102 protein-coding genes and 2 tRNA genes (1 of these 104 only partly in view) are annotated in these 113,401 nt (G+C 67.1%); 53 read left to right on the top strand and 51 right to left on the bottom strand.

The genetic code is table 11. The annotated features are described in order from the left end of the window. Positions 1–51 precede the first annotated feature (51 nt). From EJI01_RS02110 to EJI01_RS02075, 8 genes are all read right to left on the bottom strand, one after another. Positions 52–1,053, bottom strand: coding sequence for a BMP family protein (locus EJI01_RS02110; protein WP_126835451.1), 1,002 nt, complete (start codon positions 1,051–1,053; stop codon positions 52–54). A 153-nt stretch (positions 1,054–1,206) separates the two neighbouring features. Then, positions 1,207–1,836 carry a uracil phosphoribosyltransferase gene (gene upp, locus EJI01_RS02105; protein WP_126835450.1) on the bottom strand — a complete coding sequence of 210 codons (630 nt, stop codon included), beginning with the start codon at positions 1,834–1,836 and terminating at the stop codon, positions 1,207–1,209. 29 nt (positions 1,837–1,865) lie between these two features. Beyond that, positions 1,866–3,275, bottom strand: coding sequence for a URC4/urg3 family protein (locus EJI01_RS02100; protein ID WP_126835449.1), 1,410 nt, complete (start codon positions 3,273–3,275; stop codon positions 1,866–1,868). A gap of 82 nt (positions 3,276–3,357) precedes the next feature. Further along, positions 3,358–4,674 (bottom strand): GTP cyclohydrolase II, encoded by a 1,317-nt coding sequence (locus EJI01_RS02095; RefSeq protein WP_126835448.1) that lies wholly within the window; start codon positions 4,672–4,674, stop codon positions 3,358–3,360. 135 nt (positions 4,675–4,809) lie between these two features. After that, the gene (locus tag EJI01_RS02090) at positions 4,810–5,295 is read right to left on the bottom strand and encodes a DoxX family protein (protein WP_126835447.1); all 486 of its coding nucleotides are present in this window, start codon (positions 5,293–5,295) and stop codon (positions 4,810–4,812) included. Then, entirely contained in the window at positions 5,292–6,053 is a 762-nt protein-coding gene (locus EJI01_RS02085; protein WP_126835446.1) for a DNA-binding domain-containing protein, read from the bottom strand. Before EJI01_RS02085 ends, EJI01_RS02090 begins: the two co-directional genes overlap by 4 nt. Further along, positions 6,050–6,892 carry a DUF692 domain-containing protein gene (locus EJI01_RS02080; protein WP_126835445.1) on the bottom strand — a complete coding sequence of 281 codons (843 nt, stop codon included), beginning with the start codon at positions 6,890–6,892 and terminating at the stop codon, positions 6,050–6,052. The genes EJI01_RS02085 and EJI01_RS02080 overlap by 4 nt, the downstream gene beginning before the upstream one ends. Positions 6,893–6,996: 104 nt before the next feature. Then, positions 6,997–7,284: a DUF2282 domain-containing protein gene (locus tag EJI01_RS02075; protein ID WP_126835444.1), complete on the bottom strand. Its 288-nt coding sequence runs from the start codon at positions 7,282–7,284 to the stop codon at positions 6,997–6,999. Positions 7,285–7,462: 178 nt separating this feature from the next. Here EJI01_RS02075 and EJI01_RS02070 point away from each other — a divergent pair, with 178 nt between their 5' ends. Both EJI01_RS02070 and EJI01_RS02065 read left to right on the top strand, forming a co-directional pair. Further along, positions 7,463–8,017 (top strand): sigma-70 family RNA polymerase sigma factor, encoded by a 555-nt coding sequence (locus tag EJI01_RS02070; protein WP_126835443.1) that lies wholly within the window; start codon positions 7,463–7,465, stop codon positions 8,015–8,017. Continuing rightward, positions 8,014–8,655: a DUF1109 domain-containing protein gene (locus EJI01_RS02065; RefSeq protein ID WP_126835442.1), complete on the top strand. Its 642-nt coding sequence runs from the start codon at positions 8,014–8,016 to the stop codon at positions 8,653–8,655. Before EJI01_RS02070 ends, EJI01_RS02065 begins: the two co-directional genes overlap by 4 nt. Before the next feature lie 8 nt (positions 8,656–8,663). On the opposite strand, the gene EJI01_RS02060 is transcribed toward EJI01_RS02065, so the two are convergent. Continuing rightward, positions 8,664–10,184 carry a helicase HerA-like domain-containing protein gene (locus EJI01_RS02060; RefSeq protein WP_126835441.1) on the bottom strand — a complete coding sequence of 507 codons (1,521 nt, stop codon included), beginning with the start codon at positions 10,182–10,184 and terminating at the stop codon, positions 8,664–8,666. A gap of 109 nt (positions 10,185–10,293) precedes the next feature. Between EJI01_RS02060 and EJI01_RS02055 the strand changes: the two genes are divergently transcribed. Genes EJI01_RS02055 through fabG form a run of 10 tightly spaced genes read left to right on the top strand, consistent with a single transcriptional unit; the run spans position 10,294 to position 19,647 of the window. Further along, a complete protein-coding gene (locus EJI01_RS02055) occupies positions 10,294–10,602 on the top strand; it encodes a phosphopantetheine-binding protein (protein WP_126835440.1) in 309 nt (102 codons plus the stop codon). Between the two features lie 18 nt (positions 10,603–10,620). Further along, a complete protein-coding gene (locus EJI01_RS02050; protein ID WP_260602272.1) occupies positions 10,621–11,244 on the top strand; it encodes a hypothetical protein in 624 nt (207 codons plus the stop codon). Beyond that, on the top strand, positions 11,241–12,929 hold the full coding sequence (locus EJI01_RS02045) for an AMP-binding protein (protein ID WP_126835438.1): 1,689 nt from the start codon (positions 11,241–11,243) through the stop codon (positions 12,927–12,929). Before EJI01_RS02050 ends, EJI01_RS02045 begins: the two co-directional genes overlap by 4 nt. Further along, positions 12,926–13,900: an acyl-CoA synthetase gene (locus tag EJI01_RS02040; protein ID WP_126835437.1), complete on the top strand. Its 975-nt coding sequence runs from the start codon at positions 12,926–12,928 to the stop codon at positions 13,898–13,900. Before EJI01_RS02045 ends, EJI01_RS02040 begins: the two co-directional genes overlap by 4 nt. After that, positions 13,878–14,474: a LolA-related protein gene (locus tag EJI01_RS02035; protein WP_126835436.1), complete on the top strand. Its 597-nt coding sequence runs from the start codon at positions 13,878–13,880 to the stop codon at positions 14,472–14,474. Before EJI01_RS02040 ends, EJI01_RS02035 begins: the two co-directional genes overlap by 23 nt. Beyond that, on the top strand, positions 14,471–16,861 hold the full coding sequence (locus tag EJI01_RS02030; protein ID WP_126835435.1) for an MMPL family transporter: 2,391 nt from the start codon (positions 14,471–14,473) through the stop codon (positions 16,859–16,861). Before EJI01_RS02035 ends, EJI01_RS02030 begins: the two co-directional genes overlap by 4 nt. Further along, positions 16,861–17,700, top strand: a complete 840-nt coding sequence (locus tag EJI01_RS02025) for a polysaccharide deacetylase family protein (protein ID WP_126835434.1) — start codon at positions 16,861–16,863, stop codon at positions 17,698–17,700. The genes EJI01_RS02030 and EJI01_RS02025 overlap by 1 nt, the downstream gene beginning before the upstream one ends. After that, on the top strand, positions 17,697–18,452 hold the full coding sequence (locus EJI01_RS02020; protein ID WP_126835433.1) for a class I SAM-dependent methyltransferase: 756 nt from the start codon (positions 17,697–17,699) through the stop codon (positions 18,450–18,452). Before EJI01_RS02025 ends, EJI01_RS02020 begins: the two co-directional genes overlap by 4 nt. After that, complete coding sequence (locus EJI01_RS02015) at positions 18,449–18,919, top strand: hydroxymyristoyl-ACP dehydratase (protein WP_126835432.1); 471 nt, start codon at positions 18,449–18,451, stop codon at positions 18,917–18,919. Before EJI01_RS02020 ends, EJI01_RS02015 begins: the two co-directional genes overlap by 4 nt. Next, complete coding sequence (gene fabG, locus EJI01_RS02010; protein ID WP_126835431.1) at positions 18,916–19,647, top strand: 3-oxoacyl-ACP reductase FabG; 732 nt, start codon at positions 18,916–18,918, stop codon at positions 19,645–19,647. The genes EJI01_RS02015 and fabG overlap by 4 nt, the downstream gene beginning before the upstream one ends. A gap of 433 nt (positions 19,648–20,080) precedes the next feature. Here the strand turns inward: fabG and EJI01_RS02005 are convergent, their stop codons facing one another. The 8 genes from EJI01_RS02005 to EJI01_RS01960 form a co-directional block, all read right to left on the bottom strand. Beyond that, complete coding sequence (locus EJI01_RS02005) at positions 20,081–20,572, bottom strand: DUF637 domain-containing protein (protein WP_185878785.1); 492 nt, start codon at positions 20,570–20,572, stop codon at positions 20,081–20,083. A gap of 336 nt (positions 20,573–20,908) precedes the next feature. Continuing rightward, positions 20,909–21,157: a hypothetical protein gene (locus EJI01_RS02000; RefSeq protein WP_126835429.1), complete on the bottom strand. Its 249-nt coding sequence runs from the start codon at positions 21,155–21,157 to the stop codon at positions 20,909–20,911. Further along, positions 21,154–27,528: a DUF637 domain-containing protein gene (locus EJI01_RS29185; RefSeq protein WP_260602271.1), complete on the bottom strand. Its 6,375-nt coding sequence runs from the start codon at positions 27,526–27,528 to the stop codon at positions 21,154–21,156. The genes EJI01_RS02000 and EJI01_RS29185 overlap by 4 nt, the downstream gene beginning before the upstream one ends. A gap of 17 nt (positions 27,529–27,545) precedes the next feature. Then, the gene (locus EJI01_RS29180) at positions 27,546–28,733 is read right to left on the bottom strand and encodes a filamentous hemagglutinin N-terminal domain-containing protein (protein WP_260602270.1); all 1,188 of its coding nucleotides are present in this window, start codon (positions 28,731–28,733) and stop codon (positions 27,546–27,548) included. 141 nt (positions 28,734–28,874) lie between these two features. Continuing rightward, entirely contained in the window at positions 28,875–29,651 is a 777-nt protein-coding gene (locus EJI01_RS01975; RefSeq protein ID WP_126835428.1) for a glycosyltransferase family 2 protein, read from the bottom strand. After that, entirely contained in the window at positions 29,618–30,415 is a 798-nt protein-coding gene (locus tag EJI01_RS01970) for a lysophospholipid acyltransferase family protein (protein WP_126835679.1), read from the bottom strand. The genes EJI01_RS01975 and EJI01_RS01970 overlap by 34 nt, the downstream gene beginning before the upstream one ends. A 15-nt stretch (positions 30,416–30,430) precedes the next feature. Next, complete coding sequence (locus EJI01_RS01965; protein WP_185878784.1) at positions 30,431–31,462, bottom strand: hypothetical protein; 1,032 nt, start codon at positions 31,460–31,462, stop codon at positions 30,431–30,433. After that, on the bottom strand, positions 31,459–32,817 hold the full coding sequence (locus EJI01_RS01960) for an NAD(P)/FAD-dependent oxidoreductase (RefSeq protein ID WP_126835427.1): 1,359 nt from the start codon (positions 32,815–32,817) through the stop codon (positions 31,459–31,461). The genes EJI01_RS01965 and EJI01_RS01960 overlap by 4 nt, the downstream gene beginning before the upstream one ends. 172 nt (positions 32,818–32,989) lie before the next feature. On the opposite strand from EJI01_RS01960, the gene EJI01_RS01955 reads away from it, so the two are divergent. The 8 genes from EJI01_RS01955 to rng are packed head-to-tail and all read left to right on the top strand — an operon-like array spanning position 32,990 to position 39,826. Beyond that, complete coding sequence (locus EJI01_RS01955; protein WP_126835426.1) at positions 32,990–33,715, top strand: YebC/PmpR family DNA-binding transcriptional regulator; 726 nt, start codon at positions 32,990–32,992, stop codon at positions 33,713–33,715. Positions 33,716–33,740: 25 nt separating this feature from the next. Then, positions 33,741–35,051 (top strand): phosphoribosylamine--glycine ligase, encoded by a 1,311-nt coding sequence (gene purD, locus EJI01_RS01950; RefSeq protein ID WP_126835425.1) that lies wholly within the window; start codon positions 33,741–33,743, stop codon positions 35,049–35,051. Continuing rightward, complete coding sequence (hemF, locus tag EJI01_RS01945) at positions 35,051–35,965, top strand: oxygen-dependent coproporphyrinogen oxidase (RefSeq protein ID WP_409513922.1); 915 nt, start codon at positions 35,051–35,053, stop codon at positions 35,963–35,965. Before purD ends, hemF begins: the two co-directional genes overlap by 1 nt. After that, positions 35,956–36,576, top strand: a complete 621-nt coding sequence (nadD, locus tag EJI01_RS01940) for a nicotinate (nicotinamide) nucleotide adenylyltransferase (protein ID WP_126835424.1) — start codon at positions 35,956–35,958, stop codon at positions 36,574–36,576. Before hemF ends, nadD begins: the two co-directional genes overlap by 10 nt. Then, positions 36,576–37,229: a ribosome silencing factor gene (rsfS, locus tag EJI01_RS01935; RefSeq protein ID WP_126835423.1), complete on the top strand. Its 654-nt coding sequence runs from the start codon at positions 36,576–36,578 to the stop codon at positions 37,227–37,229. The genes nadD and rsfS overlap by 1 nt, the downstream gene beginning before the upstream one ends. Next, complete coding sequence (gene rlmH, locus EJI01_RS01930; protein WP_126835422.1) at positions 37,226–37,693, top strand: 23S rRNA (pseudouridine(1915)-N(3))-methyltransferase RlmH; 468 nt, start codon at positions 37,226–37,228, stop codon at positions 37,691–37,693. Before rsfS ends, rlmH begins: the two co-directional genes overlap by 4 nt. Further along, positions 37,690–38,295 (top strand): Maf family protein, encoded by a 606-nt coding sequence (locus tag EJI01_RS01925; RefSeq protein ID WP_126835421.1) that lies wholly within the window; start codon positions 37,690–37,692, stop codon positions 38,293–38,295. The genes rlmH and EJI01_RS01925 overlap by 4 nt, the downstream gene beginning before the upstream one ends. A 4-nt stretch (positions 38,296–38,299) precedes the next feature. Further along, complete coding sequence (gene rng / locus EJI01_RS01920; RefSeq protein WP_126835420.1) at positions 38,300–39,826, top strand: ribonuclease G; 1,527 nt, start codon at positions 38,300–38,302, stop codon at positions 39,824–39,826. Between the two features lie 9 nt (positions 39,827–39,835). Here rng and msbA read toward each other — a convergent pair whose 3' ends face one another. Continuing rightward, positions 39,836–41,620 (bottom strand): lipid A export permease/ATP-binding protein MsbA, encoded by a 1,785-nt coding sequence (gene msbA, locus EJI01_RS01915; RefSeq protein ID WP_126835419.1) that lies wholly within the window; start codon positions 41,618–41,620, stop codon positions 39,836–39,838. A 156-nt stretch (positions 41,621–41,776) separates the two neighbouring features. On the opposite strand from msbA, the gene tolB reads away from it, so the two are divergent. From tolB to EJI01_RS01890, 5 genes are all read left to right on the top strand, one after another. Continuing rightward, positions 41,777–43,093: a Tol-Pal system beta propeller repeat protein TolB gene (gene tolB, locus EJI01_RS01910; RefSeq protein WP_185878783.1), complete on the top strand. Its 1,317-nt coding sequence runs from the start codon at positions 41,777–41,779 to the stop codon at positions 43,091–43,093. Between the two features lie 19 nt (positions 43,094–43,112). Next, positions 43,113–43,628: a peptidoglycan-associated lipoprotein Pal gene (pal, locus tag EJI01_RS01905; RefSeq protein ID WP_126835418.1), complete on the top strand. Its 516-nt coding sequence runs from the start codon at positions 43,113–43,115 to the stop codon at positions 43,626–43,628. 6 nt (positions 43,629–43,634) lie between these two features. Further along, complete coding sequence (ybgF, locus tag EJI01_RS01900; protein ID WP_126835675.1) at positions 43,635–44,384, top strand: tol-pal system protein YbgF; 750 nt, start codon at positions 43,635–43,637, stop codon at positions 44,382–44,384. Between the two features lie 15 nt (positions 44,385–44,399). Continuing rightward, the gene (locus tag EJI01_RS01895; protein WP_126835417.1) at positions 44,400–45,212 is read left to right on the top strand and encodes a ThiF family adenylyltransferase; all 813 of its coding nucleotides are present in this window, start codon (positions 44,400–44,402) and stop codon (positions 45,210–45,212) included. Positions 45,213–45,258: 46 nt separating this feature from the next. After that, positions 45,259–45,334: transfer RNA gene (locus EJI01_RS01890), tRNA-Lys, on the top strand. An 828-nt stretch (positions 45,335–46,162) separates the two neighbouring features. On the opposite strand, the gene EJI01_RS01880 is transcribed toward EJI01_RS01890, so the two are convergent. From EJI01_RS01880 to dapC, 10 genes are all read right to left on the bottom strand, one after another. Further along, positions 46,163–46,504, bottom strand: a complete 342-nt coding sequence (locus tag EJI01_RS01880; protein WP_126835415.1) for a hypothetical protein — start codon at positions 46,502–46,504, stop codon at positions 46,163–46,165. A 53-nt stretch (positions 46,505–46,557) separates the two neighbouring features. Then, positions 46,558–47,091: a hypothetical protein gene (locus EJI01_RS01875; protein WP_126835414.1), complete on the bottom strand. Its 534-nt coding sequence runs from the start codon at positions 47,089–47,091 to the stop codon at positions 46,558–46,560. 369 nt (positions 47,092–47,460) lie between these two features. Beyond that, complete coding sequence (locus EJI01_RS01870) at positions 47,461–47,685, bottom strand: hypothetical protein (RefSeq protein ID WP_126835413.1); 225 nt, start codon at positions 47,683–47,685, stop codon at positions 47,461–47,463. A gap of 157 nt (positions 47,686–47,842) precedes the next feature. Continuing rightward, positions 47,843–48,409: a hypothetical protein gene (locus EJI01_RS01865; protein ID WP_126835412.1), complete on the bottom strand. Its 567-nt coding sequence runs from the start codon at positions 48,407–48,409 to the stop codon at positions 47,843–47,845. A 25-nt stretch (positions 48,410–48,434) separates the two neighbouring features. Further along, complete coding sequence (locus tag EJI01_RS01860; protein ID WP_126835411.1) at positions 48,435–50,396, bottom strand: ABC-F family ATP-binding cassette domain-containing protein; 1,962 nt, start codon at positions 50,394–50,396, stop codon at positions 48,435–48,437. Positions 50,397–50,481: 85 nt separating this feature from the next. After that, the gene (gene prmB, locus EJI01_RS01855; protein ID WP_126835410.1) at positions 50,482–51,345 is read right to left on the bottom strand and encodes a 50S ribosomal protein L3 N(5)-glutamine methyltransferase; all 864 of its coding nucleotides are present in this window, start codon (positions 51,343–51,345) and stop codon (positions 50,482–50,484) included. An 82-nt stretch (positions 51,346–51,427) separates the two neighbouring features. Then, a complete protein-coding gene (gene dapE / locus EJI01_RS01850; protein WP_126835409.1) occupies positions 51,428–52,609 on the bottom strand; it encodes a succinyl-diaminopimelate desuccinylase in 1,182 nt (393 codons plus the stop codon). A 16-nt stretch (positions 52,610–52,625) separates the two neighbouring features. Next, a complete protein-coding gene (locus tag EJI01_RS01845) occupies positions 52,626–53,774 on the bottom strand; it encodes a PilT/PilU family type 4a pilus ATPase (protein WP_126835408.1) in 1,149 nt (382 codons plus the stop codon). 125 nt (positions 53,775–53,899) lie between these two features. Further along, positions 53,900–54,724: a 2,3,4,5-tetrahydropyridine-2,6-dicarboxylate N-succinyltransferase gene (gene dapD / locus EJI01_RS01840; RefSeq protein WP_126835407.1), complete on the bottom strand. Its 825-nt coding sequence runs from the start codon at positions 54,722–54,724 to the stop codon at positions 53,900–53,902. 20 nt (positions 54,725–54,744) lie between these two features. Further along, positions 54,745–55,950 (bottom strand): succinyldiaminopimelate transaminase, encoded by a 1,206-nt coding sequence (gene dapC, locus EJI01_RS01835; RefSeq protein WP_126835406.1) that lies wholly within the window; start codon positions 55,948–55,950, stop codon positions 54,745–54,747. A gap of 90 nt (positions 55,951–56,040) precedes the next feature. Here dapC and EJI01_RS01830 point away from each other — a divergent pair, with 90 nt between their 5' ends. Together EJI01_RS01830 and EJI01_RS01825 are read left to right on the top strand one after the other, a co-directional pair. Continuing rightward, positions 56,041–57,549, top strand: a complete 1,509-nt coding sequence (locus tag EJI01_RS01830; protein ID WP_126835405.1) for a M81 family metallopeptidase — start codon at positions 56,041–56,043, stop codon at positions 57,547–57,549. Positions 57,550–57,559: 10 nt separating this feature from the next. Beyond that, the gene (locus EJI01_RS01825) at positions 57,560–59,053 is read left to right on the top strand and encodes a M81 family metallopeptidase (protein ID WP_126835404.1); all 1,494 of its coding nucleotides are present in this window, start codon (positions 57,560–57,562) and stop codon (positions 59,051–59,053) included. Here the strand turns inward: EJI01_RS01825 and argA are convergent. Beyond that, positions 59,040–60,386 carry an amino-acid N-acetyltransferase gene (gene argA, locus EJI01_RS01820; protein ID WP_126835403.1) on the bottom strand — a complete coding sequence of 449 codons (1,347 nt, stop codon included), beginning with the start codon at positions 60,384–60,386 and terminating at the stop codon, positions 59,040–59,042. The genes EJI01_RS01825 and argA overlap by 14 nt on opposite strands. Positions 60,387–60,429: 43 nt before the next feature. Between argA and hrpA the strand changes: the two genes are divergently transcribed. Then, on the top strand, positions 60,430–64,377 hold the full coding sequence (hrpA, locus tag EJI01_RS01815) for an ATP-dependent RNA helicase HrpA (protein ID WP_126835402.1): 3,948 nt from the start codon (positions 60,430–60,432) through the stop codon (positions 64,375–64,377). A gap of 74 nt (positions 64,378–64,451) precedes the next feature. Here hrpA and EJI01_RS01810 read toward each other — a convergent pair whose 3' ends face one another. The 6 genes from EJI01_RS01810 to lptF form a co-directional block, all read right to left on the bottom strand. Continuing rightward, entirely contained in the window at positions 64,452–64,610 is a 159-nt protein-coding gene (locus EJI01_RS01810) for a DUF3309 family protein (RefSeq protein WP_126835401.1), read from the bottom strand. Positions 64,611–64,717: 107 nt separating this feature from the next. Continuing rightward, the gene (locus EJI01_RS01805; RefSeq protein WP_126835400.1) at positions 64,718–65,884 is read right to left on the bottom strand and encodes a pyridoxal phosphate-dependent aminotransferase; all 1,167 of its coding nucleotides are present in this window, start codon (positions 65,882–65,884) and stop codon (positions 64,718–64,720) included. Positions 65,885–65,963: 79 nt separating this feature from the next. Beyond that, positions 65,964–66,905 carry a CysB family HTH-type transcriptional regulator gene (locus EJI01_RS01800; protein ID WP_126835399.1) on the bottom strand — a complete coding sequence of 314 codons (942 nt, stop codon included), beginning with the start codon at positions 66,903–66,905 and terminating at the stop codon, positions 65,964–65,966. 64 nt (positions 66,906–66,969) lie between these two features. Next, a complete protein-coding gene (locus tag EJI01_RS01795) occupies positions 66,970–67,338 on the bottom strand; it encodes a sirohydrochlorin chelatase (RefSeq protein WP_126835398.1) in 369 nt (122 codons plus the stop codon). Positions 67,339–67,343: 5 nt separating this feature from the next. Further along, positions 67,344–68,453: an LPS export ABC transporter permease LptG gene (gene lptG / locus EJI01_RS01790; RefSeq protein WP_126835397.1), complete on the bottom strand. Its 1,110-nt coding sequence runs from the start codon at positions 68,451–68,453 to the stop codon at positions 67,344–67,346. Further along, the gene (gene lptF / locus EJI01_RS01785; RefSeq protein WP_126835396.1) at positions 68,450–69,547 is read right to left on the bottom strand and encodes an LPS export ABC transporter permease LptF; all 1,098 of its coding nucleotides are present in this window, start codon (positions 69,545–69,547) and stop codon (positions 68,450–68,452) included. The genes lptG and lptF overlap by 4 nt, the downstream gene beginning before the upstream one ends. 21 nt (positions 69,548–69,568) lie before the next feature. Here lptF and EJI01_RS01780 point away from each other — a divergent pair, with 21 nt between their 5' ends. From EJI01_RS01780 to EJI01_RS01765, 4 genes are all read left to right on the top strand, one after another. Next, positions 69,569–71,074: a leucyl aminopeptidase gene (locus EJI01_RS01780; RefSeq protein WP_126835395.1), complete on the top strand. Its 1,506-nt coding sequence runs from the start codon at positions 69,569–69,571 to the stop codon at positions 71,072–71,074. Then, a complete protein-coding gene (locus EJI01_RS01775) occupies positions 71,071–71,508 on the top strand; it encodes a DNA polymerase III subunit chi (RefSeq protein WP_126835394.1) in 438 nt (145 codons plus the stop codon). Before EJI01_RS01780 ends, EJI01_RS01775 begins: the two co-directional genes overlap by 4 nt. Then, a complete protein-coding gene (locus tag EJI01_RS01770; RefSeq protein ID WP_126835393.1) occupies positions 71,508–71,921 on the top strand; it encodes a hypothetical protein in 414 nt (137 codons plus the stop codon). Before EJI01_RS01775 ends, EJI01_RS01770 begins: the two co-directional genes overlap by 1 nt. Before the next feature lie 123 nt (positions 71,922–72,044). After that, complete coding sequence (locus tag EJI01_RS01765; RefSeq protein WP_126835392.1) at positions 72,045–73,259, top strand: branched-chain amino acid ABC transporter substrate-binding protein; 1,215 nt, start codon at positions 72,045–72,047, stop codon at positions 73,257–73,259. A 44-nt stretch (positions 73,260–73,303) separates the two neighbouring features. Here EJI01_RS01765 and EJI01_RS01760 read toward each other — a convergent pair whose 3' ends face one another. The 5 genes from EJI01_RS01760 to EJI01_RS01740 form a co-directional block, all read right to left on the bottom strand. After that, on the bottom strand, positions 73,304–73,684 hold the full coding sequence (locus EJI01_RS01760; protein ID WP_126835391.1) for a response regulator: 381 nt from the start codon (positions 73,682–73,684) through the stop codon (positions 73,304–73,306). Positions 73,685–73,827: 143 nt separating this feature from the next. Beyond that, positions 73,828–74,124, bottom strand: coding sequence for a hypothetical protein (locus EJI01_RS01755; protein WP_126835390.1), 297 nt, complete (start codon positions 74,122–74,124; stop codon positions 73,828–73,830). Between the two features lie 140 nt (positions 74,125–74,264). Further along, a tRNA-Ser gene (locus tag EJI01_RS01750) sits at positions 74,265–74,355 on the bottom strand. 56 nt (positions 74,356–74,411) lie between these two features. Then, a complete protein-coding gene (locus EJI01_RS01745) occupies positions 74,412–75,341 on the bottom strand; it encodes an SPFH domain-containing protein (RefSeq protein WP_126835389.1) in 930 nt (309 codons plus the stop codon). A gap of 32 nt (positions 75,342–75,373) precedes the next feature. Beyond that, the gene (locus EJI01_RS01740) at positions 75,374–75,799 is read right to left on the bottom strand and encodes an NfeD family protein (protein ID WP_126835388.1); all 426 of its coding nucleotides are present in this window, start codon (positions 75,797–75,799) and stop codon (positions 75,374–75,376) included. 110 nt (positions 75,800–75,909) lie between these two features. Here EJI01_RS01740 and EJI01_RS01735 point away from each other — a divergent pair, with 110 nt between their 5' ends. Next, complete coding sequence (locus tag EJI01_RS01735; RefSeq protein ID WP_126835387.1) at positions 75,910–78,207, top strand: arginine/lysine/ornithine decarboxylase; 2,298 nt, start codon at positions 75,910–75,912, stop codon at positions 78,205–78,207. 7 nt (positions 78,208–78,214) lie between these two features. Here EJI01_RS01735 and EJI01_RS01730 read toward each other — a convergent pair whose 3' ends face one another. Continuing rightward, the gene (locus EJI01_RS01730) at positions 78,215–79,132 is read right to left on the bottom strand and encodes a DNA ligase (protein WP_126835386.1); all 918 of its coding nucleotides are present in this window, start codon (positions 79,130–79,132) and stop codon (positions 78,215–78,217) included. Positions 79,133–79,215: 83 nt separating this feature from the next. Next, positions 79,216–80,010, bottom strand: coding sequence for an enoyl-ACP reductase FabI (gene fabI, locus EJI01_RS01725; RefSeq protein ID WP_126835385.1), 795 nt, complete (start codon positions 80,008–80,010; stop codon positions 79,216–79,218). Between the two features lie 37 nt (positions 80,011–80,047). Between fabI and EJI01_RS01720 the strand changes: the two genes are divergently transcribed. The 13 genes from EJI01_RS01720 to EJI01_RS01660 all read left to right on the top strand — a co-directional run bounded on the left by EJI01_RS01720 (position 80,048) and on the right by EJI01_RS01660 (position 97,094). After that, positions 80,048–81,844: an extracellular solute-binding protein gene (locus tag EJI01_RS01720; protein WP_126835384.1), complete on the top strand. Its 1,797-nt coding sequence runs from the start codon at positions 80,048–80,050 to the stop codon at positions 81,842–81,844. Positions 81,845–81,852: 8 nt separating this feature from the next. Beyond that, on the top strand, positions 81,853–82,887 hold the full coding sequence (locus EJI01_RS01715) for a microcin C ABC transporter permease YejB (RefSeq protein WP_126835383.1): 1,035 nt from the start codon (positions 81,853–81,855) through the stop codon (positions 82,885–82,887). Positions 82,888–83,138: 251 nt separating this feature from the next. Then, positions 83,139–84,185: an ABC transporter permease gene (locus EJI01_RS01710; protein ID WP_126835382.1), complete on the top strand. Its 1,047-nt coding sequence runs from the start codon at positions 83,139–83,141 to the stop codon at positions 84,183–84,185. Next, complete coding sequence (locus tag EJI01_RS01705) at positions 84,182–85,885, top strand: ABC transporter ATP-binding protein (RefSeq protein ID WP_126835381.1); 1,704 nt, start codon at positions 84,182–84,184, stop codon at positions 85,883–85,885. The genes EJI01_RS01710 and EJI01_RS01705 overlap by 4 nt, the downstream gene beginning before the upstream one ends. 20 nt (positions 85,886–85,905) lie before the next feature. Then, complete coding sequence (locus EJI01_RS01700; RefSeq protein WP_126835380.1) at positions 85,906–87,111, top strand: YbfB/YjiJ family MFS transporter; 1,206 nt, start codon at positions 85,906–85,908, stop codon at positions 87,109–87,111. A gap of 160 nt (positions 87,112–87,271) precedes the next feature. Then, a complete protein-coding gene (gene rimP, locus EJI01_RS01695) occupies positions 87,272–87,898 on the top strand; it encodes a ribosome maturation factor RimP (RefSeq protein ID WP_126835379.1) in 627 nt (208 codons plus the stop codon). A 17-nt stretch (positions 87,899–87,915) separates the two neighbouring features. Continuing rightward, on the top strand, positions 87,916–89,400 hold the full coding sequence (gene nusA / locus EJI01_RS01690) for a transcription termination factor NusA (RefSeq protein ID WP_126835378.1): 1,485 nt from the start codon (positions 87,916–87,918) through the stop codon (positions 89,398–89,400). Between the two features lie 24 nt (positions 89,401–89,424). After that, positions 89,425–92,340 carry a translation initiation factor IF-2 gene (infB, locus tag EJI01_RS01685; RefSeq protein WP_126835377.1) on the top strand — a complete coding sequence of 972 codons (2,916 nt, stop codon included), beginning with the start codon at positions 89,425–89,427 and terminating at the stop codon, positions 92,338–92,340. 117 nt (positions 92,341–92,457) lie between these two features. Continuing rightward, positions 92,458–92,829 (top strand): 30S ribosome-binding factor RbfA, encoded by a 372-nt coding sequence (gene rbfA, locus EJI01_RS01680; RefSeq protein WP_126835376.1) that lies wholly within the window; start codon positions 92,458–92,460, stop codon positions 92,827–92,829. A gap of 87 nt (positions 92,830–92,916) precedes the next feature. Further along, complete coding sequence (truB, locus tag EJI01_RS01675) at positions 92,917–93,861, top strand: tRNA pseudouridine(55) synthase TruB (RefSeq protein ID WP_126835375.1); 945 nt, start codon at positions 92,917–92,919, stop codon at positions 93,859–93,861. Then, positions 93,858–95,690, top strand: a complete 1,833-nt coding sequence (typA, locus tag EJI01_RS01670) for a translational GTPase TypA (protein WP_126835374.1) — start codon at positions 93,858–93,860, stop codon at positions 95,688–95,690. Before truB ends, typA begins: the two co-directional genes overlap by 4 nt. A gap of 34 nt (positions 95,691–95,724) precedes the next feature. Then, positions 95,725–96,594, top strand: a complete 870-nt coding sequence (locus tag EJI01_RS01665; RefSeq protein WP_185878782.1) for a DMT family transporter — start codon at positions 95,725–95,727, stop codon at positions 96,592–96,594. A 71-nt stretch (positions 96,595–96,665) separates the two neighbouring features. Next, positions 96,666–97,094, top strand: coding sequence for a YXWGXW repeat-containing protein (locus EJI01_RS01660; protein WP_126835372.1), 429 nt, complete (start codon positions 96,666–96,668; stop codon positions 97,092–97,094). Positions 97,095–97,097: 3 nt separating this feature from the next. Here the strand turns inward: EJI01_RS01660 and EJI01_RS01655 are convergent, their stop codons facing one another. The 5 genes from EJI01_RS01655 to smpB all read right to left on the bottom strand — a co-directional run bounded on the left by EJI01_RS01655 (position 97,098) and on the right by smpB (position 99,922). Beyond that, complete coding sequence (locus EJI01_RS01655; RefSeq protein WP_126835371.1) at positions 97,098–97,487, bottom strand: ATP-binding protein; 390 nt, start codon at positions 97,485–97,487, stop codon at positions 97,098–97,100. A gap of 68 nt (positions 97,488–97,555) precedes the next feature. Beyond that, complete coding sequence (locus EJI01_RS01650) at positions 97,556–98,278, bottom strand: anti-sigma factor family protein (protein ID WP_126835370.1); 723 nt, start codon at positions 98,276–98,278, stop codon at positions 97,556–97,558. A gap of 17 nt (positions 98,279–98,295) precedes the next feature. Then, entirely contained in the window at positions 98,296–98,805 is a 510-nt protein-coding gene (locus tag EJI01_RS01645; RefSeq protein ID WP_126835369.1) for an RNA polymerase sigma factor, read from the bottom strand. Between the two features lie 51 nt (positions 98,806–98,856). After that, complete coding sequence (locus EJI01_RS01640) at positions 98,857–99,432, bottom strand: putative colanic acid biosynthesis acetyltransferase (RefSeq protein WP_126835368.1); 576 nt, start codon at positions 99,430–99,432, stop codon at positions 98,857–98,859. Positions 99,433–99,445: 13 nt separating this feature from the next. After that, on the bottom strand, positions 99,446–99,922 hold the full coding sequence (smpB, locus tag EJI01_RS01635) for an SsrA-binding protein SmpB (RefSeq protein WP_126835367.1): 477 nt from the start codon (positions 99,920–99,922) through the stop codon (positions 99,446–99,448). A gap of 62 nt (positions 99,923–99,984) precedes the next feature. On the opposite strand from smpB, the gene EJI01_RS01630 reads away from it, so the two are divergent. Continuing rightward, entirely contained in the window at positions 99,985–100,431 is a 447-nt protein-coding gene (locus EJI01_RS01630) for a type II toxin-antitoxin system RatA family toxin (RefSeq protein WP_126835366.1), read from the top strand. Continuing rightward, positions 100,431–100,763 (top strand): RnfH family protein, encoded by a 333-nt coding sequence (locus EJI01_RS01625; protein WP_126835365.1) that lies wholly within the window; start codon positions 100,431–100,433, stop codon positions 100,761–100,763. Before EJI01_RS01630 ends, EJI01_RS01625 begins: the two co-directional genes overlap by 1 nt. Positions 100,764–100,889: 126 nt before the next feature. On the opposite strand, the gene EJI01_RS01620 is transcribed toward EJI01_RS01625, so the two are convergent. Next, positions 100,890–101,414, bottom strand: coding sequence for a DUF4124 domain-containing protein (locus EJI01_RS01620; protein ID WP_126835364.1), 525 nt, complete (start codon positions 101,412–101,414; stop codon positions 100,890–100,892). 149 nt (positions 101,415–101,563) lie between these two features. Between EJI01_RS01620 and guaB the strand changes: the two genes are divergently transcribed. The 5 genes from guaB to EJI01_RS01595 all read left to right on the top strand — a co-directional run bounded on the left by guaB (position 101,564) and on the right by EJI01_RS01595 (position 111,483). Next, positions 101,564–103,033 (top strand): IMP dehydrogenase, encoded by a 1,470-nt coding sequence (gene guaB / locus EJI01_RS01615; protein WP_126835363.1) that lies wholly within the window; start codon positions 101,564–101,566, stop codon positions 103,031–103,033. A gap of 11 nt (positions 103,034–103,044) precedes the next feature. Beyond that, positions 103,045–104,658: a glutamine-hydrolyzing GMP synthase gene (guaA, locus tag EJI01_RS01610; RefSeq protein ID WP_126835362.1), complete on the top strand. Its 1,614-nt coding sequence runs from the start codon at positions 103,045–103,047 to the stop codon at positions 104,656–104,658. A 310-nt stretch (positions 104,659–104,968) separates the two neighbouring features. Further along, positions 104,969–106,231, top strand: a complete 1,263-nt coding sequence (locus tag EJI01_RS01605; RefSeq protein WP_260602267.1) for a hypothetical protein — start codon at positions 104,969–104,971, stop codon at positions 106,229–106,231. A 216-nt stretch (positions 106,232–106,447) separates the two neighbouring features. Further along, entirely contained in the window at positions 106,448–109,588 is a 3,141-nt protein-coding gene (locus EJI01_RS01600) for a PAS domain-containing protein (protein WP_126835361.1), read from the top strand. Positions 109,589–109,593: 5 nt separating this feature from the next. Further along, complete coding sequence (locus EJI01_RS01595) at positions 109,594–111,483, top strand: GspE/PulE family protein (RefSeq protein ID WP_126835360.1); 1,890 nt, start codon at positions 109,594–109,596, stop codon at positions 111,481–111,483. A 4-nt stretch (positions 111,484–111,487) separates the two neighbouring features. Here the strand turns inward: EJI01_RS01595 and EJI01_RS01590 are convergent, their stop codons facing one another. The 3 genes from EJI01_RS01590 to EJI01_RS01580 all read right to left on the bottom strand — a co-directional run. Further along, complete coding sequence (locus tag EJI01_RS01590) at positions 111,488–112,234, bottom strand: EAL domain-containing protein (protein ID WP_126835359.1); 747 nt, start codon at positions 112,232–112,234, stop codon at positions 111,488–111,490. 118 nt (positions 112,235–112,352) lie between these two features. After that, entirely contained in the window at positions 112,353–112,892 is a 540-nt protein-coding gene (locus EJI01_RS01585; protein ID WP_126835358.1) for a response regulator transcription factor, read from the bottom strand. Further along, positions 112,882–113,401: the 3' end of an ATP-binding protein gene (locus tag EJI01_RS01580; RefSeq protein ID WP_126835357.1), read on the bottom strand. It continues 779 nt past the right edge of the window; the window shows 520 of its 1,299 coding nt (coding positions 780–1,299); its start codon lies off the right edge, out of view; the stop codon is at positions 112,882–112,884. The genes EJI01_RS01585 and EJI01_RS01580 overlap by 11 nt, the downstream gene beginning before the upstream one ends.

The raw sequence follows: 113,401 nt of genomic DNA, 5'->3' as shown, positions 1-113,401 counted from the left end.
GTGAGGGGGTTGGCGCAGCGACACGCAGCGCGCGAAGCCTGGGGGAGAGCTTCACTTTGCCGTGGACTTCGGCTGGCCGTCGTCCACTTTTACCGTGAACTTGCCGGAAAGGATCTCGGCCTCCCTGGCCTTGACCTTGGCGACGATGTCGGCCGGCACCTTCTTTTCGAAGGTGCCCAGCGGCGCCAGCTCGGAGCCCTTGTGCTTCATCATCGAATACGGGCCGTAGTCCTCGGCCACGAACTTGCCTTCCTTCACCAGCTTGATCGCACGGTCCGCCGATGGCTCGAAATTCCAGAGCGCCGAGGCGACCACGGTGTCGGGGTATTTGTCCTGCGTATTGATCACGTTGCCGATCGCGAGCTTGCCCTTTTCCTTGGCCGCGTCGCTGACGCCGAAGCGCTCGGCGTACATGACGTCGGCGCCCTTGTCGATCATCGCGAAGGCGGCTTCCTTGGCCTTGGGCGGATCGAACCAGCTGTTGATGAAGCTCACGCTGAACTCCACCTTCGGATTGGTTTCCTTCGCGCCGGCCATGAAAGCGTTCATCAGCCGGTTGACCTCGGGAATCGGGAAGCCGCCGACCATGCCGATCTTGTTGGTCTTGGTCATGCCGCCGGCCACCATGCCGGAGAGGTAAGCCGGCTCCTGGATGTAGTTGTCGAAGACCGAGAAGTTGGGCGCCTGCGGTTTGAGCGAGGAGCCCATCAGGAAGGCCGTCTTCGTGAAGTCCTTCGCCACCTTGCGTGCGGCTGCCTCGACGCCGAAGACCTCGCCGAGGATCAGCTGGTTGCCGGCCTGCGCGTACTCGCGCATCACGCGCTCGTAGTCGGCGTTGGCGACGTTCTCGGTCGCCTTGTATTCGATCTCGCCGCGCGCCTCCGCAGCCTTCAGCGCCTTGTGGATGCGGCCCACCCATTGCTGCTCGAAGGGCACGGTGTAGACCGCCGCCACCTTGAGCTTGGCCTGCGCGAGCGCAACGCCGGGCGCACCGGCCGCGAGCGCGGCGGCGATGGCGACCGAACGGATGATCAGATGACGGCGTAGGAACACGGGCTTCTCCTCAGGTTGCAAAAAATCGCTGGTCCGAACGATCCTGGATCTCTTCGTGAAACACCGCGGAACCGGCTTTGCCGGGCCGCTGGTGTTGCCCCCGGTAGGGGGTTGGCAAAGCGACACGAAGTGCGCGTAGCCTGGGGGCGAGCATCATTTCGTGCCGAAGATGCGGTCGCCGGCATCGCCCAGGCCCGGCAGGATGTAGCCGTGGCTGTTGAGCTCGCGATCGATGGCGGCGGTGTAGATCGGCACGTCGGGGTGCGCGACCCGGAAGGTCTTGATGCCCTCGGGGCAGGTCAGCAGGCAGACGAACTTGATCGATTTCGGGTTCAGTTCCTTGAGCCGCTCCACCGCGGCGACCGCCGAATTGCCGGTGGCCAGCATCGGGTCGACCACGATGGCGTCGCGCTCTTCCATGCCGCCGGGCATCTTGAAGTAGTACTCGACCGCGGTCAGCGTCTTGGGGTCGCGGTACAGGCCGATGTGGCCCACGCGCGCACCCGGCACCACGCTCAGCATGCCGTCGAGAATGCCGGTGCCGGCGCGCAGGATGGAGACCAGCACCACCTTCTTGCCATCGATCACCTTGGCGTTCATCGTCTCGAGCGGGGTCTCGATCTCGATGTCCTGCATCGGCATGTCGCGCGTGACCTCGTAGGCCATCAGCATGCTGATCTCGTTGAGCAAGCGCCGGAAGCTGTTGGTGCTGGCTTCCTTGCGGCGCATCAGCGTGAGTTTGTGCTGGACGAGGGGATGGTCGACGAGGTGGACGTTGCTCATGAGAGAGTTGTTATGAAAAAAAGAGAAGTCTAGAAGACCGTGCCGTCGCTCTCGATGCGCAAGGGTGGCTCACCGCCACGCAAGCGTTGTGCCATCGCCCGGCCGGCAGCCCAGGTGCCGCCTTCCAGAATGCGGGCCAGCGGCAGCTCTTCTTCGCTGCGGTCGAGCACTTTGCGCACCCGGGGCGCGAGCTCGTCGAGCAGCGCGACGGTGAGCGCGCGCCATTCGACGATGAACTCGTCGCCCACCTTCCATGTGCGTTCGAGCAAGGCCGGGTCCCTGGGCACGATCACGCCGCTGTCGAGCAGGAGGCCGCCGTTGCGGTACTCGGGCAAGGCGGTCAGCGCCTCGAGATGGCGCACTTTGACGCCGGCCCACTCGAAAGGCTCGAGCAGCGAATAGGTCAGCCATTGCGAGAGCTTGTGGAAGGGCATCCAGCCGTTGGTGAGCCCCGGCCCGCGCACCGCGCTGTGGCGCCAGCAGTCGCCCAGCGCCAGTGCCGGGTCGCCTGAGCCGATGCCGCCGGCGGCATCGCTGCCATCGGCCGCGAGGCTGTCGATCGCATTGGCGGCAGGCCAGATGCGCGACAGCGATTCGAGCAGCAGCGAGAGGATCTCGTGCGCCGTGGTCTCGGCCGTCGGCGGCGCGGCCGGCCCCAGCGGGCTGACCAGCGCGTCGAAGATGCCGCCCGGCCGGCCGTCGTCGCCGAAGGTCTCAGGCTGTTCGCTCATGGCTTCGCCGAGCCGGCGCAGCAGCGTGGCGCGGCCCGCGAGGCCCACGATCGGATTGACTTCGCTGACCTGGAAGGCGTCGCCCAGGCGGTCGGTCACCAGGCCGCGCAGGCCGGCCGCGTCGGCTTGCAGCGGGCGGTCGGGGTTGGAGGAGAAAAGGCCGCTCGTGAAGGCGTGGAAGCTGGCGACGCCCAGGCCTTCGGAGCGCGTGAAGCGCTTGCCGGTGGACGGCTCGATGTAGTGCCATTCGGGTCCGGCGCCGGCATCGAGCAGCACGCTCACCAGCACCAGGTCGATGTGGGCGCGGGCGCGGTGGGGCCCGTCCACGGGGCCCAGCAGCCGATCGAGTTCCTTGAGGCGGTTCACGTTGCCGGCCTCGAAGTGGCGCCAGCGGCTGTGGTACGGGATGGTGTCCCAGGGGTAGCGTTCGCGCGTCACCTCGGCCACGGTGCGGGCGGTGTCTTCGAGCGCAGCCTCGTCGCCGATGGTGAACCATTCAGACTCGCCGCGGCGCGCCCGCCCCAGCAATTGGGCGGCGCGGATGCGTACCGCCCGGGTGGTGCGCAGGAAGGCCGCGGCACCCGCGGGCTGCGTGGTGTCGGCCACGAATTCGAGCGCCGGATCGACATGACCGTCGGCATCGGCATGGCGCACGGCCGCGTTCGAGGTGGGGCGATCGGGATCGAGCCCGTAGTTGTCCTTGCTCATTCGTACTCCCCCAGGCTTGTCACTTCGTGTACGGCGCCACCCCCCTCAAGGGGGCCCGCGCCTTCGGGCGGCCGGGCGGCGCTCATTGATCCAGCTTCCGGCCCTTGGCCTTCTTGAGTTCCTCGGCATCCGGCACCAGGCCGGGCGTAAAGTAGCCGGCCGCCATCTTGGCGTCCATCTCGACGCGGGCGTCGGCCGGGATCAGTTCGTCGGGGATGTTCACGCGCGTGCCGATCTCGATGCCGGAGCCGGTGATGGCGTCGAACTTCATGTTGCTCATCGAGACCAGGCGATGGATCTTGCGGATGCCGAGCCAATGGAAGACGTCGGGCATCAGCTCCTGGAAGCGCATGTCCTGCACGCCGGCCACGCACTCGGTGCGCGCGAAATACTGGTCGGCGGTGTCGCCGCCCAGCTGGCGCTTGCGTGCGTTGTAGACCAGGAACTTGGTCACTTCGCCCAGCGCCCTGCCTTCCTTGCGCGAGTAGGCGATCAACCCGACGCCGCCGCGCTGCGCGCCGCGGATGCACTCTTCGATCGCATGCGTGAGGTAGGGCCGGCAGGTGCAGATGTCGGAACCGAACACGTCGGAGCCGTTGCACTCGTCGTGGATGCGCGCGGTGAGCTCGACGTCCGGGTTGGCCAGGTCGCGCGCATTGCCGAAGATGTAGAGGGTCTGGCCGCCGATGGGGGGCAGGAACACCTCGAGGTCGGAGCGCGTCACGAGCTCGGGGTACATGCCGCCGGTCTCTTCGAAGAGCACGCGGCGCAGGTCGGTCTCGGAGCAGCCGAAGCGCTTGGCGACCTCGGGCAGGTACCAGACCGGCTCGATCGCCGCCTTGGTGACCATCGCCGCGCCGCCGGCCGTGAGGAACTTGCCGTCGGCCTTCAGGCGGCCGGTCTGCAGCGCCTCGATCACCTCGGGCAGGATCACGTGCGCCTTGGTGATGGCGATGGTGGGACGGATGTCGTAGCCTGCCGCCAATTCGGTGGAGAACACGTCGGCCACCAGCGCGCCCCAGGGATCGAGCGAGACGATGCGGCCGGGCTCGCTCCACTGCGGATAAGGGCCGATCACGTCGGTCGGCGCGGTGTTGGTGAGGTCGGCCTTGTGCTCGCGCTTGAGCGCACCGGCCGCGACGGCCAGCGCACGGTAGACGCTGTAGGAGCCGCTGTGCGTGCCGATCACGTTGCGATGCGCGCGCTTGGTCGTGGTGCCGACCACCGGGCCGCGTTCGGCGGCGGTAGCGGCGCCCCACTGGATGGGCAGGGCGCCGAAGCCGCCCGCGTGCGAGGTCAGGCGAATATGGGGCCGCTGGAAGGACGCGGACGGGGAAGAGGGCTCGAGGTTCGCGGAAAGAGGTGGCGTGGAAGGAGTCGGAACGGTGTCAACGGACATTGCAGGCCCTCAAAAAACACAATGTAGCGAGGGCTTCTGCGACTGGCAAGCGACGAGCCAGGCGCCGGGCTGGCCGAAGCCGGACTGCACCCCCTCGGGGGGCAGCGACCACACGAAGTGAGGGAGCGTGCGCGCCTAGTTGATTCGAAGCAGGCGATCGATGGAGAGCGCGCCGCCGCCTCGGCCGACCAGGTAAAGCAGCAGCGCGGCCCACGAGAGGTGCGTGGGCCATGCGTCCGGATAGACGAAGACCTGGATCACCAGCGTCATGCCCAAGAGCGCAAGCGCCGACAGCCGCGTGAACAACCCCAGCACCAGCAGCACCGGAAACAGGTGCTCCGCATAGGCCGCGAGGTGCGCCGCGATCTCGGGTGGCACGAGCGGCAGCTTGTACTCGGTGCGGAAGAGTTCGTAGGCGCTGTCGGTCAGCGTGAGGAAACCCTCGACCTTGGTGCGGCCCGAGAGAAAGAAGATCGCGGCGATGGCCACGCGCGTGGCCAGGGCCAGCACGTCGTGCGGCACGATGCGTGTGAGCCGTTCGGCCAGCAGGTTCCAGCGTGCGCGAAGGCCGTGCTCATCGATCGAGCTCGCGGCGTTGGAGGCGGTAGCGTTCGAGTTCATGGTGTTCTTTCGGTGAAGGCGCCCGCGCGCAGCAGGCTTTCGAGGAGGGCAGCGAGATCGGCATCGGCGTCGACGGCGAGCGCGCGTTCGGCCGCTTCGGCCAGCGGCAGACCGGCGGCGCAGGCATCGAGAAAGGCGCAGCCGGCCCTCGTGATCGCGCGCCAGACCACGGTGTCGGCGGGACGCGTGAGCAATGCGCCTTCGCCTTGCCAGACGAGCTCTTCTTCATCGTCGCCGGGGGCGCGGTTGCGCGCCCAGATGCTGTAGACCGGCTGCTGGTCGAACCAGGCCCAGCGCGCGGCCGGATGCAGTTCGAGCACCAGCGTCGCGAGCAACTCAGGCACGCAGCGGGCGAGCCATGCGGCATCGAGCACGGGCGCATCCTCCGCGGCATGGGCCTCGCACCACAACGCATCGAGGCGCGCCACGCCGGGCAGGTAGGGCAGTTCGGCAGCCGGCTCGAAGTTATGCAGGAACTCGGCGAAGCCGCTGCCGTAGTTCATCAGCCGGCCATCGTGCGGCGGCGCGGCCGCGACGTGCAGCGCGGCCGCGGCACGGAACCATTCGCTGCCCACCAGCCGCGCCACGACGGGAAAGTTGGCTTCGAGCGCATCGACGCAGCCTTTCATCACGGTGTTGCGATAGACCGCGAAGGCGGGCTGCGCCGCGAGCTGGCGCAAGACAGGATCCGCGATGTCCTGCGGTGCGAACAAGGCCTTGGCGAAGGCGTCCTGGAACTGCGCGAGCGGCGTGCTCATGCCACCACCTCCTGCGCGAGGCGGCGCAACTCGGCATCGGCTTGCGAGCGCTCGCCCATCAGTTCATCGAAGGCCGGCACATTGCCGTCGCGCTCGATCAGCGTGGGGCGGGGGCCGGCACGCTCGATGAAGCGGCGGTAGAGGCGCCAGACCTCCTGTGCGAGCGGTGCGTCGTGCGAGTCGATCAAGAGCGCCTCGCCCAGCGTCGGGTCGAGTGCATGGCCCGCGAGATGGATCTCGCTGACCAGTGCCGGCGGAAAGCGGTCGAGCCATTGCTCGGCCGAGTAGCCGAGATTGCGCGCCGACACATGGACGTTGTTGATGTCGAGCAGCAGCGTGCAGCCGGTGCGCCGCGCGAGCTCGGCGAGGAAGTCGATCTCGTCCCACTCGTGCCCGTCGAAGCGCAGATAGTGGGAGGGGTTCTCGATCGCGATCGACGTATTCAGCGCGTCCTGCGTGCGCGCGATGTTCGCCGCGATGCGATGCAGCGCCTCGGTGCTGCGCGGAAAAGGCAGCAGGTCGGGAAAGTGCTGGCCCTTCCAGGCCGACCATGCGAGATGTTCGGAAATCAATGCGGGCTGGATGCGCCGTGCGAGCGCCGCCAGCCGCTGGAGGTGCGCGGCATCCGGCTCGGCATCGCCCGCGAGCGAGAGCGAGACGCCGTGCAGCGACAGCGGATGGCGCGCGCGGATCGCTTCCAGCCACCCGAGCCGCGGCCCGCCCGCCACCATGTAGTTCTCGGGATGCACCTCGAACCACAAGCCCTCGACCTGCGCCGCGAGCGCGGCGTCGTAGTGTTCGGGCTTGAGGCCGAGGCCGGCCGTGAGGGCGGTGGACATGGCGGCGGGGCCTGCGGACGCCGCCGGGCCGCCCCAAGGCGGCCGCGCCTCCCCCTCGGGGGGTGGCGAAGCACACGAAGCGGCAAGCCGGGGGGCAGACATCTCTAGGACTTGATGGGCGTCAGCGAGCCCGTGCCCTTCGGCGTCTTGATCGTCGCGCAGGTGCCGGCCGGCACGTTCTTCCAGGCATTGCCTTGGTAGTCGACCTTGGAGGTGCCTGCACAGGTGGTGCCGGGGCCGGCAGCGCAGTCGTTCTTGCCGGCCATCGAGACGCCGTAGCACTTCTCCATCGCGACCTTCTTGTCGGCCATCGGTTTGTCTTGCGCCATGGCGGAGCCGGCGGCGAGGGCGCCCAGGGCGAGAGCGGTGATGGCGAGAGGACGAGTGATCATGGAATGAGCTCCAGTGGTTGAGTGAAGGTTTTTCAACCGCGCCGCTTCGGCGCAGTCGTTTCTACTTCGCAGTCTGCGCGAACAGGGTTACAGCGCACGGCACAATCCGCCGGATTTCTTTTTTTGGCCGTGCCTGTAACCGGCTTGAGCGAAAGCACGAATGACAAGTGGGAGCCCGATGGCAAAGAGCGAAGCGGAGACGGTGCTGCACGACCTGTTCGTGCGCGGCCTGGCCGGCGACGCCCAGGCGTATCACGCCTTCCTGCAGAAGCTCAGCGCACACCTGCGCGCGTTCCTGGGCCGGCGGCTGTTCGGCTGGCCCGACGAAGTGGAAGACCTTGTCCAGGAATGCCTGTTAGCCATGCACAACCAGCGCCACACCTACCAGAGCGACCAGCCCCTGACGGCCTGGGTGCATGCGATCGCGCGCTACAAGATGATCGACCTGCTGCGCAGCAAGGCCAGCCGCGAGGCGCTCAACGATCCGCTGGACGACGAACTGGCCGTCTTCGCCGAGTCGGCCACCGAAGCCAGCGACGCGCGCCGCGACCTGGCGGGCCTGCTCGATACGCTGCCCGACCGGCATCGCCTGCCGATCGTGCACGTCAAGCTCGAAGGCCTGTCGGTGGCCGAAGCGGCGCGCCTGACCGGCATGTCGGAGTCGGCCATCAAGGTCGGCATCCACCGCGGCCTCAAGGCGCTGGCGCTGAAGATCAAGGAGTCCTCTTCGTGAAAACAGACGAGCTCGTATCCCTGCTGGCGCGCGAGGCGCAACCGGTGCCACGGCACGCGGCGGCACGGCGCATCTCGATCGCGCTGCTGGCCGGCGTGCCGCTGTCGATCGCATGGATGGTCTTCGAATACGGCGTGCGGCGCGAGCTGGTGCAGACCATGTTCTGGCCGATGTTCTGGGTCAAGCTGGCCTTTCCGCTGTGCATCGCCATCGCGGGCTTCGTGGTCGTGCAGCGACTGGCGAGGCCCGGTGCGCGCGTTCGTGCTGCCTGGCTGGGCCTGGTGTTGCCGGTGCTGGCGCTGTGGGTGCTGGGCTTCGCGGTGTGGTTCTTCGCACCTGCGGACGAACGCGCGGCCCTGGTCTGGGGCCAGACCTGGCGCACCTGCGCCTTCAACATCGCCGCGATCTCGGCGCCCGTGTTCGTAGCTGCGCTGATCGCGTTGAAGAGCCTGGCGCCGACGCAGCCGGCGCTTGCCGGTGCGGCCGCGGGCGCGATGTCAGCGGGGGTAGGGGCGGCGGTCTATGCCCTGCATTGCCCGGAACTGGCGGCGCCGTTTCTGGCGATCTGGTATGTGGCGGGGATGGGGTTGCCGGTACTGGCAGGGGCGGCCATTGGGCATCGGTTGTTGCGCTGGTGAAGGGCCTGTTAGCGTCGACGGCTCTTTGCGCCGAAGATTCCGCCTAGCACGCCGCGCAGGATTTCCCTGCCCATGGTCGTCCCCATGGTCCGCACGGCCGACTTGGCCATCGTCTGAGCAAGCCCGTCGCGTTTGCCTCCGCGAGGCCCGGTAGAGCCGAACAGGATGTCGTTCAGTCCACCCATCAGTCCGCCCGATTCCTCGGCTGCCGCAGCACCGGCCTTGCCCTTTACGGACGCCGCATCAGGCGCCGTCTCGGCCCGCTCCTTCAGCTTCTCGTAAGCCGACTCGCGGTCGACGGTCTTCTCGTAGACCCCCGCCACCAGCGAATTCGCAATCAACGCCTGCCGCTGCGCCGCCGTGATCGGCCCGATCTGGCTCCCCGGCGGCAGCACGTAGACGCGCTCCGTGATGCTGGGCCGCCCCTTGGCGTCGAGGAAGCTCACCAGCGCCTCGCCCACTGCCAACTCGGTGATCGCGGTCTCGATGTCCAACCCCGGCTTCTGCCGCATCGTGGTCGCCGTCGCCTTCACTGCCTTCTGATCCCGCGGCGTAAAGGCACGCAGCGCGTGCTGCACGCGGTTGCCCAACTGCGCCAGCACGGTGTCCGGAATGTCCAGCGGGTTCTGCGTCACGAAGAACACGCCCACACCCTTGGAGCGCACCAGCCGCACCACGAGTTCGATGCGCTCGACCAGGGCCTTGGGCGCCTCGTTGAAGAGCAGGTGCGCCTCGTCGAAGAAGAAGACCAGCTTGGGCTGTTCGGGGTCGCCGATCTCGGGCAGTTGCTCGAACAGCTCCGACAGCAGCCACAGCAGGAAGGTCGCGTAGAGCCGCGGCGAGTTCATCAGCTTGTCGGCGGCGAGGATGTTGACCACGCCCTTGCCGCCCTCGGTCTGCATGAAGTCCGAGATGTTGAGCATCGGCTCGCCGAAAAACTGGTCGCCGCCTTGGCTCTCGATCGAAAGCAGGCCGCGCTGGATCGCGCCCACGCTGGCGGCGCTGATATTGCCGTACTCGGTCGTGAACTGGCTCGCGTTCTCGCCCACGTGCTGCAGCATCGCACGCAGGTCCCGGAGGTCGAGCAGCAAGAGGCCGTTGTCGTCCGCGATCTTGAACACCAGGTTCAGCACGCCGGCCTGGGTCTCGTTGAGATTGAGCATGCGGCCCAGCAGCAGCGGGCCCATGTCGGAAATGGTGGCGCGCACCGGGTGGCCCTGTTCGCCGAACACGTCCCACAGGGTGACGGGGCAGGCGAGGGGCGCAGGCAGCTCGATGCCGCGCTCCTTGAGCGTGGCGGCCATCTTCTCGCCGATGCTGCCTTTCTGGCTGGCGCCGGTCAGGTCGCCCTTGACGTCGGCCATGAAGACCGGCACGCCGATGTTCGAGAGCTGCTCGGCAATGGTCTGCAAGGTGACGGTCTTGCCGGTGCCGGTGGCCCCGGTGATCAGGCCGTGGCGGTTGGCCAGGCCCGGCAGCAGGGCGCATTCGATGGTGTCGTGGCGGGCAATCAGAAGGGGGTCGGCCATGGGGGCTCCGGTCAATGGGTACGGAACGCAGTCTATCGAAGCGGCTCGAAGCGGCCTCCTATAATTCGCACCCCGTGCGATAGTTCATCCAAAGTTCTCGGAGTTTGATTTGTCATCGACCCAGCCCCCCATTTCCGCCGTCGGCGATGCACCCGAACAGTCAGCCCTCGAGAACGAGCTGGCCGTGCTTCTGGTGGAGTCGCTCAATCTCGAGATCGCACCCTCCGAGATCGTGCCCACGGCGCCGCTGTATGGGGAAGGCCTGGGGCTCGATTCGATCGACATCCTCGAAGTCGCCCTCGAAGTCTCGCGCAAGTACGGCTTCCAGCTGCGCTCCGACGACGAGCGCAATCAGCAAATCTTTCAGTCGCTGCGCAGTCTTGCGGCCCACGTCGCGCAGAATCGCGGCGACTCCTGATCCATGTCTCGATGGCGCATGGCGCTCCTGCTGCTCGCGGGGGTGGCCTATGCCGGGCTTTCCCATTGGATGATGCTGTTCCATGCCGCCGAGCCCTGGGCGGTGGGAGTGCTGCTCGCACCGCTGTGGCTGGCGGCGTTGGGCCTGGCCGGTAGCCGCTTCGGCGCCTGGGGCCTCACGGCGGCCGGCGCCGTCGGCGTGATCGGCTTCGCGCTGGTGCTGCGCGGTGAGGCGGGGGACCCCAACCGGCTCTATGTGTTCCAGCACGCGGGCATCAATGCCTTGCTGTGCGGATGGTTCGGCAGCACGCTGCGCGGCGACCGACTCTCGCTGATCGGCCAGTTCGCCGCGCGCATCCATCCGCTGTCGCCGGCCATGCGCGCCTACACCGCGCGCGTGACCTGCGTTTGGACCGGCTACTTCGCGCTCATGACCGTGGCCTCGATCGCGGTCTACGCGACCCTGTCCTTCGCCGCCTGGTCGGTGCTGGCCAATCTGCTCACCCCGGTGATGGTGGCTGGCCTGTTCGTGGGCGAGTACCTTCTGCGCTACCGGCTGCATCCCGAATTCGAGCGCACCCGCCTCATCGACACGGTGCGCGCCTTCTACAACGCGCCGGTCGACACCCACACCCGGCGATGAGTCCGATTTCGCTTCTTTCCGATCGCGACCTCGATGCGCCGCTGGCCTGGCGCCACGGCGTGCCGGTGAGCGCGCGCCAGTTCCTGGCCGACGTCGTGCGCTTTGCGCCCGAGCTCGAGGCCGGCGGGCCGGTGATCAATTTATGCGTCGACCGCTATGCCTTCGCGGTCAGCCTGGCGGCCGCGCTGGTGCGCGGCGAAACCAGCCTGCTGCCGCCCGATGCACGGCCCGACACGCTGGCTCGCCTGGTCGAGGCCGGCGGCCATACCTTTGCCATCGTCGATGCGGAGCAGGCCGAGACGCCGGGCCTGCCGCGCATCCTGATCGAGAACCGGCCGCCCGTCGCCGACGCGGGCGAGCAGCCCGTGCCCGAGATCGCGGCCGACCTGCATGCCGTGAGTCTCCTGACCTCCGGCTCGACCGGTACGCCGCAGCCGCATGCCAAGTCCTGGCAGACGCTGGTGGGCGACGTGGCGGCGGCGGTCGGCCGCTTGTCCGGCCTGCTCGGCCGCTCTTCGCTGTCCGGCCTCACGCTGGTCGCGACGGTGCCGGTGCAGCACAGCTACGGCCTCGAATCGTCGGTGCTGCTGGCGATGCTCGGCGGCGCCGCCTTCGATAGCGGCCGGCCCTTCTTTCCGGCCGATGTCGCGGCGGCGCTGGCGTCGGTGCCGCAGCCGCGCGCGCTGGTGACCACGCCTTTCCATCTCAAGACCTTGCTGCTCTCCGGTGTCGCGCTGCCGCCGGTGGACCTGATCCTCTCGGCCACCGCGCCGCTCTCGCCGCAGCTCGCGGCGCAGGCCGAGCAGGCCACGGGCGGCATGTTGATCGAGATCTACGGCAGCACCGAGTCGGGCCAGGTCGCGACGCGGCGACCCACGCAGAGCGAGATCTGGGAGACCTTCGGCCAGATCCGCGTGCATGCCGAGCACGACGCGGAGGGCGGCGAGCGCTTCATCTTCGAAGGCGATTTCATTCCCGAGCCGACGCCCTTGGCCGACGTGCTGGAGCTGGTCGACGAACGCCGCTTTCGCCTGCTGGGCCGCGCCAACGACCTGATCCACGTGGCGGGCCGGCGCAGCTCGCTGGGCTACCTCAACCACCATCTCAACAGCATCCCGGGCGTGGTCGACGGCGCCTTCTGGCTGCCCGACGACGTGACCGACGGCGTGGTGCGGCCGGTCGCCTTCGTGGTGGCGCCGACGCTCGATGCGCACGCGATCATCGCGGCGCTGCGCGAGCGGCTGGAGGCGGTGTTCGTGCCGCGGCGCGTGGTGCACGTCACGGCTTTTCCGCGCGAAGGCACGGGCAAGCTCACGGCCCGGGCGCTGCGCGAGTTCGCGCTCGCGCAGCTCGCCTCGGACGGCACGCCGGTGCAGCTCACCCACGAGGTGCCGGCGGACCATCCGGCCTTCGCGGGGCACTTTCCGGGCCAGCCCTTGCTGCCGGGCGCGCTGCTGCTGTCGGAGGTGCTCGAAGCCGTGCAGGGCGTTCCCGCGCTGGCGGCGCGGCTCGGTGCGCAGCCGACGCTGGCGGCCGCCAAGTTCCTCGCCCCGGTGCGCCCGGGCAGCACGCTCGTGATCGATCTGATTCCCGAAACCGGCGCCTCGCGCGGGCTGCGCTTCGAGGTGCGTTCTTCCGGCGTGCTGGCCGCGAGCGGGCGCTGGACGCCGGGCAGCGCCGCATGAGCAGCATTCCTCCAGAGGCCGGCGAGGCGAAGTCGCGCCAGGCCGACTGGTCGCGCATGCCCGAGCGCAGCAACATGCTGGCATTGCGCGTGATCTGCTGGATCGCCATCACCTGCGGACGGCCGCTGACGCGCCTCATCCTGCATCCGATCTGCCTCTATTTCCTGCTGTTTTCGCCGGCGCAGCGGCGCCACATCAAGCGCTACCTGTTCCGCGCCATCGGCCCGCGCGCCGGCTGGTCCGACGGCTACAAGCTGCTCCATGCCTTCGCCTCGACGGTGCTCGATCGCATCTACTTCCTGCGCGGCCGCATGGACCTGTTCGACATCCGGATCTACGGCAACCTTCCGGTCGAGTCCGAGGCGCATGCCGGCCGGGGCGCCTTCCTGCTCGGGGCGCACATCGGCAGCTTCGAGGCGATGGGCGCCTGCAAGCGCCAGAGCAAGAACCCCGAAGACCTGCGCCTCGCGATGTTGATGTACCAAGACAACGCACAGCAGATCACCAAGGTGCTCGACACGATCAGCCTGCCCGGTCTGCGGCCCCACATCATCGCCCTGGGCCGGCCGCATTCGATGCTCGCGCTGCGCGACTGGCTCGACGGCGGCGGCCTCGCGGGACTCCTGGCCGACCGCACGCTGCCGGGCCCTGACGAGGGGGGGGCGCAGCGCGGCAACAGCATCGAGCTGCCATTTCTCGGACAACCGGCTTTCATCAACGACGGGCCGTTCCGGCTGGCCGCGCTGCTGCGCCGCAAGGTGTTCTTCATGGCGGGGCTCTATGCCGGAGGGGCGCGCTACGATGTGCGCTTCGAACCCCTGGCCGATTTCAGCGAGCGGGTGTCCGACCCCGCGGAGCGGGAACGCCGCATCCGCGCCGCGCTCGAAACATATGTGGCGCGGCTCGAGGCCTTGTGCCGTGCCTATCCCTACAACTGGTTCAACTTTCATGACTTCTGGCTCGAAGATTAGGCTTGAGCGCTGGTGCAGGGGGCTCGTGGCGGCGCTGGCTTTTTCCGCATCGTCCGCATGGGCCTTCGACCTTCCTGAACTGATGGGCCTGCTCGCCAAGCAGAAGAGCGGCGAGGCGCGCTTCACCGAACAGCGCTTCGTGCGCGGCCTCGAGGGCCCGCTTGACGCGAGCGGAACGCTGAGTTTCCAGGCGCCTGACAAGATGACGCGCCGTACGCTCACGCCGCGCCCCGAGTCGATGGTGGTCGACGGCAACACGCTGACCTTGTCGCGCGGCGGGCGCACGCGCACCATGACGCTCGACAGCATGCCCGAGCTGCTCGGCATGGTCGAAGCCATGCGCGGCACCTTGACCGGCAACACCCAAAGCCTCGCGCGCTACTTCCGCGCCTCGGTCTCCGGCACTCCGGACAAGTGGACGCTCGACCTCGTGCCCATCGACGAGAAGCTCGCGGCCCAGGTACGCACGCTGCGCCTGAGCGGGCGCGCGGGTGAAGTGCTCGGCATCGAGATGGAGTTCATCGGCGGCGATCGCTCGGTGATGAGCATCACCCCCACGCGCACCGCGCCGTGACGCGCCACGCTGCCGCACCCGGCCGGCGGCGCATCGCGCTGGTGCTCGGCATCTGGCTGCTGGCGCTCGTGGCCGGCATCGCGTTGATTGCGCGCACGCATTTCAGCGCCGACCTCTCGGCCTTCCTGCCCGAAAGCCCCGACGAGCGGCAGCGTGTCCTGATCGAGCAGCTGCAAAGCGGCATCGCATCGCGCACGCTCTTCATCGGCATCGAGGGCGGCAAGGATGCCGCGCAGCGCGCCGAAGTGTCGCGCGCCGTGGCCGCTGCCATGCGCGAGAGCAAGCTCTTCGACCAGGTCCAGAACGGCGACACCAGCGACTGGAAGGAGTCCGGCACCTGGCTCTTCGACAACCGCTACCGGCTCGCGCCCGACATCACGCCCGAGCGCTTCACCGCTGCCGGCTTGCGCGATGCGATCGTCGACACCCTGTCGCTGCTCGGCACGCCGGCCGGCAACATCACCAGGCCGCTGCTCGAACGCGATCCGACGGGCGAGACGCAGCGCATCGCGGAAGGCCTGATTCCGGCGAGCTCGCCGCGCAGCGAACACGGCGTGTGGGCCTCGCGCACTGCGCCGCGTGCACTGATCCTTGCGACCACGCATGCGGCTGGCAGCGACCTGGACGCGCAGGCGACCGCGGTCGAGCGGGTGCGCGGCGCCTTCGCCGCCGCCACGCGCGAAATGGGCAGCGCCGGCCCGCAGCTGCAGATGAGCGGCGCGCCGGTGTTCTCGGTGCAGAGCCGCGACCAGATCAAGGGCGAGGCGATCAAGCTCGCCACCGTCGGCGGCATCGTCATGGGCGTGCTGCTGCTGCTGGCCTTCGCCTCGCCGCGCGCGCTGGTGATCGCGGTGCTGCCGGTCGCGACCGGCGTGGTGGGCGGCACGGCGGCGGTCAGCCTGTGGTTCGGTGAAGTGCACGGGCTCACGATGGGTTTCGGCAGCACGCTGATCGGCGAGACCGTCGACTACGCGATCTACTACCTGATCCAGGCGCGCGGCGCCGCGGTGCCGGGCACCGGCTGGCAGCGTTGGCGCGAGATCCACTGGCCCACGGTGCGGCTGGGCCTGCTGACCTCAGTCTGCGGTTTCGCGGCGCTGGTGTTCTCGGGCTTCCCCGGCCTCGCACAGCTCGGCGTGTTCTCGCTGGCCGGCCTGATCGCCGCGGCACTGGTCGCGCGCCACGTGCTGCCGGTGCTCGCACCCGATGGCGCAACCGGCATGGGCATGCGACGCCAGATGGCCCAGGTCGCCGGCGTCATCCTGCGTGCGCTGCCGCGCCTGCGCTATGTGTTCGTGGGCCTGGGCGCCGCTGCGCTGGCGCTGGTGCTGTGGCAGGGCGGCCACCTGTGGCGCGCCGAGCTCAGCGCGATGAGCCCGGTGCCGAAGGCGGCGCAGCAGCTCGACGAGGAACTGCGTGCCGACATCGGCGCCAGCGACGGCGGCACGCTGGTCGTGGTCCGCGGCGCCGACGAGCAGGCCACCTTGCGCAACGCCGAGGCCGCCGCCGCCAAGCTCCAAGCGCTGGTGGACCAGGGCGAACTGGCGGGCTTCGAAAGCGTCACGCGGCTGCTGCCCAGCGAGGCCGCGCAGGCCGCGCGCATCGCCAGCCTGCCCGATGCCGCGACGCTGAAGACGCGGCTGGCCGAAGCGACGCAGGGGCTGCCGCTGCCGGCCAGCCGGCTCGCACCTTTTCTCGCCGACGTCGAGAAGGCGCGTGCCCAGCCCATGATCCGGCGCGCCGATCTCGAAAGCGGGCCGCTGGGTGCCGTGGTCAACGCGCTGATGTTCCAGCGCCCGGGCGGCGGGTGGTCGGCGCTGATTTCGCTGCATCCCGGCGAGCGCTTCGATGCAGGCCGCCTCGCGGCGGCGCTGGCGGACGTGCCCGAGGTGCAGGTGGTCAACGTCGGCGACGAACTGCGCGGCCTTTACCGGCGCTACCTGCACGAGGCCTTCGTGCAGGTCATGCTCGGTGCGCTGGCTGTGGTCGTGCTGCTGGGCGTCTACCTGCGCTCCGGGCGCCGGCTGCTGGCCGTGTGCGAGCCGCTGCTGGTCGCGGTGCTCCTCACACTGGGCGGGCTGGCGGTGCTGCAGGTGCCGCTGGGCATCCTGCATCTCGTGGGCCTGCTGCTGGTGGTGGCCGTGGGCTCGAACTACGCGCTCTTCTTCGATCAGCTGCGCGAGACCGGCCGCGCCGACGAGGACACGCTGGCCTCGCTGATGCTGGCCAACCTCACGACGGTGGTGTCCTTCACGCTGATAGCGATCTCGGAGATTCCCGCGCTGTCGGCGATCGGCCGCGTGGTGGCGCCAGGCGCGCTGCTCGCGCTGCTGCTGTCGGCCGCGTTCGCGCGCGGGCCGGCCGGCGCTCCCGCAGTCCGCCACTGATGGGAAAATCCGCGCCGATGTCCCAAACTCTTGCTGTCTCCGAATCCTGGCCCTGGCCACCGATCATTCGCGCCAGCGTCGGCTGGCACCTGCTCGCGACCGCCGCCGGCGTGCTGGTGCCGGGTGCCGCGCCCTGGGCCATCGGCGCGATCGTGCTCAACCATGCGCTGATCACGGCCGCCGGCCTCACGCCCCGCAGCCGCCTGCTGGGGCCGAACGTCACGCGGCTGCCGCAAGCGGCCATTGCGCGCCGCGAAGTCGCGATCACCATCGACGACGGCCCGGACCCGGAAGTCACGCCGCAGGTGCTGGATCTGCTCGACGCCCATGGCCAGCGCGCCACCTTCTTCTGCATCGCCGAGCGCGTGCTGGCGCATCCTGCCCTGGCGCGCGACATCGTGGCGCGCGGCCACAGCATCCAGAACCACACGGCGCGGCATCGGCACAACTTCTCCTTTCTCGGGCCGCGCGGTTTTGCGGCCGAGATCTCGCGTGCGCAGCAGGTGCTGCACGAAGTGAGCGGCGAGCGGCCGACCTGCTTTCGCGCGCCCGCGGGCCTTCGCAATCCTTTTCTTGCGCCGGTGCTGCATCGCATGGGCCTTTCGCTCGTGAGCTGGACGCGCCGCGGCTTCGACACGCGCGAGCGCAACGCGGCCACCGTGCTGGCACGGCTCACGCGCGATCTGCAGGCGGGCGACATCGTGCTGCTTCACGACGGCAACGCGGCGCGCACGGCGGCCGGACGGCCGGTCGTGCTCGAGGTATTGCCCCCCTTGTTGGCGCGCATTCGTGCGAACGGCTTGCGCGCAGTCACCTTGCCGGAAGCATTGGCCGCATGAGCTCAGAGCTAACGACCACGACCGACGCCGCATGGCGCCGACTGCATGAAGCGGCCACCGCGCCGTACAGGAAGGCCGGCAACTTCGCCTGGCATTTCGCGCGCGGCAAGCTGGGGCGAGATCCGGTGTTCCGCGGCCTCATCGAACGCGGCCTGATCGGCGAGAGCCACCAGCGCGTGGTCGACATCGGATGTGGCCAAGGGCTTTTCGCGAGCCTGCTGTCGGCGATGGCCGCGATGCAGTCGCGAGCCGGCCATTGGCCGCCTGCATGGCCCACGACGCCGGCCGCCGCGGAGTACACCGGCATCGAGCTGATGCCCAAGGACGTGGCGCGCGCCGAGAATTCCATCGGCCATCTGCAGCCGGCGCCGCGCTTCGTCTGCGCCGACATGTGCACGGCTGCCATGCCGGCCTGCGACCTGGTCGTGATCCTCGACGTGCTGCACTACGTCGACCACGCGGCGCAGGAAGGCGTGCTGCGGCGCGTGCATGCCGCGCTGCAACCGGGCGGGCGGCTGCTGCTGCGCGTCGGCGACATGGCCAGCCGGCGCGGTTTCGCGATCAGCCAGTGGGTGGACCGCACCGTCACGCGCATCCGCGGCCATCGCGTCTCGCCGACCTGGGGCCGGCCGCTGGCGGACTGGACGGCGCTGCTGCAGCGCCTCGGCTTCTCGGTGCAGAGCATTCCGATGAGCGAAGGCACGCCCTTCGCCAACGTGCTGCTGGTGGCCGACCGCAGGGAGGCTGCGTGACCAGCGCGCCGCAGCAGCTCGACCAGGCCGGCATCGCACGGCGCATTCCGCACAGCGGCAGCATGTGCCTGCTGGAGCGCCTGGTGTCGTGGGACGCGCAGGCCATCCACTGCACCACCACGACGCATCGGCGCGAGGACAACCCCTTGCGCACGGCCAGCGGGGTGCTGTCGCCGAATGCGATCGAATACGCAGCGCAGGCCATGGCCTTGCACGGCGGCCTGATCGCGCAGGAGGGCAGCGAGCCCTCGGCCGGCTTCCTGGCCAGCGCGCGCAACGTGCGGTTTGCCGCGCAGCGCCTGGACGAGGTCGAGGGCGAACTGCACGTGCATGCGCGGCGCGCCTCGGGCGACGCCAGCCAGATCCTCTACGAATTCGCGGTGAAGGACGCGCAGGGCAGGCCGCTGGCCGAAGGCCGCGCGGTGGTCGTGCTCAATACGCCGCTTGCAACCGGAGCCTTGTCATGAGCCTTGCTGGAAAACGCGCACTGATCACCGGCGCCAGCGGCGCACTCGGCGCGGCCATCGCCGAGCGGCTGGCACGCGACGGCGCCATCGTGCTGCTGCACGCCAACTCGCGGCCCGAGGCCGTCGAGCAGCTCGCTGCCGCCATCGCCGCGGCGGGCGGCCAGGCCGAGTGCCATGTGTTCGATCTGCAGAGCGACGAGGCCTCGCGCGCCGCCTGCGAGCGCATGCTGGCCGGCGGCCCGGTGCAGGTGATCGTCAATAACGCCGGCGTGCACGACGATGCGGTGCTGCCCGGCATGAGTGCCGCGCAGTGGCACAAGGTGATCGACGTCTCGCTCAACGGCTTCTTCCGCGTCACGCAGCCCTTGCTGCTGCCGATGCTGCGCACGCGCTGGGGCCGCATCCTCAACATCTCCTCGGTGGCCTCGCTGACCGGCAATCGCGGCCAGGTCAACTACGCGGCCGCCAAGGGCGCGCTCAACAGCGCGACCAAGGCGCTGTCGCTCGAGGTAGCGGCGCGCGGGGTGACCGTCAACGCCATCGCGCCCGGCATCATCGCCTCGCCGATGGCCGACGGCGTGTTCGACAAGGCCATGATCGATCAGCTGGTGCCCGTGAAGCGGGCCGGCAGGCCGGAAGAGGTGGCTGCGCTGGCGGGGTTCCTGGCGAGCGATGAGGCTGCCTACATCACGGGGCAGATCATTTCGATCAATGGCGGGATGATTTGAGGTCGATCGTCTTGACGGGCTGTTTGTTGGTTTTCCCTCGGCTATGAGTAGCTGTTCTCCAATCTAGCAAGCGCGTAGCCCGCGCGCGAAATCTACTTCTTCTTGCTCTCATTCTGCTGTGATGCAGAGTCGCTGCCGCTTGAATCGGTCTCAGGAACCTCTGGCTGCTCGTATGTAGCTTTTGCTTTGCGCCAACCTAGCGGATCGTTGGTGAAGGGAGGAGGGAGCCCAAGGGCATGAGCTCGACCACTGAATCCCGCAACAGCCATGCACCCAAGGCCCACGGAAATGCCCAGCCACCACATCCATACCGTAGGCGAAAAGGCAATCGAAGCGAGCAAGATTGAAAGTCCCACTAAGAACAGTAGCGCAACCCCGAGGCCTGTTAGTTTTCCCTCGGCTAGGAGTAGTGGCAGTACTTGCGTTTTACGTTTCATCTCATTTCGCATCGAGTAAACGGCGGTACTGCTGGTTCACCCATTGCTGGAAAGACTGTGAAGCACCAGACTTCTTCCATTCCTCCAGCATTTCGTTGGTAATGGGAGTGGCAACCGGTCCCACCACCGGCACCCGCTCTACCACTACGCCTGTACGCGCTGCGCACGAGCGAACTGGCCACCCCGTCGATCAACTGGCGCTGCAACTGGTCCCTGAACGGCGCCGCGTCGTTGGTCGCGCTGGCCAGGTTCTTCGGCAGGAGCCCTGATGAGCTCAACCCCTGCAGCGCCCCCGCCGTGACCAAGGCGGTGGCGATGTTCTTGATGCCCTCGCTGCTGCCCAGCTCCTTCAGCACCGTACTGAGGTCGCCGTGGTTGTTGACTGGGCTGACATTGTCGAACGGCCGGCGCTCAAGCTCGTGCTTCTCGCTATGACGCCGTGCCAACCTGCAGGTCCTGCGCGCGTTTTGACAGTAGGCCACTACCATCGCCCCTTCCATTTTCCTTCCAGCCACATCAAGACAGTAGTAAACACGGTCATGCCAAGAATGAGCCAAGCCGACCACCTAAGGGAGCCACTGTCGACTGAAAAATTGAGCACGCCGGGGATCGCCCACCGGATCAGGGGCATGCCTAGAAGGATCGAGTTGGGCAAGCCGATGCCATAGGCAAAATGAGATGCACCGAAGCAGAGGCAAAGAACCTTCAAGTCATGCTTCCATGGCGGCGGCTTCATCGACCACCTCGCGTCGGATTGCCTGTGTTGGCAGGCGTGCTTGGGCTGTTGACCAATATGGGCGACCATACTTCGTCTTAACTGAACATCAGCCGCCGAAGATCTTGCCGCGCAACCAAAGAACCAACGTTAGAAGGATGGCTCCACTGACGATCAATACCGCCAAGCTCCAAAGTTCGGATGCGCTAGTCGGAAAGTGAAGCACTCCAACGATGGCCCATCGAGCTAGAGGCATAGCAACCAGGAATCCTAAAGCGAAAATTGTGGCAATAGCGAGCAGACAAATAGTGAATAGAGCGCCCAGCGCCTTTAGCTCGTGCTTTCGAAAAAGATTCATTTCCCACCTCGTGTTGAATTACCTGAGTTGGTCGTTGTGCTTTGGCTATTCACTGTTACGTTGCCGACTTCTTGCAAGGCGCTACTGCCGACTGTTCCAAAAGCTCCGGGCAACGGACTCGATCCTATCCATCGCTGAATCGTGAATCCCATGTCCTGCCACATCGGTCGGTACCATGGATTCACTACGGCGTCCAAACTGCCTCGCACGGCCGTGCCTACCGGATACCCGATGGCTGTACCAAGTGCCGCGCCTGTTATGCCGAACGTGGCATTAGGCCCATCGTTTTTTATGGCCGAAATGGACAGCGCTCCTCCAGTGTTTACGAACATAGAGGGCCAGAAGCCCGCCCCGTAAGTCAACGCGCCGGTAGTAAATGCCATTCCGACGTCCCGAGGGTTGATGGATCCACTTGCCGCGTATTGGCCAAGGGCATTGAACCCCGCGCCAATCGTGCCTCCGACTAACAGACCTTCCGCAGTAATCGGCACTCCCGCAGGGCCAAGCAACGGAAGCACCACAAGCGCAGCAGCGTTGATTGCTTGCTGATTGCACTGGTCCGGATTCGCGTTGCAGTTGTCCAGCACCGCAATGGAATGATTGACCCGTTCCCGATAGGCCGGGTCACTCGCAAGTCGTTGGCCAAGATGCTGGCCAAGATCATTCGCAACCGCTCCACCGCTGGGGAGTCGTCCATTGGCAGCCAGCTCGAGCATGGTCTCTGTGCCAGAAGCGACCTCGGTGCCAAGCGTGGCGCAGTTTCCGGTCGCACTGCAGTTGGCCAGCGCCACGTTCTGCTGGTTGCTGAGTTGCTGATAGCTCTCCCGTATGGCTTGCTGCTCTTGCGGGGTGCAGCTTCTTGCCTGGCACCGTTGCATCTCGTCGGCGAACGTTCGCCACTGCTGGCTCGTCAGGTAGTTGTTCTCCACCGCATTCGCACCAGTGCCCGCCGCGACATACACGCTCTGCCCATTCGTTCCGACCAACGCCCCGGCGACCCCGCTCATCACTTGCGACCATGCACTGGTCTCCGCAGCTCTGGTCGGGTCACCCGTCGGATTGATGAATCCCGCGGCCAGATGGCCTGCGACGGCACCAACGGCTCCCGGCGCGCAACCGTCTCCATTGCCCGTTCTGGCCGTGCCGGCCGCGCATCCCAAGATGGCATGCGCCACTTCGCCGGCGAACCGGTTCAGCGCCGGCGGCGTGACGGCGCCGGTCGCCGGATCGATCCCGGGGCTGGTCCACTGGCCGATCTCGTAGGCCCCGAACGCGGCGCCGGTGGTGACGACGGCATTCGCGATGCCCTGTGCGAGGTTGTCCTGCAGGCTGCCACCATTGACGGCCGTGTTCACGACGGCGTGGGCGCTGGCATTGATCACGTTGCGCCCGAGGTTCTGCGCAAAGCTGCCGTTCTGCGGCGAGATCCGGTTGAGCGGCGTGGTCACGCCGTTCACATCCATCGTGATCGTGCTGCCCAGCCCCTCGATGGCCCCCGCCGTCACCATGGCGGTGGCGATGTTCTTGATGCCCTCGCTGCTGCCCAGCTCCTTCAGCACCGCACCGAAGTCGCCGTGGTTGTTGACCAGGCTGACGGTGGCCTGGCTGGCGATGGCGGTGACGCCTGCCTGCACGGCACCGCCCACGCTGGCGGAGATGGAGAGGCCCGTGCCGGTGAGGAACGCACCGCCACCCGACAGCGCCACGCCTTCTCCCACCGCGACGGCTGCTGCCTGGCCGGAGGCGGCGCCCGCGCCTGCGGCCATCGGCGCGGCCGCCGCGCCCACCACCAGGGCGACCAGTGCCGCGGCCACCGGCCCCATGCCGCTCTGGCTGTAGGCCCACTTGTCATGCGCCTCCTGCACGCGCTGCCATTCGACGCTGTTCGCGAAGGCGGGGTTGCTCGTGAGCTGGTTCACCCAGGCCATGCCGGGCTGCTGGCCCAGCGTGGCGAGGCTCGTGCCTTGGGCGACGTTGGCCTTGATGCCGCCATCGGCCTTGATGTTCAAGGTCGCGACGTTGAAGCGGTTGTACTGGCTGGTCTCGTCCACGCGCCCGCTGCCCGAGGCCGACACGAAGGCCGCATCGCCCTCGTTCTCCTCCTGGCTCATCGCGCTGGTGGTGCTCTGCGTGAGCAGATTCAGCTTGCCGCCGGCATGGAGGTCCAGGCTCTCGGCGTTGGCCTCGATCGCGCCGAGGGTCATGTCGCCGCCGCTGCGCAGCTTGATGTCGGTCGCGTTGAGGGTGGTGCGCGCCAGGGTCGTCTCCTGGCTGTCGGCGTCCAGGCTGTAGTGGGTCATGCCCTTCTTGGTGACGTGGCGGGTCTCGGCGCTGGCCTGGTTCTCGCCGGCGTAGAGGGTCAGCTTGTCGCCGGCATCGAGGCTCAAGGTCTCGCCGGCGCTCAAGGTGGCCGCGCGTCCGGTGAGATCGCGCCCCGCTTTGATGCTGACGTTGCCGGCGCCGCTGACCGTGCTGCCGGTCTCCTGGCTTTGCAGGCCCTGTCTCGAGTTCTTCTCGCTCCAATGGATGTCCTCGCTGCGTTCGGTGGTGACGCTGTCGAGGTTCACATCGCGCTTCGCATGCACTTCGACGCTGCCGGCGCTGTGCACTTCTGCGCCCACGAGGTTGGCATCGCGGCCCGCATGGGCCACCAGGGTGCCGCCGGGGTTGGTGACGTACAGCCCTGCCACGCGATCCACGACAGTGGCGCCCAGTCGGACACCGCCTTGGCCGTCGTTGTGCGCACTGCGCGTTGTGGTCGCCACATTGAGATCGCGTCCCGCGACCGCCCTCAGGCTGCTCTGCGCATCGATGGTGCCGCCAATCATGTTGAGGTCGTTGCGCGCCTCCACCGACACCGCATCGCCGCTGATGCGGCCATGGATGTTGTGCACGTTCTCGGCGGTGATGCGGGTGACGCGGCGCCCGGCGATGGTGCCGCTGTTGCCGAGATCGCCCGCGAGGTGCAGGTCCACGCTGTTTCCCGAGAGGATGGCACCGGAGCCGTCGATGTCGCCTTCCCGCACGCGCACGTAGACCTGGGGCACCAGCACTTTCTGCGTGCTGCCGTCGGCGAGCGTCACCTCCTGCTCGATGAGCCAGACGATGTCGCTGGTGAGCTGCGCCATCTGGGCTGCTGTCAGAGCCACGCCAGGCTTCAAGCCGTACTGCTGGGCGAAGGTGATGCCGGCGTTCATGAGCGCGGCGTACTGGTCCTCGTCGCTCGCGTAGCCGTCCAGATAGCGGTAGCCCGTGAGCTGGGCCACCTGCTCGCGGATCAGGCGCTGCTCGTAGAAGCCGTCGCCCAATCTCTTCTGGGTGCGGTTCGGATCGAGCCCGAGGTTGTTGAGCAGGTAGTCGCTGCTGAGCCATTGGCGGCGGTTGGCGAAGCGCGGGTCGGTCTCGATCAGGTAGCGGCTGGTCGATTCGGGATGCGTGGCGAACAGGCTGGCGCTGGGCACCGTGGCGTTGGGCGTGCTGGTGCGCACCACCTGGCCGCCCGCAGGCACCTGGACGATCGGGTGGACGCGCGGGGCATCCGGGTTCGTTCGGCCCGGGGTGAGATTGCCGGTGTCGGCGCCGCTGCCTGCGATGGCCACATGGCCCTCCTGGCGCGCCGCGGCGAGCGTGACGGTGGTGTTGGTCGTGAGGTTGTAGGGCGCGAACTGGTAGACGCGCTCGTCGCTGCCGAAGGTATGTTCCTCGACGTAGCTGTGGATGGCGGTACCGGTCTGGACCGTGGGCGCGTCGACCTCGAGGCCGATGTCGACGATCTTGCCGCCCGTCACGCTGAGCGCGCCGCCGGCCAGGATCTGGCTCATGTCGTTGGTGCCGCCGGCGACCTGGATGGCCATCGCGCCGCCGGCGAGGATCTTGGCCGGGGCGGAGGTTTGCAGCACCGGCGTGGCCGAGGCGACGGTGTAGTCGAAGGCGTCGTAGATGGAGGAGAAGCGCTGCGGCTTGGACTCGCCGTTGGGCCCGCGAGCCAGGCCGGTCATGGTGTGGATGAAGGCGAGCGTGGCCTCGTCGAGCTTGGTGTGGGCCTGGCGGTAGGCCTGCCACCGGTCGTATTCGGCCTGGGTGACCGGATGGTCGAAGGGCCTCAGGATGGTGGTCGGGCCCGAGGGGCCATCGACGGAGATCGTGATGCCCTCCTGGCCGACGGTGATGTCGGGGTGCAGCCTGCCGATGAAGTCGCCCGGAAGGTCTTCCGCAGGGGGCGTGACGCCGAAGGTGGCCCAGATGGGATCGTCGATGGCGTACCAGGCGCCGGGCATGAGCGTCGTTTCGCAGACACTGGCATCGCCGCCGGTGCAGGTCTGGTAGCTGCGCTCGGCGCTGTTGGCCGGGCTCTGAAGGTAGTAGCGGCGGAAGCGCTCGAGCGGGTAGTCGGGCGAGGGCAGCAGCAAACGGGCGTAGGGGTTGTCGCCGGGCGCGAGAGGAATGGAGGCGTCCCCGGCGGTCCAGCCGTTCCAGCCGGTGTCGGGGAACTGGATGTAGCCGCCGAAGCCGAAGAGGACCTCGCTCGCCTGCCAGCGCCGGCTGCTGCCGGGGGTCATGTATTCGACGAAGTGCTCGCTGGGGCCGGGCTGCAGGGCCCAGGTGACGCCGCCGTTGGTGTTGGCGAGCAGCGCGGTCTTGATGTCGGCGTTGCGGGTGGCCTCGATGGTCGAGGCATGGTTAGTAAGGCTCGTAGCGGCGCCCGTGGCCCTTCCATTGGCATCCAGGCTGCCGCCGATGAAGAGATCGCCGTCGCTGAAGATCAAAGATCCGTCGCGGTTCTCGATCGTTTGCGCGCCGATGTCCAGGCGCTGGCGCGCGGCAATGGTGGCGGAGGTCGTGACGCCATTGACTGTCTCTGCCAGGTTGTTGAGCGTGCCCGCGGCGATGGATATCTCATCGCCGTAGATGCGGCCGGTGCCGATGTTGGTGAGCGTGGCCGCGTCGAGGCGGGTTGCAACGCCGTCGATGACGCCGCGGTTGGTGATCGTCTCGCCGGCGCTGAGCGTGGTGACGTCGCCCTGGATGTCGCCCGTGGCGGTGTTGTCTATATCGCGCCCCGCGAGCAGCAGGTCGTTGCCGGCGGCGAGCCGGCCGCTGTTGATGATGTTGCCGCTGGTGCTGAGGCTCAGATTGCGGTCGGCGATGGTCTGGCTGCCGGCGGCGATCACGACGTCCTGGTCCAGCGCGAGACGCATGTCGCCTCGGGAGAGCAGCTTGCCGTCGAGGGCGAGCGAATCGGCAACGATGCTGAGCGTGTCGCCGGAGGAGATCAGCCCGCCCGTATTGGTCACGCTGCCCGCGCTGGTGATGGTCGTGTTCGCGTCGGCGCGGATGGCCCCCGATGTGTTGGCCAGACCGGCCGCGGTGATGGTGACGTTCTGCCCCTCGAGCGTGCCGCGCGTGTGGGTCACCGCGCCGCTGGCCGTGATGTCGAGTGCGCCGGGCGTCGTGATCAGCGCATGGCTGGTGTCGATGCCGCCCGCGGTGGCCGTGAGCGCGATATCGACCGCGCTCGTCTGGCTGCCCGGGAGGTCGATGCTCGCGCCACCCAGGCGGGCATTGCCGGCGGCAAGGTTCATCCCTCGGGCCACCAGTGCACCGGAGGCCGCGACGCGCAGATCGCCGGCGCTGCCGAGCTGGCCGTCGGCCTGGATGCCGGCGCCGAGCACGCCGGTGGCGGTGCTCTGCAGGCTGCCGGCAGCGACCGTCGTGTGGCGACCGGCCGTGATGCTGCCGTCGTTGACGAGCGCGCCGGCCACCTCGAGCCTGGTGTCGTTGCTGCCGCGCAGACTGCCGCTGTTGCTCAAGCTCCCCGCCCGGATCGACAGGTTCGCAGCCGAGATGGTGCCGCGCGTGTTGTTCGCGAGGCCGCCCGAGCCGATGCTCACGTCGCCATCGCTGGCCAAGGTTCCGTCCTGGTTGAGCAGGTCGCCCGCGGCGGCGATGGTCAGGCTGCCGGCGCGCAGCGTTCCGCCGGTGTTGTCGAAGTGGTCGACATTGGCGCTGAAGTTGTTCCCAACGTCGACCGTGCCGCCCACGTTGCTGAAGCTCGGGCCGCTGGCCGCCAGGCTCGTCGTGCTGAGCGAGCCGCCGTTGTTGTTGATCTGCGGGGTCTGCAGCGCGATCGGGCCGCCCGCGTAGATGCGGCCGCCATCGTTGAGGATGGCGCCGGCGGCGGTGAGGCTGCCGGGGGCGGGAGGGACGTAGGGCTGCGAAGGCGCGGTGCCGCCGCTGCTGCCGGGGCCGCCTCGATCGCCCGTGCTCGGTGTGCCGGTGTCGGTGCCGCCAGTGCCAGTGCCAGGGTTGGGTTGCGCAGGCGTCTCGGGAATCGGCTCCGCACCGATCACGCCACCCGCGGTATTGCTCAAGCTCGGCGCCGCCACCGTCAGGCCGACGCCGCTGGTCTGGCGGATGGTGCCGCCGCGGTTGTCGATGTCGCCGCCCGCGCTCGCGAATTCGACCCTCGGGCCTTCGAGGGTGCCGCCCGCATTGCCGAGCGTGCCCTGCGTCGCGATCTTGAGTTCGCCGCGGCTGGCGATGCGCCCGCTGTTGGCCAGGCTGTCGGCGGACAGGTTGGCACCGGCGCTGGCAGGGTGCCGATGTTCTCCAGCCGCCCGGCCGCGGTGACGACGAGCTGACCGGCACCGGCCAAGGTGCCCGCGCCGTTGGCGGCCTGGATGGTGCCGGCATTGCGCGCGCCCAGCCCGGCCTCGGTGCCGATCAAGGTGATCTTGTTGGCATACATGCCGCCGAGCTGGGCGACATCGAGCGCGAAGGTGGGTGTAGGGCCGGTGCCCGTGGTCGGGCTGATCTGCCCGTGATCGGCCGAGACCTGGTTGGCCCCCGCCACCACCTTGAGCTCGTTGGCCCAAATCCCGGCGTTGACCTGCACGGCCCGCGCGAGGATGGCCGCGTAGTCGGTGCGGCTCAGATCGAGCCCGGCACCGTCGATGCTGATGGTGCCGCCACGCACCACATAGCTGTCGAGCCCGCCCTGCGCATTGAGCTGCGGCGTGCCTGTGGTCAGGGTGGCTCTCGAAGCATTGATGAAGCCCCCGCCGTCCACGCTGATGCCGGCCGGATTCGCGATGACCACCTCGGCGCGCTGGCCGCCGACTTCCACATACCCGCGCAGCTGCGTCGGGTTGCCGCTCGTGATCTCGTTGAGGATGATGCGCGCCGGGCCCGTCGCGAGGTACGGATTGCCTTGAACGAAGCCGCCCAGCTGCGTCTGCACATCGGTGCGGCTGTTGTTGAGGATCGCGCCATTGCGCTGAACGTCGAACTGGTTGAAGAGGTTGCGCGAGACGCCGGCTGCGCTGGGCGTCTGGATATTGACCAGGGGCACGCCATTGGGCGCCAGCAGCACCGTGGGCCGCAGGTTGGGCGCCACGCCCGGCGCGCCGACGATCTGGGCTTGAACGGTCGACGCCACCAGCACACCGAAGAGCGCCGCGGCTGCCATCGCAGGAGCCGTGCCGCTGGCCTCGCCCGTGCGCCTGGCCGTCTCCTGCACGACCATCCTTAGCCCGCGCGCGGCATTGAACACCACGCGATGCAATCGCTTGTTCATTGTTCTTCTCCCTGCGCCGTCGCGCGAAGAAGAAGCTCAAGCGCGCGGCAGGGCGCGATTCTGCGGGGAGAACTCAGCGATGAATCTGATCAATTCTGGCGCTGCATCGTGGCCAGCGTCCAACCTCTCAAGCCGCGTCGATCAACGCTGAAACGGCGGCGCGCGCCGCAGCCTCCGCAGCAGCAGCCCGGGCAGGCGCAGCACGAACTCCCCCATCAGCCGCGTGTGCATCCAGCTCAGCAACAGGTTGTCGCGCACGTAGTTGAAGTGCGAGACGCCGCCTTCCGCGGCAGTGAGGTACTTGACCGGCGCGTCGATGTTGACCGGCTTGACGCCGCGCCACGCGAGGCGCACCACGGCCTCGGTGTCGAAGTCGAACCGGCGCATCCAGGGCTGGCGCGCCATCACCGCGATCAGGCCCGCGACCGGGTAGACGCGAAAACCGTAGAGCGAATCGCCGATGCCGGCGAACAGGGTTTCGAGGTGGGTCCAGCCGTTCGAAAGTTTGCGCCCGCGCACGCGCAGCAGCGGCGCCGAAGCATCGAACACGGGGCGGCCCAGCACCATGGTCTCGGGCCGGGCCTGGGAGGCTTTCATGAAGGCGGGAATCAGGTCGGCCGGATGCTGGCCGTCGGAATCCATGGTGAGCGCATGCGTGTAGCCGGCCTCCTGCGCCGCGCGCAAGCCATGCAGCACGGCGGCGCCCTTGCCCTGGTTCTCAGGCAGCACCCACACGCGCAGGCCGGGGTCGGACGCGGCCATCTGCTGCATGCGCTCGCCGGTGCCGTCGGTGCTGCCGTCGACCACTACCCAGACCGGGCTCCACTGTGCGCGAGCCGCGCTGACCGTCGAGAACAGGCGCTCGCCCGTGTTGTAGCTGGGGATCAGGACAAGGTGGGTGCGCGAGATGTCTGGCATGCGGGCTGTGCGTCGGAGGCGCGCTGTTCCAAGGGGTGGCGAAAGTACTGTTCGATCTCGTGCAGCAGCGCATCGCTGTCGTGCTGCGGCGCAAAGCGCTGGCCGAGTCGGAGCCTGAAGACGATCGGCAGCGGCGGCACGCGCCACAGCGGCCAGCCTTTGCCGAGGTAGGGCGAATCGGTCTCGATGAAGACGGTCTGGATCGGCGCCTGCGCGAGCTTGGCGATCAGCGTGACGCCGGGCCTGAAGGCGTTGAGCGGCGGCGTCACGGTGCGCGTGCCCTCGGGGAAGATCACGAGCTGGCCGCCGTTCTTCAGGTCTTCGACCGCGAGCCGCACCATGGTGCGCGCCGAGTCGTTGCGGATGTAGCGGGCCAGCCGCGCGCCGGCACCGAGGAAGATGTTGCGCATCAGGTCGGCCTTCATGATGCAGGCGCTGCGCGGCAGGCGCGCCACCAGCAGCAGGGCGTCGAGCATGGTCGGATGGTTGGCGACGAAGATCACGCCGCGTTCGTCGCGCAGGGCGTCGAGACAGCTCGCGTCGATGCGCATCATGCCGAAGGCGGAGGCCGTGGCCCAGAACGATCGGTAGGCGAAGGCGATCACCCTGCGCCCTAGCGAGCGGCCCACGCGCGCCGGCAGCATCGGGTAGAGCAGCATTGCGACCAGGTTCCAGGCCAGCGAGATGCTGCCCAGCAGCAAGAGCAGGGCGTAGAGCAGCAAGGCGAGCGGGATGGAGAAGATCCAGCGCAGCAGCCGCTTCATGGCGTGCTCGCGCATTCAGGCGCGCAATGAGCCGCTGGCAACCGCATGGGCTTCGATCTCCACCAGCAAGTCCTGGCGGCAGATGTCCGCCTCCAGGTAGACCGCGTGGCTCACGGTATGAGCCTCCGGACCCAGCGTTTCTTCGAGCACCCGGCGCACGATCGGCGCATCGGCGACGTGGCGCACGTACACCACGCAATCGAGGGCCGCGAGATCGAAGCGCGTGGTCGCGCGCTCGTTGGCCGCCGCGATCACCGCGCCGAGATTGCGCAGCGTTTCCTGGGTCTGCGCCAGCACATCACCCGGGTGTACGGTTTCATGGCCGACGATGCTCGCCGTGCCCGAGATGAAGAGCGCCACGTCGCCGCCGCCGATCTCGGCCAGCGCCGCGCGCGAGAAGGTCGGCGAGCGCGGGCCGTAGGTCGGCGGATAGCGGTAGGCGGAGACCTGCCGCGGATTCTCGACCGGCAGCGGCGCGATGCGTCCCGCCAGAAAGCGGATGCACAGCGCGCCCTGGTGGATGCCGAGCGCGCAAGCCGCCGGCGCGCCTTCGAAAGCGGCCTGGCCGGCGTCGACGAAGGCCTGCTGGCGGCCGAGGTTGAACTGCCGATAGCGCTCGAGGCCGCCGCCGTCGGCGTTGATCTGCGGCAGGTAGTTCCATACGCGCAGCAGGTGGGCGCAACCGGTCTGCGCGAGCGACTCGAACAGGTCGCGATAGGCCCGCTGGGCGAGGGCGGCCAGGCCCACCTTCTCGGTGGCCTCGTCCAGATCGATGGCGCCCAGCATCCAGTGGCCGTCGCATCGCCAGCGCACCACGCCGGTGGTGCCGGATTCGATGCGTTCGCTGGCATGCCACACGTCGGCCATCGCGCCTGCCTGCGAAAGAACGCGCGCATTGACCGTGGGCATCCAGGCCAGGTCATGGGGCGTGCCGTAACCCAGCGCACCGAAGGGCGGATTCCCGGCCGATAGCAGGGCCAGGCTTTGCGACAAGGACAGCCGCTGGACGCGCAGGGGCGGCACCCCGTTGAAGTCGCGCGCGCTCACTGGGCCTCGACGATGTTTTCGCCGGCGAGCGGCCCGAGGTCGCGGATATTGCTGCGCCGCCTGCGCCAGGCCTCCCAGGTGCGGCGCGGATGCCCGGCCGAGACGAGGTAGTACAGGGCCTTGAGCACCCGCAGCGAGCGCCAGATCGGCGTCTTGCCGTAGATGTCGCCGGCCAGGAGCGACAGCAGCGCTTCCTTCACGCGGAACGGGTTTTGCGGGTACATGAAGAACTCGCGGATGGTCGGGTTCGTGACGCGGAAGATGAACCAGGAAAACTCGCGCGGCCCCTTGCGCATGTAGCGCTCGAAGCGCTGCCGCGCCGGGCCGGCCTGCGCGGGTCGATCGAGCGCGGTGGCCACCACCTCCGCGCCTTCGAAGGCGCTGTGCATCGCGAGGTAGACGCCCGAGGAGAACACCGGGTCGACGAAGGTGAAGGCATCGCCCAGCATCAGATAGCGCTCGCCGCTGCAATGGGTGCTGGTGTACGAATAGTTACCGGTGGCGTACACGGCGTCGCCGACCAGCGCGGCCTGCGAAAGGCGCACGGCCAGTTGCGGGCACATCGCGATGGTGTCGGCGAAGAAATCCTTGAGCGGCTTGCTGCGCGACTTCAGGTAGTGGGGCCAGCACACAGCGCCGACGCTGGTCGTGCCGTCGGCCAGCGGGATATACCAGAACCAGCCGTGCGCAAACCAGAAGATCGTGATGTTGCCCTCGAGCTTGCCCGGCAGGCGCTCGGCATTCGTGAAGTGGCCGAAGAGGGCCGAGCTGTTGTGCTTCGGGTTCTTCTGCTTGGCCTTGAACTTGTTCGACAGGAAGGTGTCGCGGCCGGAGGCATCGATCACGAAGCGGGCACGCCAGTTGCACGGCGCGCCGTCGTCCAGCGTGGCCTGCACGGTGGCGCCTTCATCGTCGAAGCGGACGTCGCGCACCCGGCAGCCTTCGATGGTCCGAGCGCCCTGCGTTGTGGCATTGCGGAACAGGATCTCGTCCATTTCGGAGCGCCGCACCTGCCAGGCATAGGGCATGGACTTGTCCCAGGCGTCGGCGAATTCGACCATCTGCACGTGATCGTGATCGGGCGAAACGAACTCGACGCCCCACTTGGGCATGCCGATGCGCTCGAGCTCGTCGCGCAGGCCCAGCTTGTCGAACAGCGCCACGTTGGCCGGCAAGAGCGATTCCCCGATGTGGAAGCGTGGATGGTGCGCCTTTTCGAGCAGCACGACCTGGCGGCCCTGTCGTGCCAGCAAGGCCGCGGCCGTGGAGCCGGCGGGGCCGCCGCCGATCACCAGCACATCGCAGCTCTGGTGGGAAAGCGCGGCGGGTTCGGTTGTTGTTGTAGGGGTGTTCATGCGCTTTGACTGGGATGGATTCCAAGAAGATGCCCGTTCGGACGTGGCGCATCAGCGGCGGATTATCCCAAAAAGCATCTGTGATCTCGCCATAGGACGCGGGGCGTTGCGTGCGCCGGACAGTAAACTCGCTACCTGCTTTGAAAACATGAGATAGCGAGTACGACAAGCCATGGCCGGACACAGCAAATGGGCGAACATTCAGCACAGGAAGGGCCGGCAGGACGAGAAGCGCGGCAAGCTCTGGACCCGTGCGATCCGTGAAATCATGGTCGCGGCACGCGCCGGCGGCGGCGACCTGAGCGGCAATCCGCGGCTCAGGTTGGCGGTCGAAAAGGCCAAGGCAGTCAACCTGCCGGCCGACACCGTCAAGCGCAACATCGACAAGGCCACCGGCAACCTCGAAGGCGTCAACTACGAGGAGATCCGCTACGAGGGCTACGGCATCGGCGGCGCCGCGATCATCGTCGACACCATGACCGACAACCGCGTGCGCACCGTCGCCGAGGTGCGCCATGCCTTCTCCAAGCACGGCGGCAACATGGGCACCGAAGGCTCGGTCGCCTTCCAGTTCAAGCACTGCGGCCAGTTCGTCTTTGCGCCCGGCACCAGCGAGGACAAGGTGATGGAAGTGGCGCTCGAAGCCGGCGCCGAAGATGTGGTGGCCGGCGACGACGGCGCCATCGAGGTGCTGACCGCGGTCGGCGACTTCGAAGCGGTCAAGAACGCGCTCGAGGCGGCAGGCCTCCAGCCCGAGGTGGCCGAGGTCACGATGCGGGCCGAGAACACCATCGAGCTCACGGGCGAGGACGCCGCGAAGATGCAGAAGCTGCTCGACGTGCTCGAGGACCTGGACGACGTGCAGGATGTCTATCACAACGCAGCGCTCTCCGAATGAGGAAAGCGCCCATGAAAGCCTGCGAATGAAGGTACTGGTGATTGGGGGGGGGGGCCGCGAGCACGCGCTGGCGTGGCGGCTGGCGCAGGCCGCTCGGGTAAGCCGGGTCTATGTGGCGCCGGGCAACGGCGGCACGCGCGCGGATTCGCGCTACGAGTGCATCGACATTTCCGAGCCCGCCGCGCTGCGCGCCTGGGCGTTGAAGGAAAAGATCGCGTTGACCGTGGTCGGCCCCGAGGCGCCGCTGGCGGCCGGCGTGGTCGACGAATTCCGCGCGCACGGCCTGCGCATCTTCGGGCCCACCAAGGCGGCGGCGCAGTTGGAGAGCTCCAAGGCTTTTTCCAAGGCCTTCATGAAGCGCCACAAGATCCCGACGGCCGAATACGAGGCCTTCACTCATCCCGCGGCCGCGCATGCCTACGTGAATGCCAAGGGCGCACCGATCGTGGTCAAGGCCGATGGCCTGGCTGCCGGCAAAGGCGTGGTGGTGGCGATGACGCTCGAGGAGGCGCACCAGGCCATCGACTTCATGCTGCTGGACAACAAGCTCGGCATCACCCACAACGAGGGCGAAGACGGGAAGGCTTCGCCGCGCGTCGTCATCGAGGAATTCTTGGAAGGCGAGGAAGCCAGCTTCATCGTGCTGTGCGATGGCCGCAACGTGACCGCGCTGGCCACCAGCCAGGACCACAAGCGCCTTTTGGACGACGACCAGGGCCCTAACACCGGCGGCATGGGCGCTTATTCACCGGCTCCGGTGGTCACGGCCGAGGTGCATGCGCGCGCGATGCGCGAGATCATTCTGCCGACCATCCGCGGCATGGAAAAGGACGGCATTCCCTTTACCGGCTTCCTCTACGCGGGCCTGATGATCGATGCCGCGGGCCATCCGAAGACGCTCGAATTCAACTGCCGCATGGGCGACCCCGAGACCCAGCCGATCATGATGCGGCTCAAGTCCGACCTGTTCGAGGTGTTTTGGCACGCCACCGACGGCACGCTGGACCAGGTCGAGCTCGATTGGGACCGCCGCGTCGCGCTCGGGGTGGTGATGGCGGCGCACGGCTATCCGCTGACGCCGCGCAAGGGCGACCGCATCACGGGTATTCCGCCCGAGGCGCCCGATGCCGTCGTGTTCCATGCGGGCACCGCGATCGAAGACGGCGAACTCAAGGCCAGCGGCGGGCGCGTCCTCTGCGTGACCGTGCTGGCCGACAGCGTCAAGCAGGCGCAGCAGCGCGCCTATGCGGTCGCGGCGCGCATCCAGTTCGACGGCGCGCAGTACCGCAAGGACATCGGGCACCGCGCCGTCCACGCGCGCGGTTCGCAAGGCTGATGCAACAGGATCCGCGAGCGGTCGGCGACTACCTGCGGGGTCTGCAGCAACGCATCGTGGCCGCGCTCGAAGCGGCCGACGGCAGCGACTGCCTTCGCGACGAGTGGCAGAAGGAGCCAGGCGAGCCGCTGCAGGGCAGCGGCCTGACCTGCATCCTCGAAGAGGGCCCGCTGTTCGAGCGCGCCGGCTGCGGCTTCTCGCAGGTACGCGGCCCCCAGCTGCCGCCCGCGGCCACCCAGCATCGCCCCGAGCTGGCCGGTGCCCCTTTCGAGGCGATGGGTGTGTCGCTGGTGTTCCACCCGCGCAATCCCTACGTGCCGACCGTGCACATGAACGTGCGCATGCTGGCCGCGCTGCCGGCGGGCGGCGAGCCCGTGTGCTGGTTCGGCGGCGGCATGGACCTCACGCCGTACTACGGCTTCGAGGAGGATGCGGTGCACTTCCACCGTGCCTGCCGCGATGCGCTGGCGCCCTTCGGCGCCGACAAGTACCCGCGCTTCAAGACCTGGTGCGACGAGTATTTCTTCTTGAAGCACCGCAACGAGCAGCGCGGCATCGGCGGTATCTTCTTCGACGATTTCGCCGAGCTCGGTTTCGAGCAGAGTTTTGCGATGCTGCGCGCGGTCGGCGACGCCTTTCTTCCGGCCTACCTGCCGATCGTCGAGCGGCGTCGCGACATGCCCTGGGGCGAGCGCGAACGCGCGTTCCAGCTCTATCGCCGCGGACGCTATGTGGAATTCAACCTGGTGTGGGACCGCGGCACGCACTTCGGCCTGCAGTCGGGTGGCCGCACCGAGTCGATTCTCTTGTCGATGCCGCCGTTCGCGAGCTGGGCGTACCGCCAGGCGCCAGAGCCCGGTACGCCCGAGGCTGCGCTCTACAGCGACTTCATCGTGCGGCGCGAATGGTTGTGAGCGGGCCCCGCATCGGCGTCTTCGGCGGGGCCTTCGATCCGCCTCACAACGCGCATGTCGCGCTGGTAGAGGCCGCGCTGGCGCAGCTGAACCTGGCCGAGCTGCGCATCTTCCCGACCGGCGACGCCTGGCACAAGCGGCGGGCATTGAGCGTGGCCGAGCACCGCCTCGCCATGGCGCAGCTGGCCTTCGGCGGCTTCGAGCGCACGGTGGTCGACGCGCGCGAAACGCTGCGCCCGGGCCCTACCTACACGCTCGACACCTTGCGCGAGCTGCAGCAGGAGCAGCCCGGCACCCAACTGGTGTTGATCATGGGCGCCGACCAGGCCGCTTCGTTGCCGCAATGGCACGGCTGGCAGGAGATTTTGTCGATTGCTATCGTTTCCGTAGCGGATCGCGCAGGCGCCACGGGCTCTGCCGGTCCCGCAGGCCCTAGAATCCTGCCTCCTCTCCCGTCCGGTGCGCGCGTCGAAACCCTCGAACTCGCGCCGATGGACATCAGCGCGACCGACATCCGGACCCGCGCAGCAACGAGCGTCGACTTTTCTCGTCTGGTTCCGCCGGCGGTTGCACGCTATATTGACCAACACCACCTCTATCGATCCGCCTGATGAACACTGAAGCCGCCGCCAAGAAAGACACCCAGAAACTCCAGAGAGCCATCATCGACGGCCTCGAGGACGTCAAGGCGCAGGACATCCAGGTATTCGACACCGAGCATCTCTCGCCGCTTTTCGAGCGCGTGATCGTCGCTTCGGGCACCTCCAACCGCCAGACCAAGGCGCTGGCCGCCAGCGTGCGCGATGCGGTGAAGGACGCCGGCTTCGGCAAGCCGCGCGTGGAGGGCGAGGACAACGGCGAGTGGATCATCGTGGACTGCGGGGCCGCGGTCGCGCACATCATGCAGCCGGCGATCCGGCAGTACTACCACCTCGAAGAGATCTGGGGCGACAAGCCGGTGCGCACCAAGCTGGGTGCTTCGAAACCCGCGGCCCCCGCCAAGGCAAGCGAGGAAAAAGCGCCCGCGGCCAAGCACAGCACCTCGCTGCGCCGCTCCAGCGCGGCGAAGACGGCGATTCGCGCTGCCGAACAGGACGCCAAGGCAGCCAAGGCAAGGCCCGCGGCCAAGAAGACCGCTGCCCGGAAGACGCCGGTCAAGACGGTGGTCGTGAACAAGGCGCCCGCGAAGAAAGCCGCAGCCTCGAAGAAGGCCGCGCCGGCGGCGAAGAAGGCGCCGCGCAAGACCGCTTCGTCGCGGTCATGAAACTGCTGGTGGTCGCGGTCGGGCTGCGCATGCCCGACTGGGCACAGACCGCCTGGGACGACTACGCCAAGCGTTTTCCGCCCGAACTCAAGCTCGAACTGCGTGCGGTCAAGACCGAGCCGCGCAGCTCCAAGACGCTCGAAACGCTCTACGCGGCCGAGCGCGAACGCATCGAAGCCGCGATCGCCAAGGGCATGCGCATCGTGGTGCTGGACGAGCGCGGCACCGCGCTCACCACCAAGGCGCTCGCTGCCCGCTTGCAGGCCTGGCAAGGCGAGGGCGACGACGTCGCTCTGGTGATCGGCGGCCCCGACGGGCTGGATCCCGCCTTCAAGGCCGCCGCGCACGAACGCATCCGCCTGTCGGATCTGACATTGCCTCACGCAATGGCGCGCGTGCTGCTGGTCGAGCAGCTCTACCGCGCCTGGTCGGTCAATGCCGGGCATCCTTATCACCGCGAATGAACTCGTCCTTCATCTATCTTGCGTCGCAGAGTCCGCGGCGCGCGCAACTGCTGGGACTGCTCGGCGTTCACCACGAACTGCTGCTGGCGGGGCCGGACGAAGACAGCGAGTCGCTGGAACACGAACTGCCCGGCGAATCGCCGACGGCTTATGTGCAGCGGGTCACCGCGCTCAAGCTCGATGCGGCCGTGGCGCGGCGCAAGCGCTTGGGCCTGCCGCCGGCCCCCGTGCTTTGCGCCGACACCACCGTTGCGCTGGGCCGCACCATCCTGGCCAAGCCCGAGGGCGAGCGGGACGCCGAGCGCATGCTCGCACTGCTGTCCGGGCGCACCCATCGCGTGCTGACGGCGATCGCGCTGCAGCACGGGAAGCGACGGCATGCGGCGCTCAGCGTTTCGCGCGTGCGCTTCGCCGCCGTCGCCAAGTCGCGGATCGCCGACTACGTGGCCACCGGCGAACCGATGGGCAAGGCCGGCGCCTATGCCATCCAGGGCAGAGCCGCAGCTTTCGTCGAGCACATCAGCGGCTCGCATTCGGGCATCATGGGCCTCCCGATGTTCGAGACCGCCCAGCTGCTGCGCCAGGCCGGCTTCAGGCTCTAGAAAAATGCAAGACATCCTGATCAACTGGTCCCCCCAGGAGACCCGCGTCGCCCTGGTCGAGCATGGCGCCGTCCAGGAACTGCACGTGGAGCGCACGCTCGAGCGCGGGCTGGTCGGCAACATCTACCTCGGCAAGGTCTCGCGCGTGCTGCCCGGCATGCAGTCGGCCTTCATCGACATCGGGCTCGACCGCACGGCTTTCCTGCACGTCGCCGACATCGTGGCGCCTTTCACGCCCGGCTCGCGCCCCAGCGCGGCGCAGCCGGAGCGCGACAGCCGCAACGGCGGCGCGGTGGTGCCGATCGAGAAGCAGGTGTTCGAAGGGCAGTCGCTCCTGGTGCAGGTGATCAAGGATCCGATCGGCACCAAGGGCGCACGGTTGTCGACCCAGATCAGCATCGCCGGCCGGCTGCTGGTCTTCCTGCCGCAGGACAACCATGTCGGCGTCTCGCAGAAAATCCCGCCCGACTTGCGTGAAGCGCTGCGCGCGCGCATGCAGGCGCTGATCGAGGCCGCCGCCGCGGCCGACAGCGGGGGCGTGGTGCCCGAGAACACCGGCGGCTTCATCTTGCGCACCAACGGCGAGGATTCGAGCGATGCCGAGCTGGCCGAAGACATCGCCTACCTGCGCAAGACCTGGTCGCGCATCCGCGAGCTGTCCTCGCGCATGCCGCCGATGTCGCTGCTGCACCAGGATCTGAGCCTGCTGCAGCGCGTGCTGCGCGACATGACCAGCGAGGACACGCAGACCATCCGCATCGACTCGCGCGAGCAGTTCGACCTGCTCCTCAAATTCGGCCTCGAGTTCATGCCGCAGGCGGCCGGCAAGCTGCAGCTTTACAAGGGCGAGCGGCCGATCTTCGACCTCTATTCGATCGACGAGGAAATTGCCAAGGCCCTGGGCCGCCGCGTCGACCTGAAGTCCGGCGGCTACCTCGTGGTCGACCAGACCGAGGCGCTGACCACTGTCGACGTGAACACCGGCGGGTTCGTCGGCGCACGCAATTTCGACGACACCATCTTCAAGACCAACCTCGAGGCCGCGCAGGCCATTGCGCGGCAGCTGCGGCTGCGCAACCTGGGCGGGATCATCATCGTTGACTTCATCGACATGGCGCGCGACGACCACCGCGAGCAGGTGCTGGCCGAGTTCCGCAAGCAGCTCGCGCGCGATCGCGTCAAGACCACGGCCGGCGGCTTCTCGCAGTTGGGCCTGGTCGAGATGACGCGCAAGCGCACGCGGGAGTCGCTGGCCCACATGCTGTGCGAGCCCTGCCTGGCCTGCAACGGGCAGGGCATCGTGAAGACCGCGCGCAGCGTCGCCTACGACGTGCTGCGCGAGATCCTGCGCGAGGCGCGCCAGTTCACGCCGCGCGAGTTCCGCATCGTGTCGTCGCCGCAGGTGATCGAGCTCTTTCTCGACGAGGAGAGCCAGCATCTCGCGGGACTCAGCGATTTCATCGGCAAGCCGATCTCGCTGCAGGCGGAGCCTGCGATGGGGCAGGGGCAGTACGACATCGTGCTGCTCTAGCCGGCCGCGCTAGAGCGTCGGATCGTGGCCGGCGGTGGCGCTGCGCACCGCATGCGTCTGAAGCCGCGCATAGAGCCCGTCCAGCGCCATCAGCTGCGCATGGCTGCCTTGCTCGGCGACGCGGCCGTGCTCCATCACGATGATGCGGTCGGCATGCTGAATGGTCGAGAGCCGGTGCGCGACGATCAAGGTGGTGCGGCTCTGCATCAGCCGCTGCAACGCCTCCTGCACCAGTCGCTCGGATTCGGTATCGAGTGCCGAGGTGGCCTCGTCGAGCAGCAGCACGGGCGCGTCCTTGTAGAGCGCACGCGCGATCGCCAGGCGCTGCCGCTGTCCGCCCGAGAGCTGCGTCGCGTTGTGGCCGAGCACGGTGTCGATGCCCTGCGGCAGGCTCTCGACGTGCACGGCCAGGTTCGCGGCCGCCACGCAGGCGAGCACGCGTTCGCGGTCGACCGCGGCGCCCAGCGCCACGTTGGCGGCCAGCGTGTCGTTGAGCATGACCACGTCCTGGCTCACCATCGCGAACTGCGCGCGCAGGCTTTTCAGCTGCCAATCGGCGACGTCGTGGCCGTCCAGCAGCACCCGGCCGGCGCTCGGCAGCACGAAGCGCGGCAGCAGGTTGACCAGGGTGGTCTTGCCCGATCCCGATGGCCCGACGAAGGCCACCACCTCGCCGGGCGCGATCGAGAGGCTCACGCCGTCGAGCGCCCGCGCCTCGTCTTCGCCGCGGTAGTTGACCCGCACCGCGCGCAGCTCGATACGGCCTTCGGCTCGCGGCGTCTCGAAGCGGCCCTGCGATTCGGAGGCGACGCTGTCGATCAAGGTCAGGCCGCGCTCGAGCGCTGCGAGCCCGCGCGTGATCGGGCCGGCGATGTCGGCGAGGCGACGGATCGGCGCGATCAGCATCAGCATCGCCGTGATGTAGGCGACGAAGCCGCCCACCGTCAGGCCCTGCTCGCCGCTTTGCCAGAGGGCGATCATCACCACCACCGACAGCGCGACGGCCGCCACGACCTGAGTCAGCGGCGTCATCGCGGCGGAGGCGATGGTGGACTTCACGGCCAGGCGATTCAGGCTTTGGCTGAGGCGGTCGAAGCGCTCGGTCTGGCTGGCCTCGGCGTTGTGCAGGCGCACCATGCGGTGGGCCAGCACGTTCTCCTCCACCACGTAGGCCAGCTCGTCGGTGGCCTGCTGTCCGAGCTGCGTGAGGCGATAGAGGCGCTTCGAGAACACCTTCATGATCCAGGCCACGCCGGGCACCAGCACGCCGACGATCAAGGTCAGCTTCCAGTTCAGATAGATCAGGTAGGCCAGCAGCGCAATGAGCGTGAAGCCGTCGCGCGACAGGCCCAGCAGTGCCTGCACCAGCAGCATGGCGCCGGTCTGGACCTCGTAGACCACGGTGTTCGACAGTGCGCTCGCCGACTGGCGCGAGAAGAGGGCGAGCTCGGCCGCAAGCAGCCGTTCGAACATCACGCGGCGCAGCCGCTGCATGCCTTCGTTGGCGATGCGTGCCAGCGCGTATTGCGAGACGAACTGCGCCAGGCCGCGCACCGCGAAGAGCAGGATGATGGCTGCCGGCACCATCCAGAGCGCAAGTTGTCCGCGCGTGAAACCGCGGTCGAGCAGCGGCTTGAGCAGCGCGGGCATCAGCGGCTCGGTCAAGGCGGCGACGAGGGCCGTGACGAGCCCGAGTGCCCACCAGCGACGCGAGCCCCCGAACCAGGTCATGAGTCGCGCGAGCCGGCGCGTGAGAGGAGGGCGCGCGGACTCGGCGTCGGGGGAAGGCTGCATGGCGGCGCATTCTACGGTTGCGTAGAGTCGCCGCCTGCTGTAGGACCACGCCGGCACATACACGTTTTGTGACCTTGCGTGCATCGCCTTGTGTACCATGTGGCCTCGTTTCGTCCGGGACGTGAAACTTAAATCCCGGAAACCTCTCCGAACTGCATGAAAAAGCCGTTGCAAGAATTCTCCCCAACCCCTTCTTCATCGTTCTCCGTCCGCCGCACACTGATCGCGGCACTGGCCGCCTCCCCCGTTCTTCCCGCGCTCGCCCAGTTCAGGGTCGAGGTGTCGGGCGTCGGTTTGACGCAGCTGCCGATCGCGCTTGCGCCTTTCAAGGGTGAAGACGCATCGCCGCAAAAGCCCGCGGCCATCGTCCAGGCCGATCTCGAACGCAGCGGCCAGTTCCGCGGCGTCGACGCGTCGGGCCAGTCGCTGGACGAGACCTCGCGTCCCGACCTGAGCCTGTGGCGGCAACGCACGGCCGATTCGCTGGTCGTGGGCAGCGTGACGCGGCTCGCGGACGGCCGCTACGACGTGCGCTTCCGCCTCTGGGACGTGGTGCGCGGCCAGGATCTCGGCGGACAGAGCTACACCGTGCCGCAAGGCGATCTGCGCCTCGCCTCGCACCGCATCGCGGACTATGTCTACGAAAAGCTTACCGGCGAGAAAGGCATCTTCTCGACCCGCATCGCCTACGTGACCAAGGGCGGCACCCGCTACAACCTGTGGGTCGCCGATGCCGATGGCGAGAACGCGCAGGCCGCGCTCGCGAGCCCCGAGCCGATCATCTCGCCGGTCTGGTCGTCCAACGGTGCACAGATCGCCTACGTGTCCTTCGAATCGCGCAAGCCGGTGGTGTACGTGCACAACGTCGCCAGCGGCCAGCGGCGGCTGGTGGCGAACTTCAAGGGCTCCAACAGTGCGCCGGCCTGGGCGCCCGACGGCGGCACACTGGCCGTCACGCTGAGCCGCGACGGCGGTTCGCAGCTCTACACCATCTCGTCGAACGGCGGCGAACCGCGCCGACTCACGCAGAGCAACAGCATCGACACCGAGCCGGTGTACTCTGCCGACGGCAGCACCATCTATTTCGTGAGCGATCGCGGCGGTGCCCCGCAGATCTACAAAATGGGCGCCAGCGGCGGCAACCCGACGCGCGTGACCTTCAGCGGCACCTACAACATTTCTCCGTCGGTCAGCGGCGATGGCCGGTGGTTGGCCTACATCTCGCGGGTGGGTGGTGCCTTCAAACTCCACGTGATGGAACTGGCGACCGGCAACGTGACGGCGCTCACCGATACCACGGCCGACGAGAACCCCAGTTTCGCCCCGAACAGCAAGCTGATCGTCTATGCCACCCGGCTGCAAGGCAGGGAGGCGCTGATGACCACGACACTCGATGGAAAAATAAAAGCTCGACTGGCGGGACAGGCGGGAGACATCCGAGAACCGGACTGGGGTCCGTTTCAAAAGCAATGATTAACTTGAGGAGTTCGAAATGTTGAAACGTACGATTTATTCGCTGGCCATCGTGGCGCTGATCGCCGGGTGCTCGTCCGGCACCAAGCTGAGCGACACGCCGGTGGTGGACCGCTCAGGCACCGCCGGAGGGTCTGGCGGAGCGGCCAGCGGCGTCGCGCCGGTCAGCATCGACCCGCGCGCGCAGACCGCACAAGGCCCCGTCGGCGTGGCAAGAATCGTCTATTTCGACTTCGACAGCTACACGATCAAGCCCGAGTTCCAGTCGCTGATCGATGGCCATGCCCGCTTTCTGAAGGCCAATCCGCAGCGCCGCATCTCGATCGAAGGCCACACCGACGAGCGCGGCGGCCGCGAATACAACCTGGCGCTGGGCCAGAAGCGCTCCGAAGCCGTGCGTCGTTCGCTCGGCCTCCTGGGCGTGCCGGACAGTCAGATCGAGGCTGTGAGCTTCGGCAAGGAAAAGCCGGCGGCGCCCGGCAGCACCGAAGACGCCTGGGCGCAGAATCGTCGCGCCGAGATCACCTACCGTTGATTGATGATGCGACGAGTTTCCCTGCGTAGCGCGGCCCTCGCTGCCGCCTTGTTGTGTGCCTCGCTGGGCGCACAGGCTGCGCTGTTCGAGGACGACGAGGCACGCCGCGCGATCCTCGATTTGCGCCAGCGCGTCGAGGCCATGCGTCAGCAGGCCGAGCAGCGCCAGAACGACGAGAACGCTCAGCTGCGGCGCAGCCTGCTCGATCTGCAGACGCAGATCGAGCAGATGCGCGGCGATCTCCAGCGCATGACGGGCCAGAACGAGCAGCTCACGCGCACGATCACCGAGCTTCAGCAGCGCCAGGCCGAGATCGACGATCGGCTTAAGAGGAACGAGCCGGCGAAGGTCGCGGTCGACGGCCGCGAGTTCACGGCCGACCCGAAGGAGAAGGCCGACTTCGATGCCGCGCTGGGCATCTTCCGCGCCGGCCAGTTCGCTCAGGCGCAGACGGCCTTCGCCGAGTTCGTGAAGCGCTACCCGCAAAGCGGCTACAACCCGTCGGCGCTGTTCTGGCTCGGCAACGCGCAGTACGCCACGCGCAACTACAACGAGGCGATCGCCAATTTCAGGTCGATGCTTTCGCTGGCGCCCGATCACGCGAAGGCGCCCGAGGCGGTTCTGTCGATCGCGAACTGCCAGATCGAACTGAAGGACACGCGCGCGGCACGCCGCACGCTCGAGGACCTGACCAAGGCCTATCCGCAGTCCGAAGCCGCGCAGGCCGGGCGTGAGCGCCTTTTGCGCCTCCGGTAGACCCGGGGCAGCGGCTTGAACCCGGAGCCCGCCGCCGTCCCCCTGGACGACGCCGATCTGGCCCGCCGCTTCGGCGGGCTCGAGCGGCTCTATGGCGTGCCGGGCGCGGGCCGCATCCGCGACGCTCATGTGCTGGTCGCCGGCATCGGCGGCGTCGGCTCCTGGGCGGTCGAGGCACTGGCGCGCAGCGGCGTCGGGCGCCTCACGCTGATCGACCTCGACCACATCGCCGAATCCAACATCAATCGGCAGATCCATGCGCTCGACACCACCGTGGGTCAGGCCAAGGTCGAAGCCATGCGCGAGCGCATCACGCACATCCATCCGGCCTGCGAGGTGCTGGCCATCGACGAATTCGTCGAGCCCGGCAACTGGCAAGACCTGCTGGCGAGCGCGCAGTCGGCGAACGGGTCCGTGGCGGCCGTCATCGATGCCTGCGACCAGGTGCGCGCCAAGCTGGCCATGGCGGCCTGGGCACGCGAGACCGGCACCGGCTTCATCACCGTGGGGGCGGCCGGTGGAAAGCGGCTGGCCCACAAGGTCGACATCGACGACCTCGCTCTGGTCACCCACGACCCGTTGCTCGCGCAACTGCGCCAGCGCCTGCGCAAGGAACATGGCGCGCCGCGCGAGGGCCGCAAGATCGGCGTGAGCTGCGTCTTCAGCCGCGAAAGCGTGGCGCCGCCCGACGCCTCGTGCGCGATCGAGGAGGGCGACGGTTCGCTCAACTGCCATGGCTACGGCTCGGTGGTGAGCGTGACGGCCACCTTCGGACAATGTGCGGCGGGCTGGGTTCTGGACCGGATCGCGCGCAACGGCACGCTATAATTTCGGGCTTTGCCGGCTTCGACGCCGGGCGAGAAAAACAAAGAGTGGGACGTTAGCTCAGTTGGTAGAGCAGCGGACTTTTAATCCGTTGGTCACAAGTTCGAATCTTGTACGTCCTACCACCCAACCGCTCTGTTTGCGCACCCAACAGCAGAGCCATCGCGCGAAGGGCGTTTTCGCCCTGACTCTCGACTCCATCTTGAAAGCCCTGATCTCCAGCAGGAGCTCGGCGAGAGATCGGACTCCCACGACGCGAGCTTTTACCCGCAGCCCTCGCCAGCGGAGGTGCTGCCTCCAAAGGCGGGTTGCCCTCAGCAAGAAGCTGGACAATCCACAAAAAAGTAAGACAATAGAACTACATATGGGATGTTTTCACATTCACCGACGGTAGAACGAGATGAATGTCACAGGGCTGCTGGAACGTGATGACAACGACCGCGAATGTGGCGATCGACCCTTACCGCAGAAGCGTGCGTAAGGCTAGGCTTGCGGCTGTGCAGGTTCGCAGTGCGGTAGTGGACCGAATCGTGGTCGCCTTCAGGAAGCAGATCGAAGGTGGAGGGCCAGGGCCTGCCGACGCCGATCTGCTGCTGTTCGCGAGGGTCGCCATTGCGGAGCGAAGGCTGTTGCGCCTCGCGCGTCCGACGGACCGATTTGCTCGTCGCCCGGAGCCGAGAGGCAATCAGCGTTCTTCCGGCGCTCGAGCAAGTCAATGGAAATGACGGCCTCCTCAGCTCCTTCTTCGGAAGATCCAGGTACTTCAAGTCCCGACCGTTCGGTGCCTTCGCGTGCGGCCTGCCAAATCCTGGCGGAGCGTACTGGCGTAGTCGCACCCGGGGCACCGCTGTCCGATGAGTTGATGGCGTTTGCCGAGGCAGTCGCGAAGATGGCCTTGCGAGGCGGCGTCGGTGAAGCTGGAACCGGGTGAGGCTCAGAGATAGCGCAACTTCTCAACCCACGATGAGGAAGCGGACAAGGCTGAGGAGCAAGCCCAGCGCGACGAACGTCGCGATCGTCGTCGTGACCAAGCCAGCCGATCCTTCGTCTCCGTTCTGCCGGCTCGGCGTGGCGTAGACCCTGGGCTTTGCCCCCGCCGTGTCGAAAGCGGTGCTGAACGGGCTGTAGATCGCCCCGCCCAGGCTTGCCGAGCTCGATTCGTCGCCCTCGATATACCCACCGGCTGCTTGGTCCATTTTGGCCGAGGACGCTTTGTCGGCCTCGGCCGCGACCAGCGATGCACCTGGGGGCACCGACAGCGCTGCCAGACAAATGCCAGCCAGCGCCCGGCGCACGCCAGGTTTTCTTTTCGCCACAACGGAGCCCTTCGGATTGCGCGACTCCTTGACTACTTGTTGCCGGTCAGCCTGTGCGCTTGATGATTGCCGAAGGTCAGCGGGGTGGCCGTGTCGCACTTGAGCGCGGGCGTCGCGGCTCCCGTCAGGGTGATGACGACCAGCGCAGTGTCTTTGGTGCCAGGCTCTCCGCCATCGGTGAATGTGAACGTGATCGACGCCGGCTGGCCGTTGAAGGTGCCGGTTCCGGCTCCCTCAAAGGTGTCGAAGGGCGCGCTCGGGGGTTGCTGGATCGCCTCAGTGTCGGTGCACAGGGCCTTGGTCAAAGTGGTCAGATGGAAATTGTCGCCACCGGAGAAGTTGATTTCCAGATTGTTCGGCTCTGCAGGGCTGGGCTGATCGTCGGTCTTGCAATGCAACTGGAACCCGTGCGTCACTCTTTGATTCCCTGTCGCGAGCTCACTGCAGAAAAAGCTTCCACCACCCGTCATTCGGCCTTGCTCGTGCGCCCATGCAGAGCCCAACATCATGATCGCCGCCGCTGCCGCGGAAGCGCATGGCACAGTCTTACCATGAGGCTTGTCCATGATCTTCCCCTTGCCCCGCCACGGGCAGTGATACCAGGGCCCGAGCCACTCACTTCAGGACACATCGATCAGACAGACAGACACGCAGGCCCATCGGGCGCAAACGTTTTACGCCTCAGGTGGACTTTCATCCATACAACGAATGGCCTATAGAACCAGGCGCGAACAGGTGAAGTAGAAACTTCAATATCAACATGCGAAGGCACTGAAACCCACCATGGGCAGTCTTTTGGAAGACCGGGAAATCACGGCGCCATATCGAAGTACGTCTTGAAGTTCGCGGAGGCGCTGCAAAAGCCGGCCCAATAGGAAAGGCCCGCATGCCTGTCGGCTTGCGGGCCTCTTGGGGGAGCAGTTCTGGCGCTAAGTTCAGGCCGCCTCGTTGCCATCGATGGCCGGGTGAGTGCTCGAGATGGCGGAGACGATACCGACGGCGCTCGCGCGCAGCAGCTCCTGCCGCAGGGCCGTCTCCAGCTGACGGCGCGCCGTGTCCGGGCGGTCGTGATCGTACTCTTCGTCCAGCTCGCAGTGCAGGTAGTAGTCGACCCGGGCCATGAGTCGCTCTATCGATGCTGCGAGGTCTGTCTCATTCATCTTTCGCTCTCCTCACCTTGATCCCTGTCTTGGCCTCTGGGGGCTCGCCCCTGATCGGAGCCTGTCGCTTTGGCCGCATTATGACCCGGCTGCACAATTGCGCCGGATTTCATGGCGTGGTATGCCAACAGCTTGTGGGGGCAAAGGCACAGCCCGGTCAGTGCAGCCGGAGTCGATTCCATGTCTGGCGGAGGCGAGAGGGCGCCGCCGGCTGCTCGGCACGGGGCGCCCCTTCAGGCGGCGGAAGCAGGTGCCGGACCGATTGCGCCACCTGTACGCATTCCTTGATGTGCAGCTCGCCCAGCGTACGCAAGGCGGCATAGCCCAGCGCGGCCGAGACGACCTGGCCCGCGATGGGCACGTACTTGGTGGCCTGCTTCGCCGTCAGGCGGATGCCGGCATGGCGAGCCAGCTTGATCAGCAGTTCGCGGGTCACGAGCTTGCCCACCAGCAAGGCGCCGACGGCGGCGGCCGCTTTCTGCACGCCCTCGCGCTGATGAGGCCCCAGGCGCTGGATCTGGGCCACTGAGAGGCCGAATTCCGCACTGATTTGGGGCACCACCCGCGAGAGCAGTGCCGCGTCGGCGGCCCAATCGACGCCGGGAAGCGGCACCGCGCTCGCGGCGGCTGCGATCAGCGCCTTGCGGCCGAGCAGGCGCCGGCTGCGCCGGATCGCCGCAATCAGCTGCGGATCACCCTGGGCGAGTTCGATGGCCGACGGCATAGTCGGCGCAGCCTATCACGCTTGCTCAGGCCGTGAGCGCCTCGAGCCGGTCCGACAGCGCCAGCCAGCGCTCTTCGAGCTGCCCGATCTCTTCGTTCAGCGTTTTCAGGCGCTTGCCGGCCTCGGCGATCTCGCTCGTCGGCAGCGGATTCGCCAGCCGCGCTTCGAGCGAGGCCTTTTCGGTGCCGGCCGCGGCGAGGCGCTCGTCTATCTGCGCCAGCTCGCGCTTGAGCGGCTTGGCTTGCTCGCTGCGCTGCTGGCGGTCCTGGGCCGCCGCCTGGGGAGAGGGCGCAGCCTTTTCGAGGGCGACGGCTGCCTCGCGCGTCGCCAGCTTCGCCTCTTCGCGCAGGCGCTTGGCCTCGTCCAGCAGGTAGCGCTGGTAGTCGTCGAGGTCGCCGTCGAAATCGGTTACCACGCCGCGGCCGACCAGCCAGAACTCGTCGCAGACCGAGCGCAGCAGCGCGCGGTCGTGGCTCACCAGCATCAGCGTGCCTTCGAACTCGTTGAGCGCCACGGCCAGGGCCTCGCGCGTGGCGAGGTCGAGGTGGTTGGTCGGTTCGTCGAGCAGCAGCAGGTTGGGCCGCTGCCAGACCATCATCGCCAGCACCAGGCGCGCCTTCTCGCCGCCGCTCATGGTGCCGACCGCCTGTTTCACCATGTCGCCGCTGAAGTTGAAGCTGCCCAGGTAGCCGCGCAGATCCTGCTCGCCGGTGCGCTCCTTGACGCTCGAGCCGAGCTCGCGCGCCATGCGCACCATGTGTTCGAGGGGAGTGTCCTGCGGGCGCAGCACGTCCAGCTCCTGCTGTGCGAAGTAGCCGATGTTGAGACCCTTGCCCTCGGTCACGGTGCCGGCAAGCGCGCCCATCTCGCGCGCGATGGTCTTGACCAGCGTCGACTTGCCCTGGCCGTTGGCGCCCAGGATGCCGATGCGCTGGCCGGCCAGCACCGAACGGTTCACGCCGCGCAGGATGGTCTTGGGCGGCTCGTCTTCGATCAGGTAGCCGAAGCTCGCATCGCTGATCGAGAGCATCGGGTTCGGGATGTTCCCTGGCTCCTTGAACTCGAAGCTGAAGTCGGCCTCGGCCAGCAATGGTGCGACCTTTTCCATGCGCTCCAGCGCCTTGACGCGGCTTTGCGCCTGCTTGGCCTTGCTGGCCTTGGCCTTGAAGCGGTCGATGAACTTCTGCAGGTGGGCGATCTTGTCCTGCTGTTTCGCGAAGGCGGACTGCTGCAGCTCCATCTGCTGGGCGCGCAGGGTCTCGAAGGCGCTGTAGTTGCCGCCATAGCGCGTGAGCTTGGCATGCTCGATATGCAGCGTGACGTCGGTCACGGCGTCGAGGAACTCGCGGTCGTGGCTGATCACGATCATCGTGCCGGCGTATTTCTGCAGCCAGGCTTCGAGCCAGACCAGGGCGTCCAGGTCCAGGTGGTTGGTCGGTTCGTCGAGCAGCAGCAGGTCGCTCGGGCACATCAGCGCCCGGGCAAGCTGCAGGCGCATGCGCCAGCCGCCGGAGAAGCTGTTGACCGGCTGATCGAGCTCATGGACCTTGAAGCCGAGGCCGAGGATCAGCGCCTGGGCGCGCGGCACGGCATCGTGCTCGCCGGCATCGGCGAGGTCGGTGTAGGCATGGGCCAGGTCCATGCCGATATCGTGATCGTCGGGGTCGGCCGCATGGGCAGCTTCGGTGGCGGCGAGGGCCTCGCGCAACTCCACCAGCCGGGTGTCGCCGCCGACCACGAAGTCGGTGGCGGACTCGTCGGTCTCGGGCATGTTCTGCGCGACCTGCGCCAGCCGCCACTGCTTGGGAGAGGAGAAATCGCCGCCGTCCTCGTGCAGCGTGCCGTTGAAGAGCGCGAACAAGGTGGACTTGCCCGCGCCGTTGCGCCCCACCAGCCCGACCTTCTCGCCGGGGTTGATGGTGACGCTGGCGCCGTCGAGCAGCACTTTGGCGCTTCGGCGCAGGATGACGTTCTTGAGGGTGATCATGTCAGCGCCCGCCCGGCAGCCCGAAGGGCGCGGAGCGGCCCCTCGGGGGGCAGCGATACACGAAGTGATGAGCGTGGGGGCATTTTTAAGTCAGGGATTCGCGCGGGACCAGCAATACCTGGTCGTCTCCGGCGCTGGTGGCGAGCCACACCACTTCGAGCTGCGGGAACGCTGCCTCGAAGTGCGAGCGCTCGTTGCCGATTTCAAGCACCAGCACGGCGGATTCGCTCATGCGCGCCGATGCATCGGCGAAAAGCCGGCGGATGAAGTCCATGCCATCGGCGCCGCCGGCCAGCGCGAGCTCGGGCTCGGCGCGGTACTCGGCGGGGAGCCCGGCCATGCTCTTCGCGTTGACGTAGGGCGGATTGCAAAGGATCAGGTCGTAGGGCCCGCGCACACTGGCCAGGCCGTCTGATTCGATGAGCGTGATGCGCGAGTCGAGCTGGTGGCGCGTGATGTTGATGGCCGCCACTTCGAGCGCCGCGGGCGAGAGGTCCGCCGCGTCGACCGTCACTTCCGGATAGGTCATCGCCGCCAGCACCGCGAGGCTGCCGTTGCCGGTGCACAGGTCCAGCACGCGTCGGGTGTGTTCCCCGAGCCAGGGATCGATGCTGCCGTCGGCCAGCAGCTCCGCGATGAAGCTGCGCGGAACGATGGCGCGTTCGTCGACGTAGAAGGGCACGCCTTGCAGCCAGGCTTCCTTGGTCAGGTAGGCCGCGGGCTTGCGTGTCGCGATCCGCTGCGCCAGCACTTCGGCGACCCGCACTGTATCCGCCGGCGCGACCGCGCGATCGGCGACCGCATCCAGCTCGTCCAGCGGCAGGCCCAGGCGCCAGAGCACCAGCCAGGCGGCTTCGTCGAAGGCGTTGTGGGTGCCGTGGCCGAAGGCGACACCTGCATCGGCCAGCTGCTTCGCGCCGGCCTCGATCAGCTCGATGACACTGCTCATTACTGCCCCCACGCTCGGCACTGCGTGTCCTCGCTGCCCCCCGAGAGGGCGCGAGCTTGCTTGAAGCAGTTCTGCGCTGCGCTCATGCCGAGAGCAGCGTTTCGAGCCGGTCCAGCGTGCGCTTGTAGATGTTCTTGAGCTGTTCGATCTCGGCGACGGCGATGTGCTCGTCGATCTTGTGGATGCTCGCGTTGACGGGGCCCAGTTCGACCACCTGCCTGCAGATCTTGGCGATGAAGCGCGCGTCGCTGGTGCCGCCGCTGGTCGACAGCTCGGGTTCGATGCCGGTCTCGTCGCGGATCGCCTGCTGCACCGCGCCGACGAGTTCGCCCGGCGTGGTCAGGAAGGGCAGGCCGCCGATGGTCCAGGCCAGCGTGCAGTCGAGGCCGTGCGCGTCCAGCACGGCCTGTACGCGCGCTTGCAGCGATTCGGGCGTCGATTCGGTCGAGAAACGGAAATTGAAGTCGATCACCGCCGCGCCGGGGATCACGTTGCTGGCGCCGGTGCCCGCATGGATGTTGCTGATCTGCCAGCTGGTCGGCTGGAAGTAGGGGTTGGCAACGGCATCCCAGCCGCCGGCTGCGTTGATCGCGACCAGTTCGGCCAGCGCCGGCGCAAAGGCGTGGACCGGGTTCTTCGCCAGGTGCGGATAGGCGATGTGCCCCTGAACGCCTTTGACGGTGAGCCTGCCGCTCATGGTGCCGCGCCGCCCGTTTTTGATCATGTCGCCGCAGCGCTCGACCGCGGTCGGCTCGCCGACGATGCAGTAGTCGAGGCGCTCGCCGCGAGCGGCCAGCGTGTTGCAGACCACCACGGTGCCGTCGAGCGCAGGCCCTTCCTCGTCGCTGGTGAGTAGCAGGGCGAGCGTGAGCTTCGGATCGGGCGTGGCGGCCAGGAAGTCCTCGATCGCGACCACGAAGGCCGCCAGCGAGGTCTTCATGTCGCAGGCGCCCCGGCCGTAGAGCTTGCCGTCGCGGTGCGTGGGCGTGAACGGATGGCTGCTCCACTGCTCGAGCGGGCCGGTGGGCACCACGTCGGTGTGGCCGGCGAAGGCGACGGTGCGCGCGGCCTGCGCCACGGCGGCGCCGGGACGCACGGCCCACAGGTTGGTCACACGAAAGTCGGTCGGGCCGCTTTCGATGCTCTCGAGCCGGAAGCCGAGCCGCGCCAGCCGCTCGCCGAGGATCTGCTGGCACCCCGCATCGTCGGGGGTGACCGAAGGGCGGGAGATCAGTTGTTCGGCGAGTTGCAGCGTTCGGGACATTGAAAAAAGAGAAGGGCTAGTGACGGACGTCGAGCGTGATGTCCGTGAAGGTGGGTTCGTCGACCTGGTCGAGCAGTGCGCGGTCTTCGCGGCGCGCGGCGGGCGCGGCGCGGTTCTGCAGGCGCCACATCAGGTTGGTCGGGGAGTCGGCTTGCGCGAGGCCTTCCTCGCGCGTGATGAAGCCGTCGGTGATGAGCCGGGCGATGTCTTCCTCGAAGGTCTGCGAGCCTTCGGCCATCGACTGCTCCATCGCTTCCTTGACGCCCGAGAAATCGCCCTTGCCGATGAGCTCGGCCACCAGCGCCGTATTGAGCAGCACTTCGAGCGCCGGCATGCGGGCGCCGTCGGGTGTGCGCAGAAGGCGCTGCGCGACGATCGCACGCAGGGCGCCGCCGAGGTCGCCCAGCAGGGTGGCGCGCACCTCGACCGGATAGAAGCTCAGGATGCGGTTGAGCGCGCGGTAGCTGTTGTTGGCATGCAGCGTGGCCACGCACAGGTGGCCCGACTGGGCATAGGCGATCGCCGCCGTCATGGTCTCGCGGTCGCGGATCTCGCCGATCTGGATCACGTCGGGCGCCTGGCGCAGCGCATTCTTGAGCGCGATCTGCAGCGACTGCGTGTCGCTGCCGACGTCGCGCTGGTTCACCATCGACTTCTTGTTGGTGAAGGTGAATTCGATCGGCTCCTCGACCGTGAGGATGTGGCCGGTGGCGTTCTCGTTGCGGAAGTCGAGCATCGAGGCGAGCGTGGTGCTCTTGCCGGCGCCGGTGGAGCCCACCATCAGGATCAGGCCGCGCTTTTCCATCACCAGCGTCTTCAGGATCTCGGGCAGGTTCAGCTCGGCGAAGGAGGGGATGACCGAAGCGATGTGCCGCACCACCACCGCATAGCTGCCGCGCTGGCGCATGGCGCTGATGCGGAAGTTGCCCGCATCCTCGAGCGCGATCGCCGTGTTGAGCTCGCCGGTGCGTTCCAGCTCGGCGATGCGCTCCTCATTCACCACCTCGGACAGCAGGGCCAGCGGCGCTTCGGGCGGCAGCACCTGTGCATTGATCGGCAGGCAGTTGCCATTGATGCGGATCAGCGCCGGGGAGTGCGCCGAGAGGTAGATGTCGGACGCCTTGCGTTCGGCCATCAGGCGAAGAATTCGCTCCATCGTCTTCATCGGTTTCTCTCCTCAGCGTGGTTGTAATGAACGTTGCGGCCGCCGCCGGGGCCGCCCCAAGGCGGGCCGCGCCTCCCCCTGGGAGGGTGGCGAAGCACACGCAGTGGCAAGCCGGGGGGCAGACATCAGTCGCGCAGCAGGTCGTTGAGCGAGGTCTTGGCGCGGGTCTGCGCGTCCACTCGCTTCACGATGATCGCGGCGTACAGGCTGTACTTGCCATTGTCCTTGGGCAGCGTGCCGCTGATGACGACCGAGCCGGCCGGAACGCGGCCGTAGGTGACTTCGCCGGTGGCGCGGTCGTAGATCGGCGTGCTCTGCCCGATGTACACGCCCATCGACAGCACGGAGTTCTCTTCGATCACCACGCCTTCGACCACTTCGGAGCGCGCGCCGATGAAGCAGTTGTCTTCGATGATGGTCGGGCCGGCCTGCAGCGGCTCCAGCACGCCGCCGATGCCGACGCCGCCCGAGAGGTGCACGTTGGCGCCGATCTGGGCGCAGGAGCCGACCGTGGCCCAGGTGTCGACCATGGTGCCTTCGCCGACGTAGGCGCCGATGTTCACGTAGGAGGGCATCAGGATCGCGCCCTTGGCGATGTAGCTGCCGCGGCGCGCCACGGCCGGCGGCACGATGCGCACGCCGGCTTCCTTCAGCTCGCCGGCCGAGAGGTGCGAGAACTTGGTCGGCACCTTGTCGTAGAAGCCGAGCGAGCCGGCCTGCATTTGTTCGTTGTCCTTGATGCGGAAGGACAGCAGCACCGCCTTCTTGATCCACTGGTGCACCGTCCACTGGCCCACGGCCTCGCGCGTGGCGACGCGGAGTTGGCCGTTGTTGAGCTCGGCGATCACATGCTCGACCGCATCGCGAACTTCCTTCGGGGCGCTGGCGGCGGAGATGTTGGCGCGGTCTTCCCACGCGGCGTCGATGGTCTGCTGGAGTTGTTGGGTCATGTGAATCGATGAAAGAGGGCTCAGCGGCCCCGTTGAACGAACTGGACGATGCGCTGCGCAGCCTCCACGCACTCCTTGGTGCTGGCCACGAGCGCCATGCGGATGCGGCCCCGGCCGGGGTTGGCGCCTTGCGCATCGCGCGCCAGGTAGCTGCCCGGCAACACCGTCACATTGTATTGAGCGTAGAGCTCGCGGGCGAAGCCGGTGTCGTCTCCTTCCCACGCTGCCGGCACGCCCGCCCAGAGGTAGAAGCTGGCATCGGGCAGGCGCACGTCGAGCACCGGCTCGAGCAGGGGCGTCACGGCCGCGAACTTGGCGCGGTACTGCGCACGGTTGTCGACCACGTGGCTTTCGTCGCCCCAGGCCGCGATGCTGGCCGCCGCAACGGCCCCGCTCATCGCGCTGCCGTGGTAGGTGCGGTACAGCAGGAACTGCTTCAGGATGGATGCGTCGCCGGCCACGAAGCCGCTGCGCAGGCCGGGCACGTTGCTGCGCTTGGACAGCGAGGTCAGCGCCACCAGCTTGCGGAAGTCGTCGCGGCCCAGCTTGGCGGCCGCTTCTAGGCCGCCCAGCGGAGGCTCGTCGCGGAAATAGATCTCGCTGTAGCACTCGTCGGAGGCGATGACGAAGCCGTGCTGGTCCGCGAGCGCGAACAGCTTCTTCCATTCTTCGAGCGGCATCACCGCGCCGGTCGGGTTGCCCGGCGAGCAGACATACACCAGCTGTGCGTGCGCCCAGATCTCGGCCGGCACGCTGTCCCAGTCGACCGCGAAGTTGCGCGCCGCCACGCTCGGCACGTAATAGGGTTCAGCGCCCGCCAGCAGGGCCGCGCCCTCGTAAATTTGATAGAAGGGATTGGGGGAGAGCACCACCGGCGCCGGCATTTTCGTGGGGTCGACCACCGTCTGCGCCAGCGCGAACAGTGCTTCGCGCGAGCCATTGACCGGCAGCACCTGCGTCGCCGCGTCGAGCGCCAGGCCGTAGCGCTGACGCACCCAGCCGGTGAAGGCCTCGCGCAGCGGGAGCTCGCCCGCGGTCGCGGGGTAGACCGACAGCGTGTCGAGGCTGTTGCTCAATGCATCCTTGATGAAGGGCGGCGTCGCATGCTTGGGTTCGCCGATGCCGAGGCTGATCGGTTCGAAGGCGGGGTTCGGCGTGACGCCGGCGAACAGTTCGCGCAATCGCGCGAAGGGGTAGGGCTGCAGCTTGGCGAGCAGGGGATTCATGGCTGCGATTATCGCGGTCGCCGGGCGGGGCGCACTGGCCGATCGCGGGTCAGGCTGGGCGGCAAACCTCTCGCAGCTCACAATGAAACCATGAACGTCCTGATCGCCGGCTTCCAGCACGAAACCAACACCTTCGCCCCGACGCGCGCCGATTGGGCCGCCTTTCTGCGCGGCGACAGTTTCCCGGCCTACGAGGACGGGGCGGCGATGCTGGCGCGCTTCACCGGCTCCAGCCTGCCGGCCGGCGGCTTTATCGCCGAGGCGCAGGCGCGCGGCTGGCAACTGCTGCCGTCCTGCTGGGCCGGCGCTACGCCCTCGGCCCAGGTGACGCGCGAGGCTTTCGAGCGCATCGCGGGCACCATCAGCGAGGCGACGCGCAGCGCGCTGGCCGGGCCGGGACTGGACGCCATCTACCTCGACCTGCACGGCGCCGCGGTGGCCGAGCACGTCGACGATGCCGAGGGCGAACTGCTGGCGCGCCTGCGCGCGCTGGTCGGGCCCGAACTGCCGATCGTGGCCAGCCTGGACCTGCATGCCAACGTGACGCAGCAAATGCTCGAGCTGGCCGATGCGCTTGTGGCCTACCGGACCTATCCGCATGTCGATACCGAGGCGACCGGCCGGCTGGCCGCGCAGCTGCTCGGACGGCGCCTCGCGCGCGGTTCGCGCGAGCCGGTCGCGGCACGCCGCATCCCCTTCCTGATTCCGATCAATGCCGGCTGCACCATGATCGAACCGGCCGGCGCTGTCTATCGCAGCCTGCCCGGGCTGGACGCGCGCCACGGCACGGTGGCCAGCGTCGCGATGGGCTTTCCGGCCGCCGATTTCCCCGAGTGCGGCCCCATGGTCTGGGCCTACGGCGACGCGGCGCAGGCGGTGGTGGATGCGCTGTATGCCGACATCTGCGAGCCGGCTGCGCGCTGGCGCGTCGCCACCTGGACGCCGGACGACGCCGTGGCCCAGGCGCTCGAGCTGGCGGCAACGGCCGCGCGTCCGGTGGTCATCGCCGACACCCAGGACAACCCCGGCGCCGGTGCCGACAGCAACACCACCGGCATGCTGCACGCGCTGCTGCGCGCGGGTGCAGGACAGCGCTTTCCGCAGCAGGTGGCGCTCGGGCTGCTGTACGACCCGGAGGCCGCTGCAGCCGCCCATGCGGCCGGGCAGGGCGCGCGCCTGCGGCTGGCGCTGGGCCGATCGGTGCCCACCTGGTCGGGACAATGGAGCGACCCGCCGGTGGAAGCCGAATGCACGGTGCGCACGCTGCACGAAGGTACGGTCGTGCTGCAGGGGCCGATGATGACGGGCGTGCGCGTCCGGCTCGGCCCTTGCGCCTGCCTCGATGTGGAGGGCGTGCTGGTCGTGGTCGCCAGCGGCAAGAAGCAGATGCTCGATCGCGCGCTGTACCGCTGCGTGGGCATCGAGCCTGAGCGGATGAAGATCCTTGTCAACAAGAGCTCGGTGCATTTCCGCGCCGACTTCGCGCCGATCGCCCATGAGATCCTAGTGGCACGTGCGCCGGGCCCGATGTCGGCCGATCCCTCGGACCTGCCATGGACCCGCCTCGCGCCGTCGACTTCGCCCCGGGTGCCGGACTGAGGAGCGCGCCATGAAAGTCCTCATCGCTCGGATGAACCACGAGACCAACACCTTCTCGCCCGTGCCCACGCCGCTTTCGGCCTTCGGCAACGAAGGGCCGCTGTACGGGGCCGACGCCCGGCGCGAGGCCGAGGGCGGGCGCACCGCCATGTCGGCCTTCATCGATCTCGCAAAGGCCAGGGGCGCGGAAATGGCGACGCCGATCTCGGCCTCGGCCAATCCCAGCGGCCGGGTGGAGGCCGCCGCCTACGCCGCGATTTGCGACTCCATCGTCGACGCCTTGCCCGGCTGCGATGCCGTGCTGCTCGACCTGCACGGCGCCATGGTGGCCGAAGGCAGCGACGACGGCGAGGGCGACCTGCTGGCGCGCATCCGGGCTGCCGCGCCGGGCGTACCCGTCGCCGTGGCGCTCGACCTGCACGGCAACGTGACGCAGAAGATGATCGACCACGCCGACGTGATCGTGAGCTTCAAGACCTATCCGCACATCGACATGTACGAGACCGGCGAGCACGCGGGCCGGCTGCTGTTCGCCAAGCTGGACGGCACGTGCCGGCCCGTGCTGGCCTGGCGCCGGCTGCCGCTGATGACGCACACGCTGCGCAGCGCCACCGCCGAAGGCGCGATGCGCGATGCGGTGGCGGCGGCGCGCGCGGCGGAAGCCGATGGAATGGCCGCGGTCTCGGTGCTGGCCGGCTTCAGCCTGGCCGACATCCCGAACCCCTGCATCAGCGTGGTGGTGGTGGGCGACGGCGACGCCGCCGCGGCCGACCGGGTGGCGGCCGCGCTGGCGGAGCACGTCTGGGCGGCGCGTGCGGACTTCGTCTACCGCTCCGAGCCGCTGGCGCAGTCGCTGGAGCGCGCCCGCGTCCTGGCCGCGCAGGCCGATCGGCCGGTGCTGCTGCTCGACCACGGCGACAACTGCATGTCGGGCGGCAGCTGCGACACGATGGATGTGCTGATGGCGGCGCTTGCGGCCGGCCTGCAGGGCATCCAGGCCGGCCTGCTGTGCGATCCGCAGGCGGTTGCGCAGTGCACCGAGGCCGGCGTCGGCGCAGAGATCGAGCTGCTGCTCGGCCACAAGCGCCCGCTCGCGAAGATCGGCCGCAGCACACCGCCCGTGCGGCTGCGCGGCATCGTGCGCGCGCTGACGGACGGCGAGTACGTGATCACGGGGCCGACCTACACCGGCCAGCGCGCCTGCATGGGCCGCTCGGCGGTGTTCGACATCGGCGCGGCGCAGATCGTCGTCACCGAGCGCACGCACGAGCCCTGGGACCTGGGCACCTTCGAAAGCGTCGGCCTCGATCCGCGCCGTGCGCGCTTCCTGCTACTGAAGTCGCGCATGTACTGCCGGCCGGTGTTCGTGCCCATCTCAGCCGGCCTGGTCGAGTGCGACAGCCCGGGCGTCACCAGTTCGGACTACGCGCTGTTTCCGTTCGAGCGGCTGGCGCGCCCGCTGTATCCGTTCGACGAGGTCGTCTACACGCCTACAGCTTCTTGACCAGCACCTGGCTCTTGCGGTCCCAGTTGTACTTGCGCTTGCGCGCCTCGGGGAGCCAGTCGGGATTGACCTGCTGGAAGCCGCGCTTCAGGAACCAGTGCATGGTGCGCGTGGTGAGAACGAAGATGCTCTCCAGGCCGCTCGCCTTGGCGCGCTGCTCGACGCGTTTCAGGATGCGCTCACCGTCGCCCTGCGACTGCGACTGCGGCGAAACGGTCAGCGCCGCCATCTCCGCGGTCTTCGCTTCCGGATACGGATAGAGCGCGGCGCAGCCGAAGATCACGCCGTCGTGCTCGATCACCGTGTACTGGCCGACGTCGCGCTCGATCTCGGTGCGGCTGCGCTTGACCAGCGTGCCGTCGCGCTCGAAGGGCTCGATGAGCTGCAGGATGCCGCCGATGTCGTCCGCCGTCGCCTCGCGCAGCGATTCGAGCTTCTCGTCGATCACCATGGTGCCGATGCCGTCGTGCACGTAGACCTCCAGCAGCAGCGAGCCGTCCACCGCGAAGGGGATGATGTGATTGCGCTCCACGCCCGCCTCGCAGGCCTTGACGCAGTGCTGCAGGTAGAAGGCCGTGTCGGTCGGGCCCTGGGCCGGCGCCAAGGAGGCCAGCAGCTTCCTGGCGCTGTCGAGCGGCAGCTCGGTGTCGATGGGGTTGTCCTCGCTGATGGGCTGGCCGGGGTCCTGCGCGATGCCCGCAATCTCGGTCAGGAAGATCAGCTTGTCGGCCTGGATCGAGATCGCCACGCTGGTCGCGACTTCTTCCATCGTCAGATTGAAGGCTTCGCCTGTGGGCGAGAAGCCGAAGGGCGACATCAGTACCATGGCGCCGAAGTCGAGCCCGCGGCGAATGCCGGCGGCATCGACCTTGCGCACCAGGCCCGAGTGCTGGAAGTCGACGCCGTCGACCACGCCGACCGGCCGGGCAGTGATGAAGTTGCCGGAGATCATGCGCACGGTAGAGCCGGCCATCGGCGTGTTCGGCAGGCCCTGGCTGAAGGCGGCCTCGATCTCGTAGCGCAACTGGCCGGCGGCCTCCTGCGCGCAGTCGAGCGCCACTTCGTCGGTGATGCGCATGCCGTGCGAGTACCTGGCCTCGTGGCCCTTGGCGCGCAGTTGTTCGTTGACCTGCGGCCGGAAGCCGTGCACCAGCACTACCTTGACGCCCATGCTCTGGATCAGAGCCAGGTCCTGCGCGATGTGGGGCAGCTTGCCGGCCGCGATGGCCTCGCCCGCCATCGCGACCACGAAGGTCTTGCCGCGGTGCATGTGGATGTAGGGCGCCACCGAGCGGAACCAGGGGACGAAGGTGAAATTGAAGACGGTGGACATTGGCGGGGTAGGGCAGGCGAAAGGGCCGGGCGCAAGATAATCGATGATTTTCCCCGAACTGCCAGCCTTGTCTTCGTCCCCTCTTCGAATCGAGTTTCCAGAATCCCTGCCGGTGTCGGCCCGGCGCGACGAAATCATGGCCGCCATCGAGGCGAACCAGGTCGTGATCGTCTGCGGCGAGACGGGTTCGGGCAAGACCACGCAGTTGCCCAAGATCGCGCTGGCCCTCGGGCGCGGCAAGCTCAATGCGCCCCCCGGCAAGGGCCGGCTGATCGGCCACACGCAGCCCAGGCGCATCGCCGCATCGTCGGTGGCCAAGCGCATCGCCGAAGAACTCAAGACGCCGCTGGGCGAGGTCGTCGGCTTCAAGGTGCGCTTCCAGGACCGCCTGTCGCGCGATGCCTCGGTCAAGCTGATGACCGACGGCATCCTGCTGGCGGAGACGCAGACCGATCCGCTGCTCAAGGCCTACGACACGCTGATCATCGACGAGGCGCACGAGCGCTCGCTGAACATCGATTTCCTGCTGGGCTACCTGCGCGAGATCCTGCCGCGGCGGCCGGACCTCAAGGTCATCGTGACCTCGGCCACCATCGATGCGGACCGCTTCGCGCAGCATTTCGCGTCGGCTCGCCCGGCGCCGGGCCGCCCCAAGGCGGGCGCGGCCCCCTCGGGGGGCAGCGACGACGCGCAGCGCGGAGCGTGGGGGCCATTGATGCCTGCTCCCACGATCATGGTGTCGGGCCGCATGTTTCCGGTGGAACAGCGCTATCGCCCCTTCGAGGAATCGCGCGACTACGACCTCACCAACGCCATCGCCGACGGCGTCGACGAGCTCTGGCGCGACCCGCACAACGCCGGCGACATCCTGGTCTTCCTGCCGGGCGAGCGCGAGATCCGCGAGGCCGCCGACCATCTGCGCAAGCATCTGAGCCATCAGCCGCTGATGCGCAGCGCCGAGGTGCTGCCGCTGTTCGCGCGCCTGTCGCAGGCCGAGCAGGACCGCATCTTCGACGGCCACACGGGTCGCCGCATCGTGCTGGCCACCAACGTCGCCGAGACCTCGCTGACCGTGCCGGGCATCCGCTACGTGATCGATGCGGGTACCGCGCGCGTCAAGCGCTACAGCTTCCGCAGCAAGGTGGAGCAACTGCTGGTCGAGCCGATCAGCCAGGCTGCGGCCAACCAGCGTGCGGGGCGCTGCGGCCGCGTCGCCGACGGCATCTGCATCCGGCTCTACGACGAGAAGGATTTCGAAAACCGGCCGCGCTTCACCGATCCGGAAATCCTGCGCTCCTCGCTGGCCGGCGTGATCCTGCGCATGAAGTCGCTGCGGCTGGGCGACGTCGAGCGCTTTCCTTTTCTCGAAGCGCCGCAGCGGCGCGCGATCGCCGACGGCTACCAGCTGCTCAACGAGCTTGGCGCAGTCGACGATGCGAACGAGCTCACGCCGATGGGGGCCGAGCTGGCCAGGCTGCCGCTCGACCCGCGGGTCGGCCGCATGATCCTGGAGGCGCGCACGCGCGGCGCGCTCGAAGAGGTGCTGGTGATCGCCAGCGCCCTGTCGGTGCAGGACGTGCGCGACCGGCCGATGGAAGCGCAGCAGCAGGCCGACCAGGCGCATGCGAAGTTCGACGACGAGAAGAGCGAGTTCAGCGGGTATCTGCGGCTGTGGAAGTGGATCCACGATGCGCGCGGCGGCCATGGCGACACGCACAAGCTGAGCAATCGCCAGTACGAGTCGCTGCTGCGGCAGAACTTCATCAACGTGCGCCGCGTGCGCGAATGGCGCGACATCCATTCGCAGCTGCTCACGGTGGTCACCGAGCACAAATGGCGCATCAACAGCGAGCCGGCAGGCTACGAGCCGCTGCATCTCTCGATGCTCTCCGGCCTGCTCGGCAACATCGGCTGGAAGCTGGAAGACGACGAGGCCTATCTCGGCGCGCGCGGCATCAAGTTCTACCGCCATCCGGGCGCGCATCTGAAGAAGAAGCCCGGCCGCTGGATCGTCGTCGCCGAGCTGGTCGAGACTACGCGGCTGTTCGGCCGAGGCATCGCGAACATCGAGCCGCAGTGGCTCGAACAAGTCGCGGGCCACCTTCTCAAGAAGCAGCTGCTCGACCCGCACTGGGAGAAGAAGAGTGCGCAGGTGGCGGCGCTGGAGCGCGCCACGCTCTACGGGCTGGTGGTCTACAGCGGACGTCGCGTGGACTTCAGCAAGGTCGACCCGGTGGCTGCGCGCGAGATCTTCATCCGCGAAGCGCTGGTCCACGGGCAGTGGGAGAGCAAGCTGCCCTTTCTCGCGGCCAACCGCAAGCTGGTGCGCGAGGTCGAGGGCCTGGAGCACAAGTCGCGCCGGCAGGACGTGCTGGTCGATGACGAACTGATCTACGCCTTCTACGACGCCCAGTTGCCGCCCGATGTCTCGAGCGGTCTCGCTTTCGAGAGCTGGTACCGGCAAGCGTCGAGGGAGCAGCCGCGGCTGCTGTTCCTGACGCGCGAGGAGCTGATGCGGCACACGGCCGCCGGCATCACGACACAGTCCTTTCCGCCGACAGTCCGGCTGGGAGGCGTCGATTGCGCCGCGACCTACCTGCACGAGCCCGGCGATGCCAAGGACGGCTTGACGGTCGCCGTGCCGCTCTTCGTGCTGAACCAGGTCAGCGAGGAGCGCTGCGAATGGCTGGTGAGCGGCATGCTGAAGGACAAGGTGCAGGCGCTGCTGAAGAGCCTGCCGCAGAAGCCGCGCGCCCGCCTGGTGCCACTGCCGGAATCGGCCGCGCGCCTCGCGGAGCAACTGGCCGCACCCGAAGTCTTCGGCCACGGTTCGCTGACCGATGCGCTGCTCAAACGCGTGCGCGATCAGACCAGCCTCGACGTGAAGCGGACCGACTTCAAGCTCGACATGCTGCCGCCGCACCTGTTCATGAACCTGCGCGTGGTCGACGAGCACGGCCGCCAGCTCGGCATGGGGCGCAGCCTCGGCGCGCTGAAGGCGGAGCTCGGCTCGCAAGCGCGCGGTGCGTTCCAGGCGCTGGCGGGAATCAACGTCAAGGCCTCCGTCGGCAAGCCCGAAGCGTCTGCGCCGGCCGAGAACAAGGCCGTGGCCAAGGCGCCTGCAACGCCCGCGCTGCCGGCAGGCCAGCGCTACACGGCATGGACTTTCGGCGAGCTGCCGGAGTTGATGGAAGTGCGGCGCGGCGCGCAGTCGCTGATCGGCTTTCCGGCGCTGGTCGATGACGGCGACGCGGTGACGATCGAGGTCTTCGACGAGCCTGCGGTGGCCGCCGCCAAGCATCGCGCCGGCCTGCGCCGCCTGTTCGCGCTGCAGCTCAAGGATGCGCTCAAGTACCTCGAAAAGAACATCCCCGATCTGCAGAAGATGGCGGTCGCCTACATGCCGCTCGGCACGGCCGAGGAACTGCGCGCCCAGATCGTCGACGTGGCGCTCGAGCGCGCCTTCCTGCAGGAGCCGCTGCCGGCCGACGGGGCGGCTTTCAAGCAGCGCGTGGAGGAAGGCCGCGGGCGGCTCACGCTGATCGCCAACGAGGTCGCGCGGCTGGCCGGCGCCATCCTTGCCGAGTACACGCTGGCCGTGCGCAAGATCAAGGAGACGAAGATCCAGCCCGCCGCCACGGCCGACGCGGCGCAGCAGCTGCAGCGTCTAGTCGGCAAGCGCTTCATCGCCGACACGCCCTGGCCGCGGCTGGCGCACTTTGCGCGCTATCTCAAGGCCATCATCTTGCGCCTGGACAAGCTGCGGGCCGACCCGGCGCGCGACGCACAGCGGCTCGCGGAGCTGCGGCCGCAGGAGCAGCGCTACTGGCGCCTGCTGGCCGAGCGCAAGGGTGCGCTCGACGAACGCATGAGCGAGTTTCGCTGGCTGCTCGAGGAACTGCGCGTGAGTTTCTTCGCGCAGGAGCTGCGCACGCCGCAGCCGGTCAGCGTCAAGCGGCTGGACAAGCTGTGGGTGCAGCTCGAGAGCTGACTTCGGCGCGGGCAAAAAAAAAGCCCGCCGGAGCGGGCTTTGCTTTCAAGCGTTCGAGTGGGGGTGCGCATCCGCTATATGCGCCCCATGAGGAGCAGCACGATCACCACCAGCAGCACGAGGCCCAGGCCACCGCTCGGGCCATAGCCCCAGCTGCGGCTGTAGCCCCAGCTCGGCAATGCGCCGATCAGAAGCAGGACCAGAACGATCAGCAGGATCATTGAGAGCGACATGATTTCTCCTAGGCCTTTTGTGTTGGAGCCTCATGTTGGGCGTCGAAACGCGAGTCCGTCGCCGGAAGGCGCGCCCTCCGGCGGTCAGGACTCTCCTACCGTTCGTGTCAGAGCCGCGCCAGTCGGTCGATGGCAACTTGCAGCGTTTCGTCCTTTTTCGCGAAGCAGAAGCGCACCACGCGCTGGTCGAAGCCGTCGGCATAGAAGGCCGAGAGCGGAATGGCGGCGACGCCGATCTCGCTCGTGAGCCACTGGCAGAAGTCGGACTCGCCCAGGTCGCTGACCTGGCTGATGTCCACGCACTGGAAGTAGGTGCCCGCGCTGGGCAGCAGCTTGAGCCGCGTCTTCGCCAGGCCGGCTGCGAACAGGTCGCGCTTGTGCTGGTAGAAGGCCGGGAGCTCGAGGTAGGGCGCGGGGTCGGCCATATAGCTCGCGAGCGCATGCTGCATGGGCGTGTTCACGGTGAACACGTTGAACTGGTGCACCTTGCGGAACTCGGCGCTGAGCGCCGCCGGCGCGGCCACGTAGCCGACCTTCCAGCCGGTCACATGGTAGGTCTTGCCGAAGCTGCTCACGATGAATGTGCGCGCCGCGAGCCCCGGAAAGCGCGCCGCGCTTTCATGGCGCGCGCCGGCATAGACCATGTGCTCGTAGACCTCGTCGCTGATCACCAGCACGTCGGTGGGCGCGAGCAGTTCGTCGAGCCGGCGCATCTCCGCTTCGGTCCACACGGTGGCGCTGGGGTTGTGCGGCGTGTTGACGATGATGGCGCGCGTGCGCGGCGTGATGGCGGCCGCGATCTTGTCGAAGTCGGGGCGAAAGCTGCCGGGCGTGAGCGGCACGCGCACCACGGTGCCGCCGGCCAGGTCGATGTTGGGCGCGTAGCTGTCGTAGCAGGGTTCGAGCACGATCACTTCGTCGCCCGCGCGCACCACCGCGAGGATCGCCGTGATGATGGCCTGGGTGGCGCCGGCAGTGACGGAGATCTCGGTGTTCGGATCGTAGCGGTGCCCGTAGAGCGCCGAGATCTTCGCGGCGATCGCCTCGCGCAGCGCGGGAATGCCGGGCATCGGCGGGTACTGGTTGTGGCCGGCTGCCATTGCCTGCGTGACGGCTTCGAGCAGCTTCGGATCGCAATCGAAGTCCGGAAATCCCTGGCCGAGGTTCACCGCCTTCTTCTCGGCCGCCAGGGCCGACATCACGGTGAAGATGGTGGTGCCGACGGCGGGTAGCTTGGTCCGGACGTCGGGGGTCCGGGCGGGGGCGCTGCTCATGTTGGCCCCCACGCTCGGCACTTCGTGTGCTCGCTGCCCCCCGAGGGGGCTTTCGCCACTTGGGGCGGCCCTGCGTTGCTCATAGCTCGTAGTCCTGGTTGTGACCGCTCAAGGCCTTGGCGATCAGGTTGCGATCGAGCCGGTCGGAGAGCAGCTCGGCGAATTTGAAGACGAAGTTGCGCAGGTAGGCGCTGCGCTTGAATGCGACGCGCGCAATGTTGGTGCCGAACACATGGCCCATCGGCCGCACCACGAGGTCGGCATTGGAGTCGTCGCGCACCGCCATCTCGGCCACGATGCCGACGCCGAGGCCGAGCCGCACGTAGGTCTTGATGACATCGGAGTCGATGGCCTCGAGCGCGATGCGCGGCGTGAGCTTCTTGTGCGCGAACGCATGGTCGATGCGCGTGCGCCCGGTGAAGGAGGGGTGGTAGGTGATGATCGGCTCCGCCGCGATGTCCTCGAGCGAGATGCGTTCCTTGTTCGCGAGCGGATGTTCCTTGGGCAGCACGAGCACGTGCTGCCATTCGTAGCAGGGGATGGTCACCAGATCGGCGTAGTCGGACAGCGATTCGGTCGCGATGCCGATCTCCGCGATCTCGTCGATCACCATGCGCGCCACCTGGTCGGGCGAGCCCTGGTGCAGGCTCACGTTGACCTTGGGATAGGCCTCGCGCAGCTTCGCCACCGGCACCGGCAGCACGTAGCGCGCCTGCGTGTGCGTGGTGGCGATCGATAGGGTGCCGCTGTCCTGCGCGCTGAACTGCTCGCCGATGCGCTTGAGGTTGCCGACCTCGCGCATGATCAGCTCGATGCTCGCGAGCACATGCTGTCCGGGTTCGGTGACCCGCTTGAGGCGCTTGCCGTGGCGCGCGAAGATCTCCACGCCCAGCTCTTCCTCGAGTTCGATGATGGCCTTGGACACGCCCGGCTGCGAGGTGTGAAGCGCCTTGGCCGCCTCGGTCAGATTGAGGTTGCGCCGAACCGCTTCTTGCACGAATTTGAACTGGTGAAGATTCATAACAAATTCCGTCTTATTTCGGAATTCATTATGCCTTCCCTGTCTATCGAAGGTGCCGCATGTTTCAGAATTTGAGCGCCACCCGAGCCAGCAGATCGATCACCTCTGGCTCTTCGCCCACCGCCTGCGCGAGCGAGAAGACGACGCCCGGGTGCGCGGCACGCAAGTCGTCGAGCAAGCGCGGCAGGTCTTCGCGCAGATGCTTACCTATGCCGAGAAAAAGCGGCACCACGCGGATGGAGACGGCTCCGTCGGCAATCAATTCTGCCGCTGCGGTTGGCAGATCCGGGGTCACCAGTTCGAGATAGGCGCAGGCGACGCGGGCCGAGGGATCGAGCGCCGCGACGCGGCGCGCCACGGCCTCTACCGGCGCGCGCCAGCGCTCGTCGCGCGAACCATGCGCAAAAAGCACGATGCCTGTCGCCGCCTGCATGGCTACTACCGCCGCAGCACCAGCCAGCTGAAAGCGGCCAGCGACATCACCGTGTAGATCAGGCCGGGCGCCGCCGCCGTGATCCAGGGCCGCCAGTTGCTGAGGTTGCCCAGGTAGCCGAACACGTTGTTCAACAGGAAGAAGCTGATGCCGATCATCACGCCGCCGAACACATAGGCCGTGATGCCCGCCTGGCGGAAATGCAGGTAGGCGAAGGGCAGGGCGAGCACCACCATCACGAGGCAGGACAGCGGGTAGAACACCTTGCGCCAGAACTCAATCTCGTAGCGCTGCGCGGTCTGCCCGTTGGCATTGAGGTGCTGGATGTATTCGAACAGGTCGAGCGTTCGCATGCGGTCCGGGCGCAGCAGGGCAACCGACACCATCTCGCGCGTGAGCGAGCTGGGCCAGTCCAGCGCCGGAAGCTTGGTGGTGACGATGCGGGCCCGGTCGGCCGCATTGCGGGTGTCGTACTGCTGTTGCTCGACCCCGAAGAGCGCCCAGTAGCCGTCGACGATGCGCGCGAAGGATGCGGTGGTCTGCGAGGTCACGAAGCCCTTGCCGTCGAACTCGAAGATGCGCGGACTCTTCAGCGTGCCGTCGCGCGCCATCGAAACGACGTTGACCGCGTAGGACATGTCACCCTGCTTTTCCTTCAGCCAGGCACCCGTGTTGCCCGCGAGCGTGAAGACCCCCTGGTAGCGCGACTTGAGCAGCTGGGCGGTCCGGTCCGAGGCCGGCGAGATGTAGTCGCCGACGGCGAAGGTCAGGAACACGAAGCCGAGCCCGAGCACCAGCAGCGTGCGCAGCGCACGCCACGGCCCGAGACCGCTGGTGCGCAGGATCGTGTATTCGGAGCTCTGGGCGAGCCGCGCCATCACGAAGATGGTGCCGATCAGCACGGTGATCGGCAGCAGCTCGTACAGGTGGCTCGGGATCAGCAGCGTCACGAAAACCAGGGCTTGGGCGGCGCCGTATGCGCCGCTCCCCGGCTTGCCGATCGACTGCAGCTCGTCGACGAAGTCGAAGAAGAAGAACAGGCTCAGGAAACCGAGGGTGACGAAGGCCACGGCCTTCAGCACCTCCACATAGATCAGTCGGCGAATGGTTTTCACGCGTGGGGCGGCGTTGCGGGCCGCATGCGCGGGCGGCTCCAGTTGAAGTGTCGCTTGGCAAGCCAGAGAAGGCCGAGCAGCAGCGCGCCACCATGCAGCGCCAGCATGAAGCCGCCCATGCTGTAGCGGCCGGAGCCCACCCAGTTCTGGCCGAGATTGAGCATGTTGTAGTAGAGGACGAAGGCAAACAGCGCGAAGAGCAGGTTGCCGCTGCGGCCGACGCGCGGATTCACGCTCGACAGGGTCAGCGCCAGCAGCACGAAATTGATGGCCGCGAACAGCATGCCGAGGCGCCAGGCCAGCTCGGCGCGATTGGTCGCGTTCGGCTCCCGCAGCAGCGTCAGCGTGGTGCGGGTGCGCACCGGGCTCGTGTCTGCCGACACCCCCTCGTCGCCGCCGATCTTGGTGCCGTAGGTGTCGAACTCGCTGATCTTGAGCTCCGTCCCGTCCAGCGTCCGCGAAACGCGCTGGCCGTTTCTAAGCATGAGGTAGCGCGACTCTCCGACGTCCTCTATCCGCCCGCTGCGGGCCGAGGTGATGTACTGCATGTTGCGCTCGATCGAGGAGATGAAGACGTTGTTGGCAGTGGCGCCGTCCGGCGTGTCCTTGTCGATGAAAAACACGCGGTTGCGCCCGGCCGACTCGCGGAACTCGCCGGGCGACACGCGCTCGATGTCGCCGCGGCGCTGGTATTGTTCGCGCATGCCCTGGGTCTGCGAGTTGGCCCATGGCCAGCCCACCAGCGCGAACACGGCGATCAGGAGCAGCACCGGCCAGGCGAAGCGGAACAGGGGCTGCACGAAATCGGCCAAGCCGCGTCCGCTCGAGAACCAGATCACCATCTCGCTGTCGCGGTACATGCGCGACAGGGTGCCCACGATCGAGATGAACAGGCTGAGGCTCAGGATCGTCGGCATGTAGCCGAGCACCGTGTATGCCATCACGAGGAACACCTCGGACGGATTCACGCTGCCCCGCGATGCCAGTCCGAGCGTGCGGATCAGCATCATGGTCATCACGATGGTGGCGAGGACCACGAGGGTGGCCCCGAAGCTGCGGGACAGCTCCTTGCGTAAAGAGGAATGGAATAACATCGTCGAGGGAAAAAAAGGATTATGGACTTTCAACTCAAGACCCTCTCCACCGCTCAGGCTGCCGCCGAAAAAGCCGATGCGCTGATCGTGCTCGTTGCCGCCGGCACCACCCCCTCCAAGGATGCTATCGCCATGTTGGTCGCCGAGGCCCGCAAGGCCGGCGACCTGCCGGACAAGGCCGGCAAGCTGCTGCCGCTGTACCGACCGGCGCGCGTCGCGGCACCGCGCGTGGTCCTGGCTTCGGTGGGCGATGGCAAACCCGCGTCGGTCCGCACCGGCGTGCTCGCCGCGGTCAGTGCGGCCAAGGCCGGCGATCCCAAGCGCGTCCTCATCGTCTTCGCGCAGGCCGCGGACGCCGCCGGCCTGCGCTCTGCCATCACCGCGGCCGCCGACGCGAGTTACGTCTACACCACCACCAAGTCGAAGGCCGAGCCGCGTTCGATCCGCTACCTGGGCTTCGGCGTCACGGACGCGGGGCCGCTGAGAGAGGCTTTCGACGAGGCCGCGGCGATGGTCGCGGGAATCGAACTGGCCAAGGAGTGGGGCAATCGGCCCGGCAACCATTGCACGCCCTCGCTGCTGGCCGATGCGGCGCGCAAGCTGGCCGCGCTCCCGCAAGTGAAGTGCGAGGTGCTGGGTCCGAAGGAAGTCGAGAAGCTCGGCATGGGCGCGTTCGGCGCGGTGGCCCAGGGATCGGCCGAACCCTTGCGCTTCATCGTGCTGCGCTACCAGGGCGCGCCCAGGGATGAGGCGCCCGTGGTCCTGGTCGGCAAGGGCATCACCTTCGACACCGGCGGCGTTTCGCTCAAGCCGGCGGCCGAGATGGACGAGATGAAGTTCGACATGTGCGGCGCTGCGAGCGTGCTGGGCGTGTTCCGCGCGCTCGGCGACATCCAGCCCGCCCTCAACGTGGTCGGGCTGATTCCGTCGTGCGAGAACATGAACGGCGGCCGCGCGGTCAAGCCCGGCGACGTGGTGACGAGCATGAGCGGCCAGACCATCGAGGTGCTCAATACGGATGCCGAAGGCCGCCTGATCCTGTGCGACGCGCTGAACTATGCCAAGCGCTTCGAGCCGGCCGCCGTGATCGACATCGCCACCCTGACCGGCGCTTGCGTGATCGCACTGGGCGGCGTGCGCAGCGGTCTCTTTGCCAGCGACGACACGCTGGCCGCTGCGCTCGAGGCTGCCGGCGAAGAGGCGCAGGACCGGTGCTGGCGCATGCCGCTGGACGAGGATTACGCCGAGGGCCTCAAGAGCAATTTCGCCGACGTGGCCAACATCGCCGGCCGCGCGGGCGGGGCGATCACCGCCGCCAAGTTCCTGCAGCGCTTCGCGGGCGACTTCCAATGGGCTCATCTGGATATCGCCGGCACCGCCTGGAAAAGCGGCTCGTCCAAGGGCGCGACGGGACGGCCGGTCGGGCTGCTGCTGACCTACCTGCTGGACCGCGCCCGCAAGGCAGCTGTGAAGGCAGCGCCGCGCAAGTCGCGCAAGAGCCCCAAGAAGACCCGGGCGACAGCGTGACCGATATCGACTTCCACTTCAACACGCCGGACAAGGTGAACTACGCCTGCCGGCTGCTGCGCAAGGCCGTGGGCGCGCGCGGCGCGCGTGTGGTGGTGGTGGCCGATGCGCAGATGCTGGAGGCGGTCGACCTGGCCCTGTGGACCTTTGCGCCGGCCGAGTTCATCGCCCATTGCCGCAGCGACGGCGAGCCGCACACGGTGGCACGTTCGCCGGTCGTGCTGGCCGAAAGCGGTGCTGCGCCGTTGCCGCATCAGCAGGTGCTGGTGAATCTCGGCGTCGAGTTGCCCTCCGGCTTCGAACGCTTCGAACGCCTGATCGACATCGTGAGCGCCGACGACGCCGACCGGCTCGCGGGCCGCAAGCGCTGGAGACACTACGCAGAACGCGGTTATGCGATCCAGCGCCATGACTTTGCCGGGAGTACCGCCTGATGCAGCGCACCCCTCCGCGTTTCGTGCCCACGCTGACGACCGTGCTGGAGCTGCCGCCCGAGCCTGCGGCCGGTGCCGAGCCCGTGGCGGAGCCGGAGCCGGTCCCACCTGCGGCGCCCGAGCCCTCGCAAGCAATCGCCTTGGACCCCCAGGCGCTGCTGTCGGACGCCGACGCCTTCCGGCTCGAAGAGCAGTTGCTGCACCGCGTTTTGCAGCGCATCGACCTGTCGCTGGAAGAGCGCCTGAGCGACGCAGTCTCGGCTGCCGTCCAGCAGCAGCTCGACGCCATGATCCCGCGCTTGCGCGGCGAAATAGAGACCGTTTTGCGTGCGTTGGTGAGCGACGCGCTGGCCCAGGAGCTTTCTGACAACACAGGGTCTACGCCAGCATTTGACGCACCAAGCTTGGGCTAAACTGCGCGCCAGGTCGAAAGCGCGGGGGCGCTACAGGTCCTGCGGCGCGGAACTTGCTGAGTCTTCGCACGCGGATCGACAGACCGCTATGTACTCTTACTTATCAATGTTCTGGAGGTTCCCATGCAATTGAAATGGACTGCGGTCGCACTGGCTGCTCTCACGCTCGTGGCTTGCGGCAAGAAGGAAGAGGCAGCTGCGCCCGCCGCGCCCGCGCCGACTGCAGCGGCACCCGCGCCCGCCGCACCTCCGGCCGATGCACTGGTGGTCAAGATCGGCCATGTGGGCCCGACCAGCGGCGCCATCGCCCACCTCGGCAAGGACAACGAATTCGGCGCACGCATGGCCATCGAAGACCTCAATGCCAAGGGCCTCAAGATCGGCGACAAGGTTGCCAAGTTCGAACTGCTCGCCGAAGACGATGCCGCCGACCCGAAGCAGGGCACCGCGGTGGCCCAGAAGCTGGTCGACAGCAAGGTCAACGGCATCGTCGGTCACCTGAACTCGGGCACCACCATCCCGGCTTCCAAGCTGTACAGCGATGCCGGCATTCCGCAGGTCTCGCCTTCGGCAACCAACCCCAAGTACACCCGCCAGGGCTTCAAGACCACCTTCCGCGTGGTGGCTGACGACACGCAGCTCGGCGGCACGCTGGGCAAATACGCGGTCGAAACGCTCAAGGGCAAGAACATCGCCGTGATCGACGACCGTACCGCTTACGGCCAGGGCGTGGCGGAAGAATTCGAGAAGGCCGCCAAGGCCGCCGGCGGCAACATCGTCGGCCACGAGTTCACGACCGACAAGTCGACCGACTTCAACGCCATCCTGACCAAGCTCAAGGGCGCCAAGCCCGATGTGCTGTTCTTCGGCGGCATGGACGCCGTGGGCGGCCCGATGCTCAAGCAGGTCAAGCAGCTCGGCATGAATGTCAAGTTCATGGGCGGCGACGGCCTGTGCACCGGCGAACTGGCCAAGCTGGCCGGCGACGCGATCGGCGAGGAAATGGTCGTTTGCGCAGAAGCAGGCGGTGTCGAAGGCGACTTCAAGCAGCCGCTCGAGGACTTCAAGGCCAAGTTCAAGGCCAAGAACGGCGTCGACGTGCAGATCTATGCGCCGTACGTCTACGACGCGGTCAACGTGCTGGCCGAAGCGATGGTCAAGGCCGGTTCTTCCGACCCGGCCAAGTACCTGCCCGAACTCGGCAAGATCCAGTACAAAGGCGTGACCGGCCCGATCGCCTTCGACGAAAAGGGCGACATCAAGAACGGTGCGCTGACGCTCTACACCTACAAGGGTGGTGCGCGCACGCAGATCGCCGTGGTGCGCGGCGCGAGCTGAGCAGCCCGCTGCCAGAATGAAGAAAGGGCCTTCGGGCCCTTTTTTCATGGTGTCGCGCGGCCGGCGTCGTTGCAGTAGTCGAAGAAGGCTTCGAGCTCCTTCGACTTGTCGAACACGGCGTCCGCACCGAGCGCCATGCAGCGTGCGCGGATGTCCGGGTTGACGTAGTTGCTGAGGACCACGGCGCGCTGTACCGGCGTGCGCCCCCTGCAGCTGCGCAGCACGCCCAGGCCGGAGCCCTCCTTGAGGAACAGGTCCACGATCAGCAACTGCCATTCGCTCGCATGAGAGGCCAGCCAATCGATCGCGTCCTTCTCGGTCTCGGCCGCGCCGACGATCCGTGCGTGCACCAGATCTTCCAGGGCCGGAATCAGGTTCTCCCGGATGGTCCTGTTGTCCTCGACGAGGAATGTGAAAAGGGCCATGTGCTTTCCGGGCTGTGGAGAAGGCTCAGCCTCGCGGCGCGCATGCCGGATGCCTAGCGACACCTGCCAACTCATTGCGTAGGAGAAAGCAGACGGACGCTCGACCGCCGAAGGGGGCCGGGCCCGACTGCGCGACGAATGCCTCAGCCAGCGTCGCGCTCTCTCTCGGTTCGCTTCTCGATCTCCTCAGCCAAGGTGGCGTTGACTTCGGCGAGCGTCTCGGCCGATTCGGCCAGCTTCTTTTCAAGCTGGCTGGTGTGTTCGATGGCCTGCGCGACATCGCCCACCTGCGCTTCGTCCGGAAGCTCCTGTTCCAGCACCGTGTTGATGATGGCCAGGTCGTCGGACGCGCGCTGCACCTCGGCAGCCACCGCTTCGGTCTTCTCGAGGGTCCGATCGAGCGGCGCTGCGACCCGATCCGGTGTGCTTTGTCCGGCCATCCGGGCTCCTTCTGGGGGGTAGGAAAAAGTAAGGCGATGGTACTCTGTCGCCCGGGGACCCCCAAACAAAAAAGCCCCGGGGTACGGGGCTTTCAAGACGACTCCCATGTGCGAGGAGAGGGGACTGGATCGGTTTTTCCTGGCGGAGCAGGCGGGATTCGAACCCGCGGAGGGCTATTAACCCTCACACGCTTTCCAGGCGTGCGACTTAAACCGCTCATCCACCGCTCCGAAGCCCGCGATTGTAGCAGCGGCCATCGCCGCCTCGCGTGAACGGGATGTCGATTTCAGGCTGCGCTCGATGTCTTTCCGGCCTGCACCATGCGCATCGCCGAGGCGATGAGCGCGGCGGTCTCGGTCATGTTGCTCGGCACGATCAGCGTGGTCGTGGCGTCGGCCGCGACCTTGCCGTAGGCATCGACCGCGCGCTCGGCGACCTTGAGCTGCACGGCCTGTTCGCCGCCCGGCTGCCGGATCGCGGCCGCCACGCGCTCGATGGCGCCGGCGGTCGCCTCGGCCACCGCGGTGATGGCTGCCGCCTCGCCCTGCGCGTTGTTGATCTGCGCCTGCTTCTCGCCCTCGGAGCGCGCGATGAAGGCTTCGCGCTCGCCGGTGGCGATGTTGATCTGCTCCTGGCGGCGGCCTTCGGAGGCCGCGATCAGCGCCCGCTTTTCGCGCTCGGCCGTGATCTGGCGCTGCATGGCCTGGAGGATTTCCTTCGGCGGCGTCAGATCCTTGATCTCGTAGCGCAGCACCTTCACGCCCCAGTTCAGCGCGGCTTCGTCGATGGCGGCCACCACCTGGGCGTTGATGATGTCGCGCTCCTCGAAGGTCTTGTCGAGCTCGAGCTTGCCGATCACGCTGCGCAGCGAGGTCTGCGCGAGCTGGGTGACGGCCACGATGTAGTTGGACGATCCGTAGCTCGCGCGCATCGGATCGGTCACCTGGAAGTACAGGATGCCGTCGACCTGCAGCTGCGTGTTGTCTCGCGTGATGCAGATCTGGCTCGGCACGTCGAGCGGGATTTCCTTCAGGCTGTGCTTGTAGGCCACCTTGTCGATGAAGGGAATCAGGAAATTGGGTCCGGGTGTCATCGTGTTGTGGTACTTGCCCAGGCGTTCGCGTACCCAGGCGTTCTGCTGCGGCACGAACTTGATCGACTGGCTGATAACGATGATCGCGATGACCAGGATGACGACGGGAATTGCGAGATCCATGAATGCTTCCTTTTGGGGGTTCTTGTTGCTTGTCAGATCTTGTCGACGACCAGGCGGCTGCCGACCACCTCGGCCACGCGGTGCTCGCCGATCGAGGGCGTGATGCCGGCTCGGGGCACCACGGTCCATTGCGCGCCGCGGTAGCGCACGATGGCGGTGCCGTCGGGATTCCAGGCGTCGACGTAGACGCTCTCGCCGATATCCAGGTTGACGTCGCGGTTGGCGCCGGTCGACGGCGCGGGCGGCCGCCGACGGCGGATGATGTGCCAGGTGAGCACGGCGCCCACCCCGACCACCGCCGCGACCACCAACTGGGTGGTCAGGCTGGCGCCCGCATGGGCCGCAATTGCCGCCGCGGCGAAGCCCGCGCTCAGCAGCAGAAGGTAGACCGTGCCGGAGAGCAGCTCCAGCACGATGGCCCCTCCCGCAATCAACCACCAGACGGTGGAACTCGCCATGACGACTCCTCTCTTTATTGAAGGCACGACATTCTGAGTCAAAAGCCGACCAGTTCCTTCATCTGAATTCCGTACACTTCGCGCCTATTTGCCAGTCCGGAGCCGCGCTCATGAAATTCCGCTTTCCCATCGTCATCATCGACGAGGACTTCCGCTCCGAGAACAGCTCGGGGCTCAGCATCCGCGCCCTGGCGCAGGCTTTCGAGAAAGAAGGCTTCGAAGTGCTGGGCGTCACGAGTTACGGCGACCTGAGCCAGTTCGCCCAGCAGCAAAGCCGCGCCAGCGCCTTCATCCTGTCGATCGACGACGAGGAGTTCACCGTCGGCCCCGACCTCGACCCGGCGGTGCTGAACCTGCGCAACTTCATCGGCGAAGTACGGCGCAAGAACGCCGACGTGCCGATCTACATCTACGGCGAGACCAAGACCTCGCGCCACATCCCGAATGACATTCTGCGCGAGCTGCACGGCTTCATCCATATGTTCGAGGACACGCCGGAGTTCGTGGCGCGCCACATCATCCGCGAAGCCAAGAGCTACCTCGAAGGCGTGCAACCGCCGTTTTTCAAGGCGCTGATCGACTACGCGGAAGACGGCTCGTATTCCTGGCATTGCCCGGGCCACTCGGGCGGCGTGGCCTTCCTGAAGAGCCCGGTGGGGCAGATGTTCCACCAGTTCTTCGGCGAGAACATGCTGCGCGCCGACGTCTGCAATGCGGTCGAGGAGCTCGGCCAGCTGCTGGATCACACCGGCCCCGTGGCGGCCAGCGAGCGCAATGCGGCCCGCATCTTCAATGCCGATCACTGCTTCTTCGTGACCAACGGCACCAGCACCAGCAACAAGATGGTGTGGCACCACACGGTGGCGCCCGACGACGTGGTGGTGGTCGACCGCAACTGCCACAAGTCGATCCTGCACGCGATCATCATGACGGGTGCCATTCCCGTCTTCATGAAGCCGACGCGCAACCACTTCGGCATCATCGGCCCGATTCCGAAGAGCGAGTTCGAGCCGGCGGCCATCAAGGCCAAGATCCGCGCCAATCCGCTGCTCTCGCACGTGGATGCCGACCGGGTCAAGCCGCGCGTGATGACGCTCACGCAATCGACCTACGACGGCGTGATCTACAACACCGAAACCATCAAGGGCATGCTCGACGGCTACGTCGACACGCTGCATTTCGACGAGGCCTGGCTGCCGCACGCGGCCTTCCACCCTTTCTACGGCGCCTACCACGCCATGGGCAAGCGGCGCGTGCGTCCCAAGGAGTCGCTGGTGTTCGCGACGCAGTCGACCCACAAGCTCCTGGCCGGCATCAGCCAGGCCAGCCACGTGCTGGTGCAGGACTCGCAGAATCGCGCGCTCGACCGCGACCTCTTCAATGAGGCCTACCTGATGCACTCGTCGACCAGTCCGCAATACGCGATCATCGCCAGCTGCGACGTTGCCGCCGCGATGATGGAGCCGCCCGGCGGCACCGCGCTGGTGGAGGAGAGCATTCTCGAGGCGCTGGATTTCCGCCGCGCGATGCGCAAGGTCGAAGCCGAGTTCGGCGAGGACGAATGGTGGTTCAAGGTCTGGGGGCCCGAGAAGCTGGTCGAAGAGGGCATCGGCCGCGCGAGCGACTGGATCATGGAAGGCGAATCGCGCACCGGCGCGAACGGCAAGAACGGCTCGCGCAACTGGCACGGCTTCGGCAAGCTGGCCGACGGTTTCAACATGCTCGATCCGATCAAGTCGACCATCGTGACGCCGGGCCTGGACCTGCAGGGCAAGTTCGCCGAGACCGGCATTCCCGCCAGCATCGTCACCAAGTTCCTGGCCGAGCACGGCGTGATCGTAGAGAAGACGGGGCTCTACAGCTTCTTCATCATGTTCACCATCGGCATCACCAAGGGCCGCTGGAACACGCTGCTCACTGCGCTGCAGCAGTTCAAGGACGACTACGCGCGCAACCAGCCGATGTGGCGCATCCTGCCCGAGTTCTGCCAGCAACACCCGGGCTACGAACGACTCGGCCTGCGCGACCTGTGCCAGCACGTCCACCAGCTCTATGCGCGCTACGACGTCGCGCGGCTGACGACCGAGATGTACCTGAGCGACCTGACGCCCGCGATGAAGCCGAGCGATGCCTACGCGCACATCGCGCACCGCAAGACCGAGCGCGTGGAGATCGACGAGCTCGAAGGCCGCATTACCACCAGCCTGATCACGCCGTACCCGCCGGGCATTCCGCTCTTGATCCCGGGCGAGGTCTTCAACAAGAAGATCGTCGACTACCTCAAGTTCGCGCGGCAATTCAACACCGAATGCCCGGGCTTCGAGACCGACATCCACGGCCTGGTGGCGCGCATCGACGAGAACGGCAAGAAGCGCTACTACGCGGACTGCGTCCGCAACGGCGACTGAGCCTCGGTCAGGACGAGGATGCGAGGTCTTGCCGCACGCGCAGAAAGCGCGCGAACCTTGGCACGCCGCCGGGGTTCGTGCCGTTGTAGCGGTAGTTCACCCAGCTCCCGACGGCCGGTGGTTCTTTGCGCTGGGCATCGCTGAAGCCGCTGCCGAGCTTGAAGCGCTTGCCTTCCGGCGTCTCGACCAGCAGCGCGCCCATCCGGCCCGCATGCTTGCCGCGGCCGGGAACATGCGCGAGCACCCGCGCATCCGCATCGTCATAGGGTTTGACCTTCAGCAGGTCGGCGTTGCGTTCGGCACGGTAGAGCGAAGCGCCCCGGTGCAGCATCAAGCCCTCGCCGCCCATGTGCACCGTCTTGTCCAGCAGCGCCTGGAGCGACTCATGCGTTGTTGCGCGCTGCTGCGGGACCGGCACCAGCCAGGGCGCATCAGCGATCGGCAGCAGCTTTCGCAAGACGGCGAGACGGGCCGTGAAGTCGCCGGGTTGCGTGGGCAGATCGAAGACCATGAAGCGCAGCTCGCGCCATGCCGCATCGTTCGGCGTCTGGCTGCGCACCGTGGACACCGCCTGCGCAAAGCGGCCGCGGCCGGCCCACAGCTCCCCGTCCATTGGTACGGCGGGCAGCGACGCAATGAACCAGGCCGGCGCGATGATGCGCTCGCCGCCGCGCGTCCAGAGCTGCTTGCCGTCCCAATAGCCGCGCACGCCGTCGTATTTCTCGCTGACCCAGTGGTCGTCGAGCGGCATGCCGCGGCGGTACACCTCGGCGAGCATCAGCGGCGGTGCCGCTGTGTCGCGCGCCAAGACCCCGGACGGGGCCAACAAGGTGCATGTGGCGGCCACGGCGCCGAGCAGGAGCGCTCGGCGCGACAGCTCGGCACGCGCCTGCAAGGCGCGGCCTGGATGAATGTGAAAACTCATGATCGACTCCCCGGCATGTTTTATTGACAAGCCGGGGGATTATGAGAGGTGCTGCCGGCGGCCTGCGCCGGTTCGGACCAGGCTCAGCCCTCGGCCGGCTCGGCGATGCCGCCGACGACATGGCTGAAGCCGCCGTCGACATAGGTGATCTCGGCCGTCACGCCGCTGGCGAGGTCGCTCATCAGGAAGGCCGCCACGTTGCCCACTTCCTCGATGGTCACATTGCGGCGGATCGGCGACACCTCGGCCACCACCGAGAGGATCTTGCCGAAGCCCTTGATGCCGCTGGCCGCCAGCGTCTTGATCGGGCCGGCGCTGATGCCGTTGACGCGCATGCCCTTAGGGCCCAGCGACTCCGCGAGGTAGCGCACGGAGGCCTCGAGCGAGGCCTTGGCCAGTCCCATGGTGTTGTAGTTGGGTAGCACGCGCAATGCACCCAGGTAGGTCAGCGTGAGCAGCGCCGACTTGTCGTTGAGATAGGGCAGGGCAGCCTTGGCCATGGCCGGAAAGCTGTAGGCGCTGATGTCGTGCGCGACCTTGAAGCCCTCGCGCGAGAGGCCGTCGAGGAAGTCGCCGGCGATCGCCTCGCGCGGCGCGAAGCCGATGCTGTGGACGAAGCCGTCGAACTTGGGCCAGGTCTGCGAGAGATCGGCGAAGAGCTTGGCGATCTGGGCATCGTCGCCCACGTCGCAATCGAAGACGAGTTTCGAATCGAAGTCGGCCGCAAACTCGGTGATGCGATCCTTGAAGCGTTCGCCGACATAGCTGAACGCGAGTTCGGCGCCCTGTTGGCGGCAGGCGCGGGCGATGCCGTAGGCGATGGAGCGGTTGCTCAGTACGCCCGTGATCAGGAATTTTTTGCCGGAAAGAAAGCCCATATAGCGACCTCGTGAAAATCTTGTGCAGAATTCTCGCATGCGAGCTTGGCTGCTTCTGGTGTTGGCGCTCTCGGCAGCCCCCTCGTGGGCGGCCCATGCGTACGCGCAGTTCGGCGACATCAAGTACCAGCCGGGTTTCACGCATTTCAGCTATGTGAACCCGAATGCTCCCAAGGGCGGCGAGATCCGCATGGTGCCGCCGACGCGGCCCACCAACTTCGACAAGTTCAATCCATTCACGCTCAAGGGCACGGCGCCGTACGCCATAGGCGCGCTGATGTTCGAAAGCCTCCTGACCGGAAACTCGGAGGAGCCGACAACGGCCTATGGCCTCCTGGCCGAAGACGTCGAGGTGGCCACCGACAAGCGCTCGGCCACCTTCCGCATTCATCCGAAAGCACGCTTCAACGATGGCTCGCCCGTGCTCGCGGCCGACGTGGTGCACTCCTTCACCACGCTCACCGGGCCACTGGCTGCACCCCAGTTCCGCACCATCTACGCCGAGGTGAAGCGCGCCACGGCAATGGGCGAGCGCACGGTGCGCTTCGAGTTTGCGAGCGCCAATCCCGAACTGCCGCTGGTCGTGGGCGGCATGGCGGTGTTCAGCCGCGCCTGGGGCTCCGGCAAGCCCTTCGACCAGATCACCACCGAGGTGCCCATCGGCTCGGGCCCGTACAAGATCTCCAACCCGCGCATGGGCCGCGACATCACCTACACGCGCGACCCGAACTACTGGGGTGCAGAGCTTCCAGTGCGCAAGGGCCTGTTCAACTTCGACCGCATCACCTTCAAGATCTACCTGGACGATACCTCGCGCTTCGAAGGGCTCAAGGCGGGCGAGTTCGACTTCATGCGCGAATTCACTTCGCGCAACTGGGCACGCCAGTACACGGGCAAGCAGTTCACGTCGGGCGAGATCAAGAAGCGCGCCTTCGAGAACCAGAATCCGGGCGACTTCCAGGGCTACGTGTTCAACCTGCGCAATCCGAAGTTCAAGGACATACGGGTGCGGCAGGCCATCGGACTTGCCTTCGATTTCGAGTGGCTCAACAAGCAGCTCTTCTACGGCTTGTACAAGCGCGTGCAGGGTTACTACCCGAACAGCGAGTTCCATGCCGAGGGCTCGCCCAAGCCTGACGAGCTGGCGCTGCTCGAGCCGTTGCGCGGCAAGTTGCGCCCCGAAGTCTTCGGCCCGGCCGCGATCCCGCCGAGCACGGCGCCTCCAGGCAGCCTGCGCGAGAACCTGCGCAAGGCGAGGACGCTGCTCGCCGCTGCGGGCTGGACCTACCGCGACGGCGCCCTGCGCAACGAAAAGAACGAGGTTTTCACGATCGAGTTCCTGAACGACCAGCCTTCGCTGATCCGTGTCGTCACGCCCTTCCAGACCGCCTTGCTGAAGCTCGGCATCCAGATGAGCTTTCGAACGGTCGATTTCTCGCTCGCGCAGCAGCGCATGGACAACTTCGACTTCGAAATGACTTCGCTGCGCTTGCCCGGCACCACGGCGCCGGGCGGCGAGCTGCTGGAGTTCTTCGGCTCCAAGGCGGCGGCAACCCATGGCTCCTCGAACATCTGGGGCATCGCCGATCCCGCGGTCGACGCGTTGTTGCAGAAGGTGGTCGGCGCAACCACCCGGCCCGAGCTGCGCGCCGCCATGCGTGCGCTCGACCGCGTGCTTTCGCACGGCTACTACTCGGTGCCGCAGTACTACGGCGACGCCTTCCTGATCGGCTATAGGCCCCAGCCTTTCGTGCTGCCGGATGTGATCCCGCCCTACTACCAGGCCGATGCCTGGGCCATGAGCACCTGGTGGGCATCGCCTTCCAATAAGTAAAAGAAGCGATGGCCAGCTACATCCTCAAACGCCTGCTGCTGATGGTTCCCACGCTCTTCGGCGTGCTGCTCTTGACCTTCGCCACCGTGCAGTTCGTGCCGGGCGGCCCGGTCGAACAGATGGTGGCGCAGCTGCAGGGCCGCGACTCGGGCGGCGAACGCGCAGCGAGTTCCGGCGCCGGCTACCGCGGCCGGCAGGGGCTGGACGAAAAGCGCATCGAGGAGATCAAGAAGCTCTACGGCTTCGACAAGCCGCCGGCCGAACGCTTCTGGCTGATGCTCAAGTCCTTCGCGCGCTTCGACCTGGGCACCAGCTTCTATCAGCACAAGGACGTCTGGGAATTGGTAAAGGAAAAGCTGCCGGTCTCGATCAGCCTGGGCTTGTGGACCTTCTTCATCAGCTACCTCATCGCCGTGCCGCTCGGAGTGGCGAAAGCGGTGCGGGCCGGCTCGCGATTCGATTTCATCACCACCCTGATCGTGCTGATCGGCTACGCCATCCCGGGCTTCGTGCTCGGCGTCGCGCTGCTGGTGGTCTTCGGCGGGCAGTTGCAGTGGTTTCCGCTGCGCGGCCTGACCTCGCCCAACTGGGACAGCCTGAGCTGGGGCGCCAAGGTGGTCGACTACCTGTGGCACATCGCGCTGCCCGTGACGGCGATGGTGCTCGGCAGCTTCGCCGTGACCGCGATGCTGACCAAGAACTCCTTCCTCGAAGAGATCCGCAAGCAGTACGTGCTGACCGCGCGCGCCAAGGGCCTGGCCGAGCGCCAGGTGCTGTGGAAGCACGTGTTCCGCAATGCCCTGATCCCGATCATCACCGGCTTCCCGGCCGCCTTCATCGGCGCCTTCTTCACCGGCTCGCTGCTAATCGAGACGCTGTTCTCGCTCGACGGGCTCGGCCTCCTGAGCTACGAGAGCGTGATCCGGCGCGACTACCCAGTGGTGCTGGGGACGCTCTACCTGTTCACGCTGATCGGGCTGATCACCAAGCTGATATCCGACCTCTGCTACGTGCTGGTGGATCCGAGGGTGAAGTTTGACTAGGGTCTGTTGACATATGAATCACCCCCGCGTGGGGCCCCAGAGAGGGCCCAATCTAGGCGCCAAGCGGAACTGGGTTGCACACCCAGTGAGCATTGGCAACGACGAGTGGGCCCTCTGTGGGGCCCCACCCGAAGGGCCGGGGCGGCAAGGGGCGCATGGCGTCGTTGCGGTCCTTGCCCGGGGGATCACCCCGGGCTGCGGCCCGCGCCTAGCCCTGCACCCCTTGCCGCCCCGGCGCGGGGGTGATTCATATGCCAACAGACCCTAGCCCCGTGACCGTCTCGCCCGCCCGCCGGGCCTGGATGCGCTTCAAGCGCAACAAGCTCGGCTTCTGGAGCCTGGTGCTTTTCAGCATCCTGGTGGTGCTGAGCCTGTTTGCCGAACTGCTTTCGACCGACAAGCCGCTGGTGGTGCGCTACGAAGGGCAGACCTACTTTCCGGTGCTGCGCGACTACTCCGAAAAAACCTTCGGCGGGGACTTCGAGACGCCGGCCGACTACCTCGACCCCTTCATCCGCGAGCGCATCACGCAAGGCGGCAATTGGGCGATCTACGCGCCCAATCCCTATGGCCCCAAGACGCTCAACTACTTCGCGACATCGCCGAACCCGGCCGCGCCTTCCAGCGAGAACTTCTTCGGCAGCGACGATCGCGGCCGCGACCTGCTGGCCCAGCTGATCTACGGCTTCCGCGTAAGCGTGCTGTTCGCGCTGGCGCTGACCGTCATCGGCGTGGTGCTGGGCATCGTCACGGGCGCGATCCAGGGCTTCTTCGGGGGCAAGACCGATCTCGCGTTCCAGCGCTTCATCGAGATCTGGGGCTCGATGCCGGAGCTGTATCTGCTGATCATCTTCAGCGCTGTATTCGCGCCCAGCGTCGCGCTACTGCTGATCCTCCTGAGCCTGTTCGGCTGGATGGGCCTGTCGGACTACGTGCGCGCCGAGTTCCTGCGCAACCGCCAGATGGACTACGTGCGCGCCGCGCGCGCGCTCGGCGTCGGCAATCTGCAGATCATGTGGCGCCACATCCTGCCCAACAGCATGGTACCGGTGGTGACCTTCCTGCCGTTTCGCATGAGCGCTGCCATCCTGGCGCTCACCTCGCTCGATTTCCTGGGCCTCGGCGTGCCGCCGGGAACGCCCTCGCTCGGCGAGCTGCTGAGCCAGGGCAAGGCCAACATCGACGCCTGGTGGATCTCGCTCTCCACCTTCGGCGTGCTCGTGCTCACGCTGATGCTGCTGACCTTCATGGGCGACGCGCTGCGCGATGCGCTCGATCCGCGGAAGGCGGAGAAATGACAGCCCCCACGCTCGGCACTCACGTGTCTTCGCTGCCCCCCGAGGGGGCTCGCCCGCCTTGGGGCGGCCCGGCGGCGGGCGGCACTCCACTTCTGGATGTCCGCGGCTTGCGCGTCGCCTTCGGCGCCAAGGAGGTCGTGCACGGCATCGACTTCAGCATCGCCGAAGGCGAAAAACTGGCGCTGGTCGGCGAATCGGGTTCGGGCAAGACCGTCACGGCGCTCAGCCTGCTGCGGCTGGTGCAGAACGCCGATATCTCTGGCGCCGCAAGCTTTGCCGGCGGGGAGGGCCGAGATGCAGCGCGTGACCTGCTGTCGCTGCCGGAAGCGCGGCTGCGCGGCATCCGCGGCAAGGAGATCGCGATGATCTTCCAGGAGCCGATGACGGCACTCAACGCGCTCTACACCGTGGGTGACCAGATCGCCGAGGTGCTCGAGCTGCACGAAGGCCTGCCGGCGCGCGCGGCGCAGGAAGCCGCCGTGCAGCTGCTGGCCGACACCGGCATCCCGGAACCGGCACGCCGGGCGAGAGCGTTCCCGCATCAGCTCTCGGGCGGCCAGCGCCAGCGCGCCATGATCGCGATGGCGCTGGCCTGCAAGCCGCGCCTGCTCCTGGCCGACGAGCCGACCACCGCGCTCGACGTCACGGTGCGCGCCCAGATTCTCGAACTGCTGGCCGAACTGCAGCGCAAGCACCACATGGCTGTGCTCTTGATCACGCACGACCTCAATCTGGTGCGCCGCTTCGCCGACCGCGTGGCGGTGATGGAAGACGGCCACATCGTCGAGCAGGGCGCCGTGGCGACCGTGTTCGGCGCGCCGCAGCATGCCTATACCCGCAAGCTGATCGACAGCCGGCCGGCGCGCGACGTGCCGCCCGTTCCCGCAGAGGCGAAGGCCGCACCACCGGTGCTCGAAGCCGAGGCGCTGCGCGTCAGCTATCCGGTCTCGCGGCCCGGGGTGGCCGGCTGGTTTCGCAAGGGCGAGTTCGTGGCTGTGCAGGGCGCCGACTTCCGCATTGCGCAGGGGGAGACGCTGGGCGTCGTCGGCGAATCGGGCTCCGGCAAGTCGACCCTCGCGCTCGCCGCCCTCGGCCTGCTCAAGTACGGCGGCAGCCTCGGTGTTGCCGGCCAGCGCTGGAGTGCCGGCGGCGCGAGCGACCGGGCGCTGCGCCGCCAGATGCAGGTCGTGTTCCAGGATCCGTTTTCGTCGCTCTCGCCGCGCATGACGGTCGAGCAGATCGTCGGCGAAGGCCTGACGGTGCACGCCCCGGAGCTCGACACCGCGGCCCGGCGCGGGCGCGCGCTGGCTGCGCTGGCCGACGTGGGCCTGAGCGAGGCGCAGTTCCCCTCGCTGCTCGAGCGCTACCCGCACGAGTTCTCGGGCGGGCAGCGCCAGCGCCTGGCGATCGCGCGGGCGCTGATCGTCGACCCGAAGCTGCTGGTGCTCGACGAGCCCACCAGTGCACTCGATGTCACGATTCAGAAGCAGGTGCTGGGCCTGCTGCAACGCTTGCAGCGCGAGCGCGGCCTGAGCTACCTGCTGATCACGCACGATGTCGAGGTGATTCGCGCGATGGCGCACCAGGTCATCGTGATGAAGGACGGTGCGATCCTCGAATCGGGCGGCGTCGACCGCGTGCTCGATGCGCCGGAACATCCCTACACGCAGAAGCTGGTGGCTGCGGCGCTGGCAGATTAGAGAAAGCTGGAGACCACGAAATGTCGGTGATCGGAAGCGACCGGCGCGGCGCTTGGCGCGCAGCGCTCGCCTGTATGGTGAGCCTGGCGGTGGCGATGGGCCTGGGCCGCTTCGCCTTCACGCCGATGCTGCCGATTATGCTGCACGAGGGCAAGCTGGATCTGCAGGCGGGTGGGATGCTGGCCTCGCTCAACTACCTCGGCTACTTCGTCGGCGCGCTGTCCTGCGCGGCGATCCGGCTCAAGCCCGCCACCATGGTGCGCGGAGCGCTTGTCGCCACCGCGGCGCTGCTGCTCGGCATGGGACTGTGGGACAGCTTCAGCTTCTGGGGCGTACTGCGCACGGCGGCCGGGGTCATGAGCGCCTGGGCCTTCGTCTTCGCCTCCGGCTGGGGCCTGCGGCGACTGGCGGAAACGGGCGCCCCGACGCTGCAGGGCGTGATCTACGCCGGGCCGGGTGTCGGCATTGCCATCACCGGCCTTGTCGGCGGCGCAGTCGGCCGCTGGGGCTCGGAGGCGGGCTGGATCGGCTTCGGCCTGCTGTCGCTGGTCGCGATCGCCGCGATCTGGCGCGTCTTCGATGATGGCGCAACGGCCCACGCCGCGGCGCCGGCCGCCGACGCCGCGGCACCCGGAGAGGCCGAATCCGCCGCAGCGCGCAGCGACGCGCGCTGGCTGGTCGGGCTCTACGGCCTGGCGGGCTTCGGTTACATCATCACGGCCACCTTCCTGCCGGTGATCGCGCGCCAGGCCTTGCCAGGCTCGCCCTGGCCCGACTTTTTCTGGCCGTTGTTCGGCCTGGCAATCGTTCCGGGCGCCCTGATCGGCGCGCGGGCGCCGGTCCACTGGGACAACCGGCTGCTGCTGGCGATCGCCTACGCGCTGCAGGCCATGGGCGTCGTCCTTTCCGTGGCCTGGCCCACCGTCATCGGCTTCACGCTGGGCAGCTTGCTGCTGGGCATGCCTTTCACCACCATCACCCTGTTCGCGATGCGGGATGCGCGCCGGCTGCGTGGCAACGCCGCGGCCGGGCTGATCGGCTACGCGACCGCTTCCTATGGCGTCGGCCAGATCCTCGGGCCGCTGTTTGCGGCGCCGCTGGCCCAGCGCACCGGCTCGTTCACGGTGCCGCTTTTGGCGGCGGCGGCGGTACTGGCGTTCGGCGCCCTGCTTTTTGCGTGGGTCTGGCGGCGGTCGCGCCGGCCGGAAGGCGCTTTGGCCACCTAGAAACCGACGTTCTTACACGTGTTTGGCATATAATTCGAGGCTCACGACCAAACGGGCGGGTACTCACCGCCCGTTTTTTATTGGTCGAAGCATTTCTCGATGCCGCAGGCGGGCGGCGATGGCGGGCATCGGGAGCACACCAGAAGGCGCATACAGACACGTGGCATTGCAGCAGACAGTGGAACAAACCGTGGCCGGACTCGGCTACGACCTGGTCGAGATCGAACGCTCGGCCGGAGGACTGCTGCGCGTGACGATTGATTTGCCCTGGAGTGGCCCCATTTCTGGAGCTGCAGCTGCGGCCGGTGCGCCCGAGCCCTTCGTCACCGTCGAGGACTGCGAGAAGGTCACCCGCCAGCTGCAGTTCGCGCTCGAGGTGGATGGCGTCGACTACAAGCGGCTCGAGGTGTCCTCGCCGGGTATTGACCGACCGCTGCGCAATGAGCAGGATTTCGAACGTTTCGCCGGCGAGGTGATCGACATCACGCTGAAGGCGCCCATGGGCGCGGCGGCGGCCGGCCAGGTGGCGGCCAACCGCAAGAAATTTCGCGGCACGCTGGAGCGGGTCGCACGGGCCGACGGCGCGCAGGGGTGGCAGATCGTCTGGAGCCAGGAGCCAGAAGGACGACCCGAGCCGAAGCCCGGTCAGAAGATCAGCAAGAAGCGCGCGCCCGCCCCCCTGCAGGCGCTGGGTTTTGCATTGGACGAGCTGCGCGAGGCGCGGCTTGCCCCGATAGTGGATTTCAAGGGGCGCAGGCCCAAACCCGACACGACGTTGTCGGACTGAACAAGGAGAGTGGTGGCATGAATCGCGAAATGTTGATGTTGGTGGATGCGATCTCGCGCGAGAAGAACGTCGAACGCGACGTGGTCTTCGGCGCGGTCGAGTCCGCCCTGGCGCAAGCCACCAAGAAGCTCTATCCGGGCGATGTGGACATCCGCGTCGCGGTCGATCGCGACAGCGGCGACTACGAGACCTTCCGCCGCTGGCACGTCGTTCCGGACGAGGCCGGCCTGCAGCTGCCCGACCAGGAAATCCTGCTGTTCGAAGCCAAGGAAGAAATGCCCGACATCGAGCTCGACGAGTACATCGAGGAATCGGTGGAGTCGGTGCCGATCGGCCGCATCGGCGCGATGGCGGCCAAGCAGGTGATCCTGCAGAAGATCCGCGACGCCGAGCGCGAGATGCTGCTCAACGACTTCATGTCGCGCGGCGAGAAGATCTTCACCGGCACCGTCAAGCGCCTGGACAAGGGCGACATCATCGTCGAGGCCGGCCGCGTCGAAGGGCGGCTGCGCCGCAGCGAGATGATCGCCAAGGAAAACCTGCGCAACGGCGACCGCGTGCGGGCCATGATCATGGAGGTCGACCTCACGCTGCGTGGGGCGCCGATCATCCTGTCGCGCGCGGCGCCCGAGTTCATGATCGAGCTGTTCCGCCAGGAAGTGCCCGAGATCGAGCAGGGGCTGCTCGAGATCAAGAGTTGCGCCCGCGACCCCGGTTCGCGCGCCAAGATCGCCGTGCTTTCGCACGACAAGCGCGTCGACCCCATCGGCACCTGTGTCGGCGTGCGCGGCACGCGCGTCAACGCGGTCACCAACGAACTTGCCGGCGAACGCGTCGACATCGTGCTGTGGAGCGAAGACCCGGCCCAGTTCGTGATCGGTGCGCTCGCGCCGGCCAACGTGTCGTCGATCGTGGTCGACGAGGAAAAGCATGCGATGGACGTGGTGGTCGACGAGGAAAACCTCGCGATCGCGATCGGCCGCGGCGGCCAGAACGTGAGGCTTGCCTCCGACCTGACCGGCTGGAAGATCAACATCATGGATGCCAACGAGTCGGCCCAGAAGCAGGCGACCGAGACGGATGCCAGCCGCAAGCTCTTCATGGAGAAGCTCGACGTCGACGAGGAAATCGCCGACATCCTGATCTCCGAAGGCTTCACCAGCCTGGAAGAAGTGGCCTACGTGCCGATTTCCGAGCTGCTCGAGATCGAGAGCTTCGACGAGGACACGATCAACGAGCTGCGCTCGCGCGCCAAGGATGCGCTCCTGACGATGGAAATCGCCCGGGAAGAGAACGTCGAGAGCGTTTCGCAGAATCTGCGCGACCTCGAAGGACTCGATCCGGAACTCATTCCGAAACTGGCCGAGGCGGGTGTGCACACCCGCGACGACCTGGCCGACCTTGCGGTCGATGAACTCACCGAAATCACCGGCCAGAGCGCCGATGACGCCAAGCACCTCATCTTGAAAGCCCGCGAACACTGGTTCGCTGGCCAAGAGTGACGGTCATGGAGGCACGAAACCAATATGTCCAGTACCACTGTCGCCGAGTTCGCGAACGAGCTCAAGAAGACTCCCGAAATCCTGCTTGACCAGCTCAAGAGCGCAGGAGTGGCCAAGGCCGCCCCGACCGATGCGCTCACCGAGGCCGACAAGCAGCGCCTGCTCGGCTTCCTGAAGGCCAGCCACGGCACGGTCGAGCCTGAGCGCAAGAAGATCACGCTGACCAAGAAGTCGACCAGCGAGATCAAGCAGGCCGACGCCACCGGCCGCGCGCGCACGATCCAGGTCGAGGTGCGCAAGAAGCGCACCTTCATCCAGCGCGATGAAGGGCACCCGGCCACGCCCGAGGCAGTGCAGCAGCCGGCGGAGGCGCCGGCCGCGGCCGCGCCCGCTGCGCCGCGCATCGACGAAGCCGAACTCGCACGGCGCGAGGAAGAAGCGCGCCGCCAGGCCGAGCTGATCCGCCGCCAGGAAGAAGAACTGGTCGAGAAGCGTCGCCTGCGCGAGGAAACCGAAGCGCGCGAACGCGAAAAGATCGAGCGCGCCGAACAGGCCGAGCAGGAGGCCAAGGCCGCCCGCAGCAAGAAGGCCGCGGAGAAGCCCGCCACGGTGACCGAAGGTGCGCCCGAAGCGCCCGAGGAAGCACCGGCGGCGAGCGACCGCAAGGCCGCTGCCGAGGCTGCCGCCGCCCAGGTCAAGGAAGACGCCAAGGCCAAGGCGGCCGCCGAATCGAAGGCCCGTGCCGACGAGGAGGCCGTGCGCGCCAAGGACCTCGACGAGCGCCGTCGCAAGGCCCTGGCCGAGGCGGAAGCCATTCGCGCCATGATGAATGCGCCGGCGCGCGTGCTGGTGCCGCACAAGGCGCCCGAGAAGCCTGCGCCTGAAGCCAAGGCCGCGGTCAAGGGAACGCTGCACAAGCCGGCCACGCCCGCCGCCCGCACGGCGGCGCCGGCTGCGCCCGGAACGACGGCACCAGGAGCCGCCGGCGCCGGCAAGGAAGTCAAGTCGGCCAAACTCTCGTCGAGCTGGGCCGGCGACACCGCCAAGAAGAAGGAAATCAAGACCCGCGGCGATGCCAGCGGCGGTGTCGGCCGCGGCAACTGGCGCGGGGGCCCGCGCGGGCGCCGCGGCAACGACCGCGGAGGCCAGGAAGAACGCGTGCAGGCCGCGCCGGTGGAGGCGCGCGTGCTCGAAGTGCACGTGCCCGAAACCATCACGGTCTCGGAGCTCGCTCACAAGATGGCCGTCAAGGCGTCGGAAGTCATCAAGCAACTGATGAAGCTCGGCCAGATGGCGACCATCAACCAGTCGCTGGACCAGGACACCGCGATGATCATCGTGGAAGACATGGGCCACACGGCGGTGGTGGCGGCGCTGGACGATCCGGAAGCCTTCACCGACGAGGACGTGTCGGCGCAGCTGGCGGAAGCCCTGCCGCGCGCGCCGGTCGTGACCGTCATGGGCCACGTCGACCACGGCAAGACCTCGCTGCTCGACTACATCCGCCGCGCCAAGGTCGCCGCGGGCGAAGCGGGCGGCATCACGCAGCACATCGGCGCCTACCACGTCGAAACGGCGCGCGGCATGGTGTCCTTCCTCGATACCCCGGGCCACGAGGCCTTCACGGCCATGCGTGCCCGCGGTGCGCAGGCGACCGACATCGTGATCCTGGTGGTCGCCGCGGACGACGGCGTCATGCCGCAGACCAAGGAAGCCATCAAGCACGCGAAGGCGGCGGGCGTTCCGATCGTGGTTGCGATCAACAAGATCGACAAGCCCGACGCCAACCTCGATCGCGTCAAGCAGGAGCTGGTGGCCGAGGAAGTGGTGCCCGAAGAGTACGGCGGCGACACGCCGTTCGTGCCGGTTTCCGCGAAGACCGGCCAGGGCGTCGACGACCTGCTCGAGCAGGTGCTGCTGCAGGCCGAAATCCTGGAACTCAAGGCGCCGGTGGATGCCGCCGCCAAGGGCCTGGTGATCGAAGCCCAACTCGACAAGGGCCGGGGTCCGGTGGCGACCGTGCTGGTGCAGTCCGGCACGCTCAAGACCGGCGACGTGGTGCTGGCCGGCTCGACCTACGGCCGCGTGCGCGCCATGCTCGACGAGGACGGCAAGACCATCAAGACGGCCGGCCCCTCGATCCCGGTCGAGATCCAGGGCCTGACCGAAGTGCCGCAGGCCGGCGACGAGTTCATGGTGATGAGCGACGAGCGCCGTGCGCGCGAGATCGCGACCTACCGTGCAGGAAAGTTCCGCAACACCAAGCTGGCCAAGCAGCAGGCGGCCAAGTTCGAGAACATGTTCTCGGACCTGAGCGCCGGCGAAGTCAAGATGGTGCCGATCATCATCAAGGCCGACGTGCAGGGTTCGCAGGAAGCGCTCGCGCAGTCCCTGCTCAAGCTCTCGAACGAAGAGGTCAAGGTGCAGGTCGTGTACGCCGCGGTGGGCGGGATCAGCGAGTCGGACATCAACCTCGCTATCGCCTCCAAGGCCATGGTCATCGGCTTCAACGTGCGCGCCGACGCCGGTGCGCGCAAGCTGGCCGAAGGCAACAACGTCGGCATCAGCTACTACAGCATCATCTATGACGCTGTGGACGAGCTGAAGACGGCGATGGCCGGCATGCTGGCACCCGAGCGGCGCGAAGAAGTCATCGGCTCGGCCGAGATCCGCACCGTGTTCGTGGCCTCCAAGATCGGTACGGTCGCAGGCTGTATGGTCACCGCGGGTTCGGTCAACCGCAGCGCGCATTTCCGCCTGCTGCGCGACAACGTGGTCGTCTACACGGGCGAGATCGACTCGATCAAGCGCCTCAAGGACGACGTGCGCGAAGTGCGCGAAGGCTTCGAGTGCGGTATCAAGCTCAAGAACTACAACGACATCAAGGAAGGTGATCAACTGGAGTTCTTCGAGATCAAAGAGATTGCGCGTACGTTGTGAGGCGCGCCGCGATATCGAGCTCATTGCCGCGTTGCAGCCGTCTTGCCGTACCAAGGTACTGTCTGCGACGGCGCGCCTTGCACTGAGCCCGATCTCGCGACGCTAGTGATTGATCAAATGCCCAAGAGAAAAGCAGCAACTCCAAACCGCGCCTTCAAGGTCGCAGATCAGATCCAGCGCGATCTGACGGAGCTGATCGCGCGCGAGTTGAAGGACCCGCGGGTGGGCATGGTCACGATCCAGGCGGTCGAGGTCACGCCCGACTACGCGCACGCCAAGGTCTTCTTCAGCCTGCTCATGGGCGATCCGGTGGAAACCACCGACGCGCTGAACCAGGCCGCGGGCTTCCTGCGCAACGGGCTCTTCAAGCGCCTGCACATCCACACCGTGCCCACGCTGCATTTCCAGTTCGACCGCACCACCGAGCGCGCGGCCGACATGAATGCCCTGATTGCACAGGCCGTCGCTTCACGTTCCAAAGACGACTGATGTGGCCCCCACGCTTGCCATTTCATGTGCGTCGCTGCCCCCCGTGGGGGCGCAAGCCTGCTTGGGGCGGCCCGGCGCCGGCTTGAGATGAACGCGCCACGCACACGGGTGCAGCGGCGCCCTGTGCACGGGGTGCTGTTGCTCGACAAGCCGCTGGGTCTTTCCAGCAACCAGGCCTTGCAGAAGGCCAAGTGGCTGCTGCGCGCCGAGAAGGCGGGCCATACCGGCACCCTCGATCCGCTCGCGAGCGGCGTGCTGCCGCTGTGCTTCGGCGCGGCGACCAAGTTCAGCCAGCTGCATCTCGATGCCGACAAGACCTATCAGGCCGTCGCGCGGCTCGGCGTGAAGACTTCCACCGGCGATGCCGAAGGCGAGGTGATCGCGCAGCGGCCCGTGTCGATGACGCCCGCCGACCTGGCGCGGGTCGAAGCGCAGTTCACCGGGCCGATCCGCCAGGTGCCGCCGATGCACAGCGCGCTCAAGAAGGACGGCAAGGCGCTCTACGAATACGCACGCGAAGGCGTCGAGGTCGAGCGCGCGGCGCGCGATGTGACGATCCATAGCTTGGCGCTCGGCGCCCTGGCGGACAACCAGATCCGCATCCTCGCGACCGTGAGCAAGGGCACCTACATCCGCACGCTCGGCGAAGACATCGGCGAAGCGCTCGGCTGCGGGGCCCACCTCACCGCGCTGCGCCGCACAGCCACCGGCGGCTTCGAAGTCTCGCAATGCGTGACGCTGGAAGCGCTCGAAGCCATGGGCGAGGAAGAACGCCTGGCGCAGCTGCTGCCGACCGAAGCCCTTGTGGCAGGCCACACCACCGTCACGCTCGACACCGAAGATGCGGCACGTTTTCTCTCCGGCCTGCGCCGTCGCGGCAGTTGGCCCGACGCGGCGGAAGTCGCCGTCTTCGGCCGCGCGCCGCACGCCTTCCTCGGCACGGCCCACATCACGGCCGGCGAACTGATCCCGGGGCGCTTGCTGAACCCCATCGAAATCCAGCAGACACTTTTGACCGAAGCGACACCATGAGCACCAACCAGATTCGCAACATCGCCATCATCGCCCACGTGGACCATGGCAAGACCACCATGGTCGACCAACTGCTGCGCCAGTCCGGCACCTTCGCCGAACACGAAAAAGTGGTCGACACCGTGATGGACAACAACGCCATCGAAAAGGAGCGTGGCATCACGATCCTGGCCAAGAACTGCGCCGTGACCTGGAAAGGCACGCACATCAACATCGTCGACACCCCCGGCCACGCCGATTTCGGCGGCGAGGTGGAACGTGCGCTCAGCATGGTGGACGGCGTGGTGCTGCTGATCGACGCCCAGGAAGGCCCGATGCCCCAGACCCGCTTCGTGACCAAGAAGGCCCTGGCGCTGGGCCTGAAGCCCATCCTGGTGGTGAACAAGGTCGACAAGCCCGGCGCCCGCCCCGACTACGTGGTCAACGCCGCCTTCGACCTGTTCGACAAGCTCGGCGCGACGGATGAACAGCTCGATTTTCCCGTGGTCTACGCCTCGGGAATCAACGGCTGGTCGTCGATGGAAGAGGGCGAGCACGGCGAGCAGTGGGGCCCCGACATGTCGGCCCTGTTCGACACCATCCTCAAGCACGTGCCGGCCCATGCGGGAGATCCGGCAGCGCCGCTGCAGCTGCAGATCTCCGCGCTCGACTTCTCGACCTTCGTGGGCCGCATCGGCGTCGGCCGCATCAACGCCGGAACCATCCGCCCGATGATGGACGTGATCGTGATGGAAGGCCCGGACGGCAAGTCCGTGAAGGGCCGTGTCAACCAGGTGCTGACTTTCCAGGGCCTGGAGCGCGTGCAGGCCACCGAGGCCGGCCCGGGCGAGATCGTGCTGATCAACGGCATTGCCGACATCGGTATCGGCGTGACCGTCACCGATCCGGTGAATCCGGCGCCGCTGCCCATGCTCAGGGTCGACGAGCCGACGCTGACCATGAACTTCTGCGTCAACACCAGTCCGCTGGCCGGCCGCGAAGGCAAGTTCGTCACCAGCCGCCAGATCTGGGACCGCCTGCAGAAGGAGCTGCAACACAACGTGGCCCTGCGCGTCAAGGAAACCGACGAAGAGGGCATCTTCGAAGTGATGGGCCGCGGCGAACTCCACCTGACCATCCTGCTGGAAAACATGCGCCGCGAAGGCTATGAACTGGCCGTCTCGAAGCCGCGCGTGGTGTTCCGCGACGTCGATGGCGTGAAGCACGAGCCGATCGAACTGGTCACCGCCGACATCGAAGACCAGCACCAGGGCGGCGTGATGCAGGCGCTGGGCGAGCGCAAGGGCGAGCTGGTCAACATGGAACCGGACGGCCGCGGGCGCGTGCGTCTCGAGTACCGCATTCCGGCGCGGGGCCTGATCGGTTTCACCAACGAGTTCCTGAACCTGACGCGCGGCTCGGGCCTGATCTCCAACATCTTCGACAGCTACGAGCCGCACAAGGGCGACATCGGCAGCCGCAAGAACGGCGTGCTGATCTCCATGGACGACGGTGAGATCTTCACCTACGCGCTGGGCAAGCTGGACGACCGCGGCCGCATGTTCGTGCGGGCCAACGATCCGGTGTACGAAGGCATGATCGTCGGCATTCACAGCCGCGATAACGACCTGGTGGTCAACGCCACGCGCACCAAGCAGCTCACCAACTTCCGCGTCTCGGGAAAGGAAGACGCGATCAAGATCACGCCGCCGATCGACCTCACGCTCGAATACGGCGTGGAATTCATCGAAGAGGACGAACTGGTCGAGATCACGCCCAAGAGCGTGCGCCTGCGCAAGCGCTTCCTGAAGGAACATGAGCGCAAGCGCGCCAGCCGCGACACGGCCTAAAGCCGCGCTGTCTCACGGCCGCGCAGTCTGGCTGATGGTCGCCGTGACCCTCATGTGGGCCACGGCGGGTGTGGTCACGCGCCATCTCGAGCACGCGCGCAGCTTCGAGATCACCTTCTGGCGCAGCTTCTTCACGCTGCTGGCCTTGCTCGTGATCCTGCCGCTGTGGCAGGGCCGCGCCGTGTTCTCGAAGATCCGCGACGGCGGCCGCGCGCTGTGGATCTCCGGCCTCTGCTGGTGCGTGATGTTCACCGCCTTCATGGTCGCGCTCACGCTGACCAGCGTGGCCAACGTGCTCGTGACCATGGCCCTGGGGCCGCTCTTCACCGCGCTCGCGGCGCGGATCTTCATCGGCCACCGGTTGCCGGCACGCACCTGGATCGCCATCGTGGTGGCGGGCTTCGGCATCGGCTGGATGTACGGCACACAGCTCGGCGACGGGTTGCTGGCCGGCACACTGGTGGCGCTCTGCGTGCCGCTGGCCGGCGCCTGCAACTGGACCGTGGTCCAGCATGCACATGCCAAGGGTCAAGACATCGACCTGGTGCCCTCGGTGCTGGTGGGCGCCGCGATCTCGTCTCTGCTCACGCTGCCGCTGGCCTGGCCATTCCAGGCCAATTCGCACGACCTGGGCCTGCTCGCGTTCCTCGGCGTGTTCCAGCTGGCGATCCCGTGCGTGCTATCGGTCATCTGCGCGCGCATCCTGAAGGCGCCCGAGGTGGCGCTGCTCGCGCTGCTGGAGATCGTCTTCGGCATTGCCCTGGCCTGGATCGGGGCCGGCGAAGAGCCGGCTTCGAGCGTGGTGACGGGCGGTGCGCTCGTGATCGGCGCGCTGGTGTTCAATGAACTGCTCGGGCTGCGCGACCGCCGCGCGTCCGCGGCACCCTTGCCGGGGACTCACTAGACCTGGGATTTCTACCGATGTCCGGTGCAAGTCCAGAGCCGTTTGGCTTTCATTTCAAGAGGGAGATATCGATGCGACTTTCCACGTTCCTGCTGGCCGGCGCGCTGGCTGCGGCATCCTTGGGTGCTGCGGCCCAGGTGTCGGTCAACATCCATGTGCCGGGCCTCATCGCGGTGGCGCCGCCTGCGCCTCGCTTCGAGCGCATGCCATCGCCGCGCGTCGGCTATGTTTGGGTGCCGGGCAACTGGCAATGGCAGCAGAACGCCTACGGCTGGCGCCAGGGCTACTGGGAGCGGGAGCGCCGCGACTATGCCTACGCACCGGGCCGCTGGGTACGTGCCGACGGCGGCTGGCGCTGGGTCGAGCCCAACTGGAAGCGCAAGGGCGGCAAGCACCGCCACCGCGACGACGACCGCCATGAACGTCATGACCGGCATGACGATCACGGCCCCGGCGGCTATCACTGCCCGCCGGGACAGGCCAAGAAGGGCCGTTGCTGAGCATCAGGGCCGCGCGACCTTCCAGACGTTGTTGACGCCATCGCCGGTCTTGTCGCCGGCCTTGGTGTCCTTGACCCAGTAGTAGAGCGGCCAGCCCTTGTAGGCCCATTGCTTCTTGCCGTCGTCGCGCACGACGATGGTATAGGCGCCGATCGGCTTGGCCGTGTCGGCCGCCATCAGCGGTGGCCAGTTGGTGGCGCAGGGTCCGTTGCAGGTGGACTTGCCGCTGCCGACCGCATCGCGATCGAAGGTGTAGAGCGTCATGCCGGTGGGGCCGATCAGCACGCCGTCGGCGGTCCGGGTCGGGGTGTCCGGCACCGATGCGGTCCTGGACATGCCGCCGCATCCGGCGAGCAGGGCGGCCGCAAGAATCGAAGCGCTGAGCAGTTTCATGAAGTTTTCTCCTTCGGTTAAAAGATCGCAAACAAACTAGGCCCGGCCAGTCTAGCCCGGGCCTTTCCTCAAAGTTGTCGATGCACCGCCCCCGCGAGTCTCAGCAGCGCATCGCGCGGGAGCTTGCCCGCCAATGCATAGCCGAAACCGCGATCGATCCAATAGAAGCTCGGCACCGGTCCGTCCGCCGAGTAGCGGAACGCCGTTTCGCCCGCTTTCGCCGGCGCTGCCGCTGCGTCCAGGCTGCCGAGATAGAGAGTCACGCGCTCGCCATCGGCGCGCTCGAACATGAACTGTGCCCGCGCGCCCTCGCTGCCCGGCAGCAGACGGCCGCCCACGAGCGCGTAGCCCTCGGCCGACAGATCGGGCACCTTCAGCGGCCTGTCGAGCCGTCTGGAGAGCCACTGGACGAGGTGCTGCTGTTCGGCGGCGACGACTTCGACCGGGTGCCGCTTCTCGGGCGCATAGACCGCGTGCGCCACCGAGGCGGCATGCACGAACTCGCGTGCGGCCGGCACGCGTGCCAGCGCGGCACCGGTCTGTTGCGATGCCGACCATTGCTGATTGCCGACCCAGCCGGCGACGAAAGCGATCAGTACGCTCGCCGCGATGCCGCCCCAGCGCACCCAGCGCGTCTGCCGGGCCCGGCGGTCCTCAAGATGCCCGGCCGCCGCCAGCAGGGCTTTGGGAACGGGTTCGTCGAGCACTTCGCGATGCAATTCGCGTAGCGCGTCGCGCTGGGCTCGCCAGGCGATCTGGTCGGTGTCGGGAGGCGGCGTGGGGCTGTTCATGGCGGATGAGATGCGGACTACTTGAGGCGGCGCAGACCGGGGCGGCCCGATACCGGCGACTCGCTGCCTTCCATCAGGTCGTGAAGCCGGACGCGGGCGCGCGAGAGGCGCGACATGACGGTGCCCACGGGGATGTCCAGGATCCCGGCGACCTGCGCATAGGAAAGGTCTTCGAGCGCCACCAGCAGCAGCACGGCGCGCTGTTCCTCGGGCAGGCGCAGCAGGCAGCGCTGCAGGTCGATGGTCCGGTCGCGATGGCCGTCGGCAGTGCTCAATTCATGCGCCACGTCGTCGATGTCCACCGTGGCGCGCGGCGGCGCACGCCGTACCTGGCTCGCGAACAGGTTGTGCATGAGCGTGAAGAGCCAGGCGCGCAAATCGCTGCCCACGATCCACAGGCGCCACTTGCTGCAGGCGCGCTCCAGCGTGTCCTGCACCAGGTCGTCGGCGGCCCAGGCGTCGCCTGTCAATGCGCGTGCATAGCGCCTGAGGCTGGGGATGTGGTCGACGAGCGCGCGGGATTCCATCGCTGCACTAACGCCATGGGGGCACGGTTTATTCCACCATGCCCGAAAAATTCAGCGATCGCTGCGCAGCACCCGCCGTTTGATCGGCTTGGCTGGATTGCCGCCGTAGACCGTCCAGGGCTCGAGGGATCGGAAAGCGACGCTGCGGGCGCCCAACACAGCGCCTTCGCCCACTTCCACACCGGGCCCGACGAAGGCCTCGGCCGCGATCCAGGCGTCGGCGCCGATGGTGATCGGGCTCGCCGTCAACTGGAAGCTCGCAGAAGAAATGTCGTGGCTGCCTGCGCACAGGTGCGCGCCTTGCGAGACCAGCGCGGCGCGCTCCAGCCGGATCGGCGCCATGTTGTAGCAAATGACCCGCTCGGCCAGCATCGCGCGATCGGCCAGGTGCAGATGCGGCGGATACCAGACCCGCGCGCTGCCGCGTACGTCGCTCGACTCGCCCAATTGCGCGCCGAAGAGCTTCAGCAGAAAGCGGCGCCAGAAGCGCATCTGCGGCGGCGTCCAGGAGGCGAGCAGCGCCCAGCTCAGGTTCCAGGCCGCACGCAGCAGCCGGTTGGAAAACGAGAAACTGGGACCGCCTTCGAGCGGGTTGACGCGCGCAGCGTCCAGAGGTTGGAGTGCCATGGTGCTTCTTCCTTCAGCGGCTGCGGCTCTTCATGGCCCGCTCGACCTCGCGCTTGCCTTCGCGGTCCTTGATGGTGTCGCGCTTGTCGTGCTCGGCCTTGCCCTTGGCCAGCGCGATCTCGCACTTCACCTTGCCCGCCTTCCAGTGCAGGTTGAGCGGGACCAGCGTGTAGCCCTTCTGCTCGATCTTGCCGATCAAGCGACGGATCTGCTCCTTGTGCAGCAGCAGCTTCTTGGTGCGCACCGAGTCGGGGGTGACATGCGTCGAGGCCGAGCGCAGGGGGTTGATCTGGCAGCCGATCACGAACAGCTCGCCGTCGCGGATCACGACGTAGCCGTCGGTCAGCTGCACCTTGCCTTCGCGCAACGACTTGACTTCCCAGCCCTCCAGCACCATGCCGGCCTCGAAGCGTTCTTCGAAGAAATAGTTGTACGCGGCCTTCTTGTTGTCCGCGATCCGGGAGGAGGTGTCTTGTTTTTTTGTGGCCATGGTGTGTCAGGTGAGGGCTGCATGGCTTCAATACAATCCGTCGCGCACGCTGTGCCGATTCTATGAAAACAGTCCACAAGTCCATCCTGATCTGGTACAGCGCCGAAGAGATGTACGCCCTCGTCACGGATGTCGCGAAGTATCCCGAGTTCCTGCCGTGGTGCGACAGGGCCAAGGTGATCGAACACGACGCCGCCGGCATGACGGCCGAAGTCGGCCTCGCTTTCAGCGGCTTTCACCACAGCTTCACCACCCGCAACACCCATGTGCCGGGCCGCGAGGTGCATTTGAAGCTGGTCGACGGGCCATTCTCCAATCTCGACGGCGTCTGGAAGTTCACCCCCGTGGGCGAGGAGGGCGAGCGGGCCTGCCGCGTCGAGCTCAACCTCAGCTACGGCTTCAGCAACTTCGCGCTGCAGGCGCTGGTCGGCCCGGTGTTCGACAAGGTCGCATCCAACCTCGTGGAGGCCTTCGTCAAGCGCGCCGAGCACATCTACGACAAAGCCTGATGCTGCAGGTGACCGTGGCGTATTCCCCGGCGCCGCGCCAGGTGTTCGAAGAGGTGCTGGGCGTGGCCGAAGGCGCGACGGTGCGCGATGCGGTGCGCGCAAGCCATCTGCCGATTCAGTTTCCGCAACTCGACTGGCAGGCGATGCAGCCCGGCATCTGGGGCCATGCGGTGGAATGGGATCAGGCTCTGGCGGATCTCGACCGCATCGAGCTCTGCCGCCCGCTCACGGTAGATCCCAAGGTCGCACGGCGCGAGCGATTCAAGAAACAGGGCGCGCGCGGAACCGGTTTGTTCGCCAATCGCCGCAAAGGCGGCAAGGCCGGCTACTAGGCTCGAGGCGTGCGGGGAGATTTGCGGGAAACACCGCGGAACCGGCTTCGCCGGGCCGCAGGTGTTGCCCCCGGTAGGGGGTTGGCGTAGCGACACGAAGTGCGCGAAGCCTGGGGGCGAGCCTATTTACTTGCAGTCGGCGCTGATCACCGACTGCAGGCGCTCCTGCTCGGAGGCCCGCGCCTTGTCGTCCAGGATCTCGCGCTCGCCTTGCGCATTCACGCGGGCCACGCGGATGCCGCTGTCGAAGGTGGCCTTGGCCTGGCGCGCGCGGGTGCAGTTCTCGGCTCTGGCCTGCGCGACCTTTTGCGCCTCGGCGGCCTTCTTGGCCTTTTCGGCTTCCTCGGCCTTGCGCGTCTTTTCCTCGAGTTCCTTGTCGACCCCGGTGGGCTTGGCGCCGCCGGGGGCAGCGGGCGCTGCGGCAGCAGCAGTAGCGGCGGCATCGGCCTCGGCGGCCGGCGCAGGGCTGAAGTTCGGCCGCGACGAGGGCGCGCCCGGCCGGCGCAGGATGTTCTTCTCAGGGACTTCGGGCGGCGGCGCCTTGTCGCTGAAGACCTTCTTGTTGTCCTTGTCGATCCACTGCCATTGGGCATTGGCGCCCAGCGACAGCAAGGAGATCCATCCGAGTACGAGCAGCTGCGCGATTTTCATGGCCGGCAGTTTAGCGCCGCCTTACGTTTTGCAACGTACTTGCGGGCGTTTTTGCAACGTAACAACGGTATTCCTGCTGCTGGGCGATTCACCCATGGCCCGGGTAAGTACCAAGCCATCGTTACAATCCGTCTTTTGGAGCTTCACCCATGCGCCTTCTCGGCAAAGCGCTCACCTTCGACGATGTGTTGCTGGTGCCAGCGTTCTCCCAGGTCCTGCCCAAGGACACCTCCCTCGCCACCCGACTCTCCCGCAATATCACGCTGAATCTGCCGCTGGTCTCCGCGGCGATGGACACCGTGACCGAAGCGCGCCTCGCGATCGCGATGGCGCAGGAAGGCGGCATCGGGATCGTGCACAAGAATTTCACCGCCGCCGAGCAGGCCGCGCAGGTGGCCAAGGTGAAGCGCTACGAATCGGGCGTGCTGCGCGACCCGGTGGTGATCACGCCCACGCACACCGTGCTGCAGGTCATGCAGCTGTCCGACGAACTGGGCATCTCGGGCTTTCCGGTCCTCGACGGCGGCAAGGTGGTCGGCATCGTGACCGGCCGCGACCTGCGCTTCGAGAGCCGCTACGACGTGCCGGTGAGCGAGATCATGACGCCGCGCGAGAAGCTGATCACCGTGCCCGACGGCACCACGCTCGCCGAGGCCAAGGCGCTGCTCAACAAGCACAAGCTCGAGCGCCTGCTGGTCATCAACAGCGCCTGGGAGCTCAAGGGCCTGATCACCGTCAAGGACATCACCAAGCAGACCAGTTTCCCCAATGCCGCGCGCGACGCCAGCGGGCGGCTGCGCGTGGGCGCCGCGGTCGGCGTCGGCGAGGGCACCGAGGAGCGCGTCGAGGCGCTGGTGAAGGCCGGCGTCGATGCGATCGTGGTCGACACCGCGCACGGCCACAGTGCCGGCGTGATCGAGCGCGTGCGCTGGGTCAAGAAGAACTATCCGCAGGTCGACGTGATCGGCGGCAACATCGCCACCGGCGACGCCGCCCGCGCGCTGGCCGATGCGGGCGCCGACGCGGTCAAGGTCGGCATCGGCCCGGGGTCCATCTGCACCACGCGCATCGTGGCCGGCGTCGGCGTGCCGCAGATCATGGCGGTGGACAACGTCGCCACCGCATTGCACGGCACCGGCATCCCGCTGATCGCCGACGGCGGCATCCGCTATTCGGGCGACATCGCCAAGGCCATCGCCGCCGGCGCCAGCACCGTGATGATGGGCGGCATGTTCGCCGGCACCGAAGAGGCGCCGGGCGAGATCGTGCTGTTCCAGGGCCGCAGCTACAAGAGCTATCGCGGCATGGGCTCGATCGGCGCCATGCAGCAGGGCAGCGCCGACCGCTACTTCCAGGAATCGACCACCGGCAACCCCAACGCCGACAAGCTGGTGCCCGAAGGCATCGAAGGCCGCGTGCCCTACAAGGGCTCGATGGTCTCGATCGTCTACCAGATGTCCGGTGGCTTGCGCGCCAGCATGGGCTACTGCGGCTGCGCGACCATCGAGGAGATGAAGAACAAGGCGGAGTTCGTCGAGATCACCACCGCCGGCATCCGCGAGAGCCACGTGCACGACGTGCAGATCACCAAGGAAGCTCCCAACTACCGCGCGGAGTGATCCGGCCTCTCATGCAACACCAGAAAATCCTGATCCTCGACTTCGGTTCCCAGGTTACCCAGCTCATTGCCCGCCGCGTGCGCGAAGCGCATGTGTTCTCCGAAGTCCATCCCTGCGACGTCAGCGACGAGTGGGTGCGCGAGTACGCGAAGGACGGCGCTCTCAAGGGCGTGATCCTTTCCGGCAGCCACGCAAGCGTCTACGAAGAATCCACCGACAAGGCGCCGCAAGCGGTGTTCGAACTCGGCGTGCCGGTGCTCGGCATCTGCTACGGCATGCAGACCATGGCACACCAGCTCGGCGGCAAGGTCGAGGGCGGCCACAAGCGCGAATTCGGCTTTGCGGCCGTGCGCGCGCGCGGCCACACCGAGCTCTTGCGCGACATCGCCGACTTCACGACCGATGAAGGCCACGGCATGCTCAATGTCTGGATGAGCCACGGCGACAAGGTCACCGAGCTGCCGCCGGGCTTCAAGCTGATGGCCTCGACCGAGAGCTGCCCGATCGCCGGCATGGCCGACGAAGATCGGCATTTCTACGCGCTCCAATTCCATCCGGAAGTCACGCACACGCAGCAGGGCAAGGCGATCCTCGAGCGCTTCGTGCTCGGCATCTGCGGCGCCGCGCCCGACTGGGTGATGCGCGACCATATCGCGGAAGCTGTGGAGGCGATCCGCAAGCAGGTGGGCGACGAGGAAGTCATCCTCGGCCTCTCGGGCGGCGTCGACTCCTCGGTGGCCGCGGCGCTGATCCATCGCGCCATCGGCGACCAGCTGACCTGCGTGTTCGTCGACCATGGCCTCTTGCGCCTGAACGAAGGCGACATGGTGATGGACATGTTCGTCGGCAAGCTGCACGCCAAGGTGATCCGCGTCGACGCGAGCGAGCTCTTCCTCGGCAAGCTGGCCGGCGTGAGCGATCCGGAGGCCAAGCGCAAGATCATCGGCGGCGAATTCGTCACCGTCTTCAAGCAGGAAGCGGCCAAGCTCACCAGCGCGGGTGCCAAGGGCGCCAAATGGCTGGCGCAAGGCACCATCTACCCGGACGTGATCGAGTCCGGCGGCGCCAAGAGCAAGAAGGCCGTCACGATCAAGAGCCATCACAACGTCGGCGGCCTGCCCGAGCAGCTGGGCCTCAAGCTGCTGGAGCCGCTGCGCGACCTGTTCAAGGACGAGGTGCGCGAGCTCGGTGTGGCGTTGGGCCTGCCGCCCGAGATGGTGTACCGCCATCCGTTCCCCGGGCCGGGCCTCGGGGTGCGCATCCTTGGCGAGGTCAAGAAGGAATACGCCGACCTGCTGCGCCGCGCCGACGCGATCTTCATCGAGGAGCTGCGCAACTTCAAGGACCCGTCCAGCGGCAAGAGCTGGTACGACCTGACCAGCCAGGCCTTCACCGTGTTCCTGCCGGTCAAGAGCGTGGGCGTGATGGGCGACGGCCGCACCTACGACTACGTGGTGGCGCTGCGCGCCGTGCAAACCAGCGACTTCATGACCGCCGACTGGGCCGAGCTGCCCTACGCGCTGCTCAAGAAGGTCTCGGGCCGCATCATCAACGAGGTGCGTGGCATCAACCGCGTGACCTACGACGTGAGCAGCAAGCCGCCGGCGACGATCGAGTGGGAGTGATTCGGCGCTGCCGCACTTCGAGGGCAGGCCTACGGGCCCGACGCCGACGCGGCTGACCTCTGACCATAGCTGTCGCACGTCCGATCCGGAGCGACGCTCCATGTCACTTTTTGGATCAATTCGCGTTTTCTTCCTTGGCAGGGAAGTGGGCATGGATCGTGCACTTTGCGCCACGGCCGGCGAGCGGATCTGTTCCGCGCCGGCGCCATGCCGTTGGACATGACTGCCGACAGCTCGAGTTGATCCCCACAAGCGAAGTACGCGACGCGTGCGGCGGCTGGTTTTCTTTCAATCTCAAAAGCGCATTTTCATGACCATGTTTTCCCGACGATGCGTTTATGCACTGATGTTTTCGGTGCTCCTGTTCGGCTGCGGCGGCGGAAGCGGCGGTACTCAAGGTGGTGGCTTGGCCGGCAGCAGTGGTAGCCAAGGCGGTAGTGGCGTCAGCCAGGGTGGCGATAGCCAAAGTGGCGGCGGCGCAAGTGGCACAGGTGGCACAGGTGAAGGCGCTTCGCCCGTCGCGGCGACCGTCGCGTTGGTGACCAAGCTCGGCAAGCCCGCTCGGGTGCTGGTCGGACTCGGCGCGGGCAATACCCTCGCGCAGATGAAAAGCCAGGACATTCGCCCGGACATCGTGGACACCTACCTCGTGGGTGTCGGCGCAGGCGCCTGGCCCAGCTGGAACAGTCCCGACGGGGCGTACGTCACGTACACAGCGCAGGCCATCCAGGCTTACGGCGCGGTTCCGATGTTCACGCTGTACCAGATGACGGCGAACGGCGAGGGCAATTTGAGCGGCATCGCCAACGCGACCTTCATGAACAACTACTGGGCGCAGGTCCGGCTGATGTACCAGCGCATTGCAGCCCTCGGTACGCCTGTTCTGATCAATCTGGAGCCGGACTTCTGGGGGTTCGTTGCGGCGCAAGCGCCGAATCGCGATGCGACGCAAATGGCGGCCGTCGTGAACAGCCAGCCCGAATGTGGCGGCTTGCCGAACACCGCCGGGGGCCTCGGCCAATGCCTGGTGCGGATGGCCAGGCAGATCGCGCCCAAGGCGCTGGTGGGATTCCCGCCTGCGTTCTGGAGCGGCACCCCTGCCGAGGTCGGCGCCCAGATGCGGGCGGTCGGGGCACATCAGGCGGACTTCATCGTTGCCCAGACGAGCGACCGCGACGCGGGCTGCAGGGAAGTCCCATCGCCTCACCCGGAATGCACGGGACGAAGCGGTCCGTTCTATTGGGACGAAAGCAATATCGCCAGCCCGAACTTCCACCAGTCCCAGAGGCAGATTTCGGACTATCGCGCCGCCCTGGGCAATGGTCTGCCGATCCTGTGGTGGCAGACGCCGATGGGTGTGCCATCCGCCACGCCCGGTGGCACCGACCTGCACTATCGCGACAACCATGTCGACTACATGCTGCGCAACACCCAGGAGTACGGTGACACTCACACTTTCGCGATCGTCTTCAGTCCTGGGGGGGCCGTTCAGACCTCGATCGGCACCGATGGCGGCCAGTTTGCCCGCCTGTCGGGTCAGTACCTCGCACGAGGCGGCGCCACTTTGAAGTAGCGATCGGCAACCGTGGAGCGCCGACAGTAGTCAAGCGATATCGATCATGCGGGTCCCCGGCCCGGAAAATCATCGAACGGGCGTGATGCAGAGAGGTTCAGCTGGACCTTTCGAAGAGTGGTGTAGATCGTTTGTATTCAGGATTGCTCCCCCGCTTGCCCGCACAGCGCAGATCGGGGAAGCTTGGGTCAGCCGGCGCGCCGGCGTGCCCATCGAATGAATCCATCCGTTCTAAAGAACCGCCGCATCAACCTGAACACGCGCCTGAGCCTGGGCGTGGCGGCGGTGGTGCTGGCAGCCACGTTCACGATCGCGACGATCGCGTTGCACCTGGTCAAAGCCGGGATGCAGGCGTCGATCGCGAACGATCAGTTCGCGCGCGTATCGACCATTGCGGAGGCGGTAGACCAGAAGTTCGCGGGCCGGCGAACCCTGCTGAAGACCTTCGCCGAAAGCGTGGAGACGCAGGGATTCACGAACGCTGCGCCCCTGCAGGCCTTCCTGAAACAGCACGAGTCTCTTCGAGCGGCCTTCGACAACGTCGCGCTCCTGGACCTCGATGGCAATCTGGTGGCCAACTTCAACGGTGCACAACGAATCGGCCGGTTGAACATCAAGGACCGCGCGTATTTCTCGGACACGGTCAGATCCATGGCCGGCGTGATCTCGCAACCGTACCGCAACCGGCTCAACGGCCTGGCGCAGGTGGCGATCACGGAACCGGTGATGGACCGCACGGGAAGCGTGCAGTTCGTCATCTCGGGCTCGATCAACCTGAATGAGCGGAACATTCTGGGCTCGCTCGCCGACATCAAGTTCGGCGAGACCGGCTACCTGTTCATCACGACCACGGACGGCGTCGTGGTCGACCACCCTCGCGAGGCGCGCGTTCTGAATCCATCCAATGCCGTGAAGAGCGGGGACCCCGAGATCGATCGCCCGATCGAGGGCTTCGAGGGCAAGACCGAGGGGATCAACGATGCCGGCGTGCATGGCCTGTACGCCTTCAAGCGCATTCGCCACGCCAACTGGGTTCTGGGCTCGATGTATCCGCGCAGCGAGGCCTTCGCCCGGATCGATGCCATCGAGCGCGCGGCCTGGGGAGGGGCGCTCGTGCTTGCCCTGCTGGCCGGCACGATGGCACTGATCGTCGTGCGACGCCAGCTGAAGCCGCTGACGGACCTGCACCGGCACATGCTGGATGCGCAGGCTGCACCCGACGAAGTCGCGGCGCCACGCAGCTACCCGCGCGACGAGATCGGCGATCTTTCGCGAACCTTCGACGAACTGATGCGAGAGCGGCGATCCAGCGAGAAATTCCTGCGCGACATCACCGACAACCTTCCCACCATGGTGTCGCATGTGGACGCGCAAGGACGCTTCAGCTTCGTGAATGCCAGGCTGTGCGACAAGCTGGGCCGCAGCGCATCCGAGCTCGTCGGCCAGCCGGCGAGAGGCATGCACGGCGCCGACGACAGGGCCGTGCCGGATCGCTACCTCCAGCGGGTGCTGGCCGGCGAGGCCGTGACTTTCGAGCGGCGAGGCTCGGTGAAGGGCGGCGAGCAAGCACGCTTTTTCCAGACCGATCTCATTCCGGATCGCGATCGAACGGGATCGGTCCGCGGCTACTACGCCGTGACCTCCGATGTGACGGAGCGCAAGCGCATCGAACTCAGTCTTGCACACAGCGAGGGGCAGATCCGCACCATTGCGGACAGCATTCCAGCACTCGTCTCGCATGTCGACGCGTCGTTGCGATACACCTTCGTCAATGCCCAGCTCAGAGCCTTGTACAAGGACGATGCACTGGTCGGCAAGTCGCTGGCCGAGGTTCGCGGCGAGGCGGATTTTGCCGTGGTCGAGCCTTATTTTCGGCGCGCGCTCGCCGGCGAGACGGTAGTTGTCGAGAGAAGCGGCGATAGGGCGCGAGGTATGGCCAACCGAACGTACAAGGCCCACTACATCCCCGACCAGGATGATGTCGGCATGGTGCAGGGCGTGTTCGCGATGACCTTCGACATCACCGATGACGTCAAGGTGCGCAGGGCGCTCAGCGAGCAGGAAAAGCGGCTGCGCGACGTCACCGACAGCATTCCGGCCCTGGTGGGCTATTTCGATCGCGAAGAGAACTGCCACTACGGCAACAGCCGGGCGCGGCAGATGGCCGGCTTGGGTGACGGTCCGCTCGACGGCGTGAGCTTGCGGTCCGCGGTGGGCGACGAGGTGTACGCCCAGCATGTGCCGCACATTCCCGCGGTGCTGGCAGGTAAGGCCGTGCGCTTTCCGGTCCAGGCGCCGCTCCATGGCAAGGACGGCTATTTCCAGGTCAATCTGATCCCGGACAAGAACCTGCAGGGGCAGGTGCAGGGCTTCTACCTGATGACCTTCAACATCACCCCGCTGAAGGAGGCCGAGCTGCGCCAGGCCGAGAGCGAGATGCGCTTGCGCACCATCACGGACAACCTGCCGGCGCTGATCACGTACATCGACCGCGAGCAGAAGATCACTTTCGCGAACGCGACCTACCGCGAATGGCTGGGGCTCGATCCGTCCTCGCTCGTGGGCCGCCATATCCGCGACGTGGCAGGCCCCGAGTTGTACCTGGCCCGCAAGGCCGCGCTCGAGCGCGCGCTGGCGGGCGAGCGCGTCGAGTTCGAAGCCGCGACCAAGAGAGCGGATTTCGATCGCATCACCCACGTCATCTACGTGCCCGACGTAGGCGCGGACGGTTCGACGCACGGCATTTTTTCGCTCAGCCTGGACATCACTGCGCTGAAGCAGGTGGAGCGCCGGCTGATCGAGCTGGCGCGGGTCGATACGCTGACCGGCTTGCCGAACCGGCTCGCCTTCAACGAGTACCTGCCGAACGCCATTGCGCGCGCCCGGCGTACGGGCAGCGCGATCGCGCTGATGTTTCTGGACATCGACCATTTCAAGTCGATCAACGACACGCTCGGCCACGCGGCTGGCGACGAGGTACTGAGCGAGTACGCAAGACGCCTGCTGGCCTGCGTGCGCAGCACCGACACCGTGGCACGGCTTGCCGGCGACGAATTCGTCATCGTGCTCGAGAGCCCGAGCACGCAGGAAACGGCCGCAGCCGTAGCCCGAAAAATCGTCGGTCGCATCCACGCCCCGGCATTCCAGATCGACGGCCGGCTGCTGGAAGTCTCGACCAGCATCGGCATCGCATTTCACGAAGCGACCGATTCTTCCGTCACGGCCGAAGAACTGCTGGCGCGTGCGGACGCCGCGCTCTACGGCGCCAAGGCGGCCGGGCGCAACAGGTTCGAGTTCTTTGCTGACAATCTCGCCGGGGAGCCCCAGAATCCCCAGCGCCAATCCAACAGGAGTTAGAGCCCATGCCGTCTGCCGAAGTCGTTACGCCTGAGCAGTTGCTGAGAGAGATCGCAGCACAAAGCCGCATGCCGATCGTGCGGATAGGCCAGGCGCTGGTGTCCCTGGGCATGGTCACGGACGAACAGCTGAGCGCCGCATTGGCGCAGCAGAAACTCGATCGCAGCGTGCCGCTGGGCGAGACCCTGGTGCGCATGGGCGTGGTCAGCCGCTCCCAGCTGCAGACCGCGCTGGTGCGAAAGATGGGCTACCCCCTCGTCAACCTGCATCAGTTCCCGGCCGCTGCCGAAGCCCTGCGCAAGATCAGCCATGGCGCCGCACGGCGCTTGCAGGTGATGCCTCTGATGATTCACGAAGGGCGCCTCATCGTCGCGCTCGATGATCCGGCCGGCCGGCGTACGGCTCTCGACGAAGTGGAATTCATCGCCCAGATGAAGGTGGTCCCGGTGGTGGGGCAGTGCCTGGACCTGGACAGCGTTCTGCACAAGGCCTACGAAAAGATCGGCGCGCCGGCCGAGGGCGGCCCGGTTTCTTCCGATCCGAGCCGGCCCATCGAGTTCGACATGGCCGGCACCAGCGAACTGCTGGAGACTCTCGAGAAGGAAGGCCGTGCGCCCGCCGCCGACGAAGAGGCGCCGATCGAGCAATCGGACAACTCGCTGGTGCGCATGATCAACAGCATGATTCTCGAAGCGCATCGCGAGGGCGTGTCGGACATCCATATCGAGAGCTATCCCGGACAGGAGAAAACCCGCATCCGCTTTCGCCGCGACGGAAGGCTCTACACGTACCTCGAACTCCCGCCCAGCTACCGCAATGCGATCGTCGGGCGCGTGAAGATCATGTGCGACCTCGACATCAGCGAGAAGCGCAAGCCGCAGGACGGCAAGATCAATTTCGCCAAGTTCTCGCCGCAGCATCGCATCGAGCTGCGCGTGGCCACCGTGCCGACCAGCAACGGGCTGGAAGACGTGGTGATGCGCATCCTTGCTTCAGCCAAGCCCATCGCGCTGGACCAGCTCGGCCTCTCCGAGCGCAATCTTGCGCGCTTCACCGCCGCGGTCGAGCGCCCCTACGGCATGGTGCTCTGCGTTGGGCCCACGGGTTCGGGGAAGACCACGACCCTGCACTCGGCGCTCATGCGCATCAACACGCCGGAACGAAAGATCTGGACCGCCGAAGACCCCATCGAGATCACGCAGCCGGGCCTCCGGCAGGTGCAGGTCAATCCCCGCATCGACTGGACCTTCGCCAAGGCCCTGCGAGCCTTCGTGCGCGCGGATCCGGACGTGATCATGGTTGGCGAGATCCGGGACGAGGAGACCGCCAAGACGGCGATCGAGGCATCGCTGACCGGCCACCTCGTGCTCTCGACCCTGCACACCAACAGCGCCCCCGAAACCGTGACGCGGCTGCTCGACATGGGGATGGATCCCTTCAACTTCGCCGACTCGCTGCTGGCGGTGCTCGCGCAGCGGCTGGTGCGCCGCCTCTGTACCCACTGCATCAGCAGCCGTCCCGCGAGCCCGGAAGAGATCGAAGAACTGCTGGCCGACTACCTGCATGCGTTCGCGAAGAAGGATTTGCCGGCCGAGCGGGAGGCCGTGCTCGCCTCCTGGCAGCGCCGCCATGCCCGCGACGGCCGGCTCATGAGCTTCGCGAGTGCTGGGTGCAAGCACTGCGGCGACACCGGATTCAAGGGACGCGTCGGCATCCATGAACTGATGGCGATGTCGAAGACGCTGCGCCGCCTGGTGCAAAGCGGCGCACGCGCCGAAGAACTGCAGGAAGCGGCGCTGCGCGAAGGAATGCGCACCCTGCGTCAGGACGGCATCGCCAAGGTTCTGTCAGGGCAGACGACGATAGAGGAAGTGCGCGCGACCAGCAACGTGTGAGGGCTCAGGCAGCATCCCACGCCACGACCGGCAACGCCGCGACAGTGGGCCTGGCAAACAGGTAACCCTGGAACAGATCCACGCCCAGCGCGCGCAGCACGCGGACTTCTTCCGAAGCCTCGACGCCTTCCGCGATCACCCTGATTCCAAGCTCGTCGCAGGTGCCGACGAAGCCCTTCACGATGGTGACCCGGACCGGGTCGATGTGGATGTCGCGCACCAGGCTCATGTCGATCTTCACCACATCGGGCTGGAAGGCGGCGAGCAGCTCGAAGCCTGCATAGGCAGCGCCGAAGTCGTCGATGGCCGAGGTGAAACCGTATCGCTTGAAGGTGCGAAAGGCCGCCGCGAGACCGGGCAGGTCCTCGACGCGCTCGCCTTCCGTGATCTCGAACATCAGGCGGTTGATCGGAAAGCCGAAGCGCTTGGCCGCGGCCATGGCGGTGCGGAAGCACTCTTCCTGCCCGGCCACGTCGTTGGGCATGACGTTGAGGCTGAGCTTGGATTCCATGCCCAGCGCCGAGGCCATCTCGATGGCCCGCACGCGGGAGGCTTCGTGGAAGGCGAAGCGCTGCTGCGGGTCCACCCGCGCAAGCACTTCGGAAGCGCCTTCTCCCTTCATGCCGCGCACCAGCGCCTCATGCGCAAAGATTTCCCGCCGAGCGAGGTCGACGATCGGCTGGAAGGCCATCGTGAACCCAAAGTCGTCGAAGCCGCGGGTGGCGGCATCGGCTGTTGTTTCGGCTGTCACTGGAACGGACCTCGCAGGCGGTGATTGCAAAGGCTGCATTGTGCTGGCCAGCTTGCATAGTCCGGTGGCGCAAACATAGAAAGTTGGCGACGGGTGAGCGAAAAGTCGCGCCTTGGTATTACTTCACCCGCTGCTTCACGAGCTTCCGTGCCAGCGTGCGCCGATGCATGCCGAGGCGCCGGGCCGTTTCGGAGATGTTGAAGCCGGTCTCGGCCAGCGTTTCGTGGATGCGTTCCCATTCGAGCGTCTTGATCGAGGTCGAGCGCTCTGTCAGCTCGACCTCGGCGTCGCCCTCGGCGCGGCCGAAGGCGGCTTCGATGTCGTCGGTGTTGGAGGGCTTGGCCAGGTAGTGGCAGGCACCGAGCTTGATGGCTTCCACGGCGGTCGCGATGCTGGCGTAGCCGGTAAGCACGACGATCAGCATCTGCGCATCGTGCGCGTGCAGCATCTGAACGCAGGCCAGGCCGGAGGCGCCGGCGGCGAGCTTGAGGTCGACGACCGCATAGCCCGGCGAGTGGGTCTTCAGGATCTCGGTCACCTTCTCGGCGGTCGTGGCCTGCAGCACCGTATAGCCGCGGCGCTCGAAAGAGCGGCAGAGGGTGCGCGCAAAGGCTGCATCGTCCTCGACGATCAGCAGCAGTCGTTCGTCAGTTTCCATCGTCTGCGATCTCCTCGAATCGGATCGCCGCCAGCGGCAGGCGCAGTGTCACGGCGGCACCACCTTCCGGCCGATTGTGCGCCGCCACGCTGCCGCCCAGGGTGCGCGCCACGTTGACGACCAGGAACAGGCCTAGGCCGCCGCCGGGGCGCCCCTTGCTCGACTGATAAGGCTTGCCCAGCTGCGCCAGCATCCCGGGTGCGAAGCCCGGGCCGGCATCGGACACGGTCAGGACCAGCTCGTCGCCATCGCGCGCCGCATCGAGGCCGACCCAGCCCGGCGAGGCCTCGAACGCGTTGTCGAGCACGTTGTAGATGGTTTGCTTGAGCGCCGAATCCGAGACGATGGGCAGGTCGTCGCCGAAGGCGTTGGCGTAGGCCAGCGCGTCGGGCGAGCGCGTGGCGCGCCACTCGGCCACCAGCTCGTCGAGAAAGGCACGGACGGTGGTCTGCACAGGCGACTCGCCGCGCGCCTCGCCGGCCGACAGCAGGATGCCGCTCACGATGGTC

It is taken from the genome of Variovorax sp. MHTC-1, assembly GCF_003984645.1.
GTDB lineage: Bacteria > Pseudomonadota > Gammaproteobacteria > Burkholderiales > Burkholderiaceae_C > Variovorax.
This window is presented reverse-complemented; position numbering and strand designations above follow the sequence as displayed.

Coding starts and splice junctions, on each gene's coding strand:
- upp (WP_126835450.1), bottom strand. CDS start 1,836: ATGAGCAACGTCCACCTCGTCGACCATCCCCTCGTCCAGCACAAACTC.
- EJI01_RS02100 (WP_126835449.1), bottom strand. CDS start 3,275: ATGAGCAAGGACAACTACGGGCTCGATCCCGATCGCCCCACCTCGAAC.
- EJI01_RS02095 (WP_126835448.1), bottom strand. CDS start 4,674: ATGTCCGTTGACACCGTTCCGACTCCTTCCACGCCACCTCTTTCCGCG.
- EJI01_RS02090 (WP_126835447.1), bottom strand. CDS start 5,295: ATGAACTCGAACGCTACCGCCTCCAACGCCGCGAGCTCGATCGATGAG.
- EJI01_RS02085 (WP_126835446.1), bottom strand. CDS start 6,053: ATGAGCACGCCGCTCGCGCAGTTCCAGGACGCCTTCGCCAAGGCCTTG.
- EJI01_RS02080 (WP_126835445.1), bottom strand. CDS start 6,892: ATGTCCACCGCCCTCACGGCCGGCCTCGGCCTCAAGCCCGAACACTAC.
- EJI01_RS02075 (WP_126835444.1), bottom strand. CDS start 7,284: ATGATCACTCGTCCTCTCGCCATCACCGCTCTCGCCCTGGGCGCCCTC.
- EJI01_RS02070 (WP_126835443.1), top strand. CDS start 7,463: ATGGCAAAGAGCGAAGCGGAGACGGTGCTGCACGACCTGTTCGTGCGC.
- EJI01_RS02060 (WP_126835441.1), bottom strand. CDS start 10,184: ATGGCCGACCCCCTTCTGATTGCCCGCCACGACACCATCGAATGCGCC.
- EJI01_RS02050 (WP_260602272.1), top strand. CDS start 10,621: ATGGCGCTCCTGCTGCTCGCGGGGGTGGCCTATGCCGGGCTTTCCCAT.
- EJI01_RS02045 (WP_126835438.1), top strand. CDS start 11,241: ATGAGTCCGATTTCGCTTCTTTCCGATCGCGACCTCGATGCGCCGCTG.
- EJI01_RS02040 (WP_126835437.1), top strand. CDS start 12,926: ATGAGCAGCATTCCTCCAGAGGCCGGCGAGGCGAAGTCGCGCCAGGCC.
- EJI01_RS02035 (WP_126835436.1), top strand. CDS start 13,878: ATGACTTCTGGCTCGAAGATTAGGCTTGAGCGCTGGTGCAGGGGGCTC.
- EJI01_RS02025 (WP_126835434.1), top strand. CDS start 16,861: ATGGGAAAATCCGCGCCGATGTCCCAAACTCTTGCTGTCTCCGAATCC.
- EJI01_RS02020 (WP_126835433.1), top strand. CDS start 17,697: ATGAGCTCAGAGCTAACGACCACGACCGACGCCGCATGGCGCCGACTG.
- fabG (WP_126835431.1), top strand. CDS start 18,916: ATGAGCCTTGCTGGAAAACGCGCACTGATCACCGGCGCCAGCGGCGCA.
- EJI01_RS02005 (WP_185878785.1), bottom strand. CDS start 20,572: ATGGTAGTGGCCTACTGTCAAAACGCGCGCAGGACCTGCAGGTTGGCA.
- EJI01_RS02000 (WP_126835429.1), bottom strand. CDS start 21,157: ATGAATCTTTTTCGAAAGCACGAGCTAAAGGCGCTGGGCGCTCTATTC.
- EJI01_RS29180 (WP_260602270.1), bottom strand. CDS start 28,733: ATGAACAAGCGATTGCATCGCGTGGTGTTCAATGCCGCGCGCGGGCTA.
- EJI01_RS01975 (WP_126835428.1), bottom strand. CDS start 29,651: ATGCCAGACATCTCGCGCACCCACCTTGTCCTGATCCCCAGCTACAAC.
- EJI01_RS01970 (WP_126835679.1), bottom strand. CDS start 30,415: ATGAAGCGGCTGCTGCGCTGGATCTTCTCCATCCCGCTCGCCTTGCTG.
- EJI01_RS01960 (WP_126835427.1), bottom strand. CDS start 32,817: ATGAACACCCCTACAACAACAACCGAACCCGCCGCGCTTTCCCACCAG.
- EJI01_RS01955 (WP_126835426.1), top strand. CDS start 32,990: ATGGCCGGACACAGCAAATGGGCGAACATTCAGCACAGGAAGGGCCGG.
- purD (WP_126835425.1), top strand. CDS start 33,741: ATGAAGGTACTGGTGATTGGGGGGGGGGGCCGCGAGCACGCGCTGGCG.
- hemF (WP_409513922.1), top strand. CDS start 35,051: ATGCAACAGGATCCGCGAGCGGTCGGCGACTACCTGCGGGGTCTGCAG.
- nadD (WP_126835424.1), top strand. CDS start 35,956: ATGGTTGTGAGCGGGCCCCGCATCGGCGTCTTCGGCGGGGCCTTCGAT.
- rsfS (WP_126835423.1), top strand. CDS start 36,576: ATGAACACTGAAGCCGCCGCCAAGAAAGACACCCAGAAACTCCAGAGA.
- rlmH (WP_126835422.1), top strand. CDS start 37,226: ATGAAACTGCTGGTGGTCGCGGTCGGGCTGCGCATGCCCGACTGGGCA.
- EJI01_RS01925 (WP_126835421.1), top strand. CDS start 37,690: ATGAACTCGTCCTTCATCTATCTTGCGTCGCAGAGTCCGCGGCGCGCG.
- rng (WP_126835420.1), top strand. CDS start 38,300: ATGCAAGACATCCTGATCAACTGGTCCCCCCAGGAGACCCGCGTCGCC.
- msbA (WP_126835419.1), bottom strand. CDS start 41,620: ATGCAGCCTTCCCCCGACGCCGAGTCCGCGCGCCCTCCTCTCACGCGC.
- tolB (WP_185878783.1), top strand. CDS start 41,777: ATGAAAAAGCCGTTGCAAGAATTCTCCCCAACCCCTTCTTCATCGTTC.
- pal (WP_126835418.1), top strand. CDS start 43,113: ATGTTGAAACGTACGATTTATTCGCTGGCCATCGTGGCGCTGATCGCC.
- ybgF (WP_126835675.1), top strand. CDS start 43,635: ATGCGACGAGTTTCCCTGCGTAGCGCGGCCCTCGCTGCCGCCTTGTTG.
- EJI01_RS01875 (WP_126835414.1), bottom strand. CDS start 47,091: ATGGACAAGCCTCATGGTAAGACTGTGCCATGCGCTTCCGCGGCAGCG.
- EJI01_RS01870 (WP_126835413.1), bottom strand. CDS start 47,685: ATGAATGAGACAGACCTCGCAGCATCGATAGAGCGACTCATGGCCCGG.
- EJI01_RS01865 (WP_126835412.1), bottom strand. CDS start 48,409: ATGCCGTCGGCCATCGAACTCGCCCAGGGTGATCCGCAGCTGATTGCG.
- EJI01_RS01860 (WP_126835411.1), bottom strand. CDS start 50,396: ATGATCACCCTCAAGAACGTCATCCTGCGCCGAAGCGCCAAAGTGCTG.
- prmB (WP_126835410.1), bottom strand. CDS start 51,345: ATGAGCAGTGTCATCGAGCTGATCGAGGCCGGCGCGAAGCAGCTGGCC.
- dapE (WP_126835409.1), bottom strand. CDS start 52,609: ATGTCCCGAACGCTGCAACTCGCCGAACAACTGATCTCCCGCCCTTCG.
- EJI01_RS01845 (WP_126835408.1), bottom strand. CDS start 53,774: ATGAAGACGATGGAGCGAATTCTTCGCCTGATGGCCGAACGCAAGGCG.
- dapD (WP_126835407.1), bottom strand. CDS start 54,724: ATGACCCAACAACTCCAGCAGACCATCGACGCCGCGTGGGAAGACCGC.
- dapC (WP_126835406.1), bottom strand. CDS start 55,950: ATGAATCCCCTGCTCGCCAAGCTGCAGCCCTACCCCTTCGCGCGATTG.
- EJI01_RS01830 (WP_126835405.1), top strand. CDS start 56,041: ATGAACGTCCTGATCGCCGGCTTCCAGCACGAAACCAACACCTTCGCC.
- EJI01_RS01825 (WP_126835404.1), top strand. CDS start 57,560: ATGAAAGTCCTCATCGCTCGGATGAACCACGAGACCAACACCTTCTCG.
- argA (WP_126835403.1), bottom strand. CDS start 60,386: ATGTCCACCGTCTTCAATTTCACCTTCGTCCCCTGGTTCCGCTCGGTG.
- hrpA (WP_126835402.1), top strand. CDS start 60,430: ATGATTTTCCCCGAACTGCCAGCCTTGTCTTCGTCCCCTCTTCGAATC.
- EJI01_RS01810 (WP_126835401.1), bottom strand. CDS start 64,610: ATGTCGCTCTCAATGATCCTGCTGATCGTTCTGGTCCTGCTTCTGATC.
- EJI01_RS01805 (WP_126835400.1), bottom strand. CDS start 65,884: ATGAGCAGCGCCCCCGCCCGGACCCCCGACGTCCGGACCAAGCTACCC.
- EJI01_RS01800 (WP_126835399.1), bottom strand. CDS start 66,905: ATGAATCTTCACCAGTTCAAATTCGTGCAAGAAGCGGTTCGGCGCAAC.
- EJI01_RS01795 (WP_126835398.1), bottom strand. CDS start 67,338: ATGCAGGCGGCGACAGGCATCGTGCTTTTTGCGCATGGTTCGCGCGAC.
- lptF (WP_126835396.1), bottom strand. CDS start 69,547: ATGTTATTCCATTCCTCTTTACGCAAGGAGCTGTCCCGCAGCTTCGGG.
- EJI01_RS01780 (WP_126835395.1), top strand. CDS start 69,569: ATGGACTTTCAACTCAAGACCCTCTCCACCGCTCAGGCTGCCGCCGAA.
- EJI01_RS01770 (WP_126835393.1), top strand. CDS start 71,508: ATGCAGCGCACCCCTCCGCGTTTCGTGCCCACGCTGACGACCGTGCTG.
- EJI01_RS01765 (WP_126835392.1), top strand. CDS start 72,045: ATGCAATTGAAATGGACTGCGGTCGCACTGGCTGCTCTCACGCTCGTG.
- EJI01_RS01760 (WP_126835391.1), bottom strand. CDS start 73,684: ATGGCCCTTTTCACATTCCTCGTCGAGGACAACAGGACCATCCGGGAG.
- EJI01_RS01755 (WP_126835390.1), bottom strand. CDS start 74,124: ATGGCCGGACAAAGCACACCGGATCGGGTCGCAGCGCCGCTCGATCGG.
- EJI01_RS01745 (WP_126835389.1), bottom strand. CDS start 75,341: ATGGATCTCGCAATTCCCGTCGTCATCCTGGTCATCGCGATCATCGTT.
- EJI01_RS01740 (WP_126835388.1), bottom strand. CDS start 75,799: ATGGCGAGTTCCACCGTCTGGTGGTTGATTGCGGGAGGGGCCATCGTG.
- EJI01_RS01735 (WP_126835387.1), top strand. CDS start 75,910: ATGAAATTCCGCTTTCCCATCGTCATCATCGACGAGGACTTCCGCTCC.
- EJI01_RS01730 (WP_126835386.1), bottom strand. CDS start 79,132: ATGAGTTTTCACATTCATCCAGGCCGCGCCTTGCAGGCGCGTGCCGAG.
- fabI (WP_126835385.1), bottom strand. CDS start 80,010: ATGGGCTTTCTTTCCGGCAAAAAATTCCTGATCACGGGCGTACTGAGC.
- EJI01_RS01720 (WP_126835384.1), top strand. CDS start 80,048: ATGCGAGCTTGGCTGCTTCTGGTGTTGGCGCTCTCGGCAGCCCCCTCG.
- EJI01_RS01715 (WP_126835383.1), top strand. CDS start 81,853: ATGGCCAGCTACATCCTCAAACGCCTGCTGCTGATGGTTCCCACGCTC.
- EJI01_RS01710 (WP_126835382.1), top strand. CDS start 83,139: ATGCCAACAGACCCTAGCCCCGTGACCGTCTCGCCCGCCCGCCGGGCC.
- EJI01_RS01705 (WP_126835381.1), top strand. CDS start 84,182: ATGACAGCCCCCACGCTCGGCACTCACGTGTCTTCGCTGCCCCCCGAG.
- EJI01_RS01700 (WP_126835380.1), top strand. CDS start 85,906: ATGTCGGTGATCGGAAGCGACCGGCGCGGCGCTTGGCGCGCAGCGCTC.
- nusA (WP_126835378.1), top strand. CDS start 87,916: ATGAATCGCGAAATGTTGATGTTGGTGGATGCGATCTCGCGCGAGAAG.
- infB (WP_126835377.1), top strand. CDS start 89,425: ATGTCCAGTACCACTGTCGCCGAGTTCGCGAACGAGCTCAAGAAGACT.
- rbfA (WP_126835376.1), top strand. CDS start 92,458: ATGCCCAAGAGAAAAGCAGCAACTCCAAACCGCGCCTTCAAGGTCGCA.
- truB (WP_126835375.1), top strand. CDS start 92,917: ATGAACGCGCCACGCACACGGGTGCAGCGGCGCCCTGTGCACGGGGTG.
- typA (WP_126835374.1), top strand. CDS start 93,858: ATGAGCACCAACCAGATTCGCAACATCGCCATCATCGCCCACGTGGAC.
- EJI01_RS01665 (WP_185878782.1), top strand. CDS start 95,725: ATGGTCGCCGTGACCCTCATGTGGGCCACGGCGGGTGTGGTCACGCGC.
- EJI01_RS01660 (WP_126835372.1), top strand. CDS start 96,666: ATGCGACTTTCCACGTTCCTGCTGGCCGGCGCGCTGGCTGCGGCATCC.
- EJI01_RS01655 (WP_126835371.1), bottom strand. CDS start 97,487: ATGAAACTGCTCAGCGCTTCGATTCTTGCGGCCGCCCTGCTCGCCGGA.
- EJI01_RS01650 (WP_126835370.1), bottom strand. CDS start 98,278: ATGAACAGCCCCACGCCGCCTCCCGACACCGACCAGATCGCCTGGCGA.
- EJI01_RS01645 (WP_126835369.1), bottom strand. CDS start 98,805: ATGGAATCCCGCGCGCTCGTCGACCACATCCCCAGCCTCAGGCGCTAT.
- EJI01_RS01640 (WP_126835368.1), bottom strand. CDS start 99,432: ATGGCACTCCAACCTCTGGACGCTGCGCGCGTCAACCCGCTCGAAGGC.
- smpB (WP_126835367.1), bottom strand. CDS start 99,922: ATGGCCACAAAAAAACAAGACACCTCCTCCCGGATCGCGGACAACAAG.
- EJI01_RS01630 (WP_126835366.1), top strand. CDS start 99,985: ATGAAAACAGTCCACAAGTCCATCCTGATCTGGTACAGCGCCGAAGAG.
- EJI01_RS01625 (WP_126835365.1), top strand. CDS start 100,431: ATGCTGCAGGTGACCGTGGCGTATTCCCCGGCGCCGCGCCAGGTGTTC.
- EJI01_RS01620 (WP_126835364.1), bottom strand. CDS start 101,414: ATGAAAATCGCGCAGCTGCTCGTACTCGGATGGATCTCCTTGCTGTCG.
- guaB (WP_126835363.1), top strand. CDS start 101,564: ATGCGCCTTCTCGGCAAAGCGCTCACCTTCGACGATGTGTTGCTGGTG.
- guaA (WP_126835362.1), top strand. CDS start 103,045: ATGCAACACCAGAAAATCCTGATCCTCGACTTCGGTTCCCAGGTTACC.
- EJI01_RS01605 (WP_260602267.1), top strand. CDS start 104,969: ATGACCATGTTTTCCCGACGATGCGTTTATGCACTGATGTTTTCGGTG.
- EJI01_RS01600 (WP_126835361.1), top strand. CDS start 106,448: ATGAATCCATCCGTTCTAAAGAACCGCCGCATCAACCTGAACACGCGC.
- EJI01_RS01595 (WP_126835360.1), top strand. CDS start 109,594: ATGCCGTCTGCCGAAGTCGTTACGCCTGAGCAGTTGCTGAGAGAGATC.
- EJI01_RS01585 (WP_126835358.1), bottom strand. CDS start 112,892: ATGGAAACTGACGAACGACTGCTGCTGATCGTCGAGGACGATGCAGCC.